Consider the following 115,343-nt stretch of genomic DNA (forward strand, 5'->3'; position numbering starts at 1 on the left):
CCCGTCAGCGATCCGTCGGTGTGGACCTGGATGAAGTAGCTCCTCGACAACCTAAAACCGTGGGCCCCGACGAAAGTCGGGGCCCACGGTTTTTTGGTGTGCGAGTTCGGTTGGTGGGGGAGTTGGCTAGCCGCCACCCGTGACGGGGTTCGACGTCAGCGGGATGAAGTAGCCGTTTTTCCAGACGCCCCAGCGTCCGCCCCAGCCCGAGATCCAAACAACGGGTTCGCCGTTCCAGAACTCGGCGGGCTTCGGCGGGGCCCAGTGCGGCGGCACCTCGCCCGGCGGGGGTGCGGGTACCGGCGGGGGCGGCACCGGGCCGGCGATGGCCACCGCGGCACCGAGTCCCAGCGATGCCGCGGTGAGCGCGCCGGCGACCGCGAAGGCGGAAAGAGAGGTCTTGATCGAGATCATGTGCATGTTCTCCTACGTCGACATCCAGGGGCGTTCGGGTCCGGTCAGACCGATGCCGTCTCCTCGCTCTGCGGCTTGGGCCACGCTGACGGAAGTGGCCGCTGGCGAACGCGTTGCGGCCACCAGAACCACTTGCCCAGCAGGGCGGCGATCGACGGTGTCATGAACGCGCGGATCACCAGGGTATCGAACAGCAGGCCCATCCCGATAGTGGTGCCGACCTGTCCGATCACGACGAGTTCGCTGATCGCCATCGACATCATCGTGAAGGCGAACACCAGGCCGGCGGAGGTCACCACGGAGCCACTGCCGCCCATGGCGCGGATGATTCCGGTGTTGAGTCCGGCGTGGATCTCTTCCTTGATTCGCGCCACCAGCAGCAGGTTGTAGTCGGCGCCGACGGCCAACAGCACAATGAGCGCCATCGGTAACACCATCCAGTGCAACTCGATGCCGATCAGGTGCTGCCAGATCAGCACCGAGATGCCGAACGCGCTACCGAGGGAGAAGATCACGGTGCCGACGATCACGGCCGCGGCCACGATGGCCCGCGTGATCAGCAACATGATGATGAAGATCAGGCACGCGGCGGCGATACCGGCGATCATCAGGTCGTAGTTCGCGCCCTCCTGCATGTCCTTGAAGGTCGCGGCGGTCCCGCCGAGGTAGATATTGGACCCCTCCAGTGGGGTGCCCTTGATCGCCTCCTTGGCGGCCAACTTGATCGCGTCGATGTGCTTGATGCCCTCGGGGCTCATCGGGTCGCCCTCGTGGCTGATGATGAAGCGCACCGAATGTCCGTTGGGGGACAGGAACATCTTCATGCCGCGTTTGAAGTCCGGGTTCTCGAAGGTCTCCGGCGGCAGATAGAACGAGTCGTCGTTCTTCGATTCGTCAAAGGCCTTGCCCATGGCGGTCGAATTCTCCTGCATGGCTGACATCTGGTCCTGCAGGCCCTTTTGGCTCTGGTACATGGTCAGCATGTAGGTCTTCATGTTCTTCATGGTCTCGACCATCGAAGGCATGATCGCCACCATCTGCGGCATCAACTCGTCCAGGCGCTCCATGTCGGGCATGAGGTCCTGGATGTTGTCGGTCATGGTGTCGATGCCGTCGAGGGTGTCGAAGATCGAGCGGATCGACCAGCAGACCGGGATGTTGTAGCAGTGCGGTTCCCAGTAGAAGTAGTTACGGATGGGCCGGAAGAAGTCGTCGAAATTCGAGATGTTGTCCCGCAATTCGGCGATGTCCAACGTCATCGTCTTCATCTTGGTGACCATGCTGTGGGTGGTCTCGGCCATCTGGACGGTGATGGCCTGCATCTCCTCCATGTTGTCGATGGTCGTCTGCATGTCGTCGGCCTGCATCAACATGTTGGCCATCATGTCCTGCTGGTACTTCTCGTTCATCTTCTGCGTGACGCCCTGCATGGAGATCTGGAACGGGATCGACGTGTGCTCGATGGGGGTGCCCTGCGGGCGGGTGATGGCCTGCACCCGCCCCACGCCGGGGACCCGGAAGATGCTCTTGGCGATCTTGTCGATGACCAGGAAGTCCGACGAGTTGCGTAGGTCGTGATCGCTTTCGATCAACAGCAACTCGGGGTTCATGCGCGCCTGGGAGAAGTGCCGGTCGGCGGCCGCGTAGCCGACGTTGGCCGGCAGGTCATCGGGCAGGTAATTGCGGTCGTTGTAGTTCGTGATGTAGCCGGGCAGCGTCAGCAGGCCGATCAACGACAACGCGATCGAGGCGACCAGGATGGGGCCGGGCCAGCGGACCACCGCGGCACCGACCTTGCGCCAACCCCGAACCCGCAGCGCGCGTTTGGGTTCCAATAGATTGCCGAACTTGCTCGCCACCGTGATGATGGCCGAACCCAGCGTCAGACCGGTGAAGACCACCACGGTCATGCCGACCGCCAGGGGGACGCCCAGGCTCTGGAAATACGGCATCCGGGTGAAATGCAGGCAGAGCATCGCGCCGGCGATCGTCATGCCCGAGCCGACAATGACGTGGGCGGTGCCCCGGAACATGGTGTAGTAGGCCTGTTCTCGGTCCTCGCCCGAGGCTCGCGCTTCCTGATATCTACCGGTCAGGAAGATGCCGTAGTCCGTGGACAACGCAATCGCCAACGTGACGAGCAAACTGGTGGCAAAGGTGGAGAGCCCGATGATCTCGTGATATCCGAGGAAGGCCACCACGCCGCGGGCCGACATCAGCGACAGCACGACCATCACGAGCGTCAGCAACACCGTGGTGATCGACCGGTAGACCAGCAGCAGCATCGTGATGATCACGACGAAGGTCAATGCCTCGATGGTCCGCATGCTGCGGTCGCCGGCGATCTGCTGGTCGGCAGCCAACGCGGCCGGTCCGGTGACGTAGGCCTGCACGCCGGCCGGGGCCTCGACGCTGGCGACGATGTCCTGCACCGCTTCGACCGACTCGTTGGCCAGCGCCTCACCCTGGTTACCGGCGGTGTAGACCTGCACGTAGGCGGCCTTGCCGTCGGGGCTCTGCGCACCACTTGCGGTCAGCGGGTCGCCCCAGAAGTCCTGCACGTGTTCGATGTGCTTGGTGTCGGCTTCGAGCTTGTCGATGATCTCGTCGTAGTACGTGTGGGCCTCGTAGCCCAGCTGGTCCTCGGACTCGAGCACGATCATCGCGGAGCTGTTGGAGTCGAACTCCTCGAAGACCTGCCCGACCCGCTTCATCGCGATCACCGACGGCGCCTCGTCGGGCGACATCGACACCGAGCGCATCTGCCCGACCGTTTCGAGCTGCGGCACGGTGACGTTGAGCAGGACGACCAAGGCGACCCAGCCGAGGAGGATCGGCACGGCCATCGTGCGGACCAGTCGGGCCAGCCGCCCGCGAGTGGTGTTCACCGCGGCGAACGAGTCGGTGGGCGGATCGTTGAGGGGGGAACTCATGCGGATTTCACCAAGCAGAAGGTCTGGGCGCTCACGCCGGTGGTGGTCTTCTCGTCCTTGATTTCGTCGTCGACGGTGATGCGGCAGGTGATCGAACTGCTGTCGCCCTGGGCGACCACGTTCGGGAACACCGAGGGTGCGGTCGATTCGAGTCGCAACGTCCACGGCAGGCTCGCGCCGTCCACCCGCTGCGGCTCGGCGTCGAGGTCGAGGTAGTTGATGTCGGCGTAGGTCCCGTTGCCCCAGATCTCATAGGTCACGACCTTGGGATCGAAGGGTTCGGTGTCCTCGATGGGGGTGGACGTGCCGATGTCGCTCTGCGCTCCGAAGAAGGTTCGGATTCGTGAGACCGTCAGTCCGCCGACCACCAAGACCACCACAATCACCAGTGGGATCCACACGCGCTTCAGCAGACTGAACATTGGACTCTCCACACCGTTGGCCGTGCCACATGCACCCTTACGTCGAGCTATTTGCCTTATTGAATCACCGCAGATTAGCCCGGCAGACGGACCCGTTAGACCATATAACAGAGTTGCAGGGCATTCCTAGGCACGGTCCCCGACGATCGCCGCGAGTTTGGGGGCACAGCGCGTTTTTGGCCCTGCGCTGGGCGTTCAACGAGCAGGTAGGGCGAAAAAGGGCAGCACGTCACATGTGGTTCTGATTGTGACATGTGTCACAAATTGCCGGATTTTGCGGTGTGTTTCTCTCTGTGGAGAGTTTGCTGGTAAGCGACTTCGGCCCCGGTTCGGTGGCCACTGTGACGCCATCGTCGCCCGCGCGCCGGTGCACACTATCGCGACGTTGTGCACTGCCGGAGCGGATCGCGGTCCGTCGGCGGTATCGGAATCGCTCGGACGCAATGCCCGGGTCTGTCGGCCGGCCGACACGCCGCGAGCGGCCATGTGGGCGCCCGAGCCGGCGACGGTCGCCGAGGTCAGCGCGCCGTCACCCGTCGGCGGGTCTGATCAGCGGACGCTGGACCCGCTTCCAGTCCGCGTAGCGGGCCCGGGCGCGCTGGGTGGACTCGAGCGTCGAGACCGCGCTGACCGGGACATCCCACCAGGAATGGCTGTCGGGTGCCGAGACCCTCGGATCGGTCTCCACGTGGATCACGGTGGTGCGTTCGCTGGCCTTGGCAGTCTTGACGGCCTCGGCAAATTCGGCCCCGGTGGTGACCCGGATGACGTCGGCGCCCAGGCTCGCGGCGTTGGCCGCGAGGTCCACCGGGAGCTTGTCTCCGTCGAGTCGGCCGTCGGTGCCGCGGTAGCGGTAGGCGGTGCCGAAGCGCTGCGAGCCCAGCGACTCCGACAGTCCGCCGATCGAGGCAAATCCGTGATTCTGGACGAGCACCGCGATGATCTTGACGCCTTCCTGGACCGCGGTCGCCAACTCGGTGGCCATCATCAAGTACGAGCCGTCGCCGACCATCACGAAGACGTCGCGGTCCGGCGCGGCCATCCGCACGCCGATACCCCCGGCGATCTCGTAACCCATGCACGAATAGCCGTACTCGACGTGATAGCCCTTGCGGTCGCGCGTGCGCCACAGCTTGTGCAGGTCCCCGGGCATCGAACCGGCGGCGCACACCACCACGTCGCGCGGTTCGGACAGGGCGTTGACCAGTCCGATCACCTGGTTCTGATTCAGTGGCGCGGCGTCGGTCACCGCGCAGGCCGCCGCGGCGGTGTCGTTCCAGTCCGCGATCAGCGCGGCGGTGCGCGCGCGGTAGGCCTCGCCGACCGTGTAGTCACCGAGCGCGTCGTTCAGGGCGGCGAGTGCCTCGCGGGCGTCGGCGACCACACTGACCCCACCTTGTTTCACCGAGTCCAACGACGCCACGTTGATGTTGACGAATCGGACTCCCGGGTTGTTGAACGCGGTCCGCGATGCGGTGGTGAAATCGCTGAAGCGGGTGCCGATCCCGATGACCACGTCGGCCTCGCTGGCCAGCGCGTTGGCCGCGGTGGTGCCGGTGGATCCGATGGCCCCGACCGACTGGGGATGGTCATGGGTCAGCGATCCCTTACCCGCCTGGGTTTCGCCCACCGGGATGCCGGTGCGCGCCGCCAGGGCGGCCAGGGCTTCGGTGGCCTCGGCATAAATGACGCCGCCACCGGCGATGATCAGCGGCGCCGCCGCCGCTCGGATCACGTCGGCCGCGCGCAGCAACGCCGCGCGGTCCGGCAGCGGGCGCCCGATGTGCCAGGTGCGCTCGGCGAACAGCGACACCGGCCAGTCGAACGCCTCGGCCTGGACGTCTTGCGGCAGCGCCACCGTCGCGGCTCCGGTCTCGGCGGGGTCGGTGAGGACCCGCATCGCACCCAGCAACGCCGCCGGCAACTGTTCGGGCCGCGACACCCGATCGAAGTATCGCGACAGCGGCCGGAAGGCATCGTTGACGGTGACGTCGCCGCTGCCCGGGAGTTCGAGTTCCTGCAGCACCGGGGCGCTGACCCGGGTGGCGAAGGTGTCCGACGGCAGCAACAGCACGGGCAACCGGTTGATCGTCGCCAGCGCCGCCCCGGTGAGCATGTTGGTCGAACCGGGCCCCACGCTCGCGGTCACGGCCCAGGTCTGCAGCCGGTCGGCCTGCCGCGCGTAGGCCACCGCGCTGTGCACCATCGCCTGCTCGTTGCGCGCCAGCACATACCGCAGGTTCGGCGCCGAACCCGCCGCGTGGGATTCGACCTCGTCCTGCAGCAGCGCCTGCCCGATGCCGGCGACGTTGCCGTGGCCGAAGATGCCGAAGCAGCCGGCGAAGAACTTCTGCCGTACCCCATCGCGTTCGACGTACTGATTGCCCAGGAACCGCACGGTGGCCTGCGCCACGGTGAGCCGAACCCGGTCTTCGGCGTCGGCGAGCTGCTCGGGCGACTTGGGCGCGGTGGAGACCACGGTCATCCTCCTCGGGTGTCGGACGCGGTGAAGGGCAGTCGAGGATCGACGTCCTGGTGTTCCCAACTGCTGCGCAGCCACGTGTGGTCGGGGTCGTCGCAGATGCGCCAGGCGCGTTCCGGTCCGGAACCGGCCATCACATTCAGGTAGTACATGTGGTGTCCCGGTGCGGCGATGGACGGGCCGTGGTAGCCGTGCGGGACCAGCACCACATCGCCGGAGCGCACCTCCTCGAGCACCTCGATCGGACGCTCGGGTGTGCCGTACACCCGGTGGTAGCCGAATCCCGGTGTGCCGGCGGGGCTGTCGGCGATCTCGAAGTAGTAGATCTCCTCGAGCTGGGTTTCGAACTCGGTGTTCTCGTCGTGCTTGTGCGCCGGATAGCTCGACCAGTTCCCGCCGGGCGTGATGACCTCGCAGGCGATCAGCGAATCCGCCTCGAAGGCGGTTGCGGTGCCGAAATTGTGTACCTGGCGGCTGCAGTTACCCGCGCCGCGCAGTTCCACGGCCACCTGGCCGGCCGCGACCCGACGGTTGGGAAACGACGTGCCGGCCCGGGCGCCGCAGACGGCGAACCGGCCGGTTCCGGCCAGCGTGTAGTGCTGGCCGATGCCGAGGTAGACCATGTCGGCCGGGCCGTCGAACACCGAAGCGCGGGGGGACAATTCGAACTGCTCGCGCCCGCATTCGACCGAGCCGCCGCCGGCCAGCGGCAGGATCATCACCTCGGTGTCGCCGGTCCGCAAGTCGATCTGCTGCGCGGCGGACAGGTCCACCACCTGCAGGCTGGACTCCGCCCAGCCCGCGGACTCCGGGGTGATGTCGACGAGATAGGGCGGACCGGCGGATTCGGTTGCGCTGCCGGCCGGAATGTAGAGCTTGCTGTGCACGGTCTACCTCACCATCGCCACGGCGGTCGCCACCGCCGAACTGACATCGTCGTCGGGGGGATACAACAGGGTGCGGCCCACGATCAGGCCGCGCACCGACGGCAGCGCCAGCGCCTTCTCCCAGCTGGCGAAGGCCTGGTCCGGGTCGGCGGGATCGCCGCCGAGCAGCAGTGTCGGCAGCGTGGTGGACTGCATGACCCGCTCCATCTCGTCGACGACGGGCAGCTTCATCCAGGTGTAGGCCGACGTCGAGCCCAGACCCTGGGCGATGTGCACGGACTTGATGACGGCGTCGGGGCGCAGGTCGTTGCACACCTTGCCGGCCACCCGGCTGGAGATGAACGGTTCGAGCATGGCGATCAGGCCGTGCGCGGCGAGTTCGTCGACGGCCTGCGCGCAGGCCGCCATGGTCGAGACGGTGCCGGGATCGTCGAGGTCGATGCGGCACAACATCTTTCCGCCGTTCATCTTGGCCGCCGCGGTGGCGGCCGCGGTCGCGCCGGTCATCCGGTCGTCGAGTTCGAACACGGACCCGGCCAGCCCGCCGCGGTTGAACGACGAGAACACCACCTTGTCGTCCAGGGCGCCCAACAGGACCAGGTCGTCGAGAATGTCGGCGGTGGCCAGCACACCGTCCACACCGGGATCGGCCAGCGCGGCGCGCAACCGGTCCAACAGGTCGGTCCGGCTGTTCATCGCCGTCGAGCGGGCGCCGACCGCCAGCGCCCCGCGGGCCGGATGGTCGGCGGCGACGATCATCAGCCGGCCGTCGTCGCGTGCCACGGGGCGGGTGGTGCGCGCCTGCCAGGCCCGTGCGATCGCCGCGGGATCGTTGACGCGTAGTTCGGTGATCCGCGCGTAGTCGCCGGCCGGGCAGCCCTCAGGCATTGGCGGCACCCACCGCGGTTTGCTCGGCCAGCGTGGCCACCTCGGCGGCGGTCGGCATCGCGGTCGAGCATTCGAGCCGGGACGCGACGATCGCGCCCGCGGCGTTGGCGTAGCGCAGCGTCTTCTGCAGCGGCCAGCCGTGCAGCAGGCCGTGGATCAGGCTGCCGCCGAAGGCATCCCCGGCGCCCAGACCGTTGACCACGTCCACCTCGTTGGGAGGCACGGTGACGGCGCTGTGCTTGGTCTTGCCCAGTACGCCGCGTGGGCCCTGTTTGACGATCGCCAGTTCCACGCCCAGGTCCAGCAGGGCGTCGGCGGCCTTGGCGGGATCGGATTCACCGACGGCGATCTCACACTCCTCGCGGTTGCCCACCGCGACGCTGACGTGCTGCAGGGCGCGCTGCACCTGGGTGGTCGCCTCGGCCGGGGAGGCCCAGAACATCGGGCGGTAGTCGAGATCGAGCACCGTCAGCGGGCTGCGGTCCCCGTCCGCGGTGCCGTTGCGCGCCGCCCAAGCCGCGAAATGTGCGCTGCGGCTGGGCTCTTCGGACAGGCCGGTGACCGTCGACCAGTACAGCCGCGCCGCGGCGACGGCGCTGAGGTCGATCGCGTCGGGCCCGATCTGCAGGTCGGGGGCCGACGGTTGGCGGTAGAAGTACAGCGGGAAGTTGTCCGGCGGGAAGATCTCGCAGAACGTCACGGGGGTGGGGTACTCGTCGTGGGTGTCCACGAAGTCGTTGTCGACGCCGAGGCGGGCCAATTCGGCGCGGACGAAGCGGCCGAACGGGTCGTCACCGACCCCCGAGATCAGCGCGCTGCGATGCCCGAGCCGGGCCGCTGCGACCGCGACGTTGGCGGCGCTGCCGCCGAGGAACTTGCCGAACGACTCGACCTCTTCCAGGCCGACCCCGACCTGGAGCGGATACACGTCGACCCCGCTTCGTCCGATCACGAGGACGTCGTGGGGGCGGGCGGTTGAAACGGTCAAGGCTGACTCCTCAGCTGCGGTGGTGCGGTGTGAGGTTGTGAACCATCGGACGGCGACGAGCGCAGGACTTGTTCGACTGTGCTACCCGGCATGCGTGCTGTCAAGACTTTGTTCGGACATTCATACTTCCAGTCATATGCATATAATCTGAAGCGCAATCGCCAGCGGCCCGGTGCGCGGGCAGGCACCGATGGGAGCCAGGGTGTCCACCACACTGCAGATCGACCTGGACCGGTCCAGTCCCGTGCCGCTGTACTTCCAGGTCGCCCAGGTTTTCGAGAAGGCGATCATCGACGGCGTGCTCAAGCCCGGGGACCGATTCGAGAACGAACTGGCCCTCGCGGACCGACTCAACCTGTCCCGGCCCACCACGCGGCGCGCAATCCAGGAACTCGTGGACAAGGGCCTGCTGGTGCGCAAGCGTGGCGTCGGCACGCAGGTGGTGCAGACGGCCGTGCACCGGCCGGTCGAGCTCACCAGCCTGTTCGACGACTTGGCGCGCGCGGGCCAGGACCCGACGACGCGGGTGCTCGACTACTCGGTCGGTCCGGTGGCCGAAGTCATTGCGCAGCAATTGAACCTGGCCGCCGATGCCGAGTTGGTCACCATCCGCCGGTTGCGCTTCTCCGGTGGGCAACCGTTGGCGGTGATGACCAATTATCTGCCGATCGGTCTTGCCCCGGCGCGCGAGGAGCTGGAGCGGTCCGGCCTGTATCAGGCGCTGCGCGCGCGCGGTGTCCATATACGGTTGGCGCGACAGCGAATCGGGGCCCGCTCGGCCGACCGTGAGGAGGCCCGGCTGCTCGACGAGAAGCTCAAGGCGCCGCTGTTGGTGATGGAGCGAACGGCCTTCGACGATTCCGGTCGGGCCGTCGAATACGGCAACCACGTGTATCGGGCCTCGCGCTACTTCTTCGACACCACCCTCGTCGACCGCTGAGCCACCCGCGACGCGCACTCCCCGTGCCGCGAGGCTTTGATAAGCAGTCCTAATGTCAGAACAAAGTCTTGACTTTTGGATGTGACCGGTATTACATCGACAGCTAGGTCGAGTCGCCGGCCGCCCACCTCGGTGGAGCGCACCCAGCCGCGGCGAGGCCGAGGGACGTCATCGAAGGACGCCAGCAAAGGACGGGAGAGACAATGACGTTGAGCCGGCTCGTGGCGGTCGTCGGGGCGGGGGTTCTCGTGCTGGGAGCCTGTTCCAGCACCGGCGGTAAACCCGACAGCAGCAGCGGCGGCGGCATGGGCGCCGGTACTGCCGACACCCCGCGCATGAAGGTCGCGATGATCACCCACGAGGCACCCGGCGACTCCTTCTGGGACCTGGTGCGCAAGGGCGCCGAGACCGCGGCGAAAAAGGACAACATCGAGCTGCTGTACTCCAGCGATCCCGAGGCGCCCAATCAGGCCAACCACGTCCAGAGCGCGGTCGACAGCGGTGTGCACGGCATCGCGGTGACCCTGGCGAAGCCGGACGCCATGCGTCCCGCGGTGCGCAACGCGGCAGCCAAGAACATTCCGGTGGTCGCGTTCAACGCGGGCCAGGATGCCTGGCAGGGCATGGGGGTCCTGGAGTACTTCGGCCAGGACGGCTTCATCGCCGGCAAGGAGGCCGGCAAGCGGCTGGCCGACGACGGCGCCAACCGCGCCATCTGCGTCATCCACGAGCAGGGCCACGTCGACCTCGAGGCCCGCTGCGCGGGCGTGAAGAACACGTTTCCGGCGGTCGAGACCCTGAACGTCAACGGCAAGGACATGCCCTCGGTGGAGTCGACGATCACCGCCAAGCTGCAGCAGGACCCGTCGATCGACACCATCGTGGCGCTGGGAGCCCCGTTCGCGCTCACCTCCGTGCAGTCGGTGCGCAACGCCGGCAGCAGCGCCAAGGTCGCCACCTTCGACACCAACGCCGAGCTGGTTTCTGCGATCGAGAGCGGCGACATCCAGTGGGCGGTCGATCAGCAGCCCTTCCTGCAGGGCTACCTCGCCGTCGACTCGCTGTGGCTCTATCTGAACAACGGCAACGTGATCGGCGGCAATCAGCCGACGCTGACCGGGCCGTCGTTCATCGACAGGTCGAACATCGGAGCGGTCGCCGAGTACGCGCGAGCGGGGACCCGATGAGCACCCATGCCGACCTGGACCTCAGCACCCGCAAGGTGGTCCACGACGAACGGGTCAAGGAGCAGAACAAGCTGCAGCGCTTGATCATTCGCCCCGAGATGGGCGCACTGGTCGGGGCGATTGGCATCTTCATCCTCTTCATGATCGTGGCACCGCCGTTCCGCTCGCCGGAGTCGCTGGCCACGGTGCTGTACGCGAGTTCGACAATCGGCATCATGGCCGTGGGCGTCGGCCTGCTGATGATCGGCGGCGAGTTCGACCTGTCCGCCGGCGTTGCGGTGACCACCAGTTCGCTGGCCGCGTCGATGCTCTGTTACAACCTGCACCTGAATCTGTGGGCCGGGGCCGCGCTGGCGCTCGTGGTCTCGCTGGCCGTCGGGTTCTTCAACGGCTACATGGTGATGAAAACCAAGATCCCGTCGTTCCTGATCACGCTGAGTTCGTTCTTCATGCTGGCCGGCATCAACCTCGCGGTCACCAAGCTGGTGTCCGGTCAGGTCGCCACCCCCAGCGTGTCCGACATGGCGGGTTTCGAGTCCGGCCGAACGGTGTTCGCCTCTACGATCACCATCGGTTCGGTGCCGCTGCGGATCACCGTGCTGTGGTGGATCCTGTTCGCGCTCGTGGCCACCTACGTGTTGTTCAAGACGCGGATCGGGAACTGGATCTTCGCGGTCGGCGGCAACCAGGACAGCGCCCGCGCGGTCGGTGTCCCGGTGACCAAGGTCAAGATCGGCCTGTTCATGGCGGTCGGCTTCTGCGCGTGGTTCGTCGGCATGCATCTGCTGTTCACGTTCAACACCATTCAGTCCGGCCAGGGCGTCGGCAACGAATTCTTCTACATCATCGCCGCGGTCATCGGCGGGTGTCTGCTGACCGGCGGTTACGGCACCGCGATCGGCACCCTGATCGGTGCCCTGATCTTCGGCATGACCAACCAGGGCATCGTGTATGCGGGCTGGAACCCGGACTGGTTCAAGTTCTTCCTGGGGGCCATGTTGCTGTTCGCGGTGGTCGCCAACAACGCCTTCCGGAACTATGCGGCAAAGCGATAGGACGAACACGATGAGCACTACTGCGGAAGCTCCGATCGCCGAAACCCCCTCCGGCGGGGCGGTGCCACTGGTCGAACTGAAGAACGCCGGCAAGAGCTACGGCAACATCATCGCGCTCAAGGACATCAATCTGCGGGTCAGCGCCGGTGAGGTGACCGGTGTGCTCGGTGACAACGGCGCCGGCAAGTCGACGCTCATCAAGATCATTGCGGGCCTGCACAAGCCGACCGAGGGCCAATTGCTGATCGACGGCACCCCGATGGAGTTCGCCTCGCCCAAGGACGCGCTGAACGCCGGGATCGCCACGGTGTACCAGGATCTCGCGGTGGTGTCGTTGATGCCGGTGTGGCGCAACTTCTTCCTGGGCAACGAACTGCGCAAGAGGGGCCTGCTGAAGTCGCTGGACAGCAACGCGATGCGGGCGACCACGATAACCGAGCTGAACAAGATGGGCATCGACCTGCCCGATGTCGACGCTCCCATCGGGTCGCTGTCCGGCGGTCAACGCCAGTGCGTGGCGATCGCGCGGGCGATCTTCTTCGGTGCCCGGGTGCTGATCCTGGACGAGCCCACCGCGGCGCTCGGCGTCAAGCAATCCGGGATGGTGCTGCGCTACATCACCGCGGCCAAGGAGCAGGGCTTCGGCGTCGTCTTCATCACGCACAACCCGCACCACGCGCACATGGTCGGCGACCATTTCGTGCTGCTGAATCGGGGTCACCAGAAGCTGGACTGCAGCTACGACGAGATCAGCCTGGAAACCTTGACCCAGGAGATGGCCGGCGGCAATGAACTCGAGGCGCTGAGCCACGAACTCGGCCGGACCTGACGCCGGCGGCCTCGTGCCTACCGCGTGACCGCTTCCTGTCACAAACCGGTCATAGATCACGGCGGGTTAAGAATCGACGCCCGGGCCTAAGAAAACCGTTCGCCACCGGCGAATTCGGCCGGTTCCGGGGCTCAGATTGAGGGCTAGGTCACGGCCGGTGGATGTAACGTTTGCGGCCCTCGGGCCGCGCACGCATTCGTCGGTGCGGCGCCCGAAATTGGGTCCGTACCGTGGTTTTCAGGACGGGGAACCGCAACACTCGAAGAGGAATCAATTGATCATGAAATCCAATCCTGGAATCAGCCGTCGCATTGCCGGCGTCTCCGTGGGTGCGCTGCTCGGGGGAGCCGTTGCCGCGACCATCGCGATACCGGCGGCCTCGGCGGCGCCCGACTGCAGCCCCGGCGGCGTGGCCAACACCGTCAACACCGTGCAGACCTCGGCGCTGTCCTATCTCGACGGACATCCCGGCGCCAACCAGGCCCTGATGTCGGCGCGCGGCAAGGCGCCGGCGCAGGCCGCCGCCGATGTGCGGGCCTACTTCACGGCCAACCCCGCGGAGTACTACGAACTCCGCGGCATCCTGGCTCCCATCGGCGAGACCCAGAGCCAGTGCAACGTCTCGGCATTGCCGCCGACGCTGTCGGCCGCCTACGACCAGTTCATGGCGGGCTGAGACCTCACCTGATACCGCAGGACCCAACGAGGCTGCGGTCGCCGCGCGGTGCCAGTCATCGCGTCGGTGATCGCAGCCTCGTTGGGTGAGCGGCGCGGCGCGGGGTCACCCGGAGATGGACCGCAGATAGCTGACGCTTGCCATCACGTCCGACAGCGGTCCGTCCTGCTCGTCGGGTTCGGCGTCGAGAATGGCGTCCTGTTCCATCACGTACCAACCGTCGTAGCCGTTGTCCCGCAGCAGCTTGACGATGCCCGCGATGTCGACGTCGCCGGCGCCCAGCGGGACGTACAGGCCCGCGGCCACGGCATCGGTGTAGGACATGTCGCCGGCCTGAACCTTGGCGCACAGCGCCGCGTCGACGTCCTTGAGGTGGGTGTGCTCGATGCGGTCGGGCGCCAATCTGGTCAGCTCGAGCGGGTCGGTCCCGCCGATCAGCAGGTGCCCGGTGTCCAGGCAGAGCGGGATGCTCGACCCGGCCAGCACCCGGTGCACCTCGGCCCGGTTTTCCACCATGGTGCCGACGTGCGGATGCAGCACGGCCTTGATTCCCCGCTCTGCCGCCGCGGCCGCGAGCCGGTCCAGGTTGGAAAGCAAGGTGGCCCACTGGGAATCATCCAGGACCGGCCTGCTGTCGTAGCCGTCGGCGCCCGTGGCCGCGGCCAGGATCACCAGCCCGGCACCCGCGGCCGACAGCGAATCCAACGGTCCCGCCAGATCTTTGGCGGGGTCGTGGCCGGCGTCGTGCAGAACCACCGGCACGAAGCCGCCGACGCAGGCCAGCCCGAACCCGTCCAGCAGCGCGGTCAACGCCACGGTGTCGGCGGGCAGGAACCCCTCGGGACCGAGTTCGGTGGCGGTCAACCCGGCCCGACGCATTTCGGCGAGCACCCGGTCGGGACCGAGTTGATGGCCCCAACCGGGCACCTCGCACACGCCCCAGGAGATGGGCGCACCCGCGATCTTCATCGCCGGACCTCCTCGATGGTGATCGGGGCGTTGCGTCGCAGCGACTCGGCGGCGGCCTCGGCGATCCAGGCCACCTCGACCGCGTCGGCGACGGTGGCGCCCGAAACCGGGCCGCCCTGCACCACTTTCAGAAAACCCTCGAGCTCGGTGCGGAACGCCGCGGCGAATCGGTCCATGAAGAAGCGATGCGGGGCGCCGGTGGGGAACGCCCCCGCGGCGACCGCGTCGGCGTTGCGGACCGGGACGCCCTGATCCCAGCCGGCGACGACGGTGTCGTCGAACCCGTGCACCTCCAACCGGCAGTCGTAGCCGCGGCCGTTGTAGCGGGCCGCGGACACCAGACCGAGGGCACCGCCGTCGAATCTCACGGTGACCGCGGCGGTGTCCACGTCGCCGTACTCGCTGAACAGCGGATCGCCCTGCACGCTGCCGGTGGCGTAGACCTCGATCGCTTCCTGTCCGGTGATCCAGCGCAAGGCATCGAAGTCGTGCACGGCGCAGTCCCGGAAGATGCCGCCGGAACCGGCGATGTACTCCATCGGCGGGGGAGCCGGATCCATCGTGGTGCTCCGCACGGTGTGCAGCGTGCCCAGCGCACCGCTGTCCACCGCGGCCTTGACCGCGCTGAAGGCCGCGTCGAAGCGGCGCTGATAGCCGATCTGCACCGGCACCCCGGAGCGTGCGATGACCTCGGCGACGGCCGCGCTCTCGGCCGCTGTGCCCGCCACGGGCTTTTCGCAGAACGTCGGCAGGTGCCGTTCGACGGCGTCCAGCGTCAGCTCGGCATGTGCCGGTGTCGCCGCGGCCACCACCACCCCGTCGACCCCGGAGGACAGCAGCGCTTCGACCGAATCGACCGGGGTGGCCCCGTATTTCGTAGCCACCTGACGGGCCACATCCGGCCGTTCGTCGGTGATCACCAGCCGGTCGACCCCCGGCAGGTTGGTCAGCGTATCGGCGTGGAAGGCGCCGATACGGCCCAGCCCGATCAGTCCGAGGGTGGTCATGGCGGTCTCCGTTCGTGGTGCGAGCGCAATGCGGCGTCGAGGCGGGTGCGCTGGGTTGGCTAGTTCGCCTCGGCGCGCTGGGCGCGGGCCGTCGTCGGCACTGTGGACATGGCGCCAGTCTTGCTGTGGAATGGACCACAATCAACACCAAAAAGCCGTCAAAAAACCCTCAAGCCAGAGTGCCAAGCAGCCGCAAACTTCCCGCTAAGGAGCCTGAACGGGGGAAGTGTTCGTCTGCTGGCGACGGAAGGAGACCTGCGCCATGGCGCACCGCTACAAAGTGCGCGAAATCGCCCAGCAGGCGGGCCTGAGCGAGGCGACCGTCGACCGGGTGCTCAACAACCGCCCGGGCGTGCGGGAGAACACCCGCGCCGAGGTTCGCCAAGCCATCGCCGACCTGGACAAACAGCGGGCTCAACTGCGGCTCAACGGCCGGCGCTACCTGATCGACGTGGTCATGCAGACCCCGACGCGGTTCTCCGATGCGTTCCGCGAGGCCGTCGAGGCCGAGTTGCCGACGTTCGCGCCGGCGATGCTGCGGGCCCGGTTCCACCTGTGGGAGACCGGCACCGCCGCGGCCACGGTGGATCGACTCGCGCGCCTGCGTGGCAGCCATGGCGTGATCCTCAAGGCTCAGGACGAACCGGTGGTGGCAGCCGCAGTCGATGCGCTGGAATCCGGGGGCACCCCGGTGGTCACCTACACCACCGACATCGCCAGCAGTGCCCGCACGGGCTACGTCGGCATCGACAACCACGGGGCGGGCACCACGGCCGCATACCTGATTCGGCAGTGGCTGGGGCAGCCGGTGCGCCCCGGCACCCCCGTCCTGATCACGGTGAGCCGCAACGTCTTTCGCGGCGAGGGGGAGCGGGAGGTCGGTTTCCGGGCGGCGCTGCGCGGATCCGGCCTCGAGGTCATCGACGTGTCGGAGAGCGACGGCATCGATGCGACCAACGAGCGACTGGTGCTCGAGGCGCTACGGCGTCATCCCGGGATCGAGGCGGTCTACTCGGTCGGCGGCGGCAACGCGGCCACCGTCGCGGCGTTCGAGAAGCTGGGTCGGGTCTGCAGAGTGTTCGTTGCCCATGATCTCGACGTCGACAACCGTCGGCTGCTCCACGAGGGCAAGATCTCGGCGGTCCTGCACAACGACCTGCGCGCCGATGCGCGGCTGGCGCTGCGCAAGATCTTGCAGGCGCGCGGGGCGATGCCGGCGGAGCCGGCCAAGTCGGTGCCGGTCCAGATTGTTACCCCTTACAACATTCCGGGGTGATAATGTAACGCTGAGCGATCGCTCAGCATGGGCGGCCGCGAAGTTACCGGCGGGTATCCGCAGGTTCTTAGATTTTGGCGGCCTGGGAAAGTGAGGAAACACACACTTATGCACAGGTTCGTGGCGGGCCACGCCCCTGAACTGCGACTTCGGGGGTCGAGCTTCGGCGTGTCGGGGCACCCCGGCGGGCCGGGTAGCCTAAGAGAAGTGCAATAATCGTGACTACCAGTGACACCAACTCTGGAGGGTCCGAAATCGCAGCGCGTCCGCGTTCGGGTCGCAGACTCCGGGGACGGCCCGGAAACACGTGACCCCGGGGCCAATCCAGCAAGCACACGTCGACGCAAATGAAGACGTAGACAGATGAATATAAGGCAGATGCAGACGAAAGGCGGAGACGTGGGTCCAAACGGCAGCACGCCAGTCGAGGGGACTCCGAGCGTCAACGGTTCGGCGACACACCCGCGGGAAAAGCTGGAGAAGGTCGTGATCCGGTTCGCCGGTGACTCCGGTGACGGTATGCAGCTCACGGGCGACCGCTTCACCACGGAGGCCGCGCTCTTCGGCAACGACCTGGCCACCCAGCCCAACTACCCCGCGGAGATCCGCGCCCCACAGGGCACCCTCCCGGGCGTCTCGTCCTTCCAGATCCAGATCGCCGATTTCGACATCCTGACCGCCGGCGACCGCCCCGACGTACTCGTCGCGATGAACCCGGCGGCGCTCAAGGCCAACATCGGCGATTTGCCGCGCGGCGGCCTGGTCATCGCGAACCTCGACGAGTTCACCAAGCGCAACCTGGCCAAGGTCGGCTACGAGTCGAACCCCCTGGAGAGCGAAGACCTGTCCGACTACGTCGTGCAGGCCGTTCCGATGACGACCCTGACCCTGGGTGCGGTCGAGGAGATCGGCGCCTCCAAGAAGGACGGGCAGCGCGCCAAGAACATGTTCGCGCTCGGCCTGCTGTCGTGGATGTACGGCCGCCCGATCGAAACCAGCGAAACCTTCATCCGGGAGAAGTTCGCCCGCAAGCCCGATATCGCTGAGGCCAACGTGCTCGCGCTGAAGGCCGGCTGGAACTACGGCGAGACCACCGAGGCATTCGGCACCACCTACGAGATCGCCCCGGCCAAGTTGCCGCCCGGCGACTACCGCCAGATCTCGGGGAACACCGCGTTGTCCTACGGGCTGATCGCCGCCGCGCAGCTGGCGGACCTGCAGATCATGCTGGGTAGCTACCCGATCACGCCCGCCTCCGACATCCTGCACGAGCTGTCCAAGCACAAGCACTTCAACGTGCTGACGTTCCAGGCCGAGGACGAGATCGCCGGCATCGGATCGGCGATCGGTGCGTCCTACGGGGGCGCGCTGGGTATCACCACCACCTCCGGTCCCGGCATCTCGTTGAAGTCCGAAGCCATCGGACTCGCGGTGATGACCGAGCTGCCGCTGGTGATCGTCGATGTGCAGCGCGGTGGGCCGTCGACCGGTCTGCCCACCAAGACCGAGCAGGCCGACCTGCTGCAGGCGATGTTCGGCCGCAACGGGGAATCCCCGGTTGCCGTGCTGGCGCCGCAGTCGCCGTCGGACTGCTTCGACATGGCGGTCGAGGCCGTTCGGATCGCCATCAAGTACCACACCCCGGTGATCCTGCTGTCCGACGGTGCGATCGCCAATGGTTCCGAGCCGTGGCGCATCCCGGAGATCGCGAGCTACGAGAAGATCGAGCACACCTTCGCCAAGCAGGGCGAGCCCTTCCAGCCGTATGCCCGCGATGCCGACACGTTGGCCCGGCAGTTCGCGGTGCCGGGCACGCCCGGCCTCGAGCACCGGATCGGCGGCCTGGAATCGGCCAACGGCTCGGGCAACATCTCCTACGAGCCGGCCAACCACGACCTGATGGTGCGGCTGCGCCAGCTGAAGATCGACGGCATCACGGTGCCCGACCTCGAGGTCGACGATCCCACCGGTGACGCCGAGTTGCTGTTGCTCGGCTGGGGCAGCTCGTACGGGCCGATCGGCGAGGCCTGCCGCCGGGCGCGGCGCGCGGGGATCAAGGTGGCCCACGCGCATCTGCGCTATCTCAATCCATTCCCGGCCAACCTCGGTGACGTGTTGAAGCGTTATCCGAAGGTGGTCGCACCCGAGATGAACCTCGGCCAGCTCGCGCTGTTGCTGCGTGGCAAGTACCTCGTCGACGTGCAGTCGGTGACCAAGGTGCAGGGAATGGCATTTCTGGCCGACGAGGTCGAGGGCATCATCGAAGCCGCCTTCGACGGCACGTTGGCCGAAAAGGAAAGTGACAAAGCCAGATTCGCTCGAGCGGCAGCAGCCACGGTGGATTCTGGCGTAGGAGCAGACGGATGACGGATTTGATGGGAAGCATCAGCGGAGTGGACCTCGGTCTCACCCCCGGTCTGACCGGGACCAGTGGAGTGCCGACCACCGACGTGGCCCAAAAAGGCAAGGACTTCACCAGCGACCAGGAGGTGCGTTGGTGCCCGGGTTGTGGTGACTACGTCATCCTCAACACCATCCGCAACTTCCTTCCGGAGTTGGGGCTCAAGCGCGAGAACATGGTGTTCGTCAGCGGTATCGGCTGCTCCAGCCGCTTCCCGTACTACCTGGAGACCTACGGGTTCCACTCGATCCACGGCCGCGCTCCGACCATCGCCACCGGTCTCACGCTGGCCCGCGATGACCTGTCGGTCTGGGTGGTCACCGGTGACGGCGACGCGCTTTCGATCGGTGGAAACCACCTGATCCACGCGCTGCGCCGCAACATGAACCTCACGATCCTGCTGTTCAACAACCGGATCTACGGGCTCACCAAGGGCCAGTACTCGCCGACTTCCGAGGTCGGCAAGGTCACCAAGTCCACCCCGATGGGGTCGCTTGATACGCCGTTCAACCCGGTGTCGCTGGCGTTGGGCGCCGAGGCGACCTTCGTCGGGCGCGCGCTGGACTCCGACCGGGCCGGGCTGACCGAGGTGCTGCGCGGCGCCGCGGCGCACCGCGGGGCGGCGATCGTCGAGATCCTGCAGGACTGCCCGATCTTCAACGACGGCTCGTTCGACCTGCTGCGCAAGGACGGCGCCGAGGAGCGCGTCATCCGGGTGTCCCAGGGTGAGCCGGTGACCTTCGGTAACGACGGCGAATACTGCCTCGTGCGCTCGGGTTTCGGACTCGACGTGGCCAAGACCGCCGATGTCGCGGTCGAGGACATCGTCGTGCACGATGCCACGCTCGATGATCCGGCCTACTCGTTCGCATTGTCGCGGATGAGCGATCAGAACCTCGAGCACACCGTGATGGGGATCTTCCGTCAGGTGAGCCGCCCGACCTATAACGACCAGGCGCGCGCGCAGGTGGCCTCGGCAAGGGAGACACTGCCGAACGACACCAACGCGCTGCAGTCGCTGCTTCGCGGCCGCGACACCTGGACCGTGTAACGCCGAACCTCACGTTTGGGCGCGAAATCCTCGGGATTTCGCGCCCAAACTGCTTTTTGGGCACCGCGGCGGGCTAATGTGTCTGCCATGTCCTCCCCGTTGGCCGGTGTCGTGCTGGCCGGTGGGGCCTCGCGCCGGATGGGTCGCGACAAGGCGACGGTGGTGTTCCCCGGCGTCGACGGGGATAAGACCATGGTGGCACTCGTCGTCGCTGCGCTGGCCGCCCGCTGCGACCCGGTGTTCGTCATCGCTGCACCCGGGCAACGACTTCCGGCGCTGCCGGCGACAATCCTGCGCGACGAGATCAGGGGCGTGGGACCGCTGTTGGCCACCGGACGGGGTCTTCGCGCGGCGGCCGATGCCGGCCGCGACCGCGCCTTCGTGTGTGCGGTCGACATGCCGCTGATGACCCCGGCGCTGATCGACACGCTGGCGGCCCACGGTGGCGCCGACGTCGTACTGCCGTGGGACGGGCGCGATCATTATCTGGCCGGCATCTACCGCACCGCGCTGGCCGACCGCGTCGATCAACTGGTCGCCACCGGCGAACGCAGCATGCGCGCGCTGGTCGATACGGTGCTGACCCAGCGGATCGTGTTGCCCGAGACCTCGGCGCTGACCAACGTCAACTCCGCGGCGGATCTACGCTGAGCATCCGGTTTAACCACCGGAATACGTAGTGCGCCAAGGCATTTCGGTGAGGTGCACGCTGCTTGACGCCCGAATTCCAGATTTGAGACCCGCACCGATCGAAGAAACTTGATGCGGCCGAGGAAATTCGGCAGCCGAGTTTGGGTCCATGATGTGGCTGCCCGAGGAGTCGGTGCAGTTGTTGGCGTGGCTCGGCCGGGAGTTTCGCGCGGCGGCCGAAATCGGTTGCGCTGCCCTACATTGCCGGCCCACGGATCGGCCGCCCCGCGGTTCTCGCCGATGACATTCCGGAGTGACGGAATGTTTGCGCTTTCGCGCGTACCGGTATTCGCCGGCATCGGCCAATTGGTGTCCGGCCGAGCCATCGCCGACCGTTCCTGCCCGGCTGGGTTTGTCGGCTTGACATAATCACCCGCCCATTCGCCGCCGGGGCGCTGAAACGGGCCCAGAAACCCGGACCCCAACTCTCTCAGGAGCAACAACCATCCCAGAATGGCTGCCCCACAACCGATTTGAACGGCCGAGCATTGCGTGCGGCAAATCACAAATTCGTGGTGATTCGCGTCACAATTTTGATCACGTCGGCCTCCCGGGCGTAGGTCGAGCATTGGCGGCGTGACCTGCACGGAGGCCGCGAAAGCCGGTCCGTGATCTGTCCGTTATCAAACTGAGATACCCAGTTCGGCGAAGTGACTAACCCCAATCGGGTCCGTACGTTGCAACTCGGACCCGAACAGGGACACGAAAACTGAATGCACGAACCCCTGCGTGTGAGCGGGACTGCGAGAGGCCAACTGGTCTCACCGGCTGCCGGGCCAATGCCCCGGCGGGGTAAGCCACCTCCTGCTGTCGTGCCTGACCGAGATGGCACGCCCCGATAACCAGCCGCCTGGCGACAAGCATGTACGCCCGTGCAAGCGGGCGGGGTATCGGCGCGCGCGTTCGAAAGGAATGAACTTTGAAGAACCTCCGGAAGAAGCTGACCATGGCCGTCATCGGTGGAGCGTTTGTCGCCGCACCGCTGGCCCTGTCCACCGCCACCGCCAACGCGGACAGCGTGAACTGGGATGCCATCGCGGCTTGCGAGTCCGGCGGCAACTGGGCCATCAACACCGGTAACGGGTACTACGGTGGCCTGCAGTTCTCGATGAGCACCTGGCGCGCCAACGGCGGCACCGGCTCGCCGCACGGCGCCAGCAAGGCCGAGCAGATCCGCGTCGCGGAGAACACCCTGCGCAGTCAGGGCATCGGCGCGTGGCCCAGCTGCGGCGGACGCGGCTAGGCCGAACCGACTCGACAAAGACGCCAGGCGCCCCGAGTGCCTGGCGTCTTTGCGTTCCCAGGATGGGGTCAGCGCCGGCCGGACCCCGGCAGCCGGAAGGCTGAGCCGGCGGCGATCCCCGCGAGGTGCCGCGTCAGCACGGCCTCGGGAACCAGCGCGGTGGCGCGGCCGGCGGCCGCGCTCAGGACTGCCGGTCGCAGGTTGACCACCTGGCCGATGAGTTTGGATTCGCGCACCAGTGTGCGCAGCCGCGGACGTCGAAACGCCGCGAAACGGGCGAACGCCGCGGCCGGCTCGGCACCCTCGGCCAGCTGCAGGTCGATCAGGTGCGCCAGGATCGCGGCATCCTCGAGCCCCTGGCAGCCGCCCTGGCCCAGGTGCGGGCGCATGGGGTGGGCGGCGTCTCCGATCAGCACCACCGAGCCGTCGGCCCAGCGGCCGGCGACCGCACGGTCATAGAGGTCGTTGCGCAGCACATCGCGCGGGTCGGTGGCGGCCAGCACGGCCGGCACCGGGTCCGCCCAGCGCGCAAACTTGGCCTGCAGATACGCCAGCTCGCCACCCGGAGCGCGGTGCCCTTCGGGGGCCCGCTCGGTGGCGAACCAATACGTGCTGTCCGAACCCAGCGGAACATGGCCCACCTCGGTCCCCGCCCCCAGCGTCTCGCCGGCCAGCGCGGGATCCAGGGAGTAGGCGGCGACGCCGCGCCAGGCCGTGTAGCCGGCGAAGCGTGCGGGCAGCGGCCCGTTGAGGTGGCGCGCCACCACCGAGTTGACGCCGTCGGCGCCGATCACGGCGTCGGCCGTGACGCGGGTGCCGTGCGAGGTGGTGAGGCTCACCGGTGGACCGGCCGCCTGATCGACGGCGGTGACCGCCACCCCGTAGGACACGGTGTCCGGCGCGAGCGCGGCGGTCAGGACGTCACGCAGCGCGGCGCGCTGAATGACCACCAGCGGTTCCCCCAGCGCCCTGACGATGCGCTGCGCCGACGGGCGGCGCAACCAGCTGCCGTCGTGCCAGCGCAGGGCGCCGGCAGTGATGCGTCCGCCTGCCGCACGCACGTCGTCGCCCAGCCCGATCTCGTCGAGGGCCGCCAGCGCATTGGGCCAGATGCTGATACCGGCGCCGGGGGCGGTGTCCGCCCGCTCCTCGAGCACCCGCACCGAGTGGCCGCGGCGCTGCAGGGCCGCGGCCGCGGCCAGCCCGGCGATGCCCGCGCCCACCACCACGAAGGATCTGCGGCTACTCGTCACGACCTCGAACCTAGGGCACCGGGCGGCGGTAGGTTGAGGTCATGGCAGCAACGCAGCGTGAGTTCGACATCGTCCTGTACGGCGCGACGGGTTTCGTCGGAAAGCTGACCGCCGAATACCTGGCCCGCGCGGGCGCCGGCGCGCGCATCGCGCTGGCCGGCCGATCCCCGGAGCGGGTCCTGGCAGTGCGGGAAACCCTGGGCGCGGCGGCACAAGACTGGCCGATTCTGACCGCGGATGCCGCCTCGCCGTCGACCCTCAACGAGATGGCCGCGCGCACCCAGGTGGTGATCACCACCGTCGGCCCCTATGCGAAATACGGTCTGCCCTTGGTGGCGGCGTGCGCCGCGGCCGGCACCGACTACGCCGACCTCACCGGGGAGCCCAACTTCATCCTGGAGAGCATGGACCTGTACCACAAGCAGGCCATCGACACCGGCGCGCGGATTGTGCACGCCTGCGGATTCGATTCCATCCCTTCGGATTTGACCGTCTATGCGCTGTACAAGCAGGCCCAGGCCGACGGCACCGGTGAGTTGCGCGACACCAATCTGGTGGTGCGCACGTTCGCCGGTGGGGTGTCCGGCGGTACCACGGCGTCGATGCTGGAACTGATGACGGCCGCGTCCAACGACCCGCGGCTGCGGGCGGAACTCGACGACCCCTACACCCTGAGTCCCGACCGGGCTGCCGAGCCGAACCTCGGCGCGCAACCGGACGTGCGGTGGCGTCGCGGCGCCGAGATCGCGCCGGAGCTGCGTGGCTACTGGACGGCGGCCTTCGCGATGGCCATGCCGAACAGCCGAATCGTCCGTCGCAGCAACGCATTACTGGACTACGCGTACGGCCGGAAATTCTCCTACGGCGAGCAGATGAGCGTGGGTCGTTCCCTGCTGGCGCCGCTGGCCGCGGCCGCGGTGACCGGTGCCAACGCGGCGGCGCTGGGATTGGGCAGCAGATTCTTCAAATTCCTGCCCCGCAAGGTCGTCGACCGGGTGGTGCCCAAGCCGGGGGAGGGCCCCAGCGAACAAACCCGCGAGCGGGGGCACTACACCATCGAGACCTACACGACCACCGACACCGGCGCCCGCTACCGGGCCACCATCGCCCAGCAGGGCGATCCCGGCTACAAGGCGACCGCGGTGTTGCTGGGGGAGAGCGGCCTCGCGCTCGCACTGGACCGGGATGACCTATCGCCGCTGCGTGGCGTGTTGACGCCGGCCGCAGCCATCGGCGATGCGCTGTTGGCCCGGCTGCCCGCGGCCGGCGCCACCCTCACGACCGAACGGCTCGGTTGATTCTGCGGGGATTGGACCGCAACCCAGAGCGGTTCGACTAAGGTCAACCGCGCGTCATCCACTACCCCAGCAAAGAACAGAAGGTGCAGCATGGCCGGACTTGACGATCTGATTTCGCAGATCCCGGTGCAAGACATCGCAAAGAAACTCGGGGCGTCGCAGGACGAGGTCAACCAGGCGATCCACCAGCTGGTTCCCGCTCTGGTGGGTGGCCTGCACGTCAACGCCCAGAACGACGAGCAGGTGGCCAGCAAGATCGCGTCCTCGGCTGAGCAGCACGCCGGTCTGCTGGACGGTGGCGTGACCGTCGACCAGGTCGACGAGAAGGACGGCGACAAGATCGTCGCGAACATCTTCGGCGGCAACAACAGCGACTCGGTCGCGTCCGCGCTGGCCGGTGGCGGCGCCGGGGGCGTCGGCGGCGACCTGGTCAAACAGCTGCTGCCGATCCTGGCGCCCATCGTGCTCGCCTACATCGGCAAGCAGTTCGCCGGCAACAACGCCCCCGCCGCCGAGCAGCAGAGCGGTGGCGGCGGCCTCGGTGACGTGCTCGGCAGCATCCTCGGCGGCGCCACCGGCGGTGGTGGCGGCAACAACGCGCTGGGCAGCATCCTGGGCAGCGTGCTCGGCGGCGGAAAAGGTGGCAGCAACCCGATCGGCGACATCCTGGGCGGATTGCTCGGCGGCAAACGTTGAGCCGGTAGCCCACGCACACCGGGCGAACTACTCGCCTCGGGAGGCCCCCTGATCTCGGTCGAGGTCGGGGGCCTTCGCGCCGTTTTGGGGTCCTACCTAGACTTGATGGGTGACCGCCACCCCCAACACCCGCGCCGATTCCCTGCCCAAGTCCTGGGATCCGCACGCCGTAGAGAGTGACCTGTACCAGGGGTGGGTCGACGCCGGTTACTTCACCGCGGACCCCCACAGCGACAAGCCGCCCTACTCGATCGTGCTGCCCCCGCCCAACGTCACGGGCAGCCTGCACATGGGGCATGCGCTGGATCACACCCTGATGGACGCGCTGACCCGCCGCAAACGCATGCAGGGTTTCGAGGTGCTGTGGTTGCCGGGGATGGACCACGCCGGCATCGCCACCCAGAGCGTGGTCGAGAAGCAACTGGCCGCCGATGGGCAGACCAAGGAGGACCTGGGGCGTGACGAGTTCGTCGCGAAGGTCTGGGACTGGAAGCGGGAATCCGGCGGCACCATCGGCGCGCAGATGCGCCGCCTCGGCGACGGGGTGGACTGGAGCCGGGACCGTTTCACGATGGACGAAGGGCTGTCCCGCGCGGTCCGCACGATCTTCAAGCGGCTCTACGACGCGGGGCTGATCTATCAGGCCGAGCGGTTGGTCAACTGGTCGCCGGTGTTGGAGACCGCGATCAGCGACCTGGAAGTCAAGTACGAGGACGTCGAAGGCGAGCTGGTGTCCTTCCGGTACGGTTCGCTCTCCGATGACGAACCGCACCTGGTGGTGGCGACGACCCGGGTCGAGACGATGCTCGGCGACACCGCGATCGCGGTGCACCCCGACGACGAGCGCTACCGGCACCTGGTGGGCCACCAGCTGGCGCATCCGTTCCTGGACCGCGGCATCGTGATCGTCGCCGACGAACACGTCGACCCCGAATTCGGCACCGGCGCCGTCAAGGTGACGCCCGCCCACGACCCCAACGACTTCGAGATCGGCATGCGGCACAACCTGCCGATGCCGACGATGATGGACACCAAGGGTCGAATTGCCGACACCGGAACCGAATTCGACGGCATGGACCGGTTCGAGGCGCGGGTGGCGATCCGCGAGGCGTTGGCCGCGCAGGGCCGCATCGTCGAGGAGAAGCGGCCCTACCTGCACAGCGTGGGGCATTCCGAGCGCAGTGGCGAGCCCATCGAGCCGCGGCTGAGCCTGCAGTGGTGGGTCCGGGTCGAATCCTTGGCGAAGGCCTCCGGCGATGCGGTCCGCAACGGCGCCACCGTGATTCACCCCACCAGCCTGGAGCCACGCTGGTTCGCCTGGGTCGACAACATGCACGACTGGTGCATCTCGCGGCAACTGTGGTGGGGGCATCGCATCCCCATCTGGCACGGCCCCAACGGGGAAAAGGTGTGTGTGGGGCCCGACGAGACACCGCCGGCGGGTTGGGAACAGGACCCCGATGTGCTGGACACCTGGTTCTCCTCGGCGCTGTGGCCGTTCTCCACCATGGGGTGGCCCGACCGCACCCCGGAGTTGGCGAAGTTCTATCCCACCACGGTGTTGGTGACCGGTTACGACATCCTGTTCTTCTGGGTGGCTCGGATGATGATGTTCGGCACCTTCGTCGGCGACGATGCGGCCATCACCGGCGACGACGCCGCCGAGGACGGACGTCCCCAGGTCCCGTTCCGGAATGTGTTCCTGCACGGTCTGATTCGCGATGAATTCGGCCGCAAGATGAGCAAGTCGCGGGGCAACGGCATCGATCCGCTGGATTGGGTCGAGATGTTCGGGGCCGATGCGTTGCGGTTCACGCTGGCGCGCGGCGCCAGCCCCGGCGGCGACCTGTCGGTCGGTGAAGACCACGCCCGGGCGTCGCGCAACTTCGCCACCAAGGTGTTCAACGCCACCCGGTTCGCGCTGATGAACGGCGCCGCCCTGGCCGAACTGCCCGATCTCGACGCGTTGACCGACGCCGACCGCTGGATTCTCGGCAGGTTGGAACAGGTTCAGGCCGAGGTGGATTCGGCGTTCGAGGGTTACGAGTTCAGCCGGGCTTGCGAATCGCTCTACCACTTCGCCTGGGACGAGTTCTGCGACTGGTACGTCGAACTCGCCAAGGTGCAGATCGGTGCCCAGGACGAGGCGGGCAAGGCGCACACGACCGCCGTGTTGGCCACGGTGCTCGACAGCCTGCTCAAGCTGCTGCACCCGGTGATGCCGTTCGTCACCGAGACGCTGTGGAAGGCGTTGACCGATGCCGAGTCCATTGTCGTCGCGCCCTGGCCGCAGGCCCGCGGGATCGTGCTGGATCCCACTGCCGCCAAGCGAATTTCGGATATGCAGAAGCTGGTGACGGAGATTCGGCGGTTCCGCAGCGATCAGGGCCTCGGCGATCGGCAGAAGGTCCCGGCGCGGCTGTCCGGGACCGAGGCGGCCGATCTGACCACCCAGCTGTCGGCGGTCACGGCGTTGGCCTGGCTGACCGACGCCGACGACGGGTTCACTCCGACGGCCTCGATCGAGGTGCGGCTCACCGACGGCACCGTGCTGGTGGAACTCGACACCTCCGGGACCGTCGACGTGGCCGCCGAACGTCGGCGCCTGGAAAAGGATCTGGCCGCCGCGCGGAAGGAGCTGGCCGGCACCACCGCGAAGCTCGACAACGAGGCGTTCCTGGCCAAGGCACCGGACGCGGTGGTCGGCAAGATCCGCGACCGACAACGGCTCGCGAGTGAAGAGGTCGAGCGGATTTCCGCACGCCTGGCCGGATTCGCATGAGCGACTCCGACTTTCCCGACGACACCGACTACCCGGGCGACAGTGGCTTCCCGGCCGACGGCGGCTTGGCGGCCGGCGACGATGACTACCTGGTGCCAGAGGCGATCATCGAGCCGAGCCCGGACGAGATCGCGGCGCTGGTCCAGGTCGAGCATCTGCTGGACCAACGCTGGCCGGAAACCAAGATCGAACCCAGTACGGCCCGTATCGCCGCGCTGATGGAACTACTCGGCTCCCCGCAGCTGAACTATCCGAGCATCCACATCGCCGGCACCAACGGCAAGACGTCGGTGGCGCGGATGATCGATGCGTTGATCTCCGCCATGCATCAACGCACCGGCCGCACCACCAGCCCGCACTTGCAGTCCGCGGTGGAACGGATCTCGATCGACGGCAAGCCGGTCAGCCCGGCCCGCTACGTGGACACCTACCGGGAGATCGAGCCGTTCGTCGAACTCGTCGACCAGCAGTCGCAGGCGGCCGGCGGACCGGCGATGAGCAAGTTCGAGGTCGTCACCGCCATGGCGTTCGCGGCCTTCGCCGACGCGCCCGTGGATGTGGCGATCGTCGAGGTCGGGCTGGGCGGTCGCTGGGATGCGACCAACGTCGTCAACGCGCCCGTCGCGGTGATCATGCCGATCGGCGTGGATCATGTGGACTACCTCGGCAGCGACATCGCCGGTATCGCGGCTGAGAAGGCCGGCATCATCAAGAAGGCCGACACCAACGAGGTGCTGCCCGAGGGCACCGATCCGGCCATGGTGGCCATCATCGCCCAACAGGAACCCGAAGCCATGGAAGCGATTCTGGCGCAGACCGTTCGGGCCGACGCCGCGGTGGCCCGCGCGGGATCGGAATTCGCCCTGCTCTCGCGTCAGGTTGCCGTCGGCGGACAGCTCCTGGAACTGCAGGGTCTCGGCGGCGTCTACCCCGAGGTGTTCCTACCGCTGCACGGCGAGCATCAGGCCCACAACGCAGCGGTCGCGCTCGCCGCGGTCGAGGCATTCTTCGGCGCCGGCGCCGCCCGCCAACTCGACATCGACGCGGTGCGAGCGGGTTTCGCCGCGGTGAGCAGTCCAGGGCGGCTCGAGCGGTTGCGCAGCGCGCCCACGGTGTTCATCGACGCCGCCCACAACCCGGCCGGGGCCGCGGCATTGGCGCAGACCCTCGCCGACGCGTTCGACTTCCAGTTCCTGGTCGGCATCGTCTCGGTGATGGCGGACAAGGATGTGGCCGGGATTCTGGCGGTACTCGAACCCGTCTTCAACCAGATCGTGGTCACGCACAACGGATCCCCGCGGGCGCTGGAGGTCGAGGCGCTCGCGCTGCTCGCCGAGGAACGTTTCGGACAGGACCGGGTGCTGACCGCCGCCACGCTCGCCGATGCCATCGAGACCGCCACGGCGGTCATCGAGGAGGCGGGGGAGGAGACCGGACTGTCCGGCAACGGGATCGTCATCACCGGTTCGGTAGTCACCGCCGGTGCTGCCCGCACGCTATTCGGCAAGGATCCGCAATGACCGATACCCCCGAACCCGTCGATCAGGCGCCGCCGCCGGATCCGTGGAAGAGCTTCCGCGGTGTCATGGCCGGAACCCTGATCCTGGAAGCCATCGTGGTGCTGCTGGCGCTGCCGGTGGTGGGCACCGTCGGCGGTGGTCTCACGGCCGCGTCGACGGCGTATCTGGTCGCGTTCGCGACTGCGCTGGTGCTGATGGCGGGTATCCAGGGCCGGTCCTGGGCGATCTGGGCCAACCTGGGCATGCAGGCCGTGTTGATCGCGGGGTGGGTGATCTACCCCGCGGTGGGGTTCATCGGCGTGATCTTTGCCGTGGTCTGGCTGATCATCGTGTACCTGCGTGCCGAGGTGCTACGACGTCAGCGGCGCGGTTTGCTGCCGTATCAGCAGCTGCCGCCGCACGCGGAGTGACGGGCACCATCGATGTGGTGCGGTACTCAACGCCGGGTCGATCCGGGCGCCGAGCCGCCCGGCCGGTAGCCGTGCTGGCCGCCTCGGCGCTGGCCGTCGCGGCGCTGGTGCAGTGCAGTTCGGCCCCGCCCGCTGAGGTCGAGACGTCCGTCGAGGCCCCCAGCGCGGCGCCACCCACCGAGACCTCGAACCCCGGCGTGGCCCCGGCACCGCCGCCGGTGCAGAGCCCGCCGGCCGAGCCGTCGGCCGCGACCACACATCCGATCACCGCCGCCGAATTGGGTGCGAGCTGGCGGCGCGGCTGCCCGGTGGAGCTGAACCAGCTGCGACGGGTCAACCTTGCGCACATCGATTTCGAGGGCCGAACCCAGCGCGGCGATCTGGTGCTGCATCGGGACCTGGTGCCCGAGGTCATCGCGATCTTCGACGAGCTGTACCGGATGGGCTATCCGATCGCGAAAATGCGCGCGCTGGACCACTACCCGGACGCCTCCGACGAGCTGTCGATGGAGGACAACAACACCTCGGCGTTCAACTGCCGACGGATCCCCGGTAGCGGCAGTTGGTCGCTGCACGCCTACGGCCGGGCCATCGACATCAACCCGGTGCTCAACCCGTTCATCGACCGCAGCGGCGCGGTGGAGCCGACCAACGCCGCACCGTATGTCGATCGCCGCCGAGTGGATCCGGGCACGTTGCACGACGGCGGGTCGGCGGTGCGGGCCTTCACGCAGCGCGGCTGGAAGTGGGGCGGCCACTGGCGCACCCCGCTGGACTACCAACATTTCGAGCGGCAGTGAGGGTCGAGCCACGATGAAGCACCCGGTACGCTGTGCGCCGTGACTGAGCGGACTCTCGTACTGATCAAGCCCGATGGTGTGCAGCGGCAACTGGTGGGGGAGATCATCAGCCGCATCGAACGCAAGGGACTGTCCATCGCGGCGCTGGAACTCAAGGCCGTCAGCGACGACCTGGCCCGCGCCCACTACGCCGAGCACGAGGACAAGCCGTTCTTCGGCTCGCTGCTGGAGTTCATCACCTCCGGCCCGGTCATCGCCGCCATCCTGGAGGGCCCGCGCGCGGTCGCCGCCTTCCGGCAGTTGGCCGGCGGCACCGACCCGGTCGAGAAGGCCACGCCCGGAACCATCCGCGGCGATCTCGGCCTGGAGACCCAGTTCAACCTGGTTCACGGCTCGGATTCCACCGAGTCCGCCGAGCGCGAGATCGCGCTCTGGTTCCCCCAGGGCTGACGCTTTCCCGTTCTGCGGTTCACGCTGGCAAATGCCCAGCCCGGTCCGGCGCCCTGGTGTGGTGTGGAATACTGACTGCGGGTGAACGTCGTCAAAACCGGCGGCGAACGCCCGGATGAAGACTTTGACGAGCGCGACCATCGCTACCAGCGATGTGGCGCCGACCGTCCCAGCCGTCATTCAACCAGGCGCCGAGTGGGCTCCCTGAGAACCTTCAGAGCTGCTCGGGGCGAGACTATGACAAGTCCGGGTAGCCACTCGGGCGCATAACGGAGGCCCTCGCGCGGCCGCGTCGAACAGACGCGCCCGGGGGCTAGAGGAGAATACGTGGACCACGATGCCCAAATCCATGACGACACCGACCACGACCCCGCGGCCAGCGCCGCGGCGGCGGAGCCTCCAGAGCTGCCCGAGAAGTTGAGGGTCCACTCGCTGGCCCGGGTGCTCGGCACCACCAGCCGCCGCGTCCTCGACGCGCTGATCGAATTCGACGGTCGCTCCCGCAGCGCGCATTCCAGCGTGGACCGGGCCGACGCGGTCCGGGTGCGCGATCTGCTCGCCGCCGCCGACACCGCGGAGCCGGCCGCAGCATCAGCCCCCGCCGCCGCCGTGACCCCGGAGCCCAGCGCGGCCGTCGAGCCCGAGATCGTCGCACCCGAATTCGCCGAGCCCGAGGCCGCGGCGATCGCGGATCCGACGCCGCCGACCGAGGAACCCGAGTCGCGACTGCTGCTCGAGACCCCCGAACCCGCCGCCGACGCCACGCAGGTCGTCGCCGACTATCTGCCGCTTTTCGTGGCGCCGCAGCCCGTGCCGTCGCGCCGCGTGGAGCGCAGCGAACCCGCCGGTGTGGATGACGCCGACACGGACCACGACGACCACGACGACCACGACGAGCAGTCCGACGACTCCGGTGACGACTCGAGCGACCAGGATGACGCCGACGATCAGTCCGAACGTCCCACCAATCGGCGTCGCCGCCGGGGCCGGCGTGGCCGTGGCCGCGGTCGCGGTGGTGAGAGCGCCGGGGACAGCGACGACGATGACGAGCACGACGGCGACAAGTCCGACGACGACTCCGAGGACGATTCCAGCGCCGAGGACGACGGCTCGGACGACGACAACTCCGACGACGACAGCTCCGATGACGACAACGGCCCCAGCGACGGCGCCACCCGCCGGCGCCGCCGTCGTCGCCGCCGGAAGTCGGGATCCAGCGACGACAGCGACAACGGCTCGCCCGACGATCCGCCCAACACCGTGGTGCACGAGCGTGCGCCCCGCGACCGCAACAAGAGCGACTCCGACGAGATCCAGGGCATCAGCGGGTCCACGCGGCTGGAGGCCAAGCGGCAACGCCGTCGTGACGGCCGGGACGCCGGCCGCCGCCGCCCGCCGATCCTGTCCGAGGCCGAGTTCCTGGCCCGGCGCGAGTCGGTCGAACGCGTCATGGTGGTCCGCGACAAGGTCCGCACCGAGGCCCCGCAGCCGGGGAGTCGCTACACCCAGATCGCGGTCCTCGAAGACGGCGTCCTCGTCGAGCACTTCGTCACCTCGGCCGGCTCCGCATCGCTGGTCGGCAACATCTATCTCGGCATCGTGCAGAACGTGCTGCCCTCGATGGAGGCGGCGTTCGTCGACATCGGCCGCGGCCGCAACGGCGTGCTGTACGCCGGCGAGGTCAACTGGGAGGCCGCCGGCCTCGGCGGTGCCAACCGCAAGATCGAACAGGCCCTCAAGCCCGGCGACTATGTGGTGGTCCAGGTCAGCAAGGACCCCGTCGGCCACAAGGGTGCCCGGCTGACCACCCAGGTGTCGCTGGCCGGTCGGTACCTGGTCTACGTGCCCGGGGCATCGTCGACCGGCATCAGCCGCAAGCTGCCCGACACCGAGCGGCAGCGACTCAAGGAGATTCTGCGCGAGATCGTCCCGCCGGAGGCCGGTGTGATCATCCGCACCGCCTCCGAGGGTGTCAACGAAGAGGGCATCCGCGACGACGTGACTCGGCTGCAGGAACGCTGGACGCAGATCGAGGCGACCGCGATCGAGACCAAGAAGAAGGCGGCCGGCGCGGCCGTCCCGCTCTACGAAGAGCCCGATGTCCTGCTGAAGGTCATCCGCGACCTGTTCAACGAGGACTTCTCCAATTTGGTCGTCGCCGGCGACAGCGCCTGGAACACGATCAACGACTATGTGAATTCGGTTGCCCCGGAGCTACTTCCGAAGCTGACCAAGTATGAGGGTGCCGAGGACGGCCCCGACGTGTTCGCCGTGCACCGGATCGACGAGCAACTCGTCAAGGCGATGGACCGCAAGGTGTGGCTGCCCTCGGGCGGCACGCTGGTCATCGACCGCACCGAGGCCATGACCGTCGTCGACGTCAACACCGGCAAGTTCACCGGCGCGGGCGGCAACCTCGAACAGACCGTGACCAAGAACAACCTCGAGGCCGCCGAGGAGATCGTGCGGCAACTGCGGTTGCGCGATATCGGCGGCATGATCGTCATCGACTTCATCGACATGGTGCTGGAGGCCAACCGGGATCTGGTGTTGCGCCGGCTGACCGAGGCGCTGGCCCGGGACCGCACGCGCCACCAGGTCTCCGAGGTCACCTCGCTGGGCCTGGTGCAGCTGACCCGCAAGAAGCTCGGCACCGGTCTGATCGAGGCATTCTCGACGACGTGTACGCACTGCACCGGCACCGGCCTCGTGATGCACGCCGACCCGGTCGATTCCGCACCGGCGGCCGGCTCGCGCCGGTCCGATTCCGGCGGCGGCACTGGCGGCGGCAGCAGCCGACGCGGTCGCCGCGGTAAGAAGGGGCGCACCGAAGAGGTCGTGCCGGTGGTTGCCAAGGTGCCCGCGCACACGGCCGGCGAGCACCCGATGTTCAAGGCGATGGCCGAAAAGGACGAGGACGAGGACGACACCAAGGACCAGACCTCGGCCCTCGACGAGACCGACGAACTCGACGAGGACGAGCCGGCGACCGACGGTGTCGACGTCGCGGCGGTGACCGAAGACGCCACCGGCGAGGACCTCGAGGACGACGAGGATGTGGAAGACGTCGAGGACGAGATCGACCTCGACGACGATGAATCCGATGACGACGAGTTCGACGACATCGAACTCGACGATGACGATGATGATGATGATGACGACGACTCCGACGAGGACGACTCCGAGGACGACGACTCCGAGGACGACGACTCCGACGAGGACGAGGACGACGACGAGGTGGCGGCCCGGGTCGGCCGGCCACGTCGACGGCGCGCGGCGGCCCGGCCTGCAGGTCCGCCGAGCTGAGCGACCCGTCGGGACGCGGTTTGACCCTCTACCCGCTGGTCACGTAACCTTGAGCAGTTGTCTGCGCGCCCCTGGGCCCGCAGCGGCGGTTGGCAGCGGTGAAAGCCGCGGCTCCGCACCCCAAGACCCGCGCTCGCAGCCCCCGGGTGGCGCGCGCCCGCTAGACCCAGACGAACGCAAAGGAACAGGGCAAACGATGGCGACATATGCAATCGTCAAGACCGGTGGCAAGCAGTACAAGGTTGCCGCCGGTGACGTGCTCAAGATCGAGAAGCTCGACGTCGAGCCCGGCGCCGAGGTTCAGCTGCCTGTTGCGTTGGTCGTCGATGGCGCGAACGTCACCAGCGACGCCAAGGATCTGGCAAACGTCGCCGTCACCGGCGAGGTGCTCGAGCACATCAAGGGCCCCAAGATCCGCATTCACAAGTTCAAGAACAAGACCGGCTACCACAAGCGGCAGGGCCACCGTCAGCCGTTGACGGTGCTCAAGGTCACTGGCATCAAGTAACGACGGAGCGAACGACATGGCACACAAGAAGGGCGCTTCCAGCTCACGTAACGGTCGCGACTCCAACGCCCAGCGGCTCGGGGTCAAGCGATTCGGCGGGCAGGCCGTCAAGGCCGGCGAGATCCTGGTCCGCCAGCGCGGCACTCACTTCCACCCCGGCGTCAACGTCGGTCGCGGTGGCGACGACACTCTGTTCGCCCTCTCGGCCGGTGCGGTCGAGTTCGGCGTCAAGCGCGGTCGCAAGACCGTGAACATCGTGGCGCCAGCGGAGGCCTGACCACCCGAGGACTTCCCCGCGATGTGAAGCTGCTGCGAGTTCTCGTGTCCTCGCACTAGCTTCACAATCGACGGAAAGGATGTCCGATGCCTCGGTTTGTCGACCGCGTCGTGATTCACGCGCGTGCCGGTTCAGGCGGTAATGGCTGCGCCTCGGTGCACCGGGAGAAGTTCAAACCCCTCGGCGGCCCCGACGGCGGCAACGGCGGGCGGGGCGGCAGCATTGTGCTCGTCGTCGACCCGCAGGTGCACACCCTGCTCGACTTTCACTTCCACCCGCATGTGGTGGCGCCCTCGGGTAAACAGGGCGCCGGCAGTAACCGGGACGGCGCCGCCGGCGCCGATCTGGAGGTGCGGGTGCCCGACGGCACCGTGGTCCTCGACGAGAACGGCAGAATGTTGGCCGACCTGGTCGGTGCCGGCACCCGCTTCGAGGCGGCCGCGGGCGGCCGCGGCGGGCTGGGCAATGCGGCGTTGGCCTCGCGGGCCCGTAAGGCGCCCGGCTTCGCGCTGCTCGGCGAACAGGGCGACGCGCGCGATCTGACCCTGGAACTGAAGACGGTGGCCGACGTCGGCCTCGTCGGGTTCCCGTCGGCCGGAAAGTCCTCGCTGGTCTCCACGATCTCGGCGGCCAAGCCCAAGGTGGCCGACTACCCGTTCACCACGCTGGTCCCGAACCTCGGCGTCGTCTCGGCGGGGGAGAACACCTTCACCGTCGCCGATGTGCCCGGCCTGATCCCCGGCGCGTCCGACGGGCGCGGCCTCGGACTGGACTTCCTGCGGCACCTCGAGCGGTGTGCGGTACTGGTGCACGTCATCGACTGCGCCACCATGGATCCCGGCCGCGACCCGCTCTCCGACATCGAGGCGTTGGAGGCCGAACTGGCGGCCTACACGCCCACCCTGCAGGGCGACTCGACCCTCGGGGACCTGGCCGACCGGCCCCGCGCGGTGGTGCTCAACAAGATCGACATCCCCGAGGCGAAGGAACTCGCCGAATTCGTCCGGCCCGAGATTGAGCAGCGCGGGTGGCCGGTCTACGAAATTTCGACAGTGAGCCGGGAAGGCCTGCGGCCCTTGATCTTCGGACTGTGGGACATGGTCGCGGCCTACCGCGCCGCGCAGCCGGTGTTGGCGCCGCGGCGCCCGGTGCTGCGACCGATTCCGGTGGACAAGACCAGCTTCTCCGTCGAACCCGACGGTCAGGGCGGCTTCCTGGTGCGGGGCACGCGGCCCGAGCGTTGGATCGCTCAGACCAACTTCGACAACGACGAGGCCGTCGGCTATCTGGCGGATCGGCTGGCACGGCTCGGCGTCGAGGATCAGCTGCTGAAGCTCGGTGCCAAGCCGGGGTGCGCGGTGACCATCGCCGATGTGACCTTCGACTGGGAACCGCAGACCCCGGCCGGCGTCGACGTCATGATGACCGGCCGCGGCACCGACATCCGCCTCGACCGCAGTGACCGGGTGGGCGCCCCAGAACGCAAGGTCGCCCGTCGTCGGCGCCGACAATCCGACGAAGGCCACGCGGATCAGTGAGCGTGCACCGCGAGGCCATCCGGACCGCGCGTTCGGTGGTCGTGAAGATCGGCACCACGGCATTGACCACCCCGACGGGCGAATTCGACCCGTCCCGGCTGCAGTTCTTGGCCGACTCGATCGAGGCCCGCATGCGGGCGGGCTCCGATGTGGTGATCGTGTCCTCCGGTGCGATCGCCGCGGGCATCGAACCGCTGGGTCTGACCCGGCGGCCCGCCGACCTGGCCACCAAGCAGGCCGCGGCCAGCGTGGGGCAGGTCGCGTTGGTGAACTCGTGGAACGCGGCGTTCGGCCACTACGGCCGCACCGTCGGGCAGGTCTTGCTGACCGCGCACGACATCTCGATGCGGGTGCAGCACACCAATGCCCAACGGACCCTGGACCGGCTGCGCGCGCTGCACGCGGTGGCCATCGTCAACGAGAACGACACCGTGGCCACCAACGAGATCCGGTTCGGTGACAACGACCGGCTCTCGGCGCTGGTGGCCCACCTCGTCGGCGCCGACGCGCTGATCCTGTTGAGCGACGTCGACGGGCTGTATGACGGTGACCCCCGCAAGGCGACCCCCGACAACCCGGCGCGCTTCATCCCCGAAGTGGCCGGCCCCGACGACCTGCGCGATGTGACGGCGGGCCAGGGCAGTCGGCTCGGCACCGGCGGGATGGTGTCCAAGCTCTCCTCGGCGCTGTTGGCCGCCGACGCCGGGGTGCCGGTGCTGCTGGCGGCTGCCGACAACGCGGCGGCCGCCCTCTCGGATGCCTCGGTGGGAACCGTGTTCGCCCCGCGCGCCACCCGAATGTCGGCCCGCCGGTTCTGGGTGCGCTACGCCGCCGAGGCCACCGGGACGTTGACGCTGGACGAGGGTGCGGTGCGTGCGGTCGTACAGCAACGCCGGTCGCTGCTGCCGACGGGAATCACCGGGATCTCGGGGCGGTTCTTCGGCGGCGACGTGGTGGAACTGCACGCCCCGGATGCGACCGTGGTGGCTCGCGGGGTGGTGGCCTACGACGCCGTGGAGCTGGCCTCGATGATGGGCCGCTCCACCGCGGACCTGCCCGCCGAATTGCGCCGACCGGCCGTGCACGCCGACGATCTGGTCGCGGTTTAGTGATTTCGGCGCGGTTTCCCGCGGTGGGCGCCGGTTAGCGCGCCGAAATCGCGGGGGTGAGCTCGCTGGCCAGCAGGGTGAGGATCTCGGAACAGCCGGCGTCCAGCTTGACCGTGGCCAACTCGTCGCCGCGGGTGGCGCCGCGGTTGACGATCGCCACCGGCTTGCCCAGGGCCGCGGCGCGGCGCACGAAGCGGTACCCGGAGAAGACGGTCAACGACGACCCCGCGACCAACACCGCATCGGCTTCGTCGATCAATGAATAGGCTTGTTCGACAATGTCTTTGGCGACGGTTTCGCCGAAGTACACGATGTCGGGTTTGAGCATTCCGCCGCAGTGCGGACAGTCGATGTACTGAAACGACCCGGTGTCCGACACCGCCGCGTCGGCGTCGGGCGCCACGGCGATACCGCCCACGGGCTCGGCCCGCTCCAGAAACCCGGGGTTGCGGACGTGCAGTTCGGCGGCCAGGTCGGCGCGGCTCATGGTCGATCCGCAGCCCAGGCAGATCACCCGTGCGTAGGTGCCGTGCAGATTGATCACCACGCGGCTGCCGGCCTTGCTGTGCAACAGGTCGACGTTCTGGGTGATCACCCCGCTCACCACGCCCGCGTGTTCGAGAGTGGCCAGCGCCCGGTGCCCGGCATTGGGCCGGCAGGCGTCCATGTGCCGCCAGCCGACGTGGTTGCGGGCCCAGTAGCGCTGCCGGAAGGCCGGATCGGAGCGGAACTGGCTGATGGTCATCGGGTTGCTCGGGGGAGCGTCGGGCCCGCGGTAGTCGGGGATTCCGGAGTCGGTCGACAACCCGGCACCGGTCAATACCGCGACCCGATGACCGGCGAGGATTTCGATGAGTTCGGGGGCTTCTGGGCCATGCATCCCCACCAGGTTACGTCGCTTTGCCACAATCGAGTGGTGAGCTTCTATTCGGTCTACCGGCACGGCTTCATCCGCGTGGCCGCCTGCACTCTGCACACCACCATCGCCGACCCGGCCACCAACGCCGAAGCGGTGCTGAGCACCGCACGCGAATGCCATGACGAGGGCGTCGGGTTGGCGGTGTTTCCCGAGCTGACGCTGACGGGCTATTCGATCGACGACATCCTGCTGCAGGACACCCTGCTCGACGCCGTCGAGGTCGCACTGGGCGACATCGTGGCGGCCTCGACGGAATTGCTGCCGGTGCTGGTGGTCGGGGCGCCGTTGCGGTTCCGCAACCGCGTGTACAACACCGCGGCGGTGATCCACCGCGGCGTGGTGCTGGGGGTGGTGCCCAAGTCGTATCTGCCGACCTACCGCGAGTTCTACGAACGTCGCCACTTCGCACCCGGCGACGATGTGCACGGGGTCATCGCGATCGGCGAGATCGAGGCGCCGTTCGGTCCCGACCTGCTGTTCAGCGCGGCCGACCAGCCGGACTTCGTGTTGCACGTCGAGATCTGTGAGGACATGTGGGTGCCGGTGCCGCCCAGCGCCCGAGCGGCGTTGGCCGGTGCGACCGTGCTGGCGAATCTGTCGGGCAGCCCGATCACCGTTGGGCGCGCCGAGGACCGTAAACTGATGGCCCGCTCGGCTTCCTCGCGGTGTCTGGCCGCCTACGTCTACGCCGCGGCCGGCGAAGGGGAGTCCAGCACGGATCTGGCGTGGGACGGCCAGACCATGATCTTTGAGAACGGCGTGCTGCTGGCCGAATCCGAGCGGTTCCCCAAAGGACCGCTGCGCAGCGTCGCCGACGTCGACGTGTCCCTGCTGCGCGCCGAGCGGCTGCGGATGGGCACCTTCGACGACAACCGCCGCACGTTGGACATCGACGAGACCACCACGCACCGGGTGGAATTCAGGCTCGACCCGCCCGAAGGCGACATCGGACTGCGCCGCGCCGTCGAGCGGTTCCCATTCGTCCCGGCGGATCCGACCCGCCTGCAGCAGGACTGCTACGAGGCCTACAGCATCCAGGTGGCCGGGCTCGAGCAGCGGTTGCGGGCGCTGAACTATCCGAAGGTGGTCATCGGGGTCTCCGGCGGCCTGGACTCGACCCACGCGCTGATCGTCGCGGCGCGCGCGATGGACCGCGAGGGTCGCCCGCGCAGCGACATCCTCGCGTTCACCATGCCCGGCTTCGCCACCGGCGACCGCACCAAGGGCAACGCGATCGAGTTGTCGCAGGCCCTGGGGGTCACCTTCGCCGAGATCGACATCCGCGACACCGCCAAGTTGATGCTCACCGAGATGGATCACCCGTTCGGGCGCGGCGAAGAGGTCTATGACGTCACGTTCGAAAACGTGCAGGCCGGTCTGCGCACGGACTACCTGTTCCGGCTGGCCAATCAGCGCGGCGGCATCGTGCTGGGCACCGGCGACCTTTCGGAGCTGGCGCTGGGGTGGTCGACCTACGGCGTGGGCGATCAGATGTCGCACTACAACGTCAACGGCGGGGTGCCGAAAACCCTGATCCAGCACCTCATCCGCTGGGTCATCTCCAGCGGCCAGTTCGACGACCGGGTCGATGCGGTACTGCAATCGGTGCTGGACACCGAGATCAGCCCGGAGCTGGTGCCAACCGGTGAGGACGAGGAGATCCAGAGCAGCGAGGACAAGATCGGTCCCTATGTGCTGCAGGACTTCTCGCTGTTCCAGGTGTTGCGGTACGGGTTCGGACCGGCCAAGGTGGCGTTCTTGGCCTGGCACGCTTGGCACGACGCCGAGACCGGACACTGGCCGATGGGCTACCCGCGGGACAAGCGGCCGTCATACTCGCTCAAGGAGATTCGGCACTGGCTACAGGTGTTCGTGCAACGGTTTTACTCGTTCAGCCAGTTCAAGCGCTCCGCGTTGCCCAACGGACCCAAGGTGTCGGCCGGCGGTGCGCTCTCACCGCGCGGCGACTGGCGCGCCCCCTCGGACATGTCGGCCCGGATCTGGTTGGACGCGATCGAGCGGGAGGTGCCCGAGGCCTGAGGGGCGGGTGCACCCGGCTATCCCGGCTCGTCGACCGATGGCAGCTGAGCTCGGCGGGGATTGCCGAAGTTCGTTGCGAGCGGCAAAAACACGTCGTCGACGATCTCGAGGATGGTTTGCGGCGATGCCGGCGTCATCGTCATGAGAAGTTCGTGCCGCAACAGGTCCGCCGGTAGCGCGACGATGCGGTCCGGTGGGGTGGCTGCGAGTTCGCCGCGGGTGACGGCGCGCTCGACGATCGTCTGCATGGAGCTGGGTCCGTCGGAGAAGAACAGCGCGCGCAATTCGCTTGGTGACCCGCCCGGTTCGTCGAAGTAGGCGCCGAGTCGCGCAGCGATGAGCCCGATGGTTCGGGATCGCCGGTCGTTGAATTCGGTCAGGACCGCCAGCACGTCACCACGCAGGGTTCCGGTGTCCGGGGTCGGGATCATGTCGATCTTACCGCGGTGGCGGATCACGGCTTTGAGTAGGTCCAGCCGTGACGGCCACCGCCGGTACAGCACCGAGCGTGCCGAGGCCGACCTGGCGGCGACCGCGTCGATGGTGAAGCGTTCGTAGCCGGCCTCGATGAGTTGATCCCAACCCGCGTCCAGAATTGCCGACTCGAGCGCGGCACCACGACGGCGCTGCGTTTCCGGACGCTTAGAGGACACTTGCGTAGCTTATCGCATTCCGTTATCGTCGCATAAGCAACAGTTGTGTAGCTAATGACTACGTTCGCATGCGCCCTGTGACCCCAGCGCTGGGTAGACACGGCCGGCAACTTCATCGAGCCCAACCAAATCGGAGGATCCCGATTATTCGTCGCAGCGCCTTGATCTCCGGTGCGAGCATCGCCGGACCTGTGCTCGCCTTCTGGCTGTCAGAAGCCGGGTGGGACGTCACCGTCATCGAACGCGCCGACCGCCTACGCCCGGGTGGATACCCGGTCGACATCCGCGGCACGGCGATCGACGTCATCCGTCGGATGGGCCTCTACGACGAGATCTCGGCGGAGCGGTATCGGCACGTTCCGGTGCAGTTGCTGGCTCCCCGCGGATGTCGACTGTCCACGCTGGACTACGGCAACCTGCTCAGCGCCGCCGGCAGCGGAGACGTGGAGATCGCTCGCGGTGCACTCAGCGAAATCCTTTACCGGTCAAGTGCTGATCGGGTTGCGTACGTCTTCGGTGACTCGATCACCGCGGTGATCCAGACCGACACCGGTGTCGATGTCACCTTCGGCCACCGCCGAGCCCAGACCTTCGACGTGGTGATCGGTGCCGACGGCATCCACTCCAACGTCCGCAAACTGGCCTTCGGCGAGGAGGCGCGGTTCGTCCGCCACCTGGGTCCGTACGTGGCGGTCTGGGATCTGCCGACCGACATGTTTGTTCCGGCAACCGGATTCTTCTACTCGCACCCGGGACGCTCCGTCGTCGTCGAGCGTCCGGCCGACGGCAGCGCCGCCCGGGCGTTCCTCACCTTCGTCCACCCGGCGCCGGGCACCGTGGACCCGCGCGACACGGACCAGATCCTTGCCGCGGTGCGCCAGGCCTTCGCCGGGGACCGTTGGCGAACCAGTGAGATCTTGGCGACCCTGCCCCACGCCGATGAGGTCTATTTCGACACCGTCAGTCAGGTACGGATGGATTGCTGGAGTTCCGGTGATGTCGCGCTCGTCGGGGACGCCGCTTACTCGCCGGCGTTCCTGTCTGGACAGGGCACCAGCATCGCGATCGCCGGTGCCTATGTGTTGGCCAGCGAGCTGGCCCAGCATGATCGACCGGGGCCGGCGTTTGCGGCCTACGAGCGCAGACTTCGCGAGTATGTGGAAAAGAATCAGAACTTGGCGTTGCGCACCGACTCCACCGTGCTGTCCCGCACCAGCGGACAACTGTTGCGCCGCAACATCAAATTGTGCTTGGTGCCGGTGCTGCGGCGGCTTGGACTCATCCACCTGCTGCAGGCCGAACTCCAAACGGCCGCAACCGAACTGTCGCTATTGCCCCAGGACCTTCAGCGGTCCACGAATTGCTTCAAAGCCGATCGCATCCTACGGGAAGACGCATAGTGGGACACACCCTGGAAACGCCCGCCCCCGGCGCCCAAGAGCATCGCTGGAGCAGGCGACTCATCCTCTGGGCGGCGGTCCTCACGCTCGCCAACGTCCTGGCCGACGTCGTCATCGGCTCGCCCATGATGGTCCTGCCCCAGTTGCTGGAGCATTTCGACACCGATCAGGCGGCATGGCTGAATGTGAGTGCGATGCTGGCTGGAGCCATCTGGTCGCCGCTGCTCGCGAAGAGTTCCGACCTCTTCGGCAAGCGCCGAGTGCTCATCGGCACGCTGCTCCTCGCAGGCGTGGGCGGGCTGGTCTGCCTCGTCGCCCCCAACCTGTGGATCTTCCTGGTGGGCCGCTTCCTCCAAGGCGCCGCCTTCGCGGCCGTCTTCCTCACGGTGGCGCTCACCCGCCAGATCTGCGCTCCGAGGGTGGCGATGGCGGTGGTTGGCCTCGTGACGTCCGGCTCGGCGGTCGTCGGAATCGTCGAGCCGTTCTTGATGAAGCCGGTCATTGACGTGTTCGGTTACCGGAGCGTGTTCATGGTGGCGGCGCTGCTCGCCGCGGTGGCCGCGGTGTGCGTGCGTTCGTTCATCCCGGAGTCGCCGGTCCGCAGCACGGGTCGGATCGATGTGGTCGGCGCGCTGCTGCTGGGCGGAGGCATCGGCGCAGTGCTGGCTTACACCACGCTCGGCAGAGACCTCGGCTGGCTGTCCGGACCCATGATCGCGCTGCTGGCGGCCGGTGCCGCCGCCTTGGCCGGCTGGGTGTTGCTCGCGCTGCGGATCGATGAACCCATCGTCGACATCCGGGCCCTGACTCGTCCGATCCTGCTGACGCTGCTGGCCCTGGTGTTGGCGGCGGGCTCCTTCCGGAGCATGCTGCAGCTGACGGGCATCATCGCCGCGGTGCCACCCGAGCTGGGGCTCGGCTACGGGCTGGGTAACGGAGAGGCGATAGCGGTGCTGCTCGCCGCACCCAATCTGGGCATCGTCCTCGGCGGTGTGTGCGCCGGATGGATCGCGGGCCGGTTCGGTCCTGCGCTACCCCTTTTCGGCGGCATCGCCGTCGGAACAGTGGCGACCGTCGCGATGCTGGCGGGCGTATCGATGCTCCCGCTGGCGATCGCCTGCGGCGGGATGCTCGGGGTGGCCGCCGGCGCGATCGGCGCCTCCGGCTACAACTTGGCGACCAGCTTCGAAGCGCCCGAGCGGCAGGGCACTGTTGCCGGTTTGGTATCGGTGGTGCTCGCGCTCGGCTCGGTGATCGTCAACGTTGCCGGGGGCGAGGTGCTCAAAGCGACCCAAATCTCCGGGACCTCCGCCGATGGTGCCCTGGTGAGCACGGCGACCGGCGTGCACCTCTACGTCGCGATGGCGGGGGCCCTCTTCCTCCTCGCTGCGGTGCCGGCCATCATGCTGGTACGCCACCGGACTACCGTCTCCAGCGGTCTTCCGATCGAAGCGGGGCAGCCCGGGGCGAAAGTCCCATGAACGCGCCCGCAACGGGCGCGTTCACTAACGTCGCGAGGCGTATTCGGCCCACCCGCATGGGAATTCCGTTCTGACACTCGTGATCTCAGCGTTCGACTACAAGTACGTCCAGTAAGCGAGGGCCGTGCACGCCCTCTACCCGGCTCAGCTCGATGTCGCTGGTCGCGCTCGGCCCCGAGATGAATGTCAGTGGCCGGTCTGGCTCTATTGCGGCGAACGCTTGGGGCACCGTGTCGACGATCTGATGGGTGAACACAATGCAGATGTGATGGTCGGGCACCAGGGTCAGCACCCGCCTTCCCTGTGCCACCCCGGCATCGAGTACCAGCGTGCCGGTCGAGGCGATACCGAGCGCGCACCCCGTCACCACTGCTCCCACCCGATCAAGCTGGTCCACCGTGAGGGGCGTCCCCGGCGCATCGACAACGGTGTCGATCCGGTCAATCCATTGCGTTGGCACATCGGCGGGGACGGCTACCCGCTCCCCGGTTGATGTCAGGGACGCGACCGTTGCCGATATCGAGGTTTCATCGATGCGGTGGACGCGGGCCTGATACTCGCCGACCGCATCGACGAAGCGATCCACATCGCCGTGGCCCGACAACGGTGAGCGTTCATAATCGCGCGGCACCTCGACGGGCTCCGGAGGGGCGGCCGCCAATGCCGAGCGGATACGTGCGAGCACTGTCTGGCGGGAGTCGGAGGAGCTCACCGCCGTACCGTGCCGCGCGTGCGGGCCCACCACTGGCGGAAGGATTCTGCAGGCGGTCGGGGTAAGTCACGGCTCGATGTCCACAGCGATCCCGGCCACGGCAATGTGGTGATCTGGCGGTCGGCACCGATGAGATGTTGCGCTGCGCCCAAAGCACGCTCGGCGAGATCGAAGCGGCGGGGCGATGTCATGGCCCAGGCCGCGGCTTTCATCGCCAGGTCTTGTCCGTGCGGAAGGCCGCCGCGTTCGGAGTCCACCTGCGCTGCCCGAAGATGGACCAGAATGCTCGGAATGTCAATGCGGACTGGACACGCATCGAAACACGCCCCGCATAGCGACGATGCATACGGCAGTGCAGCGTTCGGGTCGTGACGGCCTTGGGTGCCGGTGAGTTGGGGGCTGAGGATCGCGCCGATGGGACCCGGATACACCGACCCGTAGGCGTGGCCACCGGTGCGCTCATACACCGGGCAGACGTTCAGGCAGGCGCTGCACCGAATGCAGTGCAACGCTGCGCGGCCCTCAGGATCGGCCAGCACCCTGCTGCGACCGTTGTCCAGCAGCACCAGATGGAACCGCTGTGGTCCGTCGCCGGAATGCACCCCGGTCCACATCGATGTGTAGGGATTCATCCGCTCGGCAGTCGATGACCGCGGGAGTAGTTGCATGAACACTTCGAGGTCGGTGAAGGAAGGAACGACCTTCTCAATGCCCATCACGGTGATGAGCGTCTCGGGCAGCGTCAGACACATTCGCCCGTTGCCTTCGGACTCGACCACTACCAGGGTTCCGGTGTCGGCGGCGGCGAAATTGGCGCCGCTGACGGCCACTTTGGCAGAGAGAAACTTTCGGCGCAGGTGGGCGCGTGCTGCCATCGCGAGTATCCGTGGGTCGTCGGTGAGCTCACCCGCGTCGGGCATCTCGCGCAGGAAAATCTCGCGTATCTCGGCCCTGTTCCGGTGTATGGCGGGGACCAGGATGTGGCTGGGTTTGTCCCGATCCAGCTGCACAATGAGTTCGGCGAGATCGGTTTCGACGGCGGCGATGCCGTGTGCTTCCAGGTGTTCGTTGAGTCCGATCTCCTGGGTGGCCATGGATTTGACCTTGACGACTTCGCTGACGCCACGGCCGCGCACGATGTCGGTGATGATCTGATTTGCCTCAGTCGCGTCACCGGCCCAATGCACCACGCCACCGCGGGCGGTGACGTTTCGTTCCAATTCCTCCAACAATTCCGGCAACCGCGCCATGACATCCTGCTTGAGTGCACTGCCGGCGACACGAAGTTGTTCCCAGTCGGCGCACTCTGCCACCGCAGTAAGTCGTTTGGATCGAATGGTTCTTGTCGCAGCACCGACATTGCGGCGCATCTGGCTGTCACCGAGCCCGCGCCGGGCTGCGATTGGAAACGGTTCGTCCCCCCGTAGATTGCCGACGCCGGGTGTACCCAGGAACGTGGTCATCGGGAGCCGGCCCCGGTGGGGCTGGCTTCTGTCGATGCCAAAATCTCGGCGAGGTGCACGGTGCGCACCCCGGCGCGAATTCGGCTGAGACCACCGGCGATGTGCATCAGGCACGACGAGTCACCGGCGGTACAGATCTCGGCGCCGGTGCCGAGGATGCAGGCCATCTTGTCGCCCAGCATGGCGGTCGAGGTGTCGGCGTTCTTGAGCGCGAAGGTGCCGCCGAAACCGCAGCACGTGTCGGCGCTTGCCAGCTCGATCAACGTCAGTCCTTTGACGTGGCGGAGCAGTTCGAGCGGCTTTTCCCCGACTCGCAACATGCGCAGCGAATGACATGTGGGGTGGTAGGTGACCCGGTGTGGGTAGTAGGCGCCGACGTCGCGTTGGTCGAGCACATCGATCAATAGTTCGGAAAGCTCGTAGGTGCGAGCAGCCACCGCTTCGGCGCGTTGCGCCAGCTTCTCGTCGCCTGCCCGTCGGGCCACCCAGGCATGCTGGTGTCGCACCGAACCCACGCATGAACCGGATGGGGCGACGATCGCCTCATAGTGACCGCTTTCGAAGACCTCGACATGGCGACGGACCAGGGTCGCGGCCTCCGCCAGGTAGCCGGTGTTGATGTGCATCTGCCCGCAACATGTCTGCTCGGCAGGGAAGACAACTTCATGGCCGAGGCGCTCCAGTAGCTCGACCACGGCGATTGCGGACTGTGGAAACAATGCGTCTGCGAGGCAGGTGGCCAACAAGGCGATACGCATTACAGCTCCAGGGTTTTCATTGATGGCAAGCTGTTCTCAAGGGATCTGCTCGAGCGGCTGACCGACGCGTCGGTGAGCGTAGCCCGGTCACCGACAACCCGGAATCAGTAGCGCTACTGATGTCGGCGACGCCAGACCTTGTCATCCTGTGAGTACACGGCGTCCGCACCGTGGACAGCTCTGTGTTTGCGGAAGCTGTTGTAGGCGAAAAGGATTAAAAAACGGGATGGCGACCGGAGCAGAGCTGCGCGACCTGGACGGCACCTCCGTAGGCGATTTGCGTCTCGAGATCCGCGACTGGCTGGACCGCGAGTTGCCGCCCGATCGCCGCAGCTGCCTCGGCATGTCCGGCGGTCACGATCCGGCCTTCTCCCGCAAGCTCGGCAAGGCCGGTTGGCTGGGTTTATCGGTGCCCGTGCGCTACGGAGGACACAACGGAACGGCCGTGCAACGGTTCATCGTGACCGAAGAACTGCTGGTCGCTCAGGCACCCGTGGGGGCGCACTGGTTGGCCGATCGGCAGGTCGCTCCATCGATCCTTCGGGTCGGCACCGAGGAGCAGCGGCGTACCTTTCTTCCGGCCATCGTGCGGGGCGAGACCTACTTCTCCATCGGGTTGAGTGAACCCGAAGCGGGCAGCGACCTTTCGGCGGTTCGGACCCAGGCCCGCCGGGTGGCCGGCGGTTGGCGAGTATCGGGCACGAAGATATGGACCACCTTCGCCCAGTACAACCATTACCTGCTCACGTTGTGTCGAACGCAGCCCCGCGGCGAGGACCGCCACAGCGGTCTGTCCCAGTTGATCATCCCGCTCGGATCAGACGGGGTACAGGTACGCCCCATTCGGACCATGGACGGTAGCGAAGAGTTCTGCGAGGTCATCCTCGACGACGTCTTCGTCCCCGAAAATCGACTCCTCGGCGACGAAGGGCAGGGATGGGCCCAGGCGGCGGCCGAACTCGCTCTGGAACGCTATGGGCCGGAGCGCTGGCTCTCGGTATGGGGATGCTTGACCGGCATTGCCGGTCAAGCGAGCGGCGATCGTCTCGCCGGCGGCGCGGCAGCGGCCGAGATCGGGCGCCTCATGGCGAAATACCGCACGATTCGCCGGGTGTCGCTGGATGTTGCGCGCAGTATCGATCGCGGGTTGACCCCTACCGTGCAAGCTGCGGTGGCCAAGGATCTTGCGACCGCCCTGGAACAGGAGACAGTTGAAGTCGTGCGCCGCCTGTGGGGGCGCGAACTGGCGCCATCTTCCTCGAATGATGTCGAATCGTTGCTCGCCCGCGCCGTGCTCGCTTCGCCCACCTTCACCATCCGTGGCGGGACCACGGAGGTGTTGCGCGGACTCATAGCACGGGCTGATCGAGTGCCGGCGGTCGCTAGACATTCCGACGACACCGCGGGGGTGCGATGACTGCCGTACACAGCGCGACCGCCGAAGCGGTCGGCGACCTGTTCCGGGCCACGAATTCGACTGGTGGGACGTCAGTTACGAGCCACCCATGGGACGCATTCGTCGCCGCCGGGTTCCCTTGGGCGACAGTGCCTGAGGAGCGGGAAGGTCCAGGCGGGGCCGTGCCCGACGGGCTGGACATTCTTCGTGAGATCGGACGGGCTGCGGCACCGGTCCCGGCCGGCGAAACAGATCTGTTGGGCGACTGGTTGTTACGCCAGGCTGATTTGCCGGCGGTACCTGAGCTGCTCGCCGTCGCACAGGGCAACACCGCGGATGACCTGCGGCTGCACCGTGACGGCGACCGAGTGATGTTGAGTGGCACTGCTGACCGGGTTGCGTGGGCAGCACGGAGCGGTCGCTTTGTCGGGTTGGTGAGCGACGAAGACGCCAATTACGTTGTATGCGTTCCCATTGAAAGACTCACGATCACCCCCGGGACGTCCCTCGCCGGCGAGTCCCGGGACATGGTGACTGCCCGTGCGGTGGCACTGGACACCAACGAGATCGGTGCCGCCCCGCAACTGGACCTCATCGACCTTCGGGCCAGGGGAGCGGCGACGCGCGCGGTGCTGATACAGGGTGCGGTGGAGGCCGTGGTCGAACTGGTGCGGGACTACTGCGAAGTTCGCACACAGTTCGGACGACGCCTACGAGATTTTCAGGTGGTCGGCCACCAACTTGCTTTGATGCGCGAACATGCGACCTTGGTGAGCGCCGCAGCCGAGCTTGCCAGCGCCGTCCTACAGGGCTCCGGGTCGTGGGAAGACGCGGCGACTGCGAAGATCGTCGCGGGCGAGGTCGCCGGCCACATCGCCAAGGCGGCTCATCAACTCCACGGAGCCATCGGTGTTTCGGAAGAGTATGTTCTGCATCGCTATACGCGTCGCCTGTGGGCGTGGCGGGACGAGTACGGCAGTGAGAACGAATGGGCCCACCGACTGGGCGCGACGCTTGTCCAGCGCGGCCCAGACGCGCTGTGGCCGTGGGTCGCCGCTGCCGCGGATCAGGGCGGATGACCATTGCACACGCGTCGCCGCTTACGTGACCGGGCTCAGACCGAGTCCGCACGAGGCGCTGGCCGCCGGCTCTGCCCCGCTCACACGAACGTCTCACCACGACACCATGACTCGATGCCCAGCGAGCCAAGAGAACAACGACCGATGGAAGACCGAGAGTATGAGTTATGAAGCCGTAGTCCGATGGCGTTTCGCCGACCTCCGCGCTGACCGATGAGACTGCCTACTCGCGGCGAGGCGGCAGATGTGCGTCCGGCGACGGACCCACTGCTGATGGAACGTGTCGCCTCTGATGTCGTGTTACTGACGCTCAACGTGCACGAACGCCGCAATGCGATGACGGCCGAGCTGAGCGAGGCGTGGACTGAGGCTATAGCAACGCTGAGCCAGGATCGCTCGGTTCGCGCGGTGGTCGTCACGGGCGCCGGAACGGCGTTCTGCGCCGGAGGTGACTTCGACTGGCTCGAATCGACCATTCAATCCCATGGTTCGGTAAGCGAGCTTCGGTCGACAATGAGCTGCTTCTATCAGGGCTGGCTCTCCATCCGAGAGTTGGCGATCCCGTCGATAGCAGCCGTCAACGGGCCGGCGATCGGAGCCGGTCTGTGTCTCGCTCTGGCATGTGACTTGCGGATTGCGAGTCCCACAGCGAAGTTCTCGGCACCGTTCACCTCACTCGGTGTGCATCCGGGCATGGCGGCAACCTGGCTGCTGCCGGAAGCCGTTGGGATGCCACGCGCCCGGGACATGTTCTTGACCGGGCGTGAACTATCCGCCGAGGAAGCCGTCGGGTGGGGTCTGGCCTCGGCTGTGGCTGACGACGTCGTCACCCGAGCAGTTGAGGTTGCCAAGTCCATCGCCGCAAATGACGGGCTGTCGGTCGAGCTCACCAAATCGGCGCTCGCTCAACCGCATCGATCGCTTGCTGAGGGATTGAATTGGGAAGGTTTCGCACAACCGATGACGATGATGCAGGGCGTCAACGCACGTCAGAACGGGGCCGCGAGCCGGCCCGGCGAATAAGGGGGGGCCGGCTACGAGCAACCGTGATCCTGCCTTTCGGCCGCGCTGGTTGCCGCCGGCAGACGGGGGAGCACGAAGGTCGGCGTCAGCACGAACTCGCCGAACGCCAGAGCAGACGAAAGGTTGTCAAATATGGTGGAAGCCCAGACAACGACCGGTTGGGTCCGCGGCTTCGTCCGCGACGGGATCGCGACTTTCAGGGGTGTGCCCTACGCTGCTGCGCCGACAGCTGAGCTGCGCTTCTGCCCGCCGCAGCCTGCCGATCCGTGGACGGGGGTGCGCGACGCGACCGCCCAAGCCGCCGCGTGCCCGCAGCCCGCGCTTCCGCGGTTGTTCGACAAGCTCGACCCCGCTGACCCAACGGCCAAATTCGTCGAGAGGTACGACGAGGACTGCCTGACGGTCAATGTCTTTACGCCTGCGGTGGATTCAGCTGCCCGCCCGGTCATGGTCTGGCTGCATGGCGGGTGGTTCTCGGTCGGATCGGGCAATGAGCCGTGCTACGACGGTAGCAACCTGTGCCGGATGGGCGATGTTGTCGTTGTCACGGTCAATCATCGCCTCGGGGCATTGGGCTTTCTTTCGCTGGCCGGTTGCGGTGACGACCGCTTTGAATCGTCAGCCAATCACGGGCTGCTCGATATCGTCGAAGCGCTCAAGTGGGTCCGCGACAACATCGCTCAGTTCGGCGGAGATCCCGCCCGCGTCACGGTATTCGGCGAGTCCGGTGGTGCCGCGAAGATCAGCATGCTGCTCGGTGTCGACCAGGCGCGCGGGCTGTTCCATCGGGCGATCGTGCAGAGTGGGCCGATGCTGCGTGCAGTCGAGATCGAGCGCGCCAACGCCGCAGCAGCGGCGCTTTTCACTGAGCTGGGGATCACCTCCATCCAGGAACTGCGTGAGCTACCGGTAGCTGCGATCATCGACGCCCAAAACACCGTCCTGGGTGGTCCGCTGGGCGGTCTGTATGGCGATGGGCCCCAGATGGCGGCGACGATCGATGGCCGCATCATCGAACAACATCCGTTTGACCCCGCCGCTTCGCCGCCATCCCATGGTGTTGCGCTGTTGATCGGATCGTGTCGCGACGAAGCCAGCATGATGGTTGCCACCGTGCCCGGTATCGATTCGATGGAGCCGGAGCGGCAGGTAAAGCTGTTAACCGACAACGTGTTCGGACATGCGCTTGACGATCTGGTGGAAAGGTATGCGGCGACGAGGCCGGAGGCATCAGTGGCTGAGCGCTTCCTGGCTGCGGTCACCGACCAGATCCGGATCGGCGGAATCACGATGGCCGAACGAGCCGTCGCAGCCGGCGGGCAGGCACACATGTACCGTGTCGATCACGTGCCCTCGGTGTACGGGGGCAAACTCGGTGCGCCGCACACGATCGACGTAGGTTTCGCGTTTGCCAACACCGACGCAGACGCGGGTGTCACCTCACCGAATCGTGGTCTCTACCAGGATCGGGATGTCTCGCGTCTGACCGAAGAGATAAGCGGCGCGTGGATTGCATTCGCCCGCAACGGCCATCCCGGCCACGCCGGGCTGCAGGAGTGGCCCAGCTATCGTCCCGAGCGCCGCTCAACCATGATCTTCGGACCACAGTCGGGAATTGTCGACGACCCTGAGTCCGAGGAACGCGAGATCTGGCGTGGCCGGGACGGGGGAATGTAGCCGTTGTGGTTTGCGTACCGGTACGGATCCAGCGCACATGGCGGACAAATAGTGTCCTGCTGGTGACCCTTGGCGGATGTGGCGTGCGATGAGCGCCAATATCATCGTTCAGCGATCCGACGGTGTGGTCCACGTATCGTTGAACAGGCCCGCGCGCAAGAACGCGATGCTGCCCGAGATGTGGGCGGAGCTCACCGCCATCATCGCCGAAATTGAGAACTGCTCCCGTGACCGCGTTCTGGTGCTTACTGGTGAGGGCGGGTCCTTCTGCACCGGAGCCGATATCGCGGCGCGCCATGAACGGACCACCGATCGTTCTGCGGTGATGACCCCCGAGCGACTGCTTGCCGACATCAAGCAATGCGTGCTGAGCCTGACCGAGATGTCGAAGCCCAGCATCGCCGCCGTCGACGGCATCGCCGCCGGTGGGGGATGCAACCTCGCGCTCGCCTGCGATCTCGTTGTCGCCAGCGGCCGGGCACAGTTCAGCGAGATCTTCGTACGCCGGGGACTCACCGTGGACACGGGTGGCTCCTGGATTCTGCCACGCCTGATCGGATCTGCCCGGGCACGCCGTTTGGTCTTGCTGGGCGAGGTGGTTGACGCCGAACTCGCCTATCAGTTAGGCCTCGTGACGCATCTGGTGCCCTCCGGTGACTTTCACACGGAGGTCGCGACGATCGCGGGCCGGCTCTCCGAGACCCCCGCCATGACACTTGCCGCAGACAAGCGGTTGCTCGCAGAGTCGCCCACGGGGACGTTGGTCGAAGCACTGGACCGCGAGACGGCGAGTCAGCTCGAGATGCTGAGTCAACCGCACGTGGTGGCCGCTCGACACGAGTTCTTGGCCCGTCAGCGTGGCACGGGCGCAGCAGATTCCCCGACGTCGGAATTACCAACAGGTGGAGGAAAGGTCTTGTGAGTCGTATTTCGAAACGCGTTACTACGGTGGTCAAGCTTCGCGGCGACTGTGCTCATCGGCTGCACCCGCATCGAGATGACTCATGAGCGCCCTGGTCGGCTACGGAACCTACCTTCCGTATTGGCGTCTCGACGCTGCCAGCATCCGCGAGGTGCTCGGAAGCAGCGGCGGTAAGGGAACACGTGCCGTCGCGGCGTACGACGAGGACGCAACCACGATGGGCGTCGAAGCCGCCCGAGACGCGCTGGCCCACGCGCCGGAAGGGTTTGTGCCCGAGGCGCTCTACTTCGTAACGACCAGTCCCGCCTATGTCGACAAGACGAATGCGGCCGCCATCCACGCCGCGCTGGGACTGCCTCAACACGTCCCGGCATACGACTTCGGCGGGGCAACCCGATCCATCAGCGGCGTAATGGATTTGGTGCAAGCAAGTAGCCTTCCGGCGCTCGTCGTGGCGTCGGAGTTGCGCACCGGCCTACCCGGGAGTGCTGACGAGGCGACCGGCGGAGACGGAGCCGCGTGCTTCCTGTTCGGCGAGTCCAATGAAGCTCTGGTAGAAGTGCTGGCATCGGCATCGGCGACCGAAGAATTCCTGGATCGTTGGCGCGTACCAGGACAGGATGCGTCGCGGCTGTGGGAAGACCGTTTCGGCGAGTCGGCCTACCAGCCGCTGGGTCGGGCGGCCTTCACCGACGCGCTGAAGAAGGCGGGGCTCAGCGTAGCGGACGTCGACCACCTTGTCGTTACCGGATTGCACACGCGCGCAGTCCGCGCATTCACGAAATGGAGCGGAGTGCGTCCCGAGGCGCGGTCCGACGATTTGGTACCGCGGATCGGTAATACCGGTAGCGCGGCACCGGGAATCAGCTTGGCCCACATCCTCGATACAGCCGAGCCCGGGGCAGTGATCGTGAGCGTGGCGTTGGCCGACGGGGCCGACGTGGTGGTCATGCGTGCCACCGAACAGGCGGTATCGGCGCGTGCACAGCATCGACGTACCGTACGGCAGTTGATCGACGGCGAGCACGGACAGCTCAACTACGGGTCATTCTTGACCTGGCGCGGACGCCTGGATCGGGAGCCGCCACGACGGCCGAACCCACCGTCTCCGGCGGCCGGCCCATCGTTGCGCCGTCGGGATTGGAAGTTCGGGCTGACGGCAAGCCGCTGTGAAAACTGCGACACCCGTCATCTTCCCGCCGCGCGGGTGTGTGTTCAGTGCCGCACCAGCGATCGGATGCTGGCTGAGCGGGTCGCCGAGGAGCGAGCGACCGTGGCCACCTACACCGTCGACCGGCTGGCATTTTCACCGTCACCGCCTTTGATCGCGGCGATGATCGACTTCGACGGCGGCGGGCGGGCCGGCGTTGAGATCACCGACGCCGGACCTGACGACATCGCGATCGGCACGCGCCTCGAGATGACGTTCCGCCGGCTGTATACCGCTGAAAACGGTGTGCACAACTACTTTTGGAAAGCACGTCCGATTCGAGAGGCAGGTGAATAGATGGGTTCCCCAGGAATTCGCGACCGGGTGGCGATTGTCGGAATGGGCTGTACTCCATTCGGCGAGCACTGGAACAAGAGCGTAGATGATTTGCTGATCGACTCGATCAACGAGGCATGTTCCTCGAGCGGGATCGACCTCGGGGACATCGATGCCTACTGGCTGGGGACGATGCTGTCGGGGTTCGGGGGAACGACCCTGTCGGTACCGCTCAAGCTGGCCTACAAGCCCGTGACCCGGGTGGAGAATTTTTGTGCCACCGGCTCCGAAGCATTCCGCAATGCCTGCTACGCCGTGGCTTCGGGCGCATACGACTTGGTGATGGCCACGGGTGTCGAGAAACTCAAGGACTCAGGATATTCGGGTTTGGCGTACGCAAACCGCCCCGACGACGGTACTGAAGAAGCGATCTCGGCTCCCGCGGTGTTTTCCTACCTCGAGCCGGCCTACGCCGAGAAATACTCGGTTCCCCGTGACGTGATGAAGGACGTCATGACCCATATCGCGTGGAAGAACCATCAGAACGGTGCGAAAAACCCGCGCGCGCAGTTCCAAACCAGTGTGACCAAGGAGACCATAAGTGCCGCACCGCTCATCGCGGGCTCCCTGGGCATCTTCGACTGCTCCGGTGTCTCCGACGGAGGAGCTGCGGCAATCTTGTGCCGCGCTGAGGACGCACACCGATACACCGATCGCCCCTTGTATGTCAAAGGGGTCGCCCTCGCGGCCGGCTCAGGCGAAGGGGTGTTGTCGCCGTCGTATGACTACACGACGTTCGATGAGGTCACCCGTGCGGCCGCGGATGCCTACCAGCAGGCGGGTATTCGGGACCCACGTGCGGAACTGGCGATGGCCGAAGTGCACGACTGCTTCACGCCGACCGAACTGGTGCTGATGGAAGACCTCGGATTCGCGCCGCGCGGGCAGGGATGGAAAGAGGTACTCGCGGGCACGTTCGACCTCGATGGACCGTTGCCGGTCAATCCGGACGGCGGACTGAAATCCTTCGGGCACCCGATCGGCGCGTCCGGCCTGCGAATGCTCTTCGAGTGCTGGCTGCAACTGCGCGGCGAAGCGGGGGCTCGGCAGATAGAGACCGACAGGACCCGCGCGCTGACGCACAACCTCGGTGGGCGGCCCGGACGCTGCGTGAGTTTCGTCGGCGTGGTCGGCAGCGAACTCGATGAATGACAGCGCTTTCCCCAGTTAATGCGCTGATCCCACAACATAGGAGGGCACGGATGGCAGTCGAGGCACTTACGAGAGGCCCGTGGTGAAGGCCGCGTTCTTCGCCGAGCAGGGCGGTCCGATGTTGGTCGAGGAGGTAGCCGTTTCCCCGCCCGGGCCGCATGACGTCGTGGTGCAGCTGCGGGCGGCCGGTGTCTGCCACACCGACGCGTTCGTGGCCTCCGGAGGGGTTCCGTGCCCACCTGCGATCCTTGGACACGAAGGCTGCGGGATTGTCGACTGGGTGGGCCCGGAGGTAACCGACTTCCGGGTGGGTGACCGTGTTGTTGGCCTGACGATTCCGCGGTGTGGAACGTGCGCAAACTGTCGCCGCGGGGACTCATTCCTGTGCGATGCCGCGGCGTTGTACGGTCCGCCGCGCGCCAGCCGCGTCGACGGCACGCTGTTGGTCGCCACGAATGGTTTGGGCACCTTCGCCGAAGCCATGACCGTTCACCGCGCGAGCGTCATCGGCGTCGAGTGCGACCTTCCCGACGATCAGCTCGCGCTGATCGGTTGCGCCTTCATGACCGGATGCGGGGCGGTATTCAACACCGCCGAGGTGCGGGCGGGCTCAACTGTGATCGTCGTGGGTTGCGGCGGCGTGGGCCAGGCGGTGATTCAGGCAAGCCGCGTCGCCAATGCCGCGCGGATCGTCGCCGTAGATCCGATCGCCGCCAAGCGGGCATTGGCGCTCCGATCGGGCGCCACCGATGCCTACGACCCCGACGGCGCCTCATTGTCAGAGATCGCGGATGCTGCCGGGTTGGACGGTGCAGACTATGTTTTCGACACCATCGGCTCACCCCAGACGCTCCACAACTCGTATCTCGCGCTGCGGCGCGGAGGCACCGTCGTGGTGATCGGGGTTGGAGCCATCCGAACCGAGATCCGGATACCGGGCACGTTGGTCGTGGACGCCAAGCGAGTGATCGGATGTGTCTTCGGTAGCGCCGACGTCGACCGCAACTTTCCCTACATCATCGATCTCGCGGAGCGCGGCCACCTTGACATCTCCTCGGTCGTAACGGAGACCGTCGCGCTCGACGGGGTCGACGCCGCAATGCGTGCACTGGACTCCGGCAAGACCCTACGCACGGTAATCGGGTTCGGGTGATCGCACAAAGCACTGGCATTGCACCGCGAGCGGCGCGCCCTCACAAGCCGAATTCGAGTGCGCGCCTGACAAGTTCGACGCGTGAGCGGATGCCGAGTTTTCGGTAGCCGTTGCTGACATGGGATTCCACAGTGCGTTCACTGATGAACAGCCGTTGGCCGATCTCGCGGGCGGAGGCACCTTGAGCTGCCATCGACAACACTTGGCGTTCCCGCTCGGTCAGCGGCTCGATGTATACCGGTGTCTCCGAGTAGTTCGAGGCGTCCGGGTGGGTGTTCTGCCGGCGCACGATCAGGGTCTTCGACGAATGCCAGAGTTGTTCGCTGACCTCACGAAATCGATCGAGAAGCAGTGCGGCGGGAAAGTCGGCCATCACGATGGTCGACACGGCGGGGTTCGCGATGTGGTCGGCCAACGCGAGCAGGACCTCGCCTGGCATGTCGTGTGCGTCTGTTTGACAACAGCGATCGGGGGTCATCCATCCGACCCCAGCGTCGACCCGAGTCTTGATGCAGCTGTGTTTTTCCATCGTGGTCATCAGTCACCTCGTTACACAAACAGTCCAAAATGTGTATCGAAGATGAAGTTACACTATCGTTCGGCGTTGTGTAAACAAATCGCAGAAAGGACGGTAAGGGTGGGGATTAGGACGTGAACGACATGGAAAATGGCGCCGATGAGCGCGAGTCCCAGGTGCGTCGGCGAATGCTGACCGTGGCCGGAGAGATGTTCGAGCGGCGCGGGCTGCGTCGCACCACGATGGACGATATCGCCGAGGCTGCCGGAGTTGCGCGCAAGACCGTCTACAACTATTTCGAGAGCAAACCCAAGCTTCTCGGTGAGGTCATCGCAGAGGCGAGTGCAAGCGCCGCGTCCGCCGCGCTCGAGTCCTTGGACATGACCGTGCCTGCCGAGGACCTGATCGTCGATGCGGCGATGGCACTCCTACACCAGGCCCGCACCAGCCACTACTTCGAGATGCTGCTGCGACCCGACGCATTGGCGATCACCGCAAAGACCGTCGAACAGTCCGAACGGATCGCACGGGTGGAACGCGGTTACTGGGCGCCGATCCTGGAGCCGTTGCGGGATGCCGGACGACTGCGCGTCACCGATATCGATGAGGTCGTCGAATGGCTGACGTTCATACACGTGGTGTTCCTCACCCGCCCGGCGACGTTTGAGGGTGACCCCGAGGAAACCCGCCGGATGTTGCGCACTTACCTTGTGCCGGCGCTTCTCAACTGATCGCGTGCGTACCCAGGGGAGCTTGGACCACGGGCTGGCGCCGGTGCGGAAAATCGACCTGCACGACCCCAGTACAACTACCGAGGTACGCGAGACCGCTTGTCGTTACCGTTGATCGCATGGTGTTCCTGGACGCCCCATCCGACCGGCGCCGTGTAGTGCTCGACGCCCCGTGGACCGCGATGCCACTCGCCCGGTCCGCAGGTGATGCTTGGTACCACCCGGGCAGGAGGGAGGATTCAGAGCATGGCCAATCTCGAGCCTGATCTTGAGGTTTGGATCGCAAGACTGCCGGAGTACGAGCTCCGTCCCTCCAGCAGCAGGCACGGCGACGACGACTTGGCGGACGCCGCGGCGGATGATTCTCCCGTCCCGAACATCGCCGTATTTGATCATTGGCGCCCCGACAGCTTCGTCCAACTCGACGAGTTCCCCGCGGTCTTGTGCCGTGACATGGCGGCTGTCACGGCGGCGACCAACGGCCAAGTAGAGGCCCGAGTGCTGAAGGCCAATCCGGCCCATCCCTGGCCGCAGCCACCGTGGCGGCGGCGCACCACCGGCGCACGCCTATGCCTGCTTATCGCAGGAACGGTGTGGTTCGACCTGGCTGGCATCGGGGAGGAGTCTTTCAGCGCCAAGGATTCCTGGTGCCTTCCCGGGGGGCTCGACCACGCCCTCCTGGAAGCCTCAACGGAATTCGAACTGCTCGAAATCGAGTTGCCGGTCCCCCCCGGACCTCCGTCGCCGGCGTCGGACGTTCCTGAGATGCTGATGCTGAACGCGACCTACAACTATCGGTCGGTCCCACTTTTCGGCAAGCCAAACGAGCACCCCGACTACCCTCGGGTCGAAATGGCCGACCCCCGCTCGGCCCTCGCGCTCAGACTTGATGACAAAGAGTGCAGCGACTGGGCGGGATGTCCGTGGCATCTGCACGACCAAGGGATTCAGTGCGGTTACCTCACCAGCGGAACAGCGCATCTCGACATCGAAGGCCTGGGCCTCGTTGATGCACAGCCGGGTACATTCTGGCTACAGCAAGCAAATGCGCGACACCTCGTGCGGTCGGCCGCATCCCGATAGGTCATACCGAACGACGACGGGCCGGGATCAGCTGCGCGGTAAGCGGTTTGCCTGCGCTGGCGGGACGCGAACATTGTCGTCCGCAGGATCAGTGGAGTGTGCCGCGGTCGCAATCGACCCCGACCACCCAGGTCGATCCGACGGCGGCCAGTAGTGCGTAAAAGGGTTAGAGCTGCCGCCTTGCGCCGCACCAAAACCCCAGTCGCCTAGTCACTTTCGGCGTCGATTTGCGGCTACACAATCAGGCTCTCCGGTGGTCCGTAGCACCGAATCAGTACTGGTACGGAAGCTCTCGGCTGGTGAGGGCCCGTACCGTGACCATGCGTCACTGACTGGATCCACGCTCATCAGCGCTTTCGCTGTGCGTCCTTGAGCACGGGGTCGGCGGAGGCCGACGAGAAGGGAGTTGCGATCGATGACGAATGTCGCCGAAAGTTTGATCGCTGACGCGATGCGATTCTTGACAGACCCAGTGTTCCGGGAGAATCCCGGACCGTTCTATGAACGGCTACTGGATGGCAATCGGTTGCTGGCGTTGGGTAATGGGATGTGGCTCATAGCCGGACATGCCGAAGTGCGTAGCGTGCTGCGCGATACCCGCTTCAGTCGTGCCGCCCGGGCGGACCAGGAGATGGAGTACCTGAACGCCGATCCGCGACCGGAGGTTCAGCAGATGGCTGCCTGCCAAGCGGCGATGATGCTGTTCACCGATCCGCCGGAGCACACCCGCATCCGCAGGCTTTATCGGGATCCATTCATGCCTCGCGCGGTGGTACGGTGGGCGGCTTACGTCGATGAGCTGGCCGACGAGTTGGCCCAAAGCCTACCTCGTGACCGCGAATTCGATCTCAAGAAGGCCTATGCGCTGCCGATCCCGGAACGGGCAATCTGTCGTATTCTGGGTGTTCCCGCAGAAGACCACAAGAAGTGGGAACACTGGACCGACGCGATTGTCAACATGGATCGGACCGGACACGGTGGCGGCTCCGGCACCACCGAGGCCGGTGATGCCATGCGCTCCTTCGGCGACTACTTCGCGGAGCTCATCCAGCAGCGCCGACGCAATCCTGCCGATGATCTGATCAGCGAGTTGGTCACTACCGATGACCACGGTGATCGACTCAGCGATGAGGAGCTGATCGGCAATCTGATCCTGCTGATCATGGCCGGCCATGAAACCACCGCCAATTCAATCGCCACCACGGTGGTGCAGCTCATGGCTCACCGCGAACAGTGGGACCGGCTGGTCGCCGACGATTCGCTGGTCGGGAACGCGGTGGAAGAGATCTTGCGCGTCGATGGGGCGCAACGGTTCATGGTGCCCCGCGTCGCCGTTGAGGACGTGCAAATCGGAGATCACCATATTTCCGCCGGCGATCAAGTGATCTGCGTGCTGCACGCGGCAAACCGTGATCCGAAGGTGTTCGACAACCCGCACGAACTCGACATCTCGCGCGACAGCTCAGCACATCTGGCCTTCGCCCCGGGAACCCACCTGTGTCTGGGCATGCACCTCGCCCGGATGGAACTGATCGCCGGTCTCAAAGCCCTCATCCGGCATCACCCCGCGCTCCGGCTCGCCGTACCCGTCCACGAGCTGCAACATGCTCCGTCTCCCACCATTCGCGGCTGGCGGACATTGCCCTGCATCTCTCCGAATCCCTGACCGCCACCGGAAACGAAAGCACATACCATGGCCATCGATCTCAACGCCCGTCTCGACGAGCAACACAACACTGGGAAAGTGGTTCGCCGAGAGCGCAACCTCGTTCCTGACCCGGAACCCCGGCCCGTCTTCCTGCCCCTGATCTCCGTCGATGACCACTTGATGGAGCCGCGTGAGACCTTCCTCGGCCGGATGCCGGCCAAGTTCGCGGATCAGACGCCGCGGGTCGTCGAGGACTCGGACGGCATGGAGTGGTGGCAGTTCGAGAACGAACTGGTCATGAACTCTGGTGCCAACGCGATGTCCAGTTGGCCTGCCGCCGAGCGGACGGGTGGGCCCGTGCGCTTCGACGAAGTACGGCCAGGCGTCTATGACGTCCATGCTCGGGTGAAGGACATGGACGTCAACGGCGTTGCGGCATCGTTGTGCTTCCCGTCCATGGTTTTCGGGTTCTGCGGCCAGCGATTCACCAAGTTCTCCGACCAAGAACTGGGCCTTGCCGCGATGCGGGCCTACAACGATTGGATCGCCGAGGGGTGGGTCGGCGAGTACCCAGAGCGATTCATCGCGCAGCAGGTGACTTGGCTGCCCGACCCCCACATCGCCGCCGACGAGATCAGGCGGAACGCAGAACGTGGCTTCAAGGCCGTCAGCTTCAGCGAGAACCCCGAAGCCTTGGGCTTCGACTCGCTGTACTCGGGCAAGTGGGACCCGTTTTTCGCTGCCTGTGCCGAGACCAATACGGTGGTGAATCTGCACGTGGGTTCGTCATCACAGACCATGGTGCCGTCGAAGGACTCTCCGCCGCCTGTCATCGCGGCGCTCTTCGAGATCAACGCATTCGCCGCCGCCACGGATTGGCTGTTCGCGGGGATACCTTCGCGCTTTCCGGAGCTGAAGATCGTCATGTCGGAGAGCGGCATCGCGTGGGTGCCGATGCTGGTTGACAGACTGAGCTTCCTGGAGAGCAGATTCAACAAGGACAACGACGGCGGTATGAACTCGACGTGGTCAGATACGTTGACCCCCAACGAGGTTCTCGCCCGTAGCTTCTGGTACACCTCCTTCTTCGATCCGACCGCATACCGACTCCTCGATGTCATCGGAGAAGACCGGGTGATGATGGAGGTCGACTACCCGCATTCGGATTCCACGTGGCCCGACACCCAGGAATTCATCGAGTATCAAATCGGCGACCTTGATCATGACGTGCAGAAGCGCCTCACCTCCGGCACTGCCGCCGACATTTACCGTCATCCCCTCGTCGATCTGACCGCGCAATGACGCGCGAACCAAACCAGCAAGTCGAACATCAAGTGACATCAGGATAGGTGTACGTGACATCACTCGAAGGCCGCACGGCAATCATCACCGGGTCGGGTCGCGGCCTGGGAAGAGCGCACGCACTGCTGTTTTCGCGTCTGGGCGCGCGGGTCGTAGTCAACGACACGGGCGGTGGACTCGATGGTGACGGCAGCGTTCGCAATGCCGCGCAGGACGTAGTCGACGAGATCCAAGCGGCCGGCGGCGATGCGGTCGCTCATTTCGGAAGCGTGAGCGATTGGGAATCTGCGCGGGACTTGGTCGATCTGGCGGTGAGCACGTTTGGCGGCCTGGACATCCTGGTCAACAACGCGGGGATCCTTCGTGATCGGATGCTGGTAAACATGTCCGAAGCGGAGTGGGACAGCGTGATCGATGTGCACCTCAAGGGCCACTTCAGTCCACTGCATCACGCCGCGGTGTATTGGCGTTCAGAAAGCAAGGCGGGCCGCACGGTCGACGCTTCGGTGGTCAACACCTCGTCCGGGTCGGGTCTGCGCGGCAATCCGGGTCAGATCAACTACGCCTCGGCCAAATCCGGTATCGCGATGATGACTCTTGTCGCCGCGCGCGAATTGTCGCGTTACGGAGTGCGGGTCAATGCGATTGCTCCCGTCGCCCGCACACGCCTGACTGAGAACACACCCGGTTTGGGCGACCGCATCGAACAGCAGGAGGGCTTCGACAAATGGGCCCCCGAGAATGTTTCTCCGCTTGTTGCCTGGCTGGCGTCTCCGGAGTGCCAACTCTCTGGCGAGGTGTTCGGCGTCGTGGGTGGAAGCATCACGCGCCAACAGTGTTGGACGGAGCAGGAAACCTTCGAGAGTGACCACCGCTGGTCCATCGATGAGTTGAAGACCGCACTCGGGCACCTTCCCGCGGGCCCTTCCGAATTCGTCTTCTCCGCATGACCTCACGTGACACGATTCGGCGTGATCGTCTCGACCGGCGCTTCTGCCGGTTTCCGAAACGCTCGGTGAAACGCCAGCACCGCGATTCTTCGCACCGGCTCGTTCTCCCGGTGTTACCAGCGGATAGAACAATAACCATGACGGGCGTTGCCCCGTGAACATAGGGAAATCAACATGCGTGTGACGCGCCCCTCCTGGGCTACCGATGAGGTTGCAGACCTTTACGACATGGCCTGGGAATTCTTGTCGGAAGAAGTCGATCAACGAGCCGAAGAGTGGTCGAGGAATCAGTGCGTGGACCGCGACTTCTGGATGCGGGCAGGCAAACTCGGCCTACTGTGCGTGTCGGTGCCAACCGAGTACGGCGGCGGTGGGGGCGGATTCCTTCATCACGCAGCCATCGCGTCGGCGTACGCGCGCACCGGTGACAAGTCGTGGGGCAACGCGATTCACAGCGGCGTCGTCGCCGACTATCTGGTGGCGTACGGGACCGAAGAGCAGAAGAGACAGTGGTTGCCCCGCATGGCGGCAGGCGAAGTGGTGACCGGGCTCGGGATGTCCGAACCGGGTACCGGTTCGGATCTGAAGAACATCCGGACCACTGCGATTCGCCAGGGTGACCACTACGTGCTCAATGGCGCGAAGACGTTCATCACCAACGGATCATCGGCGGATATGATCGTCGTGGCGGCCAAGACGGATCCAGCGGCCGGGGGCAGAGGGATCTCGCTGCTGATCGTCGACACGCAACTACCCGGCTTTTCTGTCGGTCGGGTGTTGGACAAGATCGGTCAGCACGGCTCGGATACCGCCGAGTTGTTCTTCGAAGATGTAGCTGTTCCCGCCGACCACCTGCTCGGCGTCGAAGGGCGTGGCTTCCCGCAGATGATGGCGCAACTTCCCCAAGAACGCCTGATCATTGGCATCAATGCGGTCGGAGCCACTGAACTGGCGGTTGATCTCACGGTGCGCTACGCCAAAGAGCGACAAGCGTTCGGTGGACCGCTGATCGAAATGCAGAACACCAGGTTCGAACTCGCCGAGTGCGCCACCCTGGCGCGAGTGGCGCGGGAGTTCCTCGACAACTGCATCGTGGGCCATTCCACGCGCGGTGTGGACACGGCCACGGCGGCCATGTGCAAATGGTGGCTGACCCAGGTGCAGTGCGAGGTCATCGACCGTTGCCTGCAACTGTTCGGTGGCTACGGCTATATGCGTGAGTACCCGATTGCCCGACTGTACTGCGACGCGCGCGCCCAAAAGATATACGGCGGGGCCAACGAGATACAGAAAGAGCTCATCGCTCGCTCGTTGTGAGGGACACAGGATTGGTTCACCCGAGAGGATCAGAATGTCAAACTACACGCAGTTGGAACCGCATGTGCTGGTCGAAAGCCATGATTCGGTGCGGGTTCTCACGCTCAATGCCCCGGACCGCTACAACTCGGTCGACGACGACATGCATCAAGCCCTGATCACCGCGTGGCGGCTCTTGGAAGCTGATGAGGACGCCGGCGCCGCGGTGATCACCGGGGCCGGTTCGGCATTCAGCGCCGGCGGTGACATGACGCACCTCCGGAAGGTCCACGACGACCCCGTGCTGCGACGGCGAACGATCCGCAGCGCAGAGCGGTTGATACGTGCGGCGATATCGTGTGAGCTGCCCGTTGTCGCGGCCGTGAACGGTCCCGCAGTGGGGGTCGGCGCGACCCTGGCGCTATTGTCTGACCTCGTCGTCATCGCCGACGACACGTACATTTCCGACCCGCACGTATCGGTCGGAGTGGTCGCCGGCGACGGAGGGGCTTCGCTGTGGCCCTCCTACATGAGCATGATGCGGGCCAAGGAGCATCTGCTGCTGGGAACTCGTGTATCGGCCGAGGAGTGTCTGCTGCTGGGGCTAGCCAACCGCGTGGTGCCACCTTCCGAGGTGTACACCGTCGCCCTGGAATTGGGTGCACGGCTGGCGAGCCAACCGCGTCAAGCCATCCGCGACACCAAACGTGCCCTCAATCTTCACCTACGCCAAGCTGTCGACCGCACCATCGATTTCGCGCTGGCGGCCGAGGGGGAGTCGATGGCTGGCGATGACGTGATGGCCACGGTCGAACGCTTCACCGCCCGCGCGCGATAGCGGCCCACACTCATACTGGTCCGGTGGTGCTCCACTGGGGTTCCCCAGAACAAGTGGACGCGGTTAGCTTGCTTCCAGGGTGACTTTCAGCGTGCGCTCGTAGGTAATGGGTGAGCGCATTCCGATCGCTGAATGTCTACGTTGATGATTGTAGAATCGCATCCAATTGTCAACTGCTGCAATCAATTCAGCCTTTATGGCGAAAGTGTGCCGGTAGTAATGCTCGTGTTTGAACGTCGACCACAGCGCCTCCGCGCCGGCGTTGTCCCAGCAGATGCCGGTGGCACCCATAGAGCGCCGCAGCCCGTGGGCGCTGGCTGCGGCAGCCATGTCGTGGGAGGTGTACTGGGTGCCGCGGTCCGATTGCAGTATGACGCCCTTGACGTGGCCGCCGCGGGTGAACACCGCCCGATCCACCGCGGTGGTCACCAACTCGGTGCGCATGTGGTCATCGACCGCCCAGCCCAGCACCCGTCGCGAATGCTCATCGCGGATCGCACACAGGTACATGTCGCCTTCCCCACAGCTCAGGTAGGTGATGTCGGAGGACCACACCGCATCGATACAGCCCTGGTCAAAACGACGGCCGATCAGATCCGGTGGGAACGACGCACAAGGATCGACGACTGTGGTCGTCTTGAAGGTGCGTGGGCTAATGCCCTCGATGCCCAGATCGGCCATGATCGCCGCGACGGTGTTAGCCGACACCCGTTCTCCGGCATCGTGCAGATCGGCGGTGATCCGCGGTGAGCCGTACGTGCCGCCGGAGTCCTTGTGGTGGGCCAGAATCTTGACTTCCAGATCACGGCGGCGTTGGACCCGTGGCGTCGGCTCACTAGCCGACAGCCGGTCCCGATGCTTGTAGTAGCCCGAGGTGGACACCCCCAGCAGCTGGGCCATGCGGGTCACGTCGGAGGAGGCGCACTCTGCGGCCATGAGCTCGAACCGGCTCACCTTAGATGCTTGCCCGCAAAGTACGCCGACGCTTTTTCCAGGAACGCGATGTCCTTGGATTGCTCGGCCACCTTCGCCCGCAGCCGTACCAACTCGCCCCGTTCATCCGGCGAAAGTGGCTGGCTACCACCCCCAGGATCGGGTACCTCACCCCGGTCGGCGGCCGCCATCCGCCGACGCTCCTGGCTCACCCACTTATGCAGCAGGTTCTCATGCAAATTCAGCTCGAGGGCAACCTCGGTGACCGGCCGGTTCCCATCGATCACCCGATGCGCAGCCTCCACCCGATACTCCGGGGTAAACGAACGCCGACGACCAGACATACGAACATCCTTCCAAGGGGACCACCGTCCCGCTATCTCAGATGTCCACTACTTCTGGGGAACCTCACACTGGGTCGAGTGCCCAAGCATCACAGCTCAAGACTCTCGGCGGTGACGTCGTTCAACCGCCACGGTGAATCGCGCCGGCGACGCCGCTAGCTGATCCAGTGTTCGCAGTGGAGTAGAGGCAACCCGTGCTCGGGCACCGGGCGCTACAACTCGGGTACTGCGCTCTGTTCCACGCGTGCCGCGAATTCGATCATCTCCTCCGCATCGCGGAATGCGAAGGTTCGCGCAAGCATGTCGATGTCATCCATGGTCAGTTCCACCGGCATGAGGGTCCTCCATTCATACGGAACGGATCTCGGCCGCGCCCCAGGACGCGGCGACGTAGTCTTTGTCGGCATCGAGGGTCGGCGCTGCCGAGCCGTCGGAAGCGGGTCGCCAATCATCGTCAGCGAAACGCACGGGGTCGGCGATGAACGGCAATGACGTCTGAGCTGACTCGCCCACAAGGCCCCGCGCAGCTAGGTGGGGATGCTCGATGACCTGCTTCTCGGTTAGTAGCGCGCAGCCGGCGACACCCCACTCGGTGAATCGCCGTGTCCATTCCGCACCGGGAGCGCTGGCAATGATTCGGGCGATCTCCTCGCGCAGTTCGTGGTCACCGGGCCGTTCAGCTTCGTCTATGTAATCGCGCTGCTCCCAGCTGTCGGCAAGGTCTTGACGCCCCAATGCATTCCAGAAGTTTCGCCACAGTCGCTGCTCGGTAGCCATGATCTGCACGAACGCGCCGTCCTCCGCTCGATAGATGCTCTGCATCGGCGAGTGGGCCCCGGTCAGTCCCGGGATGGGCTGTCCGGCAAGCATGGGATAAAGGTTGAGCCGATGCGCCTCAACGGCGGCGTCCCAACAGGACACGTCCAGCCAGGCGCCCTGGCCGCTAACCCGAGCGCGAAACAGCGCTGCCAGCGTCGCTACTGCCCCATTTATCGCGCCCAGTTCAACTCCGTACGATACGTCGCTGGTCAGCCGATAGTCGCCGTCCTGACCTCCGACCGCCAAGCCCGCCGACAGGAAGTCGACGTTCAAGCCATGCGCGGGAAGGTGGGCAAGTGGCCCGCTTTGGCCGAATCCGGAGACCGAGCAAACCACCAATTCGGGCCGCCGTCTTCGAGCCTCTTGAAGATCGACGCCCAAGGCGGCAAGTGCGCCGACCCGGTACCCCTCCACGACGACGTCGGCGACCTCGAGCAGGGCGTCCAGTCGTGCGCGATCCCCGCCGTCGCGTAGGTCCAAGGCGACGCTGCGCTTGCCCCTGTTGACTGCTTCGAACATGACCGAGCGCCCGTCGATGATGGGAGGAAACCCTCGCATCGGATCACCGTGTGGCGGTTCCACTTTGATGACCTCTGCGCCGAGATCTCCGAGCTTTCGGGCCAGCAGTGGCCCGGGCAGAAGCTGCGCGAGCTCGAGCACCTTGATGCCCGTAAGTGGGGGATTGGTTGCTGTGTTATTCATGGGCCCCGCTATTCGTGGTGCCGGCATGCTGTAAGCCCAAGATGCGCGCCGCATTGCCACCGAGTACCGCTGCTTTGTCTGCATCGGTAAGTGGTGAGGCGAGAATGTCCGCTGCCAGATCGGTCACCGCGGGGATTCCGCTGGCACTGGAATGAAGGTCACTGCCGTACATCACGCGATCAGCACCACACCGAGAAATAAGATTCATGACAACGCTGAACCCGTGCGCCAGAGCGGTATCGAACACCAGCTGCGGTCGTCGCTCGGCGACGTGCGGTGCGAACAGCGATTGCTCGAAGGTTGAAAACGCGTCGAGCACGATCATCGGCAGGTCCGGGAAGTCGGCCGCGAGTACGTCGACTTTCCACAAGGCTTCCGCCGATGACTCGCCGATCGAATGCAAGAACGGAACAAGTCCCAGCTCACCCATGCGTTCCAGGTATCGGCGCACCCATCGGCTGTCGAGGGATACACCCTGCAATCTGGTGTGGAAGCTGATGCCGTGTAGTCCGAGCTCGTTCTTGCATCGGTCGAGCTCTTGCAACCCGCGGGGTCCGTTGAGCGGTTCGACGATGCCGACGGCGGCCGGGAACAGGTCCGGTCGGCGCGTACGACACATCGCGATACCGTCGTTGATCTTGCGGTTATCGGCGATGCCGTCTGGACGTAAGTAGTCGTGGCTGGCGATGATCACCGCTTGAGCGACACCTCGCGCGGCGAGAGTAGCGGCGCGAGCGGCCAACTCATCATCCAAATCGACGGAGTCACCGCGACTCGACGAAGTCGTCGCTCCAAGGTGATTGTGGACATCGATTATGTGGGGACGGTCCTGCATACCAGCACGGTGCCATGCCCCGCGGGCCACAACCTCCGTACAGGTCCGGATTGATCAAGGAGCGGATCGTGGTACTCATGGGCCCATCAACTTTGCGTTGCCGTACAAGAAATGAGGATGAAATGGCGATGTTCCCGCTCGGCACTACCTACGACGTCGATCCGCTGCCGCTCGTCGAGGACGACACGACCTTCTTTCCCGCTGGTGTGGTCACCATCGGAGTCGAGTTTCGACGGGTCGATGCCGAAACCCTCAAAGCGGGGTTCGGCGAAGAGCTCGTGAGCAAGGAGAATCCGACGATCGAAGACTCCGGTGTGTCACTGCATGTTGTTGGTACACAAGACAATCGAGAGTACCTGCGTTTCGACTGCTTCGTCGAGGACGCGCACTATCACTACATCAACTGGGGCGTGGGCCAGACCGTCGTGCCGTTCGACCGAGCGGCTGGCGGTGACATGCTCACGTGGGCACTGGACGCGATCGCGCATCGGCTTGATGCCATGCTGAGTTTCGCCGGGGCCGATGACCTTGCCGGCTCCGTCGATATGGAGATCGTCCGCACGGCAGTGGCCGAGGTGGCTCCGGTGGCACGTGAAGCGCAGCGTTTGCTAGGGGCTGCCATCCCGTGACTGGCATCACAGCACTCCGTACCTGTACGGAGGTGCGGGTTGGCCGTTGAGGCGATCCTAGCCCGATGACGGGTGACAAGCCAGAAGGGTGCGTTGGGATGGAATCAAATTCGCTGATGCCGGCCGGTGGCAACCGGGATGAGCCAGATGTGATGCCCAGTCATCAATCTGGTGAGTCATGGGGGCAATGGCTTCGCGTGGGAGCAGTTGCGGTCGGATTGGGCGTCGCCCTGACGACCGGCCAGGCTGTTGCCGCTGCGGCGCCTTCGGACGCCGGCTCTGAATCGTCGGGTAGTTCGGCGTCTGGGGATACCTCGTCCGAATCGTCGGTGAAGAGAACGACTTCCGAGAAGGCCGGCAAGCAGAGCAGCAGGACGAAACGCAACAAGAGTGACTCTGATGCCGAGTCGTCGCCGCCGCGTCGGGTGCGTGGGGTGGTGTCGAGGGTTGATGCTGCTTCTGGTGGTGAGTCTGATGCTGAGTCGTCGCCGCCGCGCCGGGTGCGTGGGGTGGTGTCGAGGGTTGATGCTGCTTCTGGTGGTGAGTCTGATGCTGAGTCGTCGTTGCAGCGTCGGGTGCGTGGGGTGGTGTCGAGGGTTGATGCTGCTTCTGGTGGTGAGTCTGATGCTGAGTCGTCGTTGCAGCGTCGGGTGCGTGGGGTGGTGTCGAGGGTTGATGCTGCTTCTGGTGGTGAGTCTGATGCTGAGTCGTCGTTGCAGCGTCGGGTGCGTGGGGTGGTGTCGAGGGTTGATGCTGCTTCTGGTGGTGAGTCTGATGCTGAGTCGTCGTTGCAGCGTCGGGTGCGTGGGGTGGTGTCGAGGATTGCCGCTGCTACCGATGATGACACCGACGTTGCCGCTGCTGCTGATGATGACACCGACGTTGCCGCTGTTCCGGCTGGTGAGGTCAGTCCGCTGTCGTCGGTCTCACGGGAACGATCGGCTCTGCGCGGGTTAGCGAAGCTCGGGGCGACGCCGCACGAACTGTCCGCGACATCGGTGCCATCCACAAAAGACAAGCCTGCACCGGCGACGCCCATCGAATCGCTGGTCGCCATGGTGGGGTTCGCGGTGCGCGATATCGAAGGCGATCCGGCCATCAAAGGCCTCGCGGCTGCGCCGGTAGCCGGTGCTGGCCTCTACCCGCCGATAAACTCGCTGTTCGGCTTTGGCGCACGTTGCGGCTTGATCTGTAACGGGGCCGACGGCACCGAAGCCAACCCGAACGGCGTCGGGGGCGGCTGGTTGATCGGGAATGGTGGCGCCGGTTGGGTGAGCACCGTAGCCGGTGTTGCCGGCGGCAACGGTGGCCACGGTGGTCTGCTGTTGGGCAACGGCGGCGCCGGTGGTGCCGGCGGTGCTGGGGCCATGGGTGGCACGGGCGGTAACGCGGGCCTGCTGTTGGGCAACGGCGGGTCCGGTGGTTCCGGCGGTGCCGGCGTGAAGGGCACTGCCGGAACTACCGGAGCCGCCGCGGTCGGCGCCGGACTGGACGGCGGCGCGGGCGGTGTCGGCGGTACGGGCGGCAACGGCGGCGCGGGCGGTGCCGGCGGTACGGGCGCACTGATATTCGGCCATGGTGGTGTCGGAGGTAACGGCGGTGCGGCTGGCGCCGGAGGTGTCGGCGGCTTCGGCGGCACGGGCGGTGCAACCGTCATCACCTTGCCCGACGGTCAACTCATCGACAGCGAGGGCGCCGGCGGTGCCGGCGGTGTCGGTGGCGCTCCCGGCCTGGTCGGCGCCGGCGGCATCGGCGGTGCCAGTGGTCTGTTCGGACAAACCGGCGCCAACGGCGTCAGTGGCGCTACTGGGGTGGCGGGGATCGGCGGCGGTGTCGGCGGCGCCGGTGGTCTGGGCGGTCGACTGCCGTTGATCGATCTGAATAATGCCACTCCTGCGCAGGCAGAATTGGCCGCACGGATGAAAGAAATCGTTATTCCGCTACGGGACGCGACCGGCATCCAGATGTTGGACGCGGACGGCAGGCTCGTCGGACCGCTCAATGCCTACCTCTACAACACCGTCATCGGCGAGGCTCTTATGGAGGTCGCGAATGCGTCGGCAACGGTATCTCTTTCTCCCAGAGTCAAAGAGGTTGTGGTTCTTTCGGTCGGCGGTCTGTGGGGCTCCGATTTCGAGCTCTATGCGCATGAGATGGTGGCCCGCATGGTCGGGATTCCTGACGATGCGATTGATTCGTTAGCGAGCGGTCAACCACCTGTCGGCCTCACAGGCAACGAGTTGCTAGCCGCCCAGTTCGCGCAGGAGCTCATCTCGAACCGGCAAGTGAGCGATGAGCTCTACCAGGCCGCTGAGGCAGCGTTCGGTACGGAAGGTGTGGTCGAGATTGTTTATCTGACCGGCACTTACCTCAGCGCTTCGGCACTGTTCAACGCGTTCGAGTTGGAAGGTCCAACGACGTACGGACCGGGCGTAGCCCCCGCGCCGACGCCGCCGTTCTTCGACGGTGACAGAACTCTGGGCGGGCGCCTCGCGTTGATCGACCTCAGTACCGCGACCCCCGCGCAGCTAGCACTAGCCGGTCGCATCAAGGAATATGCGACTCCGGCGCAGGAGGCCACGGGTGTCCAGATGGTGGACGACGAGGGACGGCTCATCGGCCAGTTCAATGTCTACCTTTACAACCCGGCGATCGGAGCAGCGCTCTTCGAGGCGGAAAATATCTTCGAAACGTCAACGCTTTCGGACAGCGTCAAAGAGGTCGCGGTGCTGTCGGTGGCCGGCGTGTGGGGCACTGAGTACACGCTTTATGCGCATGGGAAGAGCGCAGCACTTGCCGGGCTTTCTGACGAGTCGATCCAGTCGTTGGCGAGTGGGCAAGCACCGGTAGGCCTCACCGGCGACGAACTGATCGCCGCCCAGTTCGTGCAAGAACTTGTCACGACGTATCACGTCAATGACGAGCTCTACCACGCCGCTGAGGCAGCGTTTGGGCAGGAAGGACTCGTCGACCTGGTCAACCTGGCGAGCACCTACCTTGGCACCTCGGCAATGCTGAATGCATTCAAGGTGCCGGCTCCATCATCGGGCACGGACATCGCGCTCTAGGGGAGTTGGAGTGCCCAGGCACGAGTTGTGAAGCGCGTGTCGCGCGGCCGGTAGCCGAGGATCGAGTGGCTGCGTTGGCCGAGGCGGAGGATCCGAGTTCAAAGTTGGTGTTAGCCAGCTGAACTCGGATCGTTCCGTTTCTGGGGTCGATCGGTTCGATCCGGATCGGGGTACCGGCGGCGCCTGCCCTTGCTCGTCGCCGAACTTCTCAAAACCATGAATCGGGTTGCAGCCTTTCCGTACGAGTACGGAGGTATGCGGTGGGCACCGGCGCCTAAGTTGGCTGACAACAGACGAATTAGCTAGAAGGGTGCGTGTCAGGTGAGGACAGATTGGTTGGTGTCGGTCGATGACCACATCGTAGAAGCGCCGGATGTGTGGACCAAGCGGCTCCCTGCGAAATATCAGGACACCGGGCCCAGAGTGCTTCGGATGCCGGACGGACAGGACGTCTGGGCCTACGAGGATGCCCGATGGGGTGTGGCCGGCGTGTCGGCAGTCATCGGCCGAGAGAAGGACGACTGGAGCCTGGCTCCGGTCAACTACGATTCGGTACATCCGTCGTGTTACGACCCGGCCGCCCGGATCGAAGCGATGAACATCGCAAATATTTTGACGATGACCAACTTCCCGACTTTCCCCCGCTTCTGCGGGCAGGCATTCGCAGAGGCTAAAGACAAAGAGCTCGCACTGTTGTGCGTGCAGGCGTGGAACGACCACATTCTGGAGGATTGGTGCGGGCAGTTCCCCGGTCGATTCCTGCCATTGGCGTTGATCCCGATGTGGGACGCGCACCTCGCAGCAGCAGAGGCGCGCCGGGCGATCGAGAAGGGTGCTCGCGGCATCATCTTCTCCGAAAACGCCGCGACCCTTGGCTTGCCGTCGATCCATAACAAAGACGGGTATTGGGAGCCTCTGTTCGAGGTAGCGAACGAAACCGGTTTACCGATCTGCATGCATATCGGATCGTCATCGAAGATACCCACTACCGCCGATGACGCCCCGTCTATCATTCAGGTCGGCGGTGGGCCGGTCATCAATGCGATTCAGTGCCTGTGGGATTGGATGTTCAGCGGCCTGTTCTTCCAGTATCCGAACCTCAAAATTGTGCTATCCGAGGGGCAAGTCGGCTGGATCCCATACATGCTGGAATGGATGGACCATGCCCTGGATCGCCAACGGTGGGCGCGCGACGGTGACTTCACCGCTGACTACGCTTCGGGCAAGTACACCAAGCGGGCGGCCAAGCGCAAGATCGTCGACCCTGACGTGACGCCGTCGGAACTGTTCCGTAAGCATGTCTTCGGCTGCATCATGGATGACCCCGTGGGTATCGAGAACATCCATCGGATCGGCGTCGACAACGTCATGATGGAAACCGATTTCCCGCATTCGGACGGCTCCTGGCCGGACTCACTTCAGCTTGCCCATAGCCAACTCGCCCCACTCGGCGAGGAAGGCATGTACAAGGTGATGGTGGGAAATGCTGCGCGCGTGTTCCAGTTCACGCCCGCTGAGCCGCCCGTCCTTTCGGCCACCAGCTGACGCCGGTGGTCGAGTCCGCACACGCACGGCCGCCGTTGGACGGTTTCACCGTCGTCGACCTGTCGAGCGGCATTGCCGGGGCGTATTGCACCAAGCTCCTCGTCGACGCCGGCGCTCAGGTCGTCAAGTTGGAGGACCCCAACGGCGACCAGTTGCGTCGGTGGTCGGCGTCGGACACGCCAATGGCCGACGATGTCGATAGTCCACTGTTTCAGTATCTTTCGGCCTCCAAGTCCAGCATGGTGGTTGATCCTTCCAGTTCGAACGGTATCGCTCGAGCCGGTGACGTCATCCGCAATTCCCACGCTGTCGTGTGGTCGCCGGGATCTGAACTGGCCGCACATCCAGAGCTGGCGCCCGCACGTCTTCGCGAGGCCAATCCGAATCTCATCGTCACCGCGATCACCCCCTTCGGACTGGAGGGGCCATGGGCCGGGCGTGCGGCGTCGGACTTGACTCTGCAGGCATGGTCGGGGGGCATCTGGGCCAGGGGATTGCCGGAGCGGCCACCGGTGTACGTCGGTGGTCGACAGGACCAGTGGGCGGCCGGCATCATGGGTGGTGTCGCCACGCTGCTGGCCAGGATCGCCCAGATCCGGTCGGGTCGCGGTCAACTCGTCGATGTCTCGACTCTTGAAGCGCTGTGCCAGTGGCTATTCGGATACTCGCCGATGACTTGTTTCGACGTGGCCGGAAGCCCGTTGAAGTCAAAAAGGTCGGTGCACGTTCCGGGTGTGGAGGAGACCAGCGACGGCTACGTCGGAACCATGGTCGGGACCGGCCAGCAATGGCTCGACTTCTGCGCCATGGTCGAACACCCCGAGTGGGCGGAGGATCCCTCGCTGCTGCGCGTGGACACCCGCTCGGACAACGGTTCTGCCATCACTGCGCAGATCACCGAATGGACTTCGGCGCGTACCACGGACGAAGTGCGAGAGTTGGCAAGTGCCTTCTTGATCCCCAACTCGCCGATCGGAAACGGCGAAACTCTGCCCCACTTCGACCACTTCATCGCGCGGGGCGCTTTCGTCAAGAATCCCAGCGGCGGATTTCTTCAGCCGACACTCCCTTATACGTTGCACGGTGTCCCGATGCGCGAGTTCGGGCCGGCACCGGCACTGGGCGAGGGTCCGGTCGAGCTGCCGACCGCCGACGATGCCGGCGAAGTTCAGCTCGAAGAGGACAGTGCGCTCGCCGAGCTGCCCCTGTCGGGCATTCGGATACTCGACCTCACCTCGCTGTTCGCCGGCCCGTTCTTCACCCGCCTACTGGGGATGTTCGGCGCCGAAGTCATTCATCTGGAGTCCGTCGGCCGACCTGACCTGTATCGCATGTACTCATTGCGAGACGTCGGTCGTGATCCGCAGTGGCAGGAATGGGTGCCAAACTTCGCGGGTGCCAACACCAACAAGCTCGGGCTCACACTGGATCTGAGCACCGCTCGCGGACACGAGCTCTTCCTCGACCTGGTAGCGACGTGCGATGTGGTGGTCGAAAACTTCAGTGCGAGAGTCATGGACAATCTCAATCTGGGTTACGAAGAACTGCGCCGGCGTCGGCCTGATCTGCTCATGGTCCGGATGCCGGGGTTCGGGTTGGATGGCCCGTGGCGCGGCGTTCCCGCGTTCGCGCCCATCATCGAGGACGCTTCGGGGATCACCTGGCTGACCGGGTACCCGGACGAGAAACCACAGGAAGCGCAGTCCGTCGGCGATCCCAATGCCGCTCTCCATGCGCTGGCGGCCACGCTCATCGCATTGCTGCACCGACGTCGCACCGGTGAGGGAACCTTGGTGGAAGCGCCGATGATCGGGGCGGCGCTCAATATCAGCGCCGAGCAAGTTATCGAATTCAGCGCATCCGGACACTTGATGATGCGGGATGGAAACCGCGGAGTCGCCGCCGCGCCCCAAGGGCTCTATCTCAGTGCCAGCATCGACGAGTTCGGTCAGCGGGACTGTTGGGTAGCGCTCGCCGTTGAAACCGATGAGCAGTGGCATGCGCTCGTCGGGGTCATCCCGGATGTCGATCCTGACGTCGCATTCAACGATGTGCAGGCCCGGCGGAAGAACCATGACGCCATCGACGCGGCAATCAGCAAGTGGTGCGCGACCCGCGGTGCGGACGAAATCGTCGAGGAGCTGTGGCCGGCGGGTGTGCCCGTCGGCAAAGTCATACCCCCACACCGCCAAGGGGATCTCGCGCAGTTACAGGCGCGCCACTTCTTCGAAGCGGTCGAGCACCCGGTTCTCGGCGTAGCTCGGTACGACACCTTCGCGGCGCGTTTCTCTGCCGGCCCGTTCCAGTTCAACCGTGCGCCGGCGCCGACACTGGGGCAGCACAATGCGGTGGTACTTGCCGAGGTTGGGTGTGGCGACGACGATCTGCGTTGCCTTGAAGAAGAGGGTGTCATCGGCACGGATCCGAAAATGGGCTGAATCGCCGCACCGGTGATCGACACACTCTCATTGCGTGTCGTGGGTTGTCTCTTGTGGTCCGTACCGGTACTGATTCCGCAGCGATGGGAGCGACGCATACTGGAATCCGACCCGGCCGTGACGGCACCGTACTAGCAGCCCACGATGCGCTAGGGAGGCAATCGATTGATCATACGAAAGTTGTCGGTGACACTGGCAGGAGTGCTGCTGGCGGCTCCGATGTGCCTGGCCGACTTACCGGTTGCCCAGGCGGAGCCATTGGTCCCCCCGAATCCAGCCGAAACTGCGTACCTCGATCATCTGCGCCGCGTGCTTCCCGGCACCGGAGATCCGCTGGCATTCAACAACGACGGGGAGCTACTCGCCAAGGGCCGTTACGTCTGTTACATGCGCGAAGCCAACGATCTTGTTGGTTACGAGGCGACATTGGTATCTGCAGCCGTGACGCAATTGGCATTCATATACCTGTGCCCGAATTGAACGTCCAGTACCCGCTGAGGCGGGTGCGCCGCGATGGCTGCCCGCATCGCCGGCGCGGCTTGCTGGAGAACCGAATGCGGGGAGACCGGATGCGAGGGCTTGTACGAAAGATCGGCTGCCCCATGATCGCCGTGGCTATTGCCTTGTCGGCAGCGCCGATGGCACAAGCAGACAACGCGACCTTCGTCGCGCAGGCCCGTGCCCTCGGGTTTCAGCAGTGGGACGATGTTCTCATCAGAATGGGGCTGTCCGCCTGCCGATTCCTTCAACCCCACTTGCGCAGGACTCCCAGCGACGTAGCGGCGCACATAAGTCGATACGCGGTCGTCGGCCCAGATCAGGCACACCAGTTCCTGACGCTGTCCGTGAACGAATACTGCCCTCAGTACGCCGACAGGGTGGGCGCCTGAGTTGCCCTTGTCCAGGGCGTGGCTCAATTGGGATGACTCCTGCCCGTGGGAGAATCGCCCTTCCCGGAAGCGTCGACCCCCAGACCGAATGCGTGGCCGGCCTAGGGCCCGGCGCTCTCCACACAGGGGGCGGCCACGGCGGGAGATCGGTTCTGCGTCGAACCAGTATTTCTGATGCGGGTGTCGGTCACGGGGGACTGAGCCACGTCCGAGTCGGGGTGATGAAAAACTTGAACGGGCCACGCGCGCAGTAGGTGCTGGTGTCCGCCATCGTCGCGCAGGTCGTTCCGTTGTAGCTCACGTAGCTGCGCGGTGGAAGGCTGCGTTCCGCCCGTGCGGAGGGAAACTGGAAGCGCAGAAGCGGGTCGTACGAGTCGTGACGGGTCACGATGTTCCCGTTGACCCAACCGATGTGGCTGGTTCCCTGAGGAGCACCACGAATGTCGCCGGTGCATCCAAAGCTTCCGCGATCCCAGATGCCGCAGTTCAGTCCTAGCGGTGAGAGGAACCATACGCCGGCACCGCTGGCGGTAAAGAATTCTTCGGGTGCCGGATTGTCGTAGGAGGTCAGAATCAGCGCCTGATCCGGGTACGGACCAGGCGGGGGATCGGTCGGAGCGTCTGCTTGTGCTGTTGACGACGTGACCGCCAGCAACCCGATCGCGATCGCCGTAGAGATTCGCCAGTACACCCTTGTCTGCCAATGCATGTCGTCAGGGACCTACCTTCTTGGCGCACGCGGCGTTCTCGGAAGCGGACCGCGCGCTGATCGGGTCGTTCACGGTAGAACCCTCTGTTCGGGAAAGAGCGGGCTTCGGTCGTACGACGAATTGGTGTCTGGAGCATGGGGCACGCTGCCGTAGCAAGTCGCGTTCCCTACGTCGAGTGTGCTTTCGCAGAGGGTGTTGCCCCCAACAGAAATGCGTACTGTCACATATTGGCCTTGGAGCACGCGACCCACGGTCGCGGCCGTCCTGAAATTCGGTCGCCAGTCGGCTCGAAGTTCGGCACCGCTATCTGTTGGGCTGAATGGGTCGGCCACCGGAACGGTGATTCGAAAGGGCAGCGGCACGGCGTGCAGCATTTGCTTTCCTGCAAGGTCGCGGTACTCGACCTTTGCCACCATGGGGACAACATCAGAAAAGACCTCGTAGGTCACGTTGTCCTCAGCGTGCGCGGCCGGCGCCCAAACCACTGCCGCGACGGCGGCGCTCGCGCAGGCTGCGATGACGCGGATCCGCGCGCGGGCGCCTGTTTGGGCCACCGCACCAAGGTGTTCAGGCACCGGCCAACACCACCGCGGTCAAGTAGTGGCCAGTCCTTTGATTCTGAATCACGCTGACGCCGTAGTCGGTATAGGAGCAGTCCGGAAGGGTGTCGTAGGCGACGATCAACAGCCCCGCGATCGACTCCGCGTCCGTAACGCCGGCACCCTCGAATTGAACCGCACTGCCGCCGCCGTAGCCGAGATCCTGCAGGATCGGTAACGGATCGGGCACCGGCACGGCGCGCCCGAGGTGATCGAGCCACTTATCGGTCGATCGATTGACGATCTCGGCGGCCTGTTCGACGAACGGGTCCGACCGCAACGGTTCACACGATGCCTGCCGCGCCGTCAGCACCGCAGCCCGGAGACTGTCCACCGAATTCGCCGCTGCCGGAGGCGCCAGCGAAACGCTTGCACAGAGAATGGTGATCGCCGCACCGACCGATGCGACGCCACGCCCGTAGTCCCATGACGCCGCACCTTTGACCGGCCGGCAACGAACCGGTGGAACATCCCGCATCGTCGTCTTCCTTCTACCCGCACACGTGTGACCGGTGGATGTCGCTACCCCACCGCTTTGCTTTTTGGACGGACGGCCCGGTGAACCAGGCGGGCTGATGGGCCTTTATACCGTTGTTGACGTTGGAAAGCTGTTCCCAGAGCTTGTAGAAAGCTTCCCCCTCATAGATGGGGAAGTAGACATCACCGAATGTGTTTCGAGACTGGGTAAGCGCCTGGACGCGTGGCCCCAGGAAGGCCAACGACTTGTCGAGATTGCCGACGACAATATCGACCTGCTGTTGAATGTTGTCGCGGTCGTAATCGAAATCCTTGCCATCCGGGCCGATCCGGTTGAATTGCAATCTGTCTATTTGGTCCCGGAGCGTGGCGTACTGGAGGTTGTACCACTGGCACATTTCGCTCATGGCAGTGATATCTGCGTTCGTCACACGGTCCCTTGTTTGATCGTATGGGAACGGAAATTTCGGAGTCCAATTCGACGGCGTCGGTGTGACTACTGGGAAGGCCCGGATCAGATCGCTGTTTGAGGGCTGGTCGGGCGGGGATGGCGGGTCGGGTGGATAGGCACCGGCTGTCTGCCCCAGCATCACGGCGGCCGCTGACAGCAGCAGCACGCCAGCCGTGCCGGCCAGGGCTTTACGAACTCGCTCGCGGATCATCTCGGTCCCACGACCTTCCCGACTCCGCCCACATCAGTGATCTGCCAAGCACTATTGCTGTCAATCGTCACGCTGTACGTCGCGGTCGACTGCAGCGCTTCGGAGGCCTGAACGGTCTTGGTTTGAACACTGACAAAACAATCCACAACATAAATGCCGTCGGCATTGGAGCGGACCTTGGCCACCAGCGGTTCGGCTGTCGAAGCCCATTCCAACGGAACCATGATTTGTTCCATGGATGTGGCTGCTTCGGTCAACTTGCCATTGAGTTCGGGGCTGGTGCCCGCCACGAGCGCGACCTTCCAAGGCTTCAGGTCCTTGTAGTTCATCGTCGCTGCGTTGACTGCATAGTCGAGAGCGATCTTCTCGGCGCGTGCGCTGTCGGCCGACCGGCTGGCCTGCGCATCGAGTTGGTGCTGCGCACCGATGTACAACCACGCCAAGGTCGCCACCGCTGCGAGCAGTAAGGCCACCACCGCCCCGGTCACCAAGCTACGAACACCGATATTGATCGACCGACGCTGCCGGGATGGCTGCACGTCGGCCGGCGCTTCATCTACCCGCGGGTCAGCCGGAGCGACATCTCCCCGCGCGCCGGATTCCTCAGCGGCGGGCGCGGCCGGATCCGTTTCGGTCTTGATGGGTTCTGCAGCGTTGCTGATGCTATCTGCCATGATCGTTCCTTCCCGATTGCACGTCCGCTCGGCACCTTTCATGTGTTTAGGGTGGGAGCACACGCAACGTAATGGTCCCGTCAGGCGGTACCGCGGCCAACATGTTTTCCAGAATCTGACCGGTATCAAAGTTCATCAGTGTAGCGGCGATCACGTTCAGTTTCGGCAACATTGCCTCACCCAAAATTTTGAGGTCACCGCCGGCAATATCCAGGAAATTCTGAATTCTGGCGATCAAGTTATTGAAATTCGTGATGTTCTCCGGTTCGCCGCGGTGCAGGAACGTCGGAATTCCTTTGAACATGTCCTGGGACCATTTGAAGGTCTCGTCAAGTGACGGTGTGAGGCCATCAAGCACGGGACCGACCCACTCCGCGTTGTGGAGCAGCCCTTGAAAATTGTCGAGCAGCACCTGCCCGCGACCGCGCATGTCGGTCGCGGTGTTTCGCAGCAATACGGTGGTGCGCGACAGATTGGGCAGCGTCGACGTGGGGTCCGGCAGTGCGGCATCGAGCTCGTGCAGGATGCGTGTCACCGCTTCGACATCAAGCTGGTCAAGTACTCGCACGACGCTGGTCGCCAGCTCCGAAATCGACGGCGGCTGCGTGATCGCTTCGGTGGCGATACGCTGCCCGTCTTGCAGGACGGGTCCGCCCTCACTGCGGGGGATCAGGGCGATGTATGACTCGCCGAGTGCCGACAGATTCTCGAGCCGTATCTCGCTGTCGACCGGAACCCGGTAGCGGCGATCAATCCAGAAGTCGACGGTTGCCGATTGGACGGTCGCACTGGTGTTGCTGACCTTGCCAACCGGGACCCCCCGCAGCAACACATTCGAACCTGTAACCAGGCTGTTCGTCTCGGGTAGGTCCATGGACAGGTTGGTGCGTTCAGCGGGCGGGTTCACCCGGATCCCGAGCGCGCCGAAGTAGCCGAGGACAAATACGATGATAAGGGCGAAGGCGCTGAACGACACGACATCACGCAGCCTCATGGCACCGCCCCCAAAATGCGCAGCACGTCTTGCACATCGCCTGACATCTCCCGCCCGTCCGGTGCCACTATCGAAGTGATGTTGATGGCCGGGTACTTGTCCTGTGGAATGAAAAAGTCTGTGAGCAGCCGCCGGTACTTGGGTATCTCCTCTTCGAAGTTGATCTTCGACCGCTGAACGGTTCCGACCGTTTCCGCCATTGAGTTCAGGAACGGGACGAGCCAGAATCCGCCGGCCGCCACGCTGCCGACGCCAGGGAGAAGTCTGCTGATGGTATTCGCGGGAATGACGATCCGCTCCAGACTCAGCTGTCCCCTCGGCGACAACAGGAGTTCTATTTGCGGAATGCGGCTGTGCCACATCTCGCCCATGTGGGACACGCCGTCAAGCAACTTGTCGACTTGATCGATGTTGTCCGACAGGTCTGAAAGGTTGGTGACAACGCGGGAGCTGAGTCGGCGCACCTCGTCGCTCGGTGGTGTCAAACGATTGATGCGGACCACCGTGTTCTGTGCGCGTTGTACAGACCCGCTCCCCACAAAAGCCGCGAGGCTGGCAAGGGTGTCTTCCAACTGCGGTGGGGACGTCGTCTGGGCTACCGGAATCCGATCGCGCGGTCCCAGCGCGGGTGCCGGCGGATCGCCTGATTCAGGTTCAGCGATAGCAACGTAGATGTCGCCCAGCACGGTGGCTTGCTCAAGTGCCGCTTGGGCGTTCGAGGGGACCGCGACGCCCGAACCGATGCGTGCGGTGACATCGACATGACGGCTCGTCATTGTCACACCCGTGACCACTCCGACCGTCACACCGTTGAACGCAACCCTTGCGCGGTCCGGCAGGTTGAGCACATCCTCGAATTCGAGGGTGATGTCGTACCCGTCGCGATAGGAATTGCCTGGCTGCGGTAGCGAGTTGACATCCAGCACGGCGCAGGACGACAGGGCAACAACGCCGGCCAGGGCCAGTGCGGTGCGGGTGATTTGACGTTTCATCGGTGTGCCGCCTGAGTCAGGACGTACTGCAATAGCGCAACGTCGACTGCGTAGGGCATTCCGGCCACGTTGGCGCAGCTGCCCGGCATCGCGGCGTTCATGTAGCCGCACTGTGCCCAGCCGTCGGGGGTTCGTACGCGATACAAAGGTGGGCGGTACCGGATGGTGAACGCCGCGGCTCCAGAGTTCCCACGGCTTTCCGCAAAGTTTGTGAGCCCGTTGATCAATCGGGGCCCGACATTCAGGAGGCTGGCGTAGAAGGGCGCACGCGGCGAGATCTTGCGCACCGTGACGGATACCGTGTCGAGGGTTTGCTGGACCTCGCCGCCGAGTTGCGTCTCCAGATCGGCGACCATGGTGATGAGCGGTATGAGTCCGTGGAACAATTTGTCCGCGCCCAGCACGGTCGATGCAATGTCGGGTCCCACCTGCTCCAACCCTTCGAGCGTGGCTCGCGCGGTCGGTTCGATCGCCCGGACCGTCGAGGTCAGCTCGGCAAGATTCTTCATGATGGCGCCGATGTCGCCGATCGCTTGATCGGGCGAGTCGAGCAGCGCCGACGTCCGGGTCAGCAGCTGGTTGATGTCGGTTCCCTGATCCCGCAGCGCCTGATCGACGCCGGTGACGACGTCACCGATGTTCGTGGACCCATCGGGGATGATCGCGTTGGTGAATTCGGTCGATGCCCCGATGACCTCGGACAGGCTCTTCGGGGTGAACGTTCGGCCCAAGGCAATGCAGCCACCCGGCGGCAGCGGCGTTCCCCCCTCGAAGTTTCCGACGAGTTCGATCGCGCGGTCGGCGAGCAGCGAGTCCGACCGGATGACAGCCTGAACGTCATCGGGGAGGGCGCGCGTCTGGTTCACCACGAAATCCACCCGGACACTGAGATTTTCAGGCGTGATGGCGGTGACCTTGCCGATTGCCATACCCATCTGGGTTACCGGGTTGTCGACATACAACCCCACAGCGTCCGGCATGATCGCGCAATACTCGGCCTGCGGTGCTTGCAAGGCAGTCGGCGCACAGGAGAGGCACAAGAGAGCCAGGGGCGCCGCGACCAGTGACGTGACCACCGCCCGGCCGGCCCGATACGAACTCGAGGCGCTCATCAGCACGGACTTCCCGGCAGCGGCATACACAGGTCGGTCGCCAACAATGCGGGGCGCGCGTTCTGCGCATCGAGGATACGGTCGAACAAGTTCTGAGTCCGTTGCAACGCGCGCACCACCAAGCCATTGCGTTCTACGGATAGTCGAGCCCGATGCTGGTACTGGCGGAGCTTCTCCACGAATTCGCTGCGATGAGCTTCATACGCGTCTGCAACTGGTCTGATCGCCAGTAGCGTCTCGCCCAGGCCGTCGATCTGCGCCTCGAGTCCCTTGCCGTAAAGCATAAGGGTCTGCGTCACAATGGACATCTTGCGGACCAACTCGGCAATCTCGTCGCGATGATCGTTCAGGGCACCGATGTACTCGTTGGAGACATCCAAGATTGCGGCCACCTGTCCTCGTTGCTGTTCGATGGTCGTCATAAGGGAGTTCCCAGCGTCAATGGCAGCAGCAATCGCTTCCACATTCGTACCGATGAGTCCTCGCTGTATTTCGTCGAGTGACGCCTTGATCGGCTTCGGATCGACGTTCTGGGTAAGCTTTGTCGTGCCACTGAGAGCCTGCATCAGGTTGTAGGGCATGGTCACGCGCTCAAGTGGAACAGGCTCGGAGTCCAAGGGTTTGTCACCGAGGGAAGTGACGTTCACGTAGTAACCGCCGACGACAGTGAGCATCCGGACGTCCACCTGCGACTGGTCGCCGACAAAAGCGTCATTGTTGAGACGCATCTGGACCCGTACCCGATCTGGCTCCAATTCGAGCTCGTCGACGGTCCCCACCTTGATACCGGCCATCCGCACTTCGTCTCCGGCGCGAATCGAGGCGGCATCGACGGTGTAAAAAGTAACGATTTTGCTCTGCCCGGGCGGGTTGTAGTAAACGTAGGCGAGCACGAGTGAGACCACGATTGCGAACGCAATTCCACCCGCTCCCAACGCGATCGGGCTGCGCAGCATTTTCATCGGTTGCATAGCACCACCCGCGTGCCGTTCAGCAGTACGTCCATGGTTTCGGGCAGCTGGGCGGGTCCGCGAGTACACGGCTCTGGCTCTCCTTCTCGCCCGGGGGGCGGGACGTTTTCATACATCACCGGCACCAGCTCGATCGCCTCAAAGAAGTTGTCCAAGTTGCTGAAGGCGCGGTCCAGCGCCTGGTCGACATTGATTCCCGGCTGCAGACCGGCGTTATGCAGCAGCCGGACCGTTGGGGCGAAGAACGCATCGCCATAGAGCCAGGCCTTACGGAACTCGTCTCGCACCGCGAGAATGGAGTCGATCGGCTGCTCGACCAGATCTATCAGGTCGATCAACTCTCTCGATTTGCCGTCGATGGCGTCGGCCACGTCTTTGAGATTGCGCATCAAGGTGGCCACCACTTCTTGGCGGTCCGATACGAACTCAGTGAGCTTGTGGAAGCTCTCCAGCAGCGGGCCCAGACCGTTTCCATCGCCGGACAGGAAGGACGCTGCATTTGCCGTGAAGATGTCGATCTCGTCGGGGCTCAACGTCGCAAGCACGGGTTGTAATCCGTTGAAAAGCGCGGTGATGTCGAAGGAGGGCTGCGTCATGCTGGTGGGCACTCGCGTCACCAGATCGTTTTCCGCATAGCCCTCTGCTGAGTTCAGTACATCGAGATATCGCACCCCGGTGAGAGCCTGGTACTTGATCGCTATCCTCGTGATGGGCACGACACCGTATCGCGTGTCCAGGGTCAATCTGACCGCGGCAACGTTTTGCCCATCACGCCGTTCCAGCTCGATCGACTCAACCTTGCCGACTCGAACCCCGCGGACCCGAACATCACCGTCCTCGTGCAGGCCCGAGGCATCAGTGAACTCGGCAACATACGTGCGCGTATGCGTCGCCACGGGTTTGATGAGGATGTTCGCAAGCATGATCAGCAATACGACAGCCACACCCGCGCTGAGTGCGAGGCGCCACAGCGCCGCGGACGGCTTCATGATCATTGTTCGGGCCCCTTCTCCGCGACGCCGGGGAGTGTCGACGCAGCAGGTGGTGGCGGCATCACCCCCAGGGGAGCGGCCACACCGGGAAGGCTGTCCAACAGAATTCGGACTCGCAAAGCCCGCTGTTCGCCCGTTCCGGCGTACAGCGTTTCGAACCGGGAGCGCATCTCCGCCAGAGTGTGTGCGACATCGTCAGGCCGCAGCAAGGGCGGAACCGTATCGGTCACGGATTTGAGGCCGTCGATCATGGGCAGCAAGTCATCGACATGGCTCGACTCGAGCTTTCCGACCGCGGCGAACAGCCCTTCCGATGCGATATCCAGATACTTCGTCATTACGTTGTGCACGTAATCTTCGGATTCGTCGGCAAAGTCCTTCACTGACACGTCGGCAACGAAGGGCGGCGCTGTTCTGGGCCCCGATGTTTCCGGTGCCGGCGCCGAATTCCGCTCGGGATAATAATCAAAATCGGCATGTCGCGCGCCACCATCGATGAACGCTCGAACGACGGGCGGCAGCGCTGCCATCGACGACGCGGTGTTGGTCAAGAGGTGTGCCGTGGAGACCGTTTGTACGTTTGCCACCGCCGTCGTTGTGATCAGTAGCGTCTCGAACAGCGGGTTCAACCCGTCGGTATATCGCGTCGCCCGGTCGACGACTTGGATCAGCTGAGGAGTCAGGGCGGCCTCGGACACCGCTCCGAGTTGTGATAACAACTGCGACAGAGTGAAGTTTCCTTTCGGAACCAGACTGATCTGACTTCCGTCGCGCAGTGGCTCGCCATCTGGAGCTGGTGTGATGTTGACACCGGGAACGCCGAAATAGTTGATCGGCCGGAAATCAACGGCCATCGCGTCGGTGACTCCTGTGACCGGCTGCTTCTGCAGGGCGGTGTCCAGCCGAACACCCCCACCCGGTAGTGAGGCCACGGCTGTGACCTCGCCGACCTCGACTCCGTGCATGACCACCGCCGATCCAGGTTTGACGCCCTGGCCCACATATGGGGTCTCGATTGCTACGGATATCCGGTCGTGTTGGCGACCACCAAATGGGTTTACCGCAACGAGCACCACGGCCAGGACGACGCAGCACACGAACGCCGTACCGACGAGCACCAGGGCCCGTTCCTGAGATTCCGCTGATCTGTGTAACATTCGCGGCCCTACCCCTTGAATATGTATTCGGGCTGGAGACCCCACAGCAGCACGGTGGTGGTGAGATCGAGGATCATGATTGTCACCAGGCTTGCGCGCACCGCGCGACCGGATGCTTGGCCGACGCCGACGGGCCCACCCGAAGCGAAGTAACCGTAATAGCAATGGATCAACGTCGCCGCGATGCAGTACGTGGCTGCCTTGATGACGGAGTAGGTGAGATCAGCCGGCGTCAGGAATTGGATGAAGTAGTGGTCGTAGGTACCGCCGGGCTCGTTGTGCAACACGGTGACCACCGTGTCCAACACGAGAAATGTTGTCACGAGCGTCAGCAGGTATCCCGGTAGCACGCACAGCATCCCGCCGATCAGGCGAGTGCCGACGACGAATGGGATCGGCCTGATCCCCATCGCGTCGAGGGCATCGATCTCTTCCGAGATGCGCATGGAACCGATTTCGGCCGTCATCCTGGTGCCCGCTTGCGCGGTGAACGCGATGCCGGCCACCAGCGGTCCGATGACGCGAACCGCGCTGATCCCGCCGATGAGACCGGCTAGCCCCTCAAAGCCGATGATGTTCAAGACCGCGAGCGCCTCTACAGCCACCGAAGCGCCGACCGCGACACCGAGGATCAACAGCACGCTGATCGTGCCGCCGTCCACGATGAGCGAGCCGCGGCCCCAGGAAAGACTGATGGTCGCCCGCAACGTCTCGCGCGTGTACTTGCGCACCGTCAGCGGCAGATACCAGAAGGTCTCGCCGATGAACACCACCCACTGCCCGACTTCGCGGAACGGCCTACGGATCACCCGCATCGATGCGATGCGGGTGTGTAGAAGCGTGGACGCGGTCATCACGCGATCGCCATCGGGAAGAACATCGTCTGGACCTGGGTTATCGCGAGGTTCGCGAAGACGATGCAGACGACGTTGATCACCACCGCGGCGCTGACGGCATCGGCCACACCCCGTGGTCCGCCTTTGGCTTCCATACCTCGCTGCGCCGACACTATGGCCACTATCGCACCGAATACGACAGTCTTGCCGATGGCGAACCAGACGTCGGTCATCTTCGCAAACGTCCCGAATGACATCCAGAAGCTGCCGGGGGCAACATCATTGACCGCGATCGACAGAACGAACGCGGCCGCGGTCCCGGCGGAAATGATGAGTATGCACAAGATGGGAGAGATCAAGATCAGTGCCACGAACCGGGGCACGACCAGCCGGCGCACCGGGTCTATGCCCAGTACCCGCATGGCGTCGAGTTCCTCGCGAATCGCACGCGCGCCGAAGTCGGAGGCGATGGCCGAAGCTGCGGCCCCGCCCATCAGGAATCCCGCGGTGATGGGTGCGCCCTGCCGAACCACGCCGACGCCACTCGCGGCGCCCAGCAGCGCGGTCGCGCCGATCTGAGCGACCAATCCTGATGTCACGACCGTGACCATCGCGCCGAACGGGACAGCCATCAGAAGCGCGGGCGTCGCTGTCACTTTGAGCAGCACCCATGCTTGCCACAGAACTTCGCCGATCGGCAGGCGGAACGAAAGGGTGTCGGTGATCGCATAGCGCAGCACTTGGATGACGAGACCTATGCCGCGACCCGTCGTGCCTACCGCACGTATCGGCGTCTGGCCCGCTCGCAGTCCCATCTGCCCGGTCGCGACTAATGCACGGGGTAATGCTTGGTGCGGCCCAACGTTATTGATGCGACTGGCCACGCAGCACCCTCGTTTCGCTGCCAGGTGGGTGACCACTCGATTGCAAGACCGAGAACCGGCGCGCCACGGCACTGAGGCGGATGGGGATATGCACGGGTGGAGAGTAGAACGTGACTGCTGGTAAATGGCTCCGTACTGTTACGGAGGTGCGGTCGAACCGCCGCTGCCGGCTGAACTGCTCCGCGAGCGTGATAGGCAACTCCAACTCGGCCGGCGGGACCTGATCAATCGAAGGCGGCAACGTCGTCCCGCCCACGAGGACCGACGTTAGGATGCCGTTGTGGGCTCTACCGATGCTCAGAAACCTCGCAACGAAGCGGCGAACCATCGAGCCGAGCTCGGCAGATACTTGCGGGCACGTAGGGAGCAATTGCATCCGGAAGACTTCGGCATCGCTCGAGCCCGACGTCGCCGTGTACAAGGTCTCCGCCGCGACGAGGTCGCCAAACTCGCGTCAGTGAGTCCCACTTGGTATACGTGGCTCGAGCAAGGGCGCGACATTCAGGTGAGTGTGGAAGTTCTCGACGCGGTTTGTCGGGTATTACGGCTCGACGACCACGCATCGCGTTATGTCCGTCATCTCGCGGGCAAGCCCGTGTCAGAGCCCACGACCAGTGCCGGCGTGACGGATCCTGCCGTTGAGTCTTTGATAGCCAGCCTGCTTCCGGCTCCCGCGTGCGCCGTGACGGAAGCCTACGACATGCTGGTCTGGAACAGGGCGCTGGCAAAGGTGATCGGTGATCCGGCGACCGTGCCGCCGGAGCAGCGCAACCTCGTTCGAATGTGCTTTGACAATCCAACGTTTCGCCGGCGCGTGTCCGGCTGGTCAGCGATCGCAGCGACTGCGATTGCTGAACTACGAGTGGTGTCGGCGCTCCATCCCCATAGCGAACGCCTGGGCCAACTCATCGATCAGATGACGGTGTCGAACCCTGATTTTCGCCAGGCTTGGGACGCGTTGACCGTGCGCCCGTTCTTTGGTGAGGTCGTCACCATCGACCTCAGCGGCACCGACGCCGTTCGCGTCAAAGTGATGGAACTCGTGTTGCGGGAAGAGAGTCCGATCACCATCGTCATCTTTCAGCCCGTCGACGCCGAAAGTCGGACGGTGTTGGCAGGCCTCGTCGACACCGAGAGCGAGCCTTCGAGCTAGCGCGAGGCACGGGTCCGCCCGATCCGGGGTCGAAGCCGGCCGCGCCATGTCGCCGTCGGTATGCGCAAAGGTGGTATGAAATACCACCTCCCTCACTCGCCCAAATCCATTGCATTGTCGGACACGAGGTCAGTACCTTCATGTGGTCTGCGCCGAACAAGTAATGCGCGAAACTCGATACGCGACGAATCCGAATCGTCGTAGGCCCGCTTTCCGCGCGTATTCGGGTGTATAGCGCAACGAGGAGGAACCCGCGTGTCAGCTAAACCGGTTGTCTCGTTCGACCACCATTCCGCGGAGTTCGCGAATGAGTCCAACGAAATTCTCTCGGATCTCCGGAAGCGGTGCCCCGTGGCGTGGACGGAGGCGCACGGTGGATATTGGGTCATCACCGAATACGATGATCTTGCCGCGATCGCTCGGGACGATCAGGCCTATTCGTCGCAACACGATCTCGAAGGTCCGAAGCAAGGCGTTTTGATACCGCCCATTCCCAACCCGTCGGGGATCCTGGAAATGGATCCGCCGGGCTTCCGCAAGATACGTCGTGCACTTGCTCCATATTTCTCGCCGGCCGCAATCAAGTCGATGCGGGAGGAAATTTTGGATCTGACTACGCAATGCATCGACGATTTCATCGAGCGGGGCGAGGCCGACCTCATCGAGGAGTTGGCTAGTCCGGTACCGGCAATGTTGACGGTCCGCCTCCTGGGGTTGCCGATGTCTGAATGGCCAGCCTTGGCCGAGGCCTTTCACAAGGGGGCCTACCTGCCCCATGACGAAGAGCACATGGGTGACATCCAGGAGATGTTGATGGGGGTCTACGCGCAGTTGTCGGAGGCAGTCAAGCAACGCCGCGCCAAACCACAGGACGACCTCATCTCCGCCCTCGCGAACCTTGAAATCGATGGAGAGCTGGTGCCTCTCGAGGTCGCGACGGGTAACCTCCAGCTGCTCGCCGCGGGCGGCATCGACACCACAACCAGTCTGATGGCGCACACGTTCATGCATCTCGACCGGGTCCCGGCCGACCGCGAATATCTGCTCGGTGACTTATCACGGACTCAACTGGCCTGCGAGGAATTCTTGCGCGTCTACCCGCCGATCCCGGGAATGGCCCGCACCGTGACAGTCGATCACAAGTTCGCTGATCAGGAATTCTCCCAAAATGATCGCGTGTGGTTCTCGTGGGGCTCGGCGAACCGCGACGAGAAACTATTCGACAATCCCGACGAGGTTCGATTGGACCGATTCCCGAACAGGCATACATCTTTCGGGTTGGGTGCACATCGATGCCTCGGATCGAACATGGCGCGGACCGTTTGGGAGATTGTTGTCGGCGAAGTTCTCACACGGTTGCCCGACTTTCGCGTTGACCGGACTGCTGCGCAGCGCTATCCCGACTGCGGCGAGATCAATGGCTGGGTCTCCGTACCCGTGAGCTTTTCACCAGGTAAACGAATCCGCGACACGGCAGGAAAATAGCCATGAAACTTTCAGTTGATTCCGCCCGATGCCAAGGTCATACGGTGTGCTACATGGTCGCCCCGGACCTTTTCAAACTCAGTGAAATCGACGGCCATGCATCTGCTGCCGTAGATGAAGTTCCGGAGGAGCTCCTCCACGTGGCACAAATGGCGGTTGAGGGATGTCCCGAACAGGCCATCTCCCTTGATGAGAACGAATGATTTCGTCTTCAGCCCGTGACTTCCGCGCGGTTGAAATCTCAAGCAGGCGAAACGATAAGCACGAACGCTCGAGCAAAGGATGGTATCGACGTTGAAGACGAAAGCTGCAGTGCTCTGGGAGCCGAACACTCCGTGGAGCATCGAAGAGATTGAATTGGATCCGCCTGGTCGCGGCGAGGTGCTGGTGAAGTTGGCCGCCAGCGGGCTGTGCCACAGCGACGAACACCTCGTGACCGGTGATATTCCGTTCGCCCTGCCGATTGTCGGTGGCCACGAAGGGGCCGGCGTAGTTGAGCAGGTCGGAGAGGGGGTCAGCTGGATCAAGGTCGGCGACCATGTGGTGTTCAGCTTCATTCCGGCGTGCGGGCTCTGCCCGAGCTGTTCGACCGGTCACCAGAACTTGTGTGACCTCGGCGCCATGCTCGCAGCCGGGATGCAGGTCAGCGACGGAACCAGCCGTCACCATGCGCGTGGCGAGGACCTCAAGATCATGTGCCTGCTCGGTTCCTTCGCCCACCACACGGTGGTCAACGAAGCGAGCTGCGTGAAGATCGACGACGATTTCCCCCTGGAACTCGCCTGCCTCCTGGGGTGCGGTGTCGTCACCGGATGGGGGTCGGCGGTCTACGCCGCCGAGGTGCAACCCGGCGACACGGTGGTCGTGGTCGGCGTCGGCGGTATCGGCGCAAACGCGGTGCAGGGCGCCAAACTGGCGGGCGCAAAGAACATCGTCGCGATTGATCCGGTGGAGTTCAAGCGCGACATGGCAATGAAGTTCGGTGCAGCCCACACCTTCAGCTCGTTCGATGAGGCGCTGCCGGCCCTACAGGAACTCACCTGGGGGCGGATGGCGGACAAGGTGATCATGACGATGGGCATCGGCTCCGGTGAGTTCCTCGGCTCGGCACTGGCGTTGGCGTCAAAACGGGGCCGAGTCGTCGTGACCAACATTCACCCGGCCGCAGAGTACTCGGCAGCCATCAGTCTGCTCGACTTGACACTCATGGAAAAGCAGGTCGTGGGCGCGGTGTTCGGTTCTGGCAACCCCCGCGCCGACATCCCGAAGATGATCGGCCTACATCGCGAGGGGCAGCTCGAGCTCGACGGTCTGATCACGAACACCTACCCGCTGGAAGGGGTCAACGAGGGATACGAGGCGATGCGGGCCGGTGCCAATATCCGCGGTGTTCTGCGCTACGAGTAGCAAGGGCATGCGACCCGGGAACCGCTGCCCAAGCCTCGCGCGAGGACGGGTGCCGGCGGTGACCGTGACGCCGGTGTCATTTCGGAGATCGCCAAGTCAGAAGACCATTGCGGGATGCGAGAAGGTGACGGAAGTGATGGAAACAACGATCCCAGAGTACGAGGGCCTGTACATCGGGGGACAGTGGCTCCCCACGGCGACGGGTGACTCGATCGAAATAATCTCACCGGTGACCGAGGGACGCCTAGGGAGCTCGCCGGCGGCGTCGACCACCGATATCGACCGAGCCGTCGCAGCGGCTCGTAAGGCGTTCGACGAGGGGCCGTGGCCGCGGATGCCGGTGCTGGAGCGGATCGCCATTCTGGAGCGGGCCCGCAAGATCTACGCCACCCGAGCCGACGAGATATCGGCGCTGATAACAGCTGAAATGGGTTGTCCCTCTTCGATTTCGGGTCTGCTGCAAGTCGGCTATCCGCAGCACATTCTGGACTACTACTTGGAACTCGCGGGCAGCTGGAATTTTGAGCAGCAACGAGGACAATCCCTTGTCAGGCAGGCTCCGGTGGGCGTGGTGGCCGCTATCGTGCCCTGGAACACCCCGCACAGCGCATTCATGGTGAAGCTGGCCCCGGCCCTGCTGAGTGGATGCACGGTCGTAGCCAAGCCGTCCCCGGAAACGGCGCTCGACGGACTATTGCTCGCGGAGATCTTCGCGGAGGCGGGGTTGCCCGAGGGCGTGCTCAACGTTGTTCCAGCAGGTCCGGAGTCGGGGGAGTACCTCGTGAGTCACGCGGGGGTCGACAAGGTCAGCTTCACCGGATCGACGGCAGCGGGCATGCGAATCGCTTCCATTTGCGGGGGCGCCATCCGCCGATACTCGTTGGAACTCGGTGGCAAATCGGCCGCCATAATCCTCGACGACGCTGATATCCCGACCGTCGTGCAGGGCCTTCGTTTTGCGTCGTTCCTCAACAGCGGTCAGGTTTGCACGAATCAGACCAGAGTCCTGGCTCCCAAAGCCAGGTATGGCGAGGTTGTCGACGCGTTATGCCAGATGGTCCCGACGATGAAGATCGGCGATCCAACCGATCCGACCACCGAGATCGGTCCGCTTGTCTCGGAGCGGCAGCGGCAACGTGTCGAGCACTACATCAGCGTTGGCTTGGCAGAGGGGGCCACCATCGCGGCGGGCGGCGGGCGACCGTCAGCACTTCCTGCCGGCTGGTTCATCGAACCCACCATCTTCTGCGATGTTGACAACGCCATGACGATCGCGCAAGACGAGATCTTCGGCCCCGTCGTGGCGGTGCTCGCCTACGACGACGAGGACCACGCGGTGAGTATCGCCAATGATTCTCGCTACGGACTTGGCGGCGGCATTTGGACGGCCGACGTCGAACGCGGAGTCGACCTCGCTCGCCGCGTACGCACCGGCCAGCTGAGCATCAACGGCGCGAGCAGCGAACTGACCACACCCTTCGGTGGATTCAAGCAGAGTGGTGTCGGCCGGGAGTCTGGTCCTGAAGGATTATTGAATTATGTCGAGCTACAGGCGATAACGTGTCCGGCATGAGTGGCGGCCGGAGCTCGCCAGGAGCCGTACGGACAGGATCCGGAACGGCCGGGTGCTGCCCTGTTTGTCTGATTCCGTCCACGAGCAGCGAGGTGATCAGTGAACGTTGTTGATCGTTGTGTCACAGTTGCGACTCGCGTCGACGCGGCTGGTGTCGGCTGGATTACGGCTCATCCTGGTGAGCGTGGCGACGGCCTGGCCACGCAGCAGGAGATTCTCGACGCGCTCGCCGAACTCATCGCCGATCCTGCAGTACGGACGATTATCATCGCCGGCCAGCCGCTGGCAGTGCTCAACGGTTCGCACAGCTGCGAGGCTTCCCCCGAAGAGGTAGCTGTTGGGATGCGCTTCCGCCAGCTCAGCGAACAACTGTGGAACTCATCGAAAACGCTGATCATCCGTCGCCACGAGGGCGTCGCGTCCGCCACGCTGCCTGATGCGCCGGCATATACCGAGCCACTCACCGAACGCGAACTGCAGGTCGTGGCGATGGCTTGCCAGGGTGCGTCCGCACGGCAAATGGGTGATCGCCTGTTCATCAGCGAGCGCACAGTCGAGTCGCATGTCAGCAACGCGTATCGCAAGCTGGGAATCCGCTCCCGTATCGAGCTCGTCAGGCGCGCGGCATATTTCGGCTTCTGACTGAGATGTGCTACCTACGCTGACATCGCGCCCACCGATGCGTGGAGGAGAATGAGATGACCGTTGCCTGAGTTGGCTGGGTTCCGTGATCACTTCAATCACACAATCCCGGGCTTCTCGCAGCGTGCGCTGGACGTGTACCGCACGATGCGGGAGCATTGCCCCATCACCCGCTCCGACCAACTTGGTGGCTTCTGGGTAGTCAGCAATTACGACGCGACCGTCGAGATACTCTCTCAGCCAGATGTTTTCGTGTCCGCCGAGGCTGCGGTGATTCCCGCGCTGCCGTTTCCTTGCCGTGGTATACCGAACGCATCAGACCCACCGCTGCACCACGACTACCGCGGTGTCCTCATGCCGTTCTTGACTCCCGACGCGGTAGCGCGCCACGAACCGATGGTCCGTGAAACAGTCGGGGCGCTGATTGACTCGTTCATCGGTGACGGTGAGGCGGACTTCGTCGCGCAGTTCGCGTCGCGGCTCCCGTGCCAGGTAACGGCGGGGATCTTCGGCTTCGAACGCCACGATGCAGAGCGCTGTTACGGGTGGCTATCCGAGATGCTGAATCCGCCGGATGGCGACCCGATAACCGCCGCCGCAGCAGCCGACAGTCTGCATGAATTCTTCGTGGGCATGCTGGCTGCCTCGCGCGCAGAACCCGACGGCAATCTAATTTCAGCGATCTCGAGTCACGTCAGAGCAGGGGCCGGACAGTTCTCGGATGAGGAATGCATTGCCCTGGTATTCAGCGCCGTCGGTGCCGCGCTCGAGACGACGGTCAGTGCACTCACGTCGATCGTTGTGTATCTGGACCAATTGCCCTCTGTGCGCGCGCAACTCATCACCAACCCGTCCTTGGTCGATCGGGCCGTGCAGGAGGTGCTACGCATGGCACCGCCCGCCCACTGCCGGGCACGAACGGTGCGAAGGAATGTGGAGGTCGGCGGAGTCACCTTCAAAGCCGCTGACCGGGTCCTGTTGTTGTTCGGATCTGCGAACTACGACGGCCGGCGGTTCGCGACCCCGGAGTCCTTTCGCCTGGATCGTAGCGACAATCCGCATCTCAGCTTCGGTCACGGAATCCACAGCTGTTTGGGGGCGGGGCTGGCCCAACTCGAGATGCGGGTGACGCTTGAGGAAATTCTCAAACGAATGCCGGACATTCAAGTGATCAGTGGATCGGGCCCCGTCATCAAGAACGGTGCCATGTGGGACTACGAAACACTGGGCGTCCAGTTCATTGCGCGCCCGGTGGTGCAGACCAGCTAATCTGGCACCGATTCGGGTTCGCGCAGCGGGCCGCCGCGTCGTCTGTCGGGCACCGCTCAACACGGGCCGCTTGGGCGTGAAAGTTTTTTGCCAGCTGCGAACCTGACGGGGCAGAGCAGCGGTGTCCACCCGTCTGCTCGGCGGCCACAACCGGGGGGATGGGGACGCCAATGTACTCCCGGCTTTCTGGCCATTTGTAGTCGGAGCCGTGCGAGTTCTGTCTCGGTAGTGGTACTGAGTTGCGGGGCATTCGCCACTTGTAATCTCCGTACTGCACCCGACCAGTGCAGAGGAGGACGATGACCACCGTCGAGTTTGCTGAGTTCCGCGACCACTTCGACCACACGACCGAAGGATTCTCGGAGCGAGCACTAAACGTTTACCGCGAGATGCGCGAGAACTGCCCCATCACGCGCTCGGACCAGCTCGGGGGCTTCTGGGTGGTCAGTAAGTACGACACGATCATCAAGATTCTGCGTCGGCCGGACGTCTTCACTTCAGGTGAGGGAATCGTACTACCGGCACTGCCGTTTCCCAGCCGCGGCATTCCGTCTGAATCGGATCCACCGCAGCACACCGATTACCGCAGTGTCTTCATGCCGTTCCTGACCCCCAACGCGGTGGCCGGCTATGAACCGCGGGTCCGCGAACGGGTTGGCGTGCTTATCGATTCCTTCATCGGTGACGGACAGGCCGACTTCATAGCCCAGTTTGCGAAGCGACTTCCCGGCCAGGTGATAGCGGAGTTCTTCGGGTTCGAACTCGACGATGGGGAGCGCTGCTACGAATGGCTGTCCACCATGATGGCTCCGCCCGACAAGGATCCTTCGACCGCGGCCGCCGCGGGTCAGAACTTGCTCGAGTTCATTGTGCGAGTGCTTACCGAAGCGCGCGCAGAGCCGAAGAACGATTTGATCTCGGCGATAGCGACGCATGTCACGAAGGCGGGCACCCAGTTCTCCGATGACGAGTGCATTGGATTGGTGTTCACTGCGATCGGCGGCGCGTTGGAGACAACGGTCAGCGGCCTCGCGTCCATTGTCGTGTATTTGAACCAATTTCCCGAGGCCCGTGCGCAACTCATAGCCGACCCAACGCTGGTGCAACCGGCCGTGCAGGAAGTTCTGCGTATGGCGTCACCGGCCCATTGCCCGGCTCGCACAGTGCATAGCGACATCGAAATCGACGGGATCAGTTTCAAAGCGGGCGACCGCGTGCTGCTGTTGTTCGGGTCGGCCAACTACGACGAAGAACGATTCACAGATCCCGAACTGTTCCGCTTGGATCGAGGTAGAAACCCTCACGTCACCTTCGGCCACGGTATCCACAGATGCGTTGGTGCGCCCCTTGCTGAACTCGAGATGCGGGTGACCCTAGAGGAGATTCTCAAACGAATGCCGGATATCCAGGTGGTCAGCCAAGATGGTCCGGACATCCGTAATGGCGGCACGTGGGGTTACGAGTCGCTCGGCATCAAGTACACGCCGGGCCGGCCGCAGGCCGACCGTTGAACCGATATCAAGGTGCACAGAGGAGGCAGCAATGAAAGTGTGGCGGATAGCCGACGACAGCTACTGGCAGGCCGCTCCGGAAGGGGCGCCGTGGGCCCAAACCGTAGTTGCCGCAGGCGAATTGCAGGGCATGAAGACGGCCATTCATGCACTTGGCGATGCGACTGACGAGGACACCCCCCTCGTCGTCGTCATCAAGTTCCCTCCTAACTACGTCCTGCCGCGGCATGCGCATCGCAGCGATCGACTCGAGCTGGTCGTCAGCGGTTCGCTGAAAGTCGACGGTCAGTGGCTGCACCCGGGTGATATCTGGGCGTCGTCTGCGGGCGAGTTCTATGGACCGCACGTCATGGGCCCCGATGGCTGCACCACGATGGAACTGGCCACCGTTGCCGGAGGTCACCTGCTCTCCTTCGAGGTCGACGGCGCCGCGGTGGACGTCGACTTCAGCGATCCGGCCTCCCTGGCCGCGGTCGGCAGCCTTTTGCAGTAGCCGGGCACGCTCCCGCGGCGTCGGTCACGTCCTTTGTCCATCCGCTTGGCAGCTGTCACGGCTGCAGGACGACCTTGATCGAGCCCACCGCGCGATCGGCGGCGACCCGGAACGCCTCCGCCGCATCCGCGAGCGGGAAGCGATGCGTTATTACGGTGGCGGCGATCTGCGGGTTGGCGGCGATGATGCCGGCAGCCTGGGTGAAATCTCGGCCGTGGTCGCCGTGGCCATAACAGGTGCACGCGACCACGCTGATTTCCTTCATCATGAAGGCGATGTCTGCTATCGGCCGCGCCGCTGCGGACACACCGACGACCGCAACGCGGCCGCCCGGGGCAACGCGTTCGACGCAGGTCGCCAACGATGATTCGGTGCCCGCCGATTCCACCACCACGTCGTATTCGCCAGCGGGAGTGCCGGCGCCCAGTCGGTGACCGGCCTCCGTTTGGTGCGGGTGTCGTGCCGCAAGGTCGACGTCGAGGCCCAGGGCGCGCGCCGCGGCGACCGCCAACAGGCCGATACTTCCCCCACCGACCACCAGTACGCGGTCCCCCGGTGAAACCGATACCCTGCGCAAGGCGTGGCAGCACACGGCGAGCGGTTCGACGAGTGCGGCGTCTTCGATCGGCAGGCCCTCGGGAAGGGGCACCAGGCACTCGGTTGGGACGCGCACCTGGTCGGCGAGACCGCCGTCGAAGTTCACCCCGAGCAGTCCGTGCGGTGCCGTCCCACGGCAGCGCTGCGTGGCACCGACGAGGCATTGGTCGCAGACACCGCAACGCACCGTCGGCTCGACGCAATACCTCTTTCCGTCGAAGGTCCCCGCGATCTCATGGCCAACCGTCACCGGCAGACCCGATGGCAGCAGGGTTAGGTCGCTGCCGCAGATGCCGGCCGAGCGGACTTGGAGTAGCGGCCAGTCGCCCGACGGTTCCTCGATATTCATCAGTGCCGGTACGCCGCCGGCCATCCGCACCGCGCGCATCAGCAGGGTCCGTCGATGGACAGAGGTGCTGTGGGACGGTGCCATGACCCGGTGGTTCGCATAACGGGGAAACATAGGGGACGGCTGCGCCCGGAGCATCCGTACCGGTACCCAAGAGCGCACGTCGGGCTGAGTGCGCCTACTTGACGGTGAGACCGCCGTCGACCGGCAAAGTAATTCCGGTGATGTACCGGCCGGATTGCCCGCACAGGTACACCATCGCCGCGGAGATGTCGGCGGGTTCGAGGAGTTCGACGGGCAGCAGGTTCTCGAATGCGGAGTTGATTTCCGGGTGTTCGGCCATGTATTGCGCGACAGCCTCGTTGAGAACCAATGGCGTGGCAACGCCGGTCGGGTGCACCGTGTTGACGCGAATATTCTTTTCGGCCAGAGCGGTGGCGTAGTAGCGCATCAGGCCGATGACGCCATGTTTGGCGGCGTGATAACCGGCGAAACCGTGGGTGCGGACGCCGAACGTGGGGCACAGGCTGTTCAATCCGGCGGTCGAACTGGTGATCACGATCGCGCCACCGTCGCCATGGTCGAGCAGCGCCGGCAGTGCCGCCTCGATCGTGAAGTAGACCCCATTCAGCATCACGTCCACCGCGTCGACGTAGCAGGCGATATCGTGGCGCTGTTCACCGACCATGGGGCCGATACCCGCGTTGGCGAGCACGAAGTCGACGCGACCCAGTTGGTTCACACCGTGGGTCACGGCGCCCGTCAGCCCGTCGAAGTCCCGGACGTCAACCTGCTCCGCAACGATCCGGCGCCCGGTTTTTTCGACGAGCTTGACGGTCTCGTCGAGGTCCGCACGGGTGGGCATCGGATAGCCGACACAGTCGATTTGGTCGCAGATGTCGACCGCGAGAATGTCAGCGCCCTCCTCGGCGAACCGAACGGCATGCGACCGCCCCTGGCCACGCGCAGCCCCGGTGATGAACACGACCTTGCCGTCGAACTAGCCTGCCATGACTACTCCTTCTGGTGGGCGTGTTCGGAATCAACGATCCAAATCGACCTCAGCTCGGCGAACTCGCCAGGGGAGCGCAGCCGCTCAGAGCGGATAGGTCACGGCCTGATACTCCAGATAGTCGTCCAGGGCCCACTTTCCGATCTCGCGCCCGATCCCGCTCTGCTTGAATCCGCCTCGGGGAGCCCGGATTCCGTCCATGGCACCGTTGATCGCCACGGCTGCGCTGCGCAGTCGAGGAGCCAGTCGCAGGCCTTCCTGGGTGGTGCGGCAGGTGATGTTCGCCTGCAGACCGAAGATGCTGTCGTTGGCGATGTCCACCGCCTCGTCGATTGAACCGTACGGGATCACCGTCAGCACTGGACCGAAGATTTCCTCTTGGGCGATCGTCATGCTGTTGTTGGCGTCGGTGAAGATTGTGGGCTCGTAGTAGTAGCCCCGATTCAGGTGCGCGGGGCGACGTCCGCCGGTTACCAGACGTGCGCCCTGGTCAAGCCCGCTGGCCACGTAGCCTTCGACAGCCGCGCGGCGCTCCTCGCGGATGAGCGGACCGATAACGGTTTGCGGATCGAGCGGATCGCCGATCTGTTGGCCGGCAACGATCGCGGCCATCCGCTCGACGAGTCCTGCCGCCAGGGCTTGGGGGACCAGCACCCGCGACAGCATCGAGCACGTTTGTCCTGCTCCGAAACACGCTGGCAGTGCGGCGATCTGAGCCGCCTGGTCGAGGTCGACGTCATCCAGGATGATGTTGGCGGACTTTCCGCCGAGCTCGAGCACGACCCGTTTAACGGTCTCTGCGGCCTTGGCCTGAATGGTACGCCCCGCGAACAGGCCTCCGGTGAAGCTGATCATGTCGACATCGGGGCTGGTCACGAGTTCTTCGGCGGCTTCGATGCCCTCACCGGTGACGACGTTGAAAACCCCTGGGGGCAGATCGGAGTCAGCGATGATCTCGGCAAGCTTCAGTAGTGACAGCGGGGTTTGCGGCGGCGCTTTCAACACCATGGTGCATCCCGCTGCCAGCGCTGGTGCGATCTTGCGGATCGCGATCATGATGGGCGCGTTCCAGGTGGGCAGTAGTCCGCATACACCGATTGGCTGGCGCAGTACCTGCGTCTGCAGCAGCCGACCACCGAACTCCAGTGGCTGTTGCGACTCGGCGAACGGCTGTGACAACACGAGATCGGCGGTATCGTGCATGATCTGGATAGGCCCCGCCTGGCTCGCGAGGTAGGTCGTGGCACCGGTTTCCTGAACGACGAGCTCGGAAAGTTCATGTTGGTGCTTTTCCATCAGCGTCGCGATCTGGTGGATTATGCGATACCGCTCTCCGAGCGGCAGCTGCGGCCACGGGCCGCGGTCGAAGGCGGTGCGAGCAGCGGCAATCGCCGCACGCATATCGGCGGCGCCGGCGTGTGGTATCGGACCGAGGGGTTCCTCAGTTGCGGGGTTGACGGTGGAGTACTTGGCTCCGCTCGCCGCCTCGATCCACTCACCGCCGACATACATTCGCCAAGCTGAGCGATTGTCGTGACTCACGTCCGCCGTCCTTCGATGTCGAGCCGAACCGCTTGTCGCGTGTTGAGGTCTTCGATCAGCTCCGCCGTCATTCCAAGTCCGTTCAAGATTTCAGCTGTGTGTTCGCCCAGCCGCGGAGCGAGTCGGTGTGGCGGCATCGTCGTTTGCGAGATTCGCAGGTACTGATCGGGTTCTCTGATGGTCCCCTCCTGCGGATGCGCAACCACCGCGACGCGACGGGTGCGGACATTCTCGGGATCGCGCATGAAAGCACGGTTGTTGAATGGCTTCGGCTCGGCGGCGGGTACCCCCGCCGTGTCGAACTGAGCGTGCCAGTAGGTGCTCGGTTGACCGACGATGATATCTGCCAGCGCCATACCGAGTTCGTAGTCGATGTCTTGGCAGGACTGCACAGTCGTTCGTTGGTCGAGCAGTTCACATCCGGTGACCGATTGCAACGCCCTGATCTCCGTGGGCGTCTGCACCGAGATGCATATCCAACCATCGGCGGTCTCATAGAGGCGGTCCAGTGCACTGATGCCGTACTGGAGGGGATCGAGCTTTCCCGCGCCCAGCACTGTGCCATCGGCCTGTCGCACGACGTGAGCCATGTGGGTCATGGTGGCATTGAGCTGTGGGTTCTCGAAGTACACACCGTCGCCGGTGCGCTCCCGGTACAGCAGCGACATCAGCATGGTGATGGCACCGATGAGCCCATTGCCCGGATCGGCATTTCCCAGTGGGTACAGGGGACCGTTGAATTGGCCAGCGACCTCGAACTCCGCCCCGACGTAGCCGGACAACATCGGTTCAAAGCTCTGCCGGCGCGCAAACGGTCCATCCGATCCCCATCCGGCGGCATAGCCGTAGATGACGTCGGGGTTCAACTCGCGGATCTGGCTGTGTCCCACGCCCATTCGCTCCGCGGCGCCGGGGCGCATGTTGTGGTGAACGATGTCGGCCCAAGCGGCCAAATGTTCTCTCGTGGTGCTCAGCGCAGGATCCTTCAGGTCGACCGCTATCGAACGCTTACCGGCCTGACAGTTGCGGAAGAGGCTTGGTAGACCCCGGAAGGGATCACCGCGGACCGGCTCAACCTTGATCACGTCTGCCCCGAAGTCCGCCATGTGACGAGAAGCGCATGGGCCGGCGTACATCGCGCCCACATCAAGGATTTTCACACCCTGCAGTGGCGCGCGATCGTCGGGCCGGGCCGAGCCCACCCACGGTCGATCATGGTTCGGATCGGCCCATTCGGCGAGCACCTCGCGGGTGTGCTCACCCGGCTGGGGTGCGGGGCGCAAGGAGATCTCCCGCTCGCCGAAGAACCGTGCCGGCGGCCCTACCTGTTCGATGGGGCCGAATACCGGATCGTCGATGGTGACCACCATGCCGTTGTGGCGTGTCTGCGGCTCGTCGAAAACCTCGGTGGGACGCAGCACCGGGATACCGCACACGTCCGCTTCGGCCATGGCCTCAACCCATTCCGCGCGCGGCTTGCTGGCGAAAATGTCGTGGATGCTGCCGTGCAGAATCTCTTGTTCGCGTGCGGTAAGGGGTATACCCATGTCCAGGCCGGTGACATCGGATGGGATCTGAGAGTCCAAACCGAGCAGTTTCATCAGCCGGCCGAACGCCCCCACCGCGCCGGTGTGCACACCGATGTACTCGTCGTCGGCGCAGCGGAAGCTGCCAGTGATCAACCGCCCACTTCCGGCCGGCATGAACGAGTCCTCGGTGTGAGCCGTGTTCTGCTGCCCGGTGTCAGTCTCACCCCACATCATCGCCAGATAGACCAAGGCGCCGTCGTACAGGGAGGTTTCGACATGACGCCCCACTCCGTCACGGGCCCGGCCGAAAAGTGCCGCGAGCACACCGAGTGCCCCGAGATAACCGGCCCCGATCGAGGCAAACGGTAGCCCCTCGTAAATGGGGCCGTCCCGGTGACCGACCTGCTCACCCATGGTGCCGATGAGGGCGTGCACGAGCGACTCGCGTGCCGCGACGTCGCGGTAAGGACCATCGGCTCCGAATCCGGTGATCGAACACTGTACGAGTGCCGGATGACGCGCGTGCAACGTCTGACGGTCCAGGCCGTGCTTGGCCGCCTCGGTCGGTGCCCAAGTCTCGATGAGCACGTCTGCGGCTGTAAGCAGTTGTTCCCGTTCGGTACTGGGCGAGAGCACATCGAGTTCGACAGCACGTTTGCCGCGGTGGAAAACCGCGTAGTCGACGGCTAGTTCGTCGCGACGCGGGGCACCACCGAGCGGCTCAACCACTACGACGTCGGCTCCGTAGTCGGCGAGGACCCCCGATGCCCGTGCTCCGGCAAGGTCGGTCGACAGGTCCAGGACTCGCAAACCTTCAAGCGGTTGGAACATGTCTCAGCCCGCGAGCGCGGGGGTACGGACCCCGTAGAGTTCTGCGGCGTTCGCCCACAGGATCTTGTGCTTGGCCTCCTCCGAGATCCCCGCCATACCTTCGTTCAGCGCCCACTGGACATCGGCGACGTCGAGTGAAGTGGAGTGCGGGTAGTCGGTTTCGAACATGATCTTGTCCTCGCCCACCTTGTCGACATGGAACTGCTCGATTTTTTCGAACCAGTAGGTGGTGTAGATCTGGCGCTTGAAATAGAAGCTGGGAAGCTCAGTGAAATCCGGGCAGTCGTTGCGGACCCCGTAACGTTCGAAGTGGTAGTCAGCAGACTCCAGGCAAAAGTTCACCCATCCGAGTCCGGTCTCGACCATGACGAACTTCAGCTTTGGGTACCTCGGCAAGATTCCCGACAGCAGTAGGTCGTTCATCGAGGATGCGTTGTCCAGGAACGCCTCCGTGACGGTGCGCGCACCCATGCGGCGGGGCCCCTCGGCGGCCAATCGGTCCGCATTGACGTACTTCTCCAGGATTCCTTCGTTGGCGCCCACGTGGAAGCCCACTGACATGCCGGTGTCCTCAGCCGCTTTCCACAGCGGTGCCCAGGAATCGTCGGCCAGCGGCGGCTTGCCATGGAGCTGCGGCATACCGGTCATGACAAGGCCGCGGTGTCCGAGTTCCTTGCAGCGGTGCACTTCCTCAGCGGCGACCTCGGCGTCAAAGTAGGCGACCAGAGCCACCGGAATCAGTCGGTCCGGGTCCGCAGCCGCCCACTCCTCGACCAGCCAGTCGTTATAGGCACGGATGATCTGAATCTTGTACTCGGGGTCGTCGACCTGTTCGTGAAGATCGCTGACGACCAGATTGAGGTTGGGGTACAGCACCGATGCTTGCACGCCCAGTTCGTCCATGACCGCCAACCTGGCGTGCGGGTCATAGGACGACGGATGCAGATCGCGGTACGCGGCGTTCGTCAGGAACTGGTTGCTCGGTGGCTGACGCTTGCGCTCACCCGTCTCCGCGTCCAGATGCATGTAGCTCGACGCGGTCACCGATCCCATCTTCTTGTCGCCGACGACCCAGTACTCGACTCCGTCGACGGACTCCACATGAGGAATGAGGTTGCCCCATTTGGTTGGCATCCGCTGGGTCCAGATGTTCGCTGTTTCCGTCACATGGCTGTCGACATCGAAAATGAGTTGTGCATTCATGGTGTTCCTCTCCAGTTCGCCGCTACGCGTGCGGACTTGCGGTATCAGATTTATTGCTGGCTGAAGACTGCGCGGCCGTGCCCAAAGCCGGCCGCAGACGCAAGAGCGCCTCGGTGACGTGTTCGGGCACGGCAACCGATTTTCGTGATTGCGCGTCGACGACGACGAACGTCGCACCGCCGCGGGCGACGAGCTGACGAGTTTGTGCTATCCAGACACCAGATCTGAGCTCGAAGGAGCGGCGCGCCAACGATCCCAAGGTGGCACCCACGAAGACCGGTGTGCCTGGCGTGAGGGGGGCTTCGAAAACTGCACTGATTCCCCGCAGAACTGGTCGGACCGCAAGTTCAGCCAACGACGTGAGATCGGTCGAACCGAACAACTCGACGACGAGATCGGTTGCGGCGTCGTTCAGCATGGCCACCAGGTCGATACCGGGGACGACACCCCCCTCGCTGGCCGATGGTGCGCTGACTGTGCGCTTCCACGCGAACTCAGTGGCATCCAAGTCGGCGGTATCGGTCTGCAACGCCATCACACCCTCGCCATTACGTTGTCGCGGAAACGCAGAGCCCAGTCCCTGAACGAGTCCGGGGTACGGGGACGGTCAGCGCCGATAGCCGGCACGGCGACGACGCGGGACACACCCAGGTCGGCCAGCCGCCGATAGTCATCGACCGTGTCGTAGCGAACGGCCGTCGTCGTGATCTCGAACGGCTTGTCGGCTCGGCCGGCGTCGGCACGCGCCTGGTTCACGACGGCCAGCATCGCGGTGAAGTCCTCGATGCTGCTGGAACCGATCTCGATCCAGCCGTCGCCCAATCGACCCGCGCGCTTCAAGGCAGCAGGCGATGATCCACCGACATGGATGGGAATGGCGGTCCGATTGAACGGCTTGGGATTGAACCGGATCGGGCCAAACCGGTAGTACTCGTCTTCGAAATCAATGACATCTTCGGTCCACAACCGACGGAGGATTTCGATGATGCTGTCGGTGCGTCGGCCGCGGTTGTGGAAAGCAGCGCCGACCGCATTGAACTCGGCGGCCAGCCAGCCTACCCCCAGCCCGAGATCGATCCGACCACCTGACATCCGGTCAACGGTCGCCAGCGAACGGGCCAACGCCAGCGGATGGTAGAGCGGAGCTATGCAGACGGCGGTCGTGAGCCGCACAGTCTGCGTAGCTGCGGCAAGAAAGCCGAGTTGAACGAACGGGTCGTAGCACGCCAGATTGGGTGAGAGTAGTTCGACCCCGTCGAGACGCAAGATGCCGTCGTCGGAGTACGGGTAGTCCGCCGGCATGCGGTCGGGGTACACGAGGTGGTCGGGTACATGCAGGCTGGTGAAGCCCGCTTCTTCGGCGATCGCGCCGACTGCTGCGTAATGCCGGGTGCCGACCACCATCTGCAGACCGAACTGAAGGCCGGCCGATTTGTCGTTGGCGGCTGCGGGGTTTTCCACTGGGTTGCTGACAGTCACCATCAAACTCCCAGCACTCGCCGGCCGATGATTTCCTTCATGATTTCTGTTGTGCCCCCGGCGATCCGGAAGAGGCGGGAGTCCCGCCAGTGCTGCGCTATCGGATACTCCTCCATGTAACCCCAGCCGCCGTGCAGTTGTAGGCAGGAGTCGATCAATCTGAAGCTCAACTCCGTCGTCCACCATTTGGCCGCGGCAGCATCCTCGCCGCTCAGTTCGCCGGCGACATGGGCGGCGAGTTGACGGTCAACGTAGACACGGGCGATGTCGACTTCCGTGCGCAGGGATGCGAGCAGGAACCGACTGTTCTGGAACGACGCGATGGGTTGACCGAAAGCGTGACGTTGTTTTACATAGGCAAGAGTTTCTTCGAGCGCGGCCTCAGACTGCGCGACGGCGCCCAACGCGATGGACAAACGCTCCTGGGCAAGGCCATCCATGAGGTAGTAGAAACCCCGATTCTCTTCGCCGAGAAGGTTGGCCGCAGGAACGCGAACGTCTTCGAAGAACAACTCGGCGGTGTCCTGGGAGTGCAATCCGATTTTTTTGAGATTGCGGCCTCGGCCGAACCCCGGGGTATCACGCTCGACAGCGATCAGGCTGAGCCCGTTGACACCGCGTCCTCCCGTGCGACAGACCACGATCACGATGTCGCACAGAATGCCGTTCGAGATGAACGTCTTCGTTCCGTTGAGGACGTAGTCATCGCCGTCCCGGACGGCACGAGCCGACAGGCCCGCCAGGTCTGAGCCGGCGCCGGGTTCGGTCATCGCGACGGCGGCGATGAGTTCGCCGTTGCACAGGCCCGGCAACCACCGCCGCTTCTGGTCGTCGTTGGTGAACTTCAAGAAATACGGCAGGGCGACATCGGTGTGCATGCCGATGCCCTGACCGGGTGTCAAGACACCAGCGCGGGCGAATTCTTCGATGCGCACCGCGTTGTAGCGGAAGTCGGGCTCTCCTTCGCCGCCGAACTCAATAGGTGCCGCAGTGCCCAGTAGACCCGACTTCCCCGCCGCCTCGAACAGCGAGCGGTCGACAATCCCAGCGTCCTCCCAGAGGTCGCGGTTGGGAACCAGCTCGCGCTCGGCAAAGCTGCGCGCGAGCCCTCGGAAGAGCTCGTGCGGCTCTTCGAAGCAGGTTCGACTCAATGTCATAGATTGCGTTCCAATTGTCGTCGGTGGGGCGGTGGTTGACGTTTGGATGCCGCCAACCGGGCCGGATAATAGAGACGACGCTATTGCGACACGTGAGCTGAGTCGTCCGTACCGGTACGGATTCCGTGACGGCACATTCAACGCATTCTTGAGAAGAGCACTCTGGTGAGGAGTGACTGGCCGCGTCGCAACGACGACTCGTGGCGGCCCGCATTTCAGACGTGCCCGGCCTGTGGGGGCTACCAATGGCACAGGTCTGCAACATGATTGAGGAGAAAGTACAAGGTGGAGCTAAAAGCTGGCACTCGCCTTCACAGCGCGGTGTGTGATACCGGGATCATTATCGTGAAGCCGCCGAACGGGCCGGGCGAGATCCGCTGTGGCGGAGTCCCGATGCTCGGCCCCAACGAGACCGCCCCGACAGGTGTGGTGCTCAGCGAGGACGCGCAAGACGGCACGTTGTTGGGTAAGCGTTATGTGTGTGACGGCTCGGGCCTGGAAGTGCTGTGCACCAAGGCAGGCGCGGGATCGCTGGCGTTCGAAGACACACCGCTGGTTCAACAGGGTGCCAAACCGTTGCCACCCTCGGACTGAGCGGCCCATGAATATCGCAACACTGCTCGAGATGAGCGCCGAGGGATTCGGCGATCGCACCGCATACGGCAGCGCCGTCGATGGTTTGTCATTTCGTGGTCTGTTGGACCTGGCCACGCAGGCGTCGCGCAAGTTCGCCGCGGAATCGGTGAGCCACGTCGCCCTCGTCGACGAGAACAGCCCCGCGGTGCCGGTGACCCTCTTCGGCGCCGCGTTGGCCGGCGTTCCATATTCGCCAATCAATTACCGACTCGCCGAGGATGCCATTGCTGCGCTGTTGGCACGGCTCGACCGCACCGCGCTGGTCGCTGGAGCCGGCTACGGGCAGCTATCCGCGGGCGCAGGCCCGGTGATCGCCGCGGCGGATCTGCTCGTGACATCCGCCGACCCCGATGAACTGCTCATCGTGCCGGGTGACTCGGACGACGTCGCTGTGCGCTTGTTCACCAGCGGCACGACAGGGGTGCCGAAGGCCGCCGTGCTCCGGCATCGCAATCTGAGCTCCTACGTGTTGGCGACCGTGGAGTTCGGCGGTGCGGGGGAAGACGAGGCGGCGCTGGTGAGCGTCCCGCCCTATCACGTCGCCGGTGTCGCTTCTGTGCTGTCGGCTGTGTATGCGGGCCGGCGGGTGGTCCAACTTCCCAACTTCACCGCGGAAAGCTGGATTTCGGCGGTCATGAGCGAGCAAATCACCCACGCGATGGTGGTACCGACCATGCTCACGCGGATAGTGGACCTGCTCACCCGCGACAAGGTGGCATTACCCAGCCTGCGTCACCTGTCCTACGGCGGTGGCCGGATGCCGGTGCCGGTGATCGAACAGGCCATGCGCCTGCTTCCGGATGTCTCATTCGTCAACGCCTACGGATTGACCGAGACCAGCTCCACGATCGCCCTACTGGGACCCGACGATCATCGGGAAGCCTTCGGCTCCACGGACAGCCGTATCCGTCGTCGGCTCGGCTCGGTGGGGCGTCCGATCGGCGACATCGAGATCGACATCCGGGACCCCGAGGGCAACTGCGTCGCACCTGAGGTGAGCGGAGAGGTCTGGGTGCGCGGCGCTCAAGTCGCCGGGGAGTATTCGGGGGTCGACCCGCGCGTCTCCGACGGTGGCTGGTTTCCCACCAACGATGGGGGATACCTCGATTCGGATGGCTATCTGTTCCTGGAGGGCCGGCTCGACGACGTGATAGTGCGCGGCGGCGAGAATATGTCGCCTGGGGAAATCGAAGACGTCCTTCTCGAGCACGCGGCAATCTCGGATGCGGCCGTGATCGGTGCCCCCGACGCCGAGTGGGGCGAGAAAGTCGTCGCCTTCGTGATCTCGAACAGCTCAAGCCTAGGAGCCGACGATGTTCGTCAGTGGGTGAAAAGCCGACTGCGCTCGTCACGCACGCCACACGATGTGCACTTTGTCGGCGAGTTACCCTACTCCGATACGGGCAAGCTGCTGCGCCGCGAACTACGGCGACGACTGAGCGAATCGACGTAAACCCGACCCCGCATCCCATGGCCGCATCCACTGCGCCGCAACGATAGTCGGTGACGTGGACATTGCACCACACGACCCGGTACGAGACGGCGGGCCGTGCGCAGCGGCACTGGAGGAGTTCTCAACATGTACATGACAGCTGCGCTGCATCGCACGCTACAACGTCATCCTGAGCGCCCGCACACCATCTTCGGCACGCGTATCCGCACCGTTGCCGAGTCCGCCGATCGCATCGCCCGACTCGCCGGTGCGCTGCGGTCGCTGGGCGTCAGCCAGGGCTCGCGCGTTGGGATGTTGGGTCACAACAGCGACCGCTACCACGAATACCTGCTGGCGGTGCCGTGGGCTGGAGCGGTCGTCAATCCCTGCAACGTCAGATGGAATCCCGACGAGATCAGCTATGCGCTGCGGGAATCCGACACCCGGTGGCTGTTCGTCGATGAGGTCTTCTTGGCGATGGTGCCGGCGTTGCGTGCGCGATATGAGGGCTTGACGACGGTGATCTACTGCGGCGACGGCGCGTGTCCGGCTGGAATGCTCGATTACGAGGAGCTCATCGACAATTCGGTGGGTATCCCAGATTCGGGCAGGCACGGTGACGATCTGTTCGGCATTTTCTACACCGGCGGCACGACCGGGCATCCCAAGGGCGTGATGCTCAGCCACCGCAACATGTTGACCTCGGCGACGGGAAGCATTGCCACCACCGACTTTCTGACACGCAATGGGCGGGTGCTCCATGCTGCTCCGATGTTCCACCTCGGCGCACTGTCGGGCTGGACCGCGGCATTACTGAGCTATTGCACCCACGTGATTGTTCCGGCGTTTTCGGCCGACGCGGTGCTGGAGGCGATCGAAACGCACCGTGTCAACGACCTGCGACTGGTGCCCACCATGATGCACATGCTGCTCGAGCACGAGAACGTGTCCACGGCCAACGTCGATAGCGTGCAGCACATTTCCTATGGGGCTTCGCCGATCTCGCAACCGCTGCTGCACCGAGTCCGGGAACGATTTCCCAGCGCGAGATTCATACAGGCCTACGGGATGACCGAACTTTCGCCGGTCGCATGCATGCTGTCACCTGAAGACCACGATGACCCGGCATTGGAACGATCCTGCGGACTGCCCGCGGCCCACGTCGAAGTCCGAATCATCGACGAGGACGACAAGGAACTTCCGCGTGGAAGCATCGGCGAAGTCGCGGTGCGCGGAGACAACGTCATGCTCGGCTATCTCAACAGGCCCGCGGACACCGCGGCGGTGCTACGCGACGGGTGGATGCACACCGGTGACGCCGGGTATATGGATGAGCGCGGCTACGTGTTCATCGTCGATCGAATCAAGGACATGGTCATCACCGGCGGCGAGAACGTCTACTCTGCGGAAGTCGAGAACGTACTCGCCCAGCAGGAGTCTGTCGCGCAGTGTGCCGTTATCGGTGTGCCGGATGACAAGTGGGGCGAGCGCTTACACGCCGTCGTCGTCACTCGTGCCGGCGCAGCGGTCACCGAGGCGCAGCTGCAAGGGTTCTGCCGCGAGCGCATGGCGGGCTACAAGATTCCGCGCAGCGTGGCATTCGTCGATGTACTACCGATGTCAGCCGCCGGGAAGGTGCTCAAACGGTTACTGCGCGAACAGTATTCGCTGGAGTCCACGCAACGCTAACCGACCGGGTATCCAGGGCATCCTCGGAGTGGCCTCAGCGTCAATAAATGCCCAGCACAGGGCATGGTGTGAAGGGAGTGGTAGTTGATCGAGATCAGAGCCGGGGCGGATTTGGTCCTGCGCACTTGGACGACAAATATCGAGCAGATCGCGACCCTGCAGGTCGCTGCCATTCGTCGCTTCCAACGGGGATGCGGCTTCCCTGCGACTTTCGTTGGCTTCGATAACGGCCTCGACAGACAACCCGCCGGGCATCGCACCGTGTGGTTCCCGCCCTCGGTGTCGATGGTCTTCGATTACGGCACCGACTACGAACCGGTGCAGATCGAGGAAAGCCGGGTGGTACGCCTCCTGGCGGAAATGGATGCCAGTGAGTTGGGGGTAATCGTCGTCAACGCGCAGGTACCTGCCGCGTTCACCGTCGAGCCGTCGCGATGACGGTTACGGCCCAAGCGCTCTGACGCGCACCACGCCCGCAGCCGAGATGCTGCGGGACGTCAATCCTGCGGAGGCTGAACCGGTTCCCCCGTCGTGCAGCCGACGATCCGCATCCCCCTACAGAGGTGGTAATGATGTTGGTGAACAGTGAAATCTCCTCGCTGAGGCTCACGCTCGTAGAAAAGACGCAGCTGACCGACGATGTCGCCATGCTGGGTCTGGCCGCGGCAGACGGTAGCGAGCTGCCGAACTGGGAGCCGGGTGCCCATATTGAGCTACACCTTCACTCGGGCATGCGGCGGCAATACTCGTTGTGTGGGGATCTGCGCTCGCGGGACACCTATACCGTCTGCGTCCTGCGCCAACCGGACGGTCGCGGCGGGTCCGCGGAGATTCACGATCGGTTGAGTGTCGGAGACGAGATCGACAGCTCCCGCCCACGAAATCATTTCCCTCTAGTTCCCGCATCCGAATACGTGCTGGTTGCTGGTGGGATTGGCATCACCCCGATCAAGGCAATGATTGATCAACTCCAGGCGCGCGGCACCCTGTGGAGGCTGATCTACGGTGGGCGCAGTTTGTCGTCGATGGCATTCGCCGCCGAACTCGGTACCTCCTATCCGGAGCAGGTGACCGTCCTGCCGGAGGACGAGCATGGGCTCCCGGACCTGCGCCGCATAGTGGCGACCATGACCCCTGACAGTCGGCTGTACTGTTGCGGGCCCGCGCCCATGCTGGCGGCAGTGAGCCAAGAGTGCGTAGCCGCCGGCGTCTCGAACCGGCTTCATCTCGAACGGTTTGGTGCGGCATCCGATGCCGAACTGGCAGCTGAAGGCGACGAGGATTCTCCATTCACGGTCGTGCTCGAACGGTCCGGCATCGCGGTGACCGTGCCGGCGGACCAGAGCATTCTGGAGGCGGTGCGGGCCGCCGGGACGGAAATCGTGTCGTCTTGTGAAGAGGGCTATTGCGGAACCTGCGAAACACGAGTCCTCCACGGCCAGCCGGATCACCGGGGGTACTTGATGACCCCCAAGGAACACGACCAGGAGGGCACGATGCTCATTTGTGTGGGGCGAGCCCGGACCACAAAGCTGGTTCTCGATCTGTAGCCCGGCGATTCGACAAGGAGCTGCGCCGCCTCGGACATGTCGGCCCGGATCTGGTTGACGCAATCGAGCGTGAGGTGCCAGAGGCCTAGGTGCGGCGGCCGATCCCGGGGAGGAACCGACTCACGCCGACCAGATAGTCGCGGTAGGACTCGCCGTGTCGGGTAAGCAGATACGGCTCCTCCACCAGCCGCACCTGCATCTGGATGGTGATCAGCAACAGCAGGAAGCCGAGGATCGCCACCCCGTTCGGGGTGACCAGGGCGATGCCGGCGCCGAACACCAGCATGGCCGTGAAAATGGGGTTGCGGACCCAGCCGAACACCCCGGTACGCACCAAAGCGGTTGTCTCGCCGGGATCGACGCCGATCCGCCAGGAGTCGCCCATTTGCAGTTGGGCGGTCGCGGTACCCCCGATGCCGAGCACCGCCAACGCGATCCCCAGCCACTGGATCGGCGGTAGCTGCAGCGCCGCGATGGGGGCGACGACACCCGCCCACTGCAGCGCCGGGGCCGCGACCGCGGCGGCGATGGACACCAGGAACCCGGCACCGGCAAACCACTCCGGTGAACCGGGCCGTCCGCTGACGCCGTTGAAACCCGTCGAGCCGGTATGACGCCACTGCACCCAACTGCGCCAGCCGAATCCGACCGCGGCGAAGGCGGCGAACAGCGCAAGCGCGACGACCGGCATGCGCTGAATCTTAGTGTCTGCGGGTACGGACGGGGCCGACGGCAGCCGGCTCAGTTGGGCTCCAGCGCGAGCACATCCTCGATGGCTTCGGCGGTCGGGGCGCAGTCGCCCGCGCCCTCGGTCAGGGTCGCCAGCGCCCCCGCCGCACAGGCCCGGCGCAGCGCGTGCCGTCGATCCCGCGCCCAGCCGGCCGCCAGCACGCCGGCGAAAACATCACCGGCGCCGCTGGAGTCGAGCGCCTCGACCGGCGGCGAGCCCACCGTGAACTCGCCGTCGGTGCCGACATAGGTCGCGCCCCGAGCCCCGCGCGTGGTCACCAGGTGCGGCACCGGCCACCGCCAATCCGTCGCCTCGGTTTCGTTGACCACCACCACGTCCACCTCGCGCGCCAACTGGGCCAGCGCCGCCGCATCGGTGCCGCGCGGCGAGGCGTTGAGCATCACGGTCGCCCCGGCCGACTTGGCCTGCCGCGCCGCCGCCAGCGCCGTCGACACCGGAATCTCCAACTGGATCAACAGCACGTCACAGTCCGCGACGAGATCGCGCACGCGTTGCGAATCCAGCGTCAGGTGCGCGTTGGCGCCCGGCGCGACCACGATCAGGTTCTCGGCGGTGTGCTGATCGACCAGGATGACCGCGGTGCCGCTGGGCACCGGCAGGGTGCTGAGGCCGTCGATGCCCACCCCGTTTGCCTGCAGATGCGCCCGCAGCTGGTGCGCGGCGGCGTCGTCACCGAGCGCGGCGATCAGCTGGACCTGCGCCCCGGCGCGGGCGGCCGCCACCGCCTGGTTGCCGCCCTTGCCGCCGGGACCTACCGTCAGCTCCG

General features: G+C 64.9%; 104 protein-coding genes and 1 pseudogene (2 of these 105 cut by a window edge). 61 read left to right on the top strand and 44 right to left on the bottom strand.

Features of this window, described 5'->3' with window-relative positions; translation table 11 throughout:
* Window positions 1-39: the end of a DUF5078 domain-containing protein gene (locus RCP80_RS08075; RefSeq protein WP_373693512.1), read on the top strand. 405 nt of this gene lie to the left of the window's left edge; 39 of the gene's 444 nt are visible here — the last part of the coding sequence; the start codon falls outside the window, past its left edge; the stop codon is at window positions 37-39.
* A gap of 87 nt (window positions 40-126) precedes the next feature.
* On the opposite strand, the gene RCP80_RS08080 is transcribed toward RCP80_RS08075, so the two are convergent.
* The 7 genes from RCP80_RS08080 to iolC form a co-directional block, all read right to left on the bottom strand.
* Window positions 127-414: a hypothetical protein gene (locus RCP80_RS08080; RefSeq protein WP_308481836.1), complete on the bottom strand. Its 288-nt coding sequence runs from the start codon at window positions 412-414 to the stop codon at window positions 127-129.
* 44 nt (window positions 415-458) lie between these two features.
* The gene (locus RCP80_RS08085) at window positions 459-3,347 is read right to left on the bottom strand and encodes an MMPL/RND family transporter (RefSeq protein WP_308481837.1); all 2,889 of its coding nucleotides are present in this window, start codon (window positions 3,345-3,347) and stop codon (window positions 459-461) included.
* Window positions 3,344-3,769 carry an MmpS family transport accessory protein gene (locus RCP80_RS08090; protein WP_308481838.1) on the bottom strand — a complete coding sequence of 142 codons (426 nt, stop codon included), beginning with the start codon at window positions 3,767-3,769 and terminating at the stop codon, window positions 3,344-3,346. Before RCP80_RS08090 ends, RCP80_RS08085 begins: the two co-directional genes overlap by 4 nt.
* 529 nt (window positions 3,770-4,298) lie before the next feature.
* The gene (iolD, locus tag RCP80_RS08095; protein WP_308482748.1) at window positions 4,299-6,248 is read right to left on the bottom strand and encodes a 3D-(3,5/4)-trihydroxycyclohexane-1,2-dione acylhydrolase (decyclizing); all 1,950 of its coding nucleotides are present in this window, start codon (window positions 6,246-6,248) and stop codon (window positions 4,299-4,301) included.
* 2 nt (window positions 6,249-6,250) lie between these two features.
* Window positions 6,251-7,138 carry a 5-deoxy-glucuronate isomerase gene (gene iolB, locus RCP80_RS08100; protein WP_308481839.1) on the bottom strand — a complete coding sequence of 296 codons (888 nt, stop codon included), beginning with the start codon at window positions 7,136-7,138 and terminating at the stop codon, window positions 6,251-6,253.
* A 3-nt stretch (window positions 7,139-7,141) separates the two neighbouring features.
* Window positions 7,142-8,026: a Cgl0159 family (beta/alpha)8-fold protein gene (locus tag RCP80_RS08105; RefSeq protein WP_308481840.1), complete on the bottom strand. Its 885-nt coding sequence runs from the start codon at window positions 8,024-8,026 to the stop codon at window positions 7,142-7,144.
* On the bottom strand, window positions 8,019-9,014 hold the full coding sequence (gene iolC, locus RCP80_RS08110; protein WP_308481841.1) for a 5-dehydro-2-deoxygluconokinase: 996 nt from the start codon (window positions 9,012-9,014) through the stop codon (window positions 8,019-8,021). The genes RCP80_RS08105 and iolC overlap by 8 nt, the downstream gene beginning before the upstream one ends.
* 190 nt (window positions 9,015-9,204) lie before the next feature.
* Here iolC and RCP80_RS08115 point away from each other — a divergent pair, with 190 nt between their 5' ends.
* The 5 genes from RCP80_RS08115 (at window position 9,205) to RCP80_RS08135 (ending at window position 13,701) form a co-directional block, all read left to right on the top strand.
* A complete protein-coding gene (locus RCP80_RS08115) occupies window positions 9,205-9,954 on the top strand; it encodes a GntR family transcriptional regulator (protein WP_373693468.1) in 750 nt (249 codons plus the stop codon).
* Window positions 9,955-10,157: 203 nt separating this feature from the next.
* Entirely contained in the window at window positions 10,158-11,141 is a 984-nt protein-coding gene (locus RCP80_RS08120; RefSeq protein WP_308481843.1) for a substrate-binding domain-containing protein, read from the top strand.
* A complete protein-coding gene (locus RCP80_RS08125) occupies window positions 11,138-12,196 on the top strand; it encodes an ABC transporter permease (RefSeq protein WP_308481844.1) in 1,059 nt (352 codons plus the stop codon). The genes RCP80_RS08120 and RCP80_RS08125 overlap by 4 nt, the downstream gene beginning before the upstream one ends.
* A 10-nt stretch (window positions 12,197-12,206) precedes the next feature.
* Window positions 12,207-13,025, top strand: coding sequence for an ATP-binding cassette domain-containing protein (locus tag RCP80_RS08130; RefSeq protein WP_308481845.1), 819 nt, complete (start codon window positions 12,207-12,209; stop codon window positions 13,023-13,025).
* Window positions 13,026-13,305: 280 nt separating this feature from the next.
* On the top strand, window positions 13,306-13,701 hold the full coding sequence (locus tag RCP80_RS08135) for a heme-binding protein (RefSeq protein WP_308481846.1): 396 nt from the start codon (window positions 13,306-13,308) through the stop codon (window positions 13,699-13,701).
* Between the two features lie 105 nt (window positions 13,702-13,806).
* On the opposite strand, the gene RCP80_RS08140 is transcribed toward RCP80_RS08135, so the two are convergent.
* Both RCP80_RS08140 and RCP80_RS08145 read right to left on the bottom strand, forming a co-directional pair.
* Window positions 13,807-14,670 carry a sugar phosphate isomerase/epimerase family protein gene (locus RCP80_RS08140; protein WP_308481847.1) on the bottom strand — a complete coding sequence of 288 codons (864 nt, stop codon included), beginning with the start codon at window positions 14,668-14,670 and terminating at the stop codon, window positions 13,807-13,809.
* Entirely contained in the window at window positions 14,667-15,677 is a 1,011-nt protein-coding gene (locus RCP80_RS08145; protein WP_308481848.1) for a Gfo/Idh/MocA family protein, read from the bottom strand. Before RCP80_RS08145 ends, RCP80_RS08140 begins: the two co-directional genes overlap by 4 nt.
* A 262-nt stretch (window positions 15,678-15,939) precedes the next feature.
* On the opposite strand from RCP80_RS08145, the gene RCP80_RS08150 reads away from it, so the two are divergent.
* The 5 genes from RCP80_RS08150 (at window position 15,940) to RCP80_RS08170 (ending at window position 22,338) form a co-directional block, all read left to right on the top strand.
* Window positions 15,940-16,953, top strand: coding sequence for a LacI family DNA-binding transcriptional regulator (locus RCP80_RS08150; protein ID WP_308481849.1), 1,014 nt, complete (start codon window positions 15,940-15,942; stop codon window positions 16,951-16,953).
* 378 nt (window positions 16,954-17,331) lie between these two features.
* On the top strand, window positions 17,332-19,320 hold the full coding sequence (locus tag RCP80_RS08155; RefSeq protein ID WP_308481850.1) for a 2-oxoacid:acceptor oxidoreductase subunit alpha: 1,989 nt from the start codon (window positions 17,332-17,334) through the stop codon (window positions 19,318-19,320).
* Window positions 19,317-20,405: a 2-oxoacid:ferredoxin oxidoreductase subunit beta gene (locus tag RCP80_RS08160; protein ID WP_308481851.1), complete on the top strand. Its 1,089-nt coding sequence runs from the start codon at window positions 19,317-19,319 to the stop codon at window positions 20,403-20,405. The genes RCP80_RS08155 and RCP80_RS08160 overlap by 4 nt, the downstream gene beginning before the upstream one ends.
* A gap of 87 nt (window positions 20,406-20,492) precedes the next feature.
* The gene (mobA, locus tag RCP80_RS08165) at window positions 20,493-21,056 is read left to right on the top strand and encodes a molybdenum cofactor guanylyltransferase (RefSeq protein ID WP_308481852.1); all 564 of its coding nucleotides are present in this window, start codon (window positions 20,493-20,495) and stop codon (window positions 21,054-21,056) included.
* 958 nt (window positions 21,057-22,014) lie between these two features.
* Window positions 22,015-22,338, top strand: coding sequence for a transglycosylase family protein (locus RCP80_RS08170; protein WP_308481853.1), 324 nt, complete (start codon window positions 22,015-22,017; stop codon window positions 22,336-22,338).
* A 68-nt stretch (window positions 22,339-22,406) separates the two neighbouring features.
* Here RCP80_RS08170 and RCP80_RS08175 read toward each other — a convergent pair whose 3' ends face one another.
* The gene (locus RCP80_RS08175; RefSeq protein ID WP_308481854.1) at window positions 22,407-23,591 is read right to left on the bottom strand and encodes an FAD-dependent oxidoreductase; all 1,185 of its coding nucleotides are present in this window, start codon (window positions 23,589-23,591) and stop codon (window positions 22,407-22,409) included.
* Window positions 23,592-23,632: 41 nt separating this feature from the next.
* Here RCP80_RS08175 and RCP80_RS08180 point away from each other — a divergent pair, with 41 nt between their 5' ends.
* The 12 genes from RCP80_RS08180 (at window position 23,633) to proB (ending at window position 38,285) form a co-directional block, all read left to right on the top strand.
* On the top strand, window positions 23,633-24,889 hold the full coding sequence (locus tag RCP80_RS08180) for a saccharopine dehydrogenase family protein (protein WP_308481855.1): 1,257 nt from the start codon (window positions 23,633-23,635) through the stop codon (window positions 24,887-24,889).
* 90 nt (window positions 24,890-24,979) lie between these two features.
* Window positions 24,980-25,585 (top strand): DUF937 domain-containing protein, encoded by a 606-nt coding sequence (locus tag RCP80_RS08185; RefSeq protein WP_308481856.1) that lies wholly within the window; start codon window positions 24,980-24,982, stop codon window positions 25,583-25,585.
* Between the two features lie 109 nt (window positions 25,586-25,694).
* Entirely contained in the window at window positions 25,695-28,367 is a 2,673-nt protein-coding gene (locus RCP80_RS08190) for a valine--tRNA ligase (RefSeq protein WP_308481857.1), read from the top strand.
* A complete protein-coding gene (gene folC / locus RCP80_RS08195) occupies window positions 28,364-29,887 on the top strand; it encodes a bifunctional tetrahydrofolate synthase/dihydrofolate synthase (protein WP_308481858.1) in 1,524 nt (507 codons plus the stop codon). The genes RCP80_RS08190 and folC overlap by 4 nt, the downstream gene beginning before the upstream one ends.
* Window positions 29,884-30,297 carry a DUF4233 domain-containing protein gene (locus tag RCP80_RS08200; RefSeq protein ID WP_308481859.1) on the top strand — a complete coding sequence of 138 codons (414 nt, stop codon included), beginning with the start codon at window positions 29,884-29,886 and terminating at the stop codon, window positions 30,295-30,297. Before folC ends, RCP80_RS08200 begins: the two co-directional genes overlap by 4 nt.
* Window positions 30,298-30,314: 17 nt before the next feature.
* Window positions 30,315-31,097 (top strand): M15 family metallopeptidase, encoded by a 783-nt coding sequence (locus RCP80_RS08205; RefSeq protein ID WP_308481860.1) that lies wholly within the window; start codon window positions 30,315-30,317, stop codon window positions 31,095-31,097.
* A 39-nt stretch (window positions 31,098-31,136) separates the two neighbouring features.
* Window positions 31,137-31,547, top strand: a complete 411-nt coding sequence (ndk, locus tag RCP80_RS08210; RefSeq protein ID WP_308481861.1) for a nucleoside-diphosphate kinase — start codon at window positions 31,137-31,139, stop codon at window positions 31,545-31,547.
* A 327-nt stretch (window positions 31,548-31,874) separates the two neighbouring features.
* Window positions 31,875-34,853, top strand: a complete 2,979-nt coding sequence (gene rne / locus RCP80_RS08215; protein WP_373693469.1) for a ribonuclease E — start codon at window positions 31,875-31,877, stop codon at window positions 34,851-34,853.
* Window positions 34,854-35,049: 196 nt separating this feature from the next.
* Window positions 35,050-35,361 carry a 50S ribosomal protein L21 gene (rplU, locus tag RCP80_RS08220; RefSeq protein ID WP_308481862.1) on the top strand — a complete coding sequence of 104 codons (312 nt, stop codon included), beginning with the start codon at window positions 35,050-35,052 and terminating at the stop codon, window positions 35,359-35,361.
* 16 nt (window positions 35,362-35,377) lie between these two features.
* Window positions 35,378-35,638, top strand: a complete 261-nt coding sequence (gene rpmA / locus RCP80_RS08225) for a 50S ribosomal protein L27 (protein ID WP_308481863.1) — start codon at window positions 35,378-35,380, stop codon at window positions 35,636-35,638.
* 86 nt (window positions 35,639-35,724) lie between these two features.
* Complete coding sequence (gene obgE / locus RCP80_RS08230; protein ID WP_308481864.1) at window positions 35,725-37,176, top strand: GTPase ObgE; 1,452 nt, start codon at window positions 35,725-35,727, stop codon at window positions 37,174-37,176.
* Complete coding sequence (gene proB / locus RCP80_RS08235; protein ID WP_308481865.1) at window positions 37,173-38,285, top strand: glutamate 5-kinase; 1,113 nt, start codon at window positions 37,173-37,175, stop codon at window positions 38,283-38,285. The genes obgE and proB overlap by 4 nt, the downstream gene beginning before the upstream one ends.
* Window positions 38,286-38,319: 34 nt before the next feature.
* Here proB and RCP80_RS08240 read toward each other — a convergent pair whose 3' ends face one another.
* Window positions 38,320-39,165, bottom strand: coding sequence for a Sir2 family NAD-dependent protein deacetylase (locus tag RCP80_RS08240; RefSeq protein ID WP_308481866.1), 846 nt, complete (start codon window positions 39,163-39,165; stop codon window positions 38,320-38,322).
* Window positions 39,166-39,201: 36 nt separating this feature from the next.
* Between RCP80_RS08240 and RCP80_RS08245 the strand changes: the two genes are divergently transcribed.
* Entirely contained in the window at window positions 39,202-41,244 is a 2,043-nt protein-coding gene (locus tag RCP80_RS08245) for an NAD(+) synthase (protein ID WP_308481867.1), read from the top strand.
* 17 nt (window positions 41,245-41,261) lie between these two features.
* On the opposite strand, the gene RCP80_RS08250 is transcribed toward RCP80_RS08245, so the two are convergent.
* Window positions 41,262-41,897 (bottom strand): TetR-like C-terminal domain-containing protein, encoded by a 636-nt coding sequence (locus RCP80_RS08250; protein ID WP_308481868.1) that lies wholly within the window; start codon window positions 41,895-41,897, stop codon window positions 41,262-41,264.
* Window positions 41,898-42,058: 161 nt separating this feature from the next.
* On the opposite strand from RCP80_RS08250, the gene RCP80_RS08255 reads away from it, so the two are divergent.
* Window positions 42,059-43,297 carry an FAD-dependent monooxygenase gene (locus tag RCP80_RS08255; protein ID WP_308481869.1) on the top strand — a complete coding sequence of 413 codons (1,239 nt, stop codon included), beginning with the start codon at window positions 42,059-42,061 and terminating at the stop codon, window positions 43,295-43,297.
* On the top strand, window positions 43,297-44,778 hold the full coding sequence (locus RCP80_RS08260) for an MFS transporter (RefSeq protein WP_308481870.1): 1,482 nt from the start codon (window positions 43,297-43,299) through the stop codon (window positions 44,776-44,778). Before RCP80_RS08255 ends, RCP80_RS08260 begins: the two co-directional genes overlap by 1 nt.
* Before the next feature lie 85 nt (window positions 44,779-44,863).
* Here the strand turns inward: RCP80_RS08260 and RCP80_RS08265 are convergent, their stop codons facing one another.
* The 3 genes from RCP80_RS08265 to RCP80_RS08275 are packed head-to-tail and all read right to left on the bottom strand — an operon-like array spanning window position 44,864 to window position 47,711.
* Entirely contained in the window at window positions 44,864-45,490 is a 627-nt protein-coding gene (locus tag RCP80_RS08265) for a LutC/YkgG family protein (RefSeq protein ID WP_308481871.1), read from the bottom strand.
* Window positions 45,487-46,953 carry a LutB/LldF family L-lactate oxidation iron-sulfur protein gene (locus RCP80_RS08270; protein WP_308481872.1) on the bottom strand — a complete coding sequence of 489 codons (1,467 nt, stop codon included), beginning with the start codon at window positions 46,951-46,953 and terminating at the stop codon, window positions 45,487-45,489. The genes RCP80_RS08265 and RCP80_RS08270 overlap by 4 nt, the downstream gene beginning before the upstream one ends.
* Window positions 46,950-47,711: a (Fe-S)-binding protein gene (locus tag RCP80_RS08275; protein ID WP_308481873.1), complete on the bottom strand. Its 762-nt coding sequence runs from the start codon at window positions 47,709-47,711 to the stop codon at window positions 46,950-46,952. The genes RCP80_RS08270 and RCP80_RS08275 overlap by 4 nt, the downstream gene beginning before the upstream one ends.
* A gap of 226 nt (window positions 47,712-47,937) precedes the next feature.
* Here RCP80_RS08275 and RCP80_RS08280 point away from each other — a divergent pair, with 226 nt between their 5' ends.
* The 8 genes from RCP80_RS08280 (at window position 47,938) to RCP80_RS08315 (ending at window position 57,659) form a co-directional block, all read left to right on the top strand.
* Entirely contained in the window at window positions 47,938-49,128 is a 1,191-nt protein-coding gene (locus RCP80_RS08280) for an acyl-CoA dehydrogenase family protein (RefSeq protein ID WP_308481874.1), read from the top strand.
* Between the two features lie 161 nt (window positions 49,129-49,289).
* Window positions 49,290-50,186 (top strand): acyl-CoA dehydrogenase family protein, encoded by an 897-nt coding sequence (locus RCP80_RS08285; protein WP_308481875.1) that lies wholly within the window; start codon window positions 49,290-49,292, stop codon window positions 50,184-50,186.
* A 273-nt stretch (window positions 50,187-50,459) separates the two neighbouring features.
* Window positions 50,460-51,209, top strand: a complete 750-nt coding sequence (locus tag RCP80_RS08290) for an enoyl-CoA hydratase/isomerase family protein (protein WP_308481876.1) — start codon at window positions 50,460-50,462, stop codon at window positions 51,207-51,209.
* Between the two features lie 132 nt (window positions 51,210-51,341).
* Window positions 51,342-52,886 (top strand): carboxylesterase/lipase family protein, encoded by a 1,545-nt coding sequence (locus tag RCP80_RS08295; protein ID WP_308481877.1) that lies wholly within the window; start codon window positions 51,342-51,344, stop codon window positions 52,884-52,886.
* An 88-nt stretch (window positions 52,887-52,974) separates the two neighbouring features.
* Window positions 52,975-53,808, top strand: coding sequence for an enoyl-CoA hydratase/isomerase family protein (locus RCP80_RS08300; protein ID WP_308481878.1), 834 nt, complete (start codon window positions 52,975-52,977; stop codon window positions 53,806-53,808).
* 82 nt (window positions 53,809-53,890) lie between these two features.
* Window positions 53,891-55,315 (top strand): OB-fold domain-containing protein, encoded by a 1,425-nt coding sequence (locus RCP80_RS08305; protein ID WP_308481879.1) that lies wholly within the window; start codon window positions 53,891-53,893, stop codon window positions 55,313-55,315.
* Complete coding sequence (locus RCP80_RS08310; RefSeq protein WP_308481880.1) at window positions 55,316-56,506, top strand: acetyl-CoA acetyltransferase; 1,191 nt, start codon at window positions 55,316-55,318, stop codon at window positions 56,504-56,506.
* Window positions 56,507-56,624: 118 nt separating this feature from the next.
* The gene (locus RCP80_RS08315) at window positions 56,625-57,659 is read left to right on the top strand and encodes a zinc-binding dehydrogenase (protein WP_308482750.1); all 1,035 of its coding nucleotides are present in this window, start codon (window positions 56,625-56,627) and stop codon (window positions 57,657-57,659) included.
* Between the two features lie 40 nt (window positions 57,660-57,699).
* Here RCP80_RS08315 and RCP80_RS08320 read toward each other — a convergent pair whose 3' ends face one another.
* Window positions 57,700-58,098 carry a helix-turn-helix transcriptional regulator gene (locus RCP80_RS08320; protein ID WP_308481881.1) on the bottom strand — a complete coding sequence of 133 codons (399 nt, stop codon included), beginning with the start codon at window positions 58,096-58,098 and terminating at the stop codon, window positions 57,700-57,702.
* Between the two features lie 221 nt (window positions 58,099-58,319).
* Here RCP80_RS08320 and RCP80_RS08325 point away from each other — a divergent pair, with 221 nt between their 5' ends.
* The 7 genes from RCP80_RS08325 to RCP80_RS08355 all read left to right on the top strand — a co-directional run bounded on the left by RCP80_RS08325 (window position 58,320) and on the right by RCP80_RS08355 (window position 66,024).
* Entirely contained in the window at window positions 58,320-58,907 is a 588-nt protein-coding gene (locus RCP80_RS08325; RefSeq protein WP_308482751.1) for a TetR/AcrR family transcriptional regulator, read from the top strand.
* A 246-nt stretch (window positions 58,908-59,153) separates the two neighbouring features.
* The gene (locus RCP80_RS08330) at window positions 59,154-59,990 is read left to right on the top strand and encodes a cupin domain-containing protein (protein ID WP_308481882.1); all 837 of its coding nucleotides are present in this window, start codon (window positions 59,154-59,156) and stop codon (window positions 59,988-59,990) included.
* Window positions 59,991-60,405: 415 nt separating this feature from the next.
* Window positions 60,406-61,656 (top strand): cytochrome P450, encoded by a 1,251-nt coding sequence (locus RCP80_RS08335; RefSeq protein WP_308481883.1) that lies wholly within the window; start codon window positions 60,406-60,408, stop codon window positions 61,654-61,656.
* A 27-nt stretch (window positions 61,657-61,683) separates the two neighbouring features.
* Window positions 61,684-62,940, top strand: coding sequence for an amidohydrolase family protein (locus tag RCP80_RS08340; RefSeq protein ID WP_308481884.1), 1,257 nt, complete (start codon window positions 61,684-61,686; stop codon window positions 62,938-62,940).
* A 53-nt stretch (window positions 62,941-62,993) separates the two neighbouring features.
* A complete protein-coding gene (locus tag RCP80_RS08345) occupies window positions 62,994-63,890 on the top strand; it encodes an SDR family oxidoreductase (protein ID WP_308481885.1) in 897 nt (298 codons plus the stop codon).
* Window positions 63,891-64,064: 174 nt separating this feature from the next.
* Entirely contained in the window at window positions 64,065-65,207 is a 1,143-nt protein-coding gene (locus tag RCP80_RS08350) for an acyl-CoA dehydrogenase family protein (protein ID WP_308481886.1), read from the top strand.
* Window positions 65,208-65,241: 34 nt separating this feature from the next.
* Window positions 65,242-66,024 carry an enoyl-CoA hydratase/isomerase family protein gene (locus RCP80_RS08355; RefSeq protein WP_308481887.1) on the top strand — a complete coding sequence of 261 codons (783 nt, stop codon included), beginning with the start codon at window positions 65,242-65,244 and terminating at the stop codon, window positions 66,022-66,024.
* A gap of 63 nt (window positions 66,025-66,087) precedes the next feature.
* Here RCP80_RS08355 and RCP80_RS08360 read toward each other — a convergent pair whose 3' ends face one another.
* From RCP80_RS08360 to RCP80_RS08380, 5 genes are all read right to left on the bottom strand, one after another.
* Complete coding sequence (locus RCP80_RS08360) at window positions 66,088-66,978, bottom strand: IS3 family transposase (protein WP_308481888.1); 891 nt, start codon at window positions 66,976-66,978, stop codon at window positions 66,088-66,090.
* Window positions 66,975-67,301 (bottom strand): transposase, encoded by a 327-nt coding sequence (locus tag RCP80_RS08365; protein WP_308481889.1) that lies wholly within the window; start codon window positions 67,299-67,301, stop codon window positions 66,975-66,977. The genes RCP80_RS08360 and RCP80_RS08365 overlap by 4 nt, the downstream gene beginning before the upstream one ends.
* 212 nt (window positions 67,302-67,513) lie before the next feature.
* Window positions 67,514-67,636, bottom strand: a complete 123-nt coding sequence (locus RCP80_RS08370) for a hypothetical protein (protein ID WP_308481890.1) — start codon at window positions 67,634-67,636, stop codon at window positions 67,514-67,516.
* Window positions 67,637-67,649: 13 nt separating this feature from the next.
* The gene (locus tag RCP80_RS08375; protein WP_308481891.1) at window positions 67,650-68,822 is read right to left on the bottom strand and encodes a CaiB/BaiF CoA transferase family protein; all 1,173 of its coding nucleotides are present in this window, start codon (window positions 68,820-68,822) and stop codon (window positions 67,650-67,652) included.
* A complete protein-coding gene (locus RCP80_RS08380; RefSeq protein WP_308481892.1) occupies window positions 68,815-69,657 on the bottom strand; it encodes an amidohydrolase family protein in 843 nt (280 codons plus the stop codon). The genes RCP80_RS08375 and RCP80_RS08380 overlap by 8 nt, the downstream gene beginning before the upstream one ends.
* A 122-nt stretch (window positions 69,658-69,779) precedes the next feature.
* On the opposite strand from RCP80_RS08380, the gene RCP80_RS08385 reads away from it, so the two are divergent.
* The 6 genes from RCP80_RS08385 (at window position 69,780) to RCP80_RS08410 (ending at window position 78,227) form a co-directional block, all read left to right on the top strand.
* A complete protein-coding gene (locus RCP80_RS08385) occupies window positions 69,780-70,286 on the top strand; it encodes a DUF7700 domain-containing protein (RefSeq protein ID WP_308481893.1) in 507 nt (168 codons plus the stop codon).
* Window positions 70,287-70,384: 98 nt separating this feature from the next.
* On the top strand, window positions 70,385-73,354 hold the full coding sequence (locus tag RCP80_RS08390; RefSeq protein WP_308481894.1) for a carboxymuconolactone decarboxylase family protein: 2,970 nt from the start codon (window positions 70,385-70,387) through the stop codon (window positions 73,352-73,354).
* 339 nt (window positions 73,355-73,693) lie between these two features.
* Complete coding sequence (locus tag RCP80_RS08395) at window positions 73,694-74,899, top strand: amidohydrolase family protein (protein WP_308481895.1); 1,206 nt, start codon at window positions 73,694-73,696, stop codon at window positions 74,897-74,899.
* Window positions 74,900-74,904: 5 nt separating this feature from the next.
* Entirely contained in the window at window positions 74,905-77,337 is a 2,433-nt protein-coding gene (locus RCP80_RS08400) for a CaiB/BaiF CoA transferase family protein (protein ID WP_373693470.1), read from the top strand.
* A 186-nt stretch (window positions 77,338-77,523) separates the two neighbouring features.
* Window positions 77,524-77,817 carry a hypothetical protein gene (locus tag RCP80_RS08405; RefSeq protein WP_308482753.1) on the top strand — a complete coding sequence of 98 codons (294 nt, stop codon included), beginning with the start codon at window positions 77,524-77,526 and terminating at the stop codon, window positions 77,815-77,817.
* 158 nt (window positions 77,818-77,975) lie between these two features.
* On the top strand, window positions 77,976-78,227 hold the full coding sequence (locus RCP80_RS08410) for a DUF732 domain-containing protein (RefSeq protein WP_308482754.1): 252 nt from the start codon (window positions 77,976-77,978) through the stop codon (window positions 78,225-78,227).
* Window positions 78,228-78,414: 187 nt separating this feature from the next.
* Here the strand turns inward: RCP80_RS08410 and RCP80_RS08415 are convergent, their stop codons facing one another.
* The 13 genes from RCP80_RS08415 to RCP80_RS08475 form a co-directional block, all read right to left on the bottom strand.
* On the bottom strand, window positions 78,415-78,918 hold the full coding sequence (locus RCP80_RS08415; protein WP_308481896.1) for a hypothetical protein: 504 nt from the start codon (window positions 78,916-78,918) through the stop codon (window positions 78,415-78,417).
* Between the two features lie 87 nt (window positions 78,919-79,005).
* The gene (locus RCP80_RS08420; RefSeq protein WP_308481897.1) at window positions 79,006-79,512 is read right to left on the bottom strand and encodes a hypothetical protein; all 507 of its coding nucleotides are present in this window, start codon (window positions 79,510-79,512) and stop codon (window positions 79,006-79,008) included.
* The gene (locus tag RCP80_RS08425) at window positions 79,505-79,870 is read right to left on the bottom strand and encodes a hypothetical protein (RefSeq protein WP_308481898.1); all 366 of its coding nucleotides are present in this window, start codon (window positions 79,868-79,870) and stop codon (window positions 79,505-79,507) included. The genes RCP80_RS08420 and RCP80_RS08425 overlap by 8 nt, the downstream gene beginning before the upstream one ends.
* A gap of 157 nt (window positions 79,871-80,027) precedes the next feature.
* The gene (locus RCP80_RS08430) at window positions 80,028-80,675 is read right to left on the bottom strand and encodes a hypothetical protein (RefSeq protein WP_373693471.1); all 648 of its coding nucleotides are present in this window, start codon (window positions 80,673-80,675) and stop codon (window positions 80,028-80,030) included.
* Entirely contained in the window at window positions 80,672-81,349 is a 678-nt protein-coding gene (locus RCP80_RS08435; RefSeq protein ID WP_308481899.1) for a hypothetical protein, read from the bottom strand. The genes RCP80_RS08430 and RCP80_RS08435 overlap by 4 nt, the downstream gene beginning before the upstream one ends.
* Before the next feature lie 46 nt (window positions 81,350-81,395).
* Entirely contained in the window at window positions 81,396-82,343 is a 948-nt protein-coding gene (locus RCP80_RS08440; RefSeq protein WP_308481900.1) for an MlaD family protein, read from the bottom strand.
* Window positions 82,340-83,335, bottom strand: coding sequence for an MlaD family protein (locus RCP80_RS08445; RefSeq protein ID WP_308481901.1), 996 nt, complete (start codon window positions 83,333-83,335; stop codon window positions 82,340-82,342). The genes RCP80_RS08440 and RCP80_RS08445 overlap by 4 nt, the downstream gene beginning before the upstream one ends.
* Entirely contained in the window at window positions 83,332-84,447 is a 1,116-nt protein-coding gene (locus tag RCP80_RS08450) for an MlaD family protein (protein WP_308481902.1), read from the bottom strand. The genes RCP80_RS08445 and RCP80_RS08450 overlap by 4 nt, the downstream gene beginning before the upstream one ends.
* Window positions 84,447-85,418 carry an MlaD family protein gene (locus tag RCP80_RS08455; RefSeq protein WP_308481903.1) on the bottom strand — a complete coding sequence of 324 codons (972 nt, stop codon included), beginning with the start codon at window positions 85,416-85,418 and terminating at the stop codon, window positions 84,447-84,449. Before RCP80_RS08455 ends, RCP80_RS08450 begins: the two co-directional genes overlap by 1 nt.
* Window positions 85,406-86,410, bottom strand: a complete 1,005-nt coding sequence (locus RCP80_RS08460; RefSeq protein ID WP_308482756.1) for an MlaD family protein — start codon at window positions 86,408-86,410, stop codon at window positions 85,406-85,408. Before RCP80_RS08460 ends, RCP80_RS08455 begins: the two co-directional genes overlap by 13 nt.
* Window positions 86,410-87,528: an MlaD family protein gene (locus RCP80_RS08465; RefSeq protein ID WP_308481904.1), complete on the bottom strand. Its 1,119-nt coding sequence runs from the start codon at window positions 87,526-87,528 to the stop codon at window positions 86,410-86,412. The genes RCP80_RS08460 and RCP80_RS08465 overlap by 1 nt, the downstream gene beginning before the upstream one ends.
* 47 nt (window positions 87,529-87,575) lie before the next feature.
* Window positions 87,576-88,421: an MlaE family ABC transporter permease gene (locus tag RCP80_RS08470; protein ID WP_308481905.1), complete on the bottom strand. Its 846-nt coding sequence runs from the start codon at window positions 88,419-88,421 to the stop codon at window positions 87,576-87,578.
* Window positions 88,421-89,218 (bottom strand): ABC transporter permease, encoded by a 798-nt coding sequence (locus RCP80_RS08475; protein WP_373693513.1) that lies wholly within the window; start codon window positions 89,216-89,218, stop codon window positions 88,421-88,423. The genes RCP80_RS08470 and RCP80_RS08475 overlap by 1 nt, the downstream gene beginning before the upstream one ends.
* A 349-nt stretch (window positions 89,219-89,567) precedes the next feature.
* On the opposite strand from RCP80_RS08475, the gene RCP80_RS08480 reads away from it, so the two are divergent.
* From RCP80_RS08480 to RCP80_RS08520, 9 genes are all read left to right on the top strand, one after another.
* Window positions 89,568-90,440: a helix-turn-helix transcriptional regulator gene (locus RCP80_RS08480; RefSeq protein WP_308481907.1), complete on the top strand. Its 873-nt coding sequence runs from the start codon at window positions 89,568-89,570 to the stop codon at window positions 90,438-90,440.
* 255 nt (window positions 90,441-90,695) lie between these two features.
* Window positions 90,696-91,925 carry a cytochrome P450 gene (locus tag RCP80_RS08485; RefSeq protein WP_308481908.1) on the top strand — a complete coding sequence of 410 codons (1,230 nt, stop codon included), beginning with the start codon at window positions 90,696-90,698 and terminating at the stop codon, window positions 91,923-91,925.
* Window positions 91,926-91,927: 2 nt separating this feature from the next.
* Complete coding sequence (locus RCP80_RS08490; protein WP_308481909.1) at window positions 91,928-92,128, top strand: ferredoxin; 201 nt, start codon at window positions 91,928-91,930, stop codon at window positions 92,126-92,128.
* 91 nt (window positions 92,129-92,219) lie between these two features.
* Complete coding sequence (locus RCP80_RS08495) at window positions 92,220-93,332, top strand: NDMA-dependent alcohol dehydrogenase (RefSeq protein ID WP_308481910.1); 1,113 nt, start codon at window positions 92,220-92,222, stop codon at window positions 93,330-93,332.
* A 148-nt stretch (window positions 93,333-93,480) separates the two neighbouring features.
* Window positions 93,481-94,905 carry an aldehyde dehydrogenase gene (locus RCP80_RS08500; RefSeq protein ID WP_308482757.1) on the top strand — a complete coding sequence of 475 codons (1,425 nt, stop codon included), beginning with the start codon at window positions 93,481-93,483 and terminating at the stop codon, window positions 94,903-94,905.
* Between the two features lie 99 nt (window positions 94,906-95,004).
* A complete protein-coding gene (locus RCP80_RS08505; RefSeq protein ID WP_308481911.1) occupies window positions 95,005-95,547 on the top strand; it encodes a helix-turn-helix transcriptional regulator in 543 nt (180 codons plus the stop codon).
* 63 nt (window positions 95,548-95,610) lie between these two features.
* Window positions 95,611-96,816 carry a cytochrome P450 gene (locus RCP80_RS08510; protein ID WP_308481912.1) on the top strand — a complete coding sequence of 402 codons (1,206 nt, stop codon included), beginning with the start codon at window positions 95,611-95,613 and terminating at the stop codon, window positions 96,814-96,816.
* A 299-nt stretch (window positions 96,817-97,115) separates the two neighbouring features.
* Window positions 97,116-98,327 carry a cytochrome P450 gene (locus RCP80_RS08515; RefSeq protein WP_308481913.1) on the top strand — a complete coding sequence of 404 codons (1,212 nt, stop codon included), beginning with the start codon at window positions 97,116-97,118 and terminating at the stop codon, window positions 98,325-98,327.
* Between the two features lie 31 nt (window positions 98,328-98,358).
* Complete coding sequence (locus tag RCP80_RS08520) at window positions 98,359-98,820, top strand: cupin domain-containing protein (RefSeq protein WP_308481914.1); 462 nt, start codon at window positions 98,359-98,361, stop codon at window positions 98,818-98,820.
* 55 nt (window positions 98,821-98,875) lie between these two features.
* Here the strand turns inward: RCP80_RS08520 and RCP80_RS08525 are convergent, their stop codons facing one another.
* The 8 genes and pseudogenes from RCP80_RS08525 to RCP80_RS08560 form a co-directional block, all read right to left on the bottom strand.
* Window positions 98,876-99,850, bottom strand: coding sequence for a zinc-dependent alcohol dehydrogenase (locus tag RCP80_RS08525; protein ID WP_308481915.1), 975 nt, complete (start codon window positions 99,848-99,850; stop codon window positions 98,876-98,878).
* Between the two features lie 94 nt (window positions 99,851-99,944).
* Window positions 99,945-100,766: pseudogene (locus RCP80_RS08530) on the bottom strand (mycofactocin-coupled SDR family oxidoreductase); the annotation flags it as partial.
* Between the two features lie 96 nt (window positions 100,767-100,862).
* Window positions 100,863-102,320, bottom strand: a complete 1,458-nt coding sequence (locus tag RCP80_RS08535) for an aldehyde dehydrogenase family protein (RefSeq protein WP_308481916.1) — start codon at window positions 102,318-102,320, stop codon at window positions 100,863-100,865.
* The gene (locus tag RCP80_RS08540; protein WP_308481917.1) at window positions 102,317-104,680 is read right to left on the bottom strand and encodes a CaiB/BaiF CoA transferase family protein; all 2,364 of its coding nucleotides are present in this window, start codon (window positions 104,678-104,680) and stop codon (window positions 102,317-102,319) included. The genes RCP80_RS08535 and RCP80_RS08540 overlap by 4 nt, the downstream gene beginning before the upstream one ends.
* A gap of 3 nt (window positions 104,681-104,683) precedes the next feature.
* On the bottom strand, window positions 104,684-105,883 hold the full coding sequence (locus RCP80_RS08545) for an amidohydrolase family protein (protein WP_308481918.1): 1,200 nt from the start codon (window positions 105,881-105,883) through the stop codon (window positions 104,684-104,686).
* 22 nt (window positions 105,884-105,905) lie between these two features.
* The gene (locus tag RCP80_RS08550; RefSeq protein WP_308481919.1) at window positions 105,906-106,418 is read right to left on the bottom strand and encodes an acyl-CoA thioesterase; all 513 of its coding nucleotides are present in this window, start codon (window positions 106,416-106,418) and stop codon (window positions 105,906-105,908) included.
* Window positions 106,418-107,362: an LLM class F420-dependent oxidoreductase gene (locus RCP80_RS08555; RefSeq protein ID WP_308481920.1), complete on the bottom strand. Its 945-nt coding sequence runs from the start codon at window positions 107,360-107,362 to the stop codon at window positions 106,418-106,420. Before RCP80_RS08555 ends, RCP80_RS08550 begins: the two co-directional genes overlap by 1 nt.
* A gap of 2 nt (window positions 107,363-107,364) precedes the next feature.
* Window positions 107,365-108,513: an acyl-CoA dehydrogenase family protein gene (locus RCP80_RS08560; protein ID WP_308482758.1), complete on the bottom strand. Its 1,149-nt coding sequence runs from the start codon at window positions 108,511-108,513 to the stop codon at window positions 107,365-107,367.
* Between the two features lie 351 nt (window positions 108,514-108,864).
* Between RCP80_RS08560 and RCP80_RS08565 the strand changes: the two genes are divergently transcribed.
* The 5 genes from RCP80_RS08565 (at window position 108,865) to RCP80_RS08585 (ending at window position 113,826) form a co-directional block, all read left to right on the top strand.
* A complete protein-coding gene (locus tag RCP80_RS08565) occupies window positions 108,865-109,113 on the top strand; it encodes a hypothetical protein (protein ID WP_308481921.1) in 249 nt (82 codons plus the stop codon).
* A gap of 7 nt (window positions 109,114-109,120) precedes the next feature.
* Window positions 109,121-110,608 (top strand): class I adenylate-forming enzyme family protein, encoded by a 1,488-nt coding sequence (locus RCP80_RS08570; protein ID WP_308481922.1) that lies wholly within the window; start codon window positions 109,121-109,123, stop codon window positions 110,606-110,608.
* A 126-nt stretch (window positions 110,609-110,734) separates the two neighbouring features.
* On the top strand, window positions 110,735-112,276 hold the full coding sequence (locus tag RCP80_RS08575; protein ID WP_308481923.1) for a long-chain-fatty-acid--CoA ligase: 1,542 nt from the start codon (window positions 110,735-110,737) through the stop codon (window positions 112,274-112,276).
* An 84-nt stretch (window positions 112,277-112,360) separates the two neighbouring features.
* Window positions 112,361-112,714, top strand: a complete 354-nt coding sequence (locus RCP80_RS08580; protein ID WP_308481924.1) for a hypothetical protein — start codon at window positions 112,361-112,363, stop codon at window positions 112,712-112,714.
* 134 nt (window positions 112,715-112,848) lie between these two features.
* Entirely contained in the window at window positions 112,849-113,826 is a 978-nt protein-coding gene (locus tag RCP80_RS08585; protein WP_308481925.1) for a PDR/VanB family oxidoreductase, read from the top strand.
* A gap of 85 nt (window positions 113,827-113,911) precedes the next feature.
* Here the strand turns inward: RCP80_RS08585 and RCP80_RS08590 are convergent, their stop codons facing one another.
* Together RCP80_RS08590 and RCP80_RS08595 are read right to left on the bottom strand one after the other, a co-directional pair.
* Window positions 113,912-114,517 carry a methyltransferase family protein gene (locus RCP80_RS08590; RefSeq protein WP_308481926.1) on the bottom strand — a complete coding sequence of 202 codons (606 nt, stop codon included), beginning with the start codon at window positions 114,515-114,517 and terminating at the stop codon, window positions 113,912-113,914.
* Between the two features lie 50 nt (window positions 114,518-114,567).
* Window positions 114,568-115,343, bottom strand: partial view of a ribokinase gene (locus tag RCP80_RS08595; RefSeq protein WP_308481927.1) — the 3' portion only. Its footprint extends 91 nt past the window's final position; 776 of the gene's 867 nt are visible here — the last part of the coding sequence; its start codon lies off the right edge, out of view; it ends in the stop codon at window positions 114,568-114,570.

Source organism: Mycolicibacterium sp. MU0053 (genome assembly GCF_963378095.1).
Lineage (GTDB): Bacteria > Actinomycetota > Actinomycetes > Mycobacteriales > Mycobacteriaceae > Mycobacterium > Mycobacterium burgundiense.

Bases quoted from the DNA above. Each gene is read 5' to 3' on its own strand.
- RCP80_RS08330 (WP_308481882.1), top strand. From the start codon at position 59,154: ATGGCCAATCTCGAGCCTGATCTTGAGGTTTGGATCGCAAGACTGCCG.
- RCP80_RS08430 (WP_373693471.1), bottom strand. From the start codon at position 80,675: ATGATCCGCGAGCGAGTTCGTAAAGCCCTGGCCGGCACGGCTGGCGTG.
- RCP80_RS08570 (WP_308481922.1), top strand. From the start codon at position 109,121: ATGAATATCGCAACACTGCTCGAGATGAGCGCCGAGGGATTCGGCGAT.
- RCP80_RS08585 (WP_308481925.1), top strand. From the start codon at position 112,849: ATGTTGGTGAACAGTGAAATCTCCTCGCTGAGGCTCACGCTCGTAGAA.
- RCP80_RS08140 (WP_308481847.1), bottom strand. From the start codon at position 14,670: ATGAAGATCGCGGGTGCGCCCATCTCCTGGGGCGTGTGCGAGGTGCCC.
- RCP80_RS08300 (WP_308481878.1), top strand. From the start codon at position 52,975: ATGAGCGCCAATATCATCGTTCAGCGATCCGACGGTGTGGTCCACGTA.
- RCP80_RS08550 (WP_308481919.1), bottom strand. From the start codon at position 106,418: ATGGCGTTGCAGACCGATACCGCCGACTTGGATGCCACTGAGTTCGCG.
- rplU (WP_308481862.1), top strand. From the start codon at position 35,050: ATGGCGACATATGCAATCGTCAAGACCGGTGGCAAGCAGTACAAGGTT.
- RCP80_RS08090 (WP_308481838.1), bottom strand. From the start codon at position 3,769: ATGTTCAGTCTGCTGAAGCGCGTGTGGATCCCACTGGTGATTGTGGTG.
- RCP80_RS08375 (WP_308481891.1), bottom strand. From the start codon at position 68,822: ATGAATAACACAGCAACCAATCCCCCACTTACGGGCATCAAGGTGCTC.
- RCP80_RS08520 (WP_308481914.1), top strand. From the start codon at position 98,359: ATGAAAGTGTGGCGGATAGCCGACGACAGCTACTGGCAGGCCGCTCCG.
- RCP80_RS08145 (WP_308481848.1), bottom strand. From the start codon at position 15,677: ATGACCACCCTCGGACTGATCGGGCTGGGCCGTATCGGCGCCTTCCAC.
- RCP80_RS08455 (WP_308481903.1), bottom strand. From the start codon at position 85,418: ATGCAACCGATGAAAATGCTGCGCAGCCCGATCGCGTTGGGAGCGGGT.
- RCP80_RS08080 (WP_308481836.1), bottom strand. From the start codon at position 414: ATGATCTCGATCAAGACCTCTCTTTCCGCCTTCGCGGTCGCCGGCGCG.
- obgE (WP_308481864.1), top strand. From the start codon at position 35,725: ATGCCTCGGTTTGTCGACCGCGTCGTGATTCACGCGCGTGCCGGTTCA.
- RCP80_RS08490 (WP_308481909.1), top strand. From the start codon at position 91,928: ATGAAACTTTCAGTTGATTCCGCCCGATGCCAAGGTCATACGGTGTGC.
- RCP80_RS08085 (WP_308481837.1), bottom strand. From the start codon at position 3,347: ATGAGTTCCCCCCTCAACGATCCGCCCACCGACTCGTTCGCCGCGGTG.
- RCP80_RS08105 (WP_308481840.1), bottom strand. From the start codon at position 8,026: ATGCCTGAGGGCTGCCCGGCCGGCGACTACGCGCGGATCACCGAACTA.
- RCP80_RS08295 (WP_308481877.1), top strand. From the start codon at position 51,342: ATGGTGGAAGCCCAGACAACGACCGGTTGGGTCCGCGGCTTCGTCCGC.
- RCP80_RS08540 (WP_308481917.1), bottom strand. From the start codon at position 104,680: ATGTTCCAACCGCTTGAAGGTTTGCGAGTCCTGGACCTGTCGACCGAC.
- RCP80_RS08370 (WP_308481890.1), bottom strand. From the start codon at position 67,636: ATGCCGGTGGAACTGACCATGGATGACATCGACATGCTTGCGCGAACC.
- RCP80_RS08590 (WP_308481926.1), bottom strand. From the start codon at position 114,517: ATGCCGGTCGTCGCGCTTGCGCTGTTCGCCGCCTTCGCCGCGGTCGGA.
- RCP80_RS08130 (WP_308481845.1), top strand. From the start codon at position 12,207: ATGAGCACTACTGCGGAAGCTCCGATCGCCGAAACCCCCTCCGGCGGG.
- RCP80_RS08545 (WP_308481918.1), bottom strand. From the start codon at position 105,883: ATGAATGCACAACTCATTTTCGATGTCGACAGCCATGTGACGGAAACA.
- RCP80_RS08310 (WP_308481880.1), top strand. From the start codon at position 55,316: ATGGGTTCCCCAGGAATTCGCGACCGGGTGGCGATTGTCGGAATGGGC.
- RCP80_RS08325 (WP_308482751.1), top strand. From the start codon at position 58,320: ATGGAAAATGGCGCCGATGAGCGCGAGTCCCAGGTGCGTCGGCGAATG.
- RCP80_RS08335 (WP_308481883.1), top strand. From the start codon at position 60,406: ATGACGAATGTCGCCGAAAGTTTGATCGCTGACGCGATGCGATTCTTG.
- RCP80_RS08355 (WP_308481887.1), top strand. From the start codon at position 65,242: ATGTCAAACTACACGCAGTTGGAACCGCATGTGCTGGTCGAAAGCCAT.
- RCP80_RS08320 (WP_308481881.1), bottom strand. From the start codon at position 58,098: ATGCCAGGCGAGGTCCTGCTCGCGTTGGCCGACCACATCGCGAACCCC.
- RCP80_RS08340 (WP_308481884.1), top strand. From the start codon at position 61,684: ATGGCCATCGATCTCAACGCCCGTCTCGACGAGCAACACAACACTGGG.
- RCP80_RS08240 (WP_308481866.1), bottom strand. From the start codon at position 39,165: ATGCATGGCCCAGAAGCCCCCGAACTCATCGAAATCCTCGCCGGTCAT.
- RCP80_RS08475 (WP_373693513.1), bottom strand. From the start codon at position 89,218: ATGGGACTGCGAGCGGGCCAGACGCCGATACGTGCGGTAGGCACGACG.
- RCP80_RS08445 (WP_308481901.1), bottom strand. From the start codon at position 83,335: ATGAAACGTCAAATCACCCGCACCGCACTGGCCCTGGCCGGCGTTGTT.
- RCP80_RS08450 (WP_308481902.1), bottom strand. From the start codon at position 84,447: ATGAGCGCCTCGAGTTCGTATCGGGCCGGCCGGGCGGTGGTCACGTCA.
- RCP80_RS08390 (WP_308481894.1), top strand. From the start codon at position 70,385: ATGGAATCAAATTCGCTGATGCCGGCCGGTGGCAACCGGGATGAGCCA.
- RCP80_RS08280 (WP_308481874.1), top strand. From the start codon at position 47,938: ATGGCGACCGGAGCAGAGCTGCGCGACCTGGACGGCACCTCCGTAGGC.
- RCP80_RS08115 (WP_373693468.1), top strand. From the start codon at position 9,205: ATGGGAGCCAGGGTGTCCACCACACTGCAGATCGACCTGGACCGGTCC.
- RCP80_RS08200 (WP_308481859.1), top strand. From the start codon at position 29,884: ATGACCGATACCCCCGAACCCGTCGATCAGGCGCCGCCGCCGGATCCG.
- RCP80_RS08350 (WP_308481886.1), top strand. From the start codon at position 64,065: ATGCGTGTGACGCGCCCCTCCTGGGCTACCGATGAGGTTGCAGACCTT.
- RCP80_RS08160 (WP_308481851.1), top strand. From the start codon at position 19,317: ATGACGGATTTGATGGGAAGCATCAGCGGAGTGGACCTCGGTCTCACC.
- RCP80_RS08525 (WP_308481915.1), bottom strand. From the start codon at position 99,850: ATGGCACCGTCCCACAGCACCTCTGTCCATCGACGGACCCTGCTGATG.
- RCP80_RS08120 (WP_308481843.1), top strand. From the start codon at position 10,158: ATGACGTTGAGCCGGCTCGTGGCGGTCGTCGGGGCGGGGGTTCTCGTG.
- RCP80_RS08135 (WP_308481846.1), top strand. From the start codon at position 13,306: ATGAAATCCAATCCTGGAATCAGCCGTCGCATTGCCGGCGTCTCCGTG.
- RCP80_RS08290 (WP_308481876.1), top strand. From the start codon at position 50,460: ATGGAACGTGTCGCCTCTGATGTCGTGTTACTGACGCTCAACGTGCAC.
- mobA (WP_308481852.1), top strand. From the start codon at position 20,493: ATGTCCTCCCCGTTGGCCGGTGTCGTGCTGGCCGGTGGGGCCTCGCGC.
- RCP80_RS08440 (WP_308481900.1), bottom strand. From the start codon at position 82,343: ATGAGGCTGCGTGATGTCGTGTCGTTCAGCGCCTTCGCCCTTATCATC.
- RCP80_RS08380 (WP_308481892.1), bottom strand. From the start codon at position 69,657: ATGCAGGACCGTCCCCACATAATCGATGTCCACAATCACCTTGGAGCG.
- RCP80_RS08305 (WP_308481879.1), top strand. From the start codon at position 53,891: ATGAGCGCCCTGGTCGGCTACGGAACCTACCTTCCGTATTGGCGTCTC.
- RCP80_RS08515 (WP_308481913.1), top strand. From the start codon at position 97,116: ATGACCACCGTCGAGTTTGCTGAGTTCCGCGACCACTTCGACCACACG.
- RCP80_RS08575 (WP_308481923.1), top strand. From the start codon at position 110,735: ATGTACATGACAGCTGCGCTGCATCGCACGCTACAACGTCATCCTGAG.
- RCP80_RS08180 (WP_308481855.1), top strand. From the start codon at position 23,633: ATGGCAGCAACGCAGCGTGAGTTCGACATCGTCCTGTACGGCGCGACG.
- RCP80_RS08185 (WP_308481856.1), top strand. From the start codon at position 24,980: ATGGCCGGACTTGACGATCTGATTTCGCAGATCCCGGTGCAAGACATC.
- RCP80_RS08470 (WP_308481905.1), bottom strand. From the start codon at position 88,421: ATGACCGCGTCCACGCTTCTACACACCCGCATCGCATCGATGCGGGTG.
- RCP80_RS08125 (WP_308481844.1), top strand. From the start codon at position 11,138: ATGAGCACCCATGCCGACCTGGACCTCAGCACCCGCAAGGTGGTCCAC.
- RCP80_RS08275 (WP_308481873.1), bottom strand. From the start codon at position 47,711: ATGCGTATCGCCTTGTTGGCCACCTGCCTCGCAGACGCATTGTTTCCA.
- RCP80_RS08155 (WP_308481850.1), top strand. From the start codon at position 17,332: ATGCAGACGAAAGGCGGAGACGTGGGTCCAAACGGCAGCACGCCAGTC.
- RCP80_RS08435 (WP_308481899.1), bottom strand. From the start codon at position 81,349: ATGGCAGATAGCATCAGCAACGCTGCAGAACCCATCAAGACCGAAACG.
- folC (WP_308481858.1), top strand. From the start codon at position 28,364: ATGAGCGACTCCGACTTTCCCGACGACACCGACTACCCGGGCGACAGT.
- RCP80_RS08150 (WP_308481849.1), top strand. From the start codon at position 15,940: ATGGCGCACCGCTACAAAGTGCGCGAAATCGCCCAGCAGGCGGGCCTG.
- RCP80_RS08410 (WP_308482754.1), top strand. From the start codon at position 77,976: ATGGCACAAGCAGACAACGCGACCTTCGTCGCGCAGGCCCGTGCCCTC.
- RCP80_RS08365 (WP_308481889.1), bottom strand. From the start codon at position 67,301: ATGTCTGGTCGTCGGCGTTCGTTTACCCCGGAGTATCGGGTGGAGGCT.
- rpmA (WP_308481863.1), top strand. From the start codon at position 35,378: ATGGCACACAAGAAGGGCGCTTCCAGCTCACGTAACGGTCGCGACTCC.
- RCP80_RS08270 (WP_308481872.1), bottom strand. From the start codon at position 46,953: ATGACCACGTTCCTGGGTACACCCGGCGTCGGCAATCTACGGGGGGAC.
- RCP80_RS08385 (WP_308481893.1), top strand. From the start codon at position 69,780: ATGGCGATGTTCCCGCTCGGCACTACCTACGACGTCGATCCGCTGCCG.
- RCP80_RS08315 (WP_308482750.1), top strand. From the start codon at position 56,625: ATGTTGGTCGAGGAGGTAGCCGTTTCCCCGCCCGGGCCGCATGACGTC.